Origin of the sequence: Streptomyces eurythermus (genome assembly GCF_014649115.1) — a bacterium.
Classification (GTDB): domain Bacteria; phylum Actinomycetota; class Actinomycetes; order Streptomycetales; family Streptomycetaceae; genus Streptomyces; species Streptomyces eurythermus.
In genome coordinates this window covers 182233-288305 of sequence record NZ_BMSK01000011.1, presented here as the reverse complement: position 1 = coordinate 288305, position 106073 = coordinate 182233, and the positions used below count along the sequence as shown (strand labels likewise).

Annotated in this window: 85 protein-coding genes, 2 tRNA genes and 2 pseudogenes; 47 read left to right on the top strand and 42 right to left on the bottom strand. The window is 71.3% G+C overall.

Features of this window, described 5'->3' with window-relative positions; genetic code table 11:
* The 3 genes from IE251_RS22485 to IE251_RS22475 form a co-directional block, all read right to left on the bottom strand.
* On the bottom strand, window positions 1–864 hold an 864-nt coding region (locus IE251_RS22485; RefSeq protein ID WP_189754853.1), incomplete at its 3' end, for an ATP-binding protein.
* Between the two features lie 231 nt (window positions 865–1095).
* On the bottom strand, window positions 1096–2688 hold the full coding sequence (locus IE251_RS22480) for an acyl-CoA carboxylase subunit beta (protein ID WP_189754796.1): 1593 nt from the start codon (window positions 2686–2688) through the stop codon (window positions 1096–1098).
* A 91-nt stretch (window positions 2689–2779) separates the two neighbouring features.
* Entirely contained in the window at window positions 2780–3676 is an 897-nt protein-coding gene (locus IE251_RS22475; protein ID WP_189754795.1) for an MBL fold metallo-hydrolase, read from the bottom strand.
* Window positions 3677–3982: 306 nt separating this feature from the next.
* Here IE251_RS22475 and IE251_RS22470 point away from each other — a divergent pair, with 306 nt between their 5' ends.
* Window positions 3983–4588: a response regulator transcription factor gene (locus IE251_RS22470; RefSeq protein WP_229896890.1), complete on the top strand. Its 606-nt coding sequence runs from the start codon at window positions 3983–3985 to the stop codon at window positions 4586–4588.
* Window positions 4589–4858: 270 nt separating this feature from the next.
* Here the strand turns inward: IE251_RS22470 and IE251_RS22465 are convergent, their stop codons facing one another.
* From IE251_RS22465 to IE251_RS22440, 6 genes are all read right to left on the bottom strand, one after another.
* Window positions 4859–5785: a sensor histidine kinase gene (locus tag IE251_RS22465; RefSeq protein ID WP_189754794.1), complete on the bottom strand. Its 927-nt coding sequence runs from the start codon at window positions 5783–5785 to the stop codon at window positions 4859–4861.
* Between the two features lie 576 nt (window positions 5786–6361).
* Window positions 6362–7270, bottom strand: a complete 909-nt coding sequence (locus IE251_RS22460; protein ID WP_189754793.1) for an NmrA family NAD(P)-binding protein — start codon at window positions 7268–7270, stop codon at window positions 6362–6364.
* Between the two features lie 82 nt (window positions 7271–7352).
* Window positions 7353–8333, bottom strand: coding sequence for a quinone oxidoreductase family protein (locus IE251_RS22455; RefSeq protein ID WP_189754792.1), 981 nt, complete (start codon window positions 8331–8333; stop codon window positions 7353–7355).
* A 35-nt stretch (window positions 8334–8368) separates the two neighbouring features.
* The gene (locus tag IE251_RS22450; RefSeq protein ID WP_189754791.1) at window positions 8369–10045 is read right to left on the bottom strand and encodes a CocE/NonD family hydrolase; all 1677 of its coding nucleotides are present in this window, start codon (window positions 10043–10045) and stop codon (window positions 8369–8371) included.
* Window positions 10046–10073: 28 nt separating this feature from the next.
* The gene (locus IE251_RS22445; RefSeq protein WP_229896889.1) at window positions 10074–11549 is read right to left on the bottom strand and encodes an MFS transporter; all 1476 of its coding nucleotides are present in this window, start codon (window positions 11547–11549) and stop codon (window positions 10074–10076) included.
* Between the two features lie 5 nt (window positions 11550–11554).
* Window positions 11555–12040 carry a MarR family winged helix-turn-helix transcriptional regulator gene (locus tag IE251_RS22440; RefSeq protein WP_189754790.1) on the bottom strand — a complete coding sequence of 162 codons (486 nt, stop codon included), beginning with the start codon at window positions 12038–12040 and terminating at the stop codon, window positions 11555–11557.
* A 162-nt stretch (window positions 12041–12202) separates the two neighbouring features.
* Between IE251_RS22440 and IE251_RS22435 the strand changes: the two genes are divergently transcribed.
* The 5 genes from IE251_RS22435 to IE251_RS22415 all read left to right on the top strand — a co-directional run bounded on the left by IE251_RS22435 (window position 12203) and on the right by IE251_RS22415 (window position 17891).
* Window positions 12203–13270, top strand: a complete 1068-nt coding sequence (locus IE251_RS22435; RefSeq protein ID WP_189754789.1) for an LLM class flavin-dependent oxidoreductase — start codon at window positions 12203–12205, stop codon at window positions 13268–13270.
* On the top strand, window positions 13267–14226 hold the full coding sequence (locus IE251_RS22430; RefSeq protein WP_189754788.1) for a 3-hydroxyacyl-CoA dehydrogenase family protein: 960 nt from the start codon (window positions 13267–13269) through the stop codon (window positions 14224–14226). The genes IE251_RS22435 and IE251_RS22430 overlap by 4 nt, the downstream gene beginning before the upstream one ends.
* A complete protein-coding gene (locus IE251_RS22425) occupies window positions 14223–14726 on the top strand; it encodes a flavin reductase family protein (protein WP_189754787.1) in 504 nt (167 codons plus the stop codon). The genes IE251_RS22430 and IE251_RS22425 overlap by 4 nt, the downstream gene beginning before the upstream one ends.
* 148 nt (window positions 14727–14874) lie before the next feature.
* Window positions 14875–15345 (top strand): hypothetical protein, encoded by a 471-nt coding sequence (locus IE251_RS22420; protein ID WP_189754786.1) that lies wholly within the window; start codon window positions 14875–14877, stop codon window positions 15343–15345.
* 167 nt (window positions 15346–15512) lie between these two features.
* A complete protein-coding gene (locus IE251_RS22415) occupies window positions 15513–17891 on the top strand; it encodes a tetratricopeptide repeat protein (RefSeq protein WP_189754785.1) in 2379 nt (792 codons plus the stop codon).
* On the opposite strand, the gene IE251_RS22410 is transcribed toward IE251_RS22415, so the two are convergent.
* From IE251_RS22410 to IE251_RS22390, 5 genes are all read right to left on the bottom strand, one after another.
* Window positions 17868–18101 carry a hypothetical protein gene (locus IE251_RS22410; protein ID WP_189754784.1) on the bottom strand — a complete coding sequence of 78 codons (234 nt, stop codon included), beginning with the start codon at window positions 18099–18101 and terminating at the stop codon, window positions 17868–17870. The genes IE251_RS22415 and IE251_RS22410 overlap by 24 nt on opposite strands.
* Before the next feature lie 153 nt (window positions 18102–18254).
* Window positions 18255–18782, bottom strand: coding sequence for an NUDIX hydrolase family protein (locus tag IE251_RS22405; protein ID WP_189754850.1), 528 nt, complete (start codon window positions 18780–18782; stop codon window positions 18255–18257).
* Between the two features lie 16 nt (window positions 18783–18798).
* The gene (locus IE251_RS22400; protein ID WP_189754783.1) at window positions 18799–19998 is read right to left on the bottom strand and encodes an amidohydrolase family protein; all 1200 of its coding nucleotides are present in this window, start codon (window positions 19996–19998) and stop codon (window positions 18799–18801) included.
* Window positions 19999–20000: 2 nt separating this feature from the next.
* On the bottom strand, window positions 20001–21404 hold the full coding sequence (locus IE251_RS22395; protein WP_189754782.1) for a type I glutamate--ammonia ligase: 1404 nt from the start codon (window positions 21402–21404) through the stop codon (window positions 20001–20003).
* A gap of 49 nt (window positions 21405–21453) precedes the next feature.
* Window positions 21454–22263 (bottom strand): SAM-dependent methyltransferase, encoded by an 810-nt coding sequence (locus IE251_RS22390; RefSeq protein ID WP_189754781.1) that lies wholly within the window; start codon window positions 22261–22263, stop codon window positions 21454–21456.
* A 186-nt stretch (window positions 22264–22449) separates the two neighbouring features.
* Here IE251_RS22390 and IE251_RS22385 point away from each other — a divergent pair, with 186 nt between their 5' ends.
* Window positions 22450–23304 carry a Cof-type HAD-IIB family hydrolase gene (locus IE251_RS22385; protein WP_189754780.1) on the top strand — a complete coding sequence of 285 codons (855 nt, stop codon included), beginning with the start codon at window positions 22450–22452 and terminating at the stop codon, window positions 23302–23304.
* Between the two features lie 404 nt (window positions 23305–23708).
* Here IE251_RS22385 and IE251_RS22380 read toward each other — a convergent pair whose 3' ends face one another.
* From IE251_RS22380 to IE251_RS22365, 4 genes are all read right to left on the bottom strand, one after another.
* Entirely contained in the window at window positions 23709–24356 is a 648-nt protein-coding gene (locus IE251_RS22380) for an endonuclease (RefSeq protein ID WP_189754779.1), read from the bottom strand.
* A gap of 3 nt (window positions 24357–24359) precedes the next feature.
* Window positions 24360–24701 carry a DUF3140 domain-containing protein gene (locus IE251_RS22375; RefSeq protein WP_189754778.1) on the bottom strand — a complete coding sequence of 114 codons (342 nt, stop codon included), beginning with the start codon at window positions 24699–24701 and terminating at the stop codon, window positions 24360–24362.
* A 58-nt stretch (window positions 24702–24759) separates the two neighbouring features.
* Complete coding sequence (locus IE251_RS22370; protein ID WP_189754777.1) at window positions 24760–25242, bottom strand: Dps family protein; 483 nt, start codon at window positions 25240–25242, stop codon at window positions 24760–24762.
* Window positions 25243–25394: 152 nt separating this feature from the next.
* Window positions 25395–26225, bottom strand: a complete 831-nt coding sequence (locus tag IE251_RS22365) for an alpha/beta hydrolase (protein WP_189754776.1) — start codon at window positions 26223–26225, stop codon at window positions 25395–25397.
* Window positions 26226–26368: 143 nt separating this feature from the next.
* Here IE251_RS22365 and IE251_RS22360 point away from each other — a divergent pair, with 143 nt between their 5' ends.
* The 4 genes from IE251_RS22360 (at window position 26369) to IE251_RS22345 (ending at window position 30901) form a co-directional block, all read left to right on the top strand.
* On the top strand, window positions 26369–27556 hold the full coding sequence (locus IE251_RS22360) for a thiolase family protein (RefSeq protein ID WP_189754775.1): 1188 nt from the start codon (window positions 26369–26371) through the stop codon (window positions 27554–27556).
* 74 nt (window positions 27557–27630) lie between these two features.
* The gene (locus IE251_RS22355; RefSeq protein WP_189754774.1) at window positions 27631–29142 is read left to right on the top strand and encodes a long-chain-fatty-acid--CoA ligase; all 1512 of its coding nucleotides are present in this window, start codon (window positions 27631–27633) and stop codon (window positions 29140–29142) included.
* A gap of 111 nt (window positions 29143–29253) precedes the next feature.
* Window positions 29254–30027 (top strand): sulfite exporter TauE/SafE family protein, encoded by a 774-nt coding sequence (locus tag IE251_RS22350; RefSeq protein WP_189754773.1) that lies wholly within the window; start codon window positions 29254–29256, stop codon window positions 30025–30027.
* Window positions 30028–30139: 112 nt separating this feature from the next.
* Window positions 30140–30901, top strand: a complete 762-nt coding sequence (locus IE251_RS22345; protein ID WP_189754772.1) for a cobalt-precorrin-6A reductase — start codon at window positions 30140–30142, stop codon at window positions 30899–30901.
* A gap of 242 nt (window positions 30902–31143) precedes the next feature.
* Here IE251_RS22345 and cobF read toward each other — a convergent pair whose 3' ends face one another.
* Complete coding sequence (cobF, locus tag IE251_RS22340) at window positions 31144–31932, bottom strand: precorrin-6A synthase (deacetylating) (RefSeq protein ID WP_189754771.1); 789 nt, start codon at window positions 31930–31932, stop codon at window positions 31144–31146.
* Window positions 31933–32023: 91 nt separating this feature from the next.
* On the bottom strand, window positions 32024–32602 hold the full coding sequence (locus IE251_RS22335; RefSeq protein ID WP_189754770.1) for a DUF309 domain-containing protein: 579 nt from the start codon (window positions 32600–32602) through the stop codon (window positions 32024–32026).
* Window positions 32603–32785: 183 nt separating this feature from the next.
* On the opposite strand from IE251_RS22335, the gene IE251_RS22330 reads away from it, so the two are divergent.
* A tRNA-Pro gene (locus IE251_RS22330) sits at window positions 32786–32859 on the top strand.
* A 101-nt stretch (window positions 32860–32960) separates the two neighbouring features.
* Here IE251_RS22330 and IE251_RS22325 read toward each other — a convergent pair.
* Window positions 32961–34109 carry a tyrosine-type recombinase/integrase gene (locus IE251_RS22325; protein ID WP_229896888.1) on the bottom strand — a complete coding sequence of 383 codons (1149 nt, stop codon included), beginning with the start codon at window positions 34107–34109 and terminating at the stop codon, window positions 32961–32963.
* 762 nt (window positions 34110–34871) lie between these two features.
* Here IE251_RS22325 and IE251_RS41150 point away from each other — a divergent pair.
* The 4 genes from IE251_RS41150 to IE251_RS22305 all read left to right on the top strand — a co-directional run bounded on the left by IE251_RS41150 (window position 34872) and on the right by IE251_RS22305 (window position 48836).
* Window positions 34872–35279, top strand: a complete 408-nt coding sequence (locus IE251_RS41150; RefSeq protein WP_189754769.1) for a hypothetical protein — start codon at window positions 34872–34874, stop codon at window positions 35277–35279.
* A gap of 730 nt (window positions 35280–36009) precedes the next feature.
* On the top strand, window positions 36010–39522 hold the full coding sequence (locus IE251_RS22315) for a LamG-like jellyroll fold domain-containing protein (RefSeq protein ID WP_229896887.1): 3513 nt from the start codon (window positions 36010–36012) through the stop codon (window positions 39520–39522).
* 532 nt (window positions 39523–40054) lie between these two features.
* Window positions 40055–46858 (top strand): polymorphic toxin-type HINT domain-containing protein, encoded by a 6804-nt coding sequence (locus IE251_RS22310; RefSeq protein ID WP_189754768.1) that lies wholly within the window; start codon window positions 40055–40057, stop codon window positions 46856–46858.
* A gap of 1333 nt (window positions 46859–48191) precedes the next feature.
* Window positions 48192–48836, top strand: a complete 645-nt coding sequence (locus IE251_RS22305) for a dihydrofolate reductase family protein (protein WP_189754767.1) — start codon at window positions 48192–48194, stop codon at window positions 48834–48836.
* Window positions 48837–48989: 153 nt separating this feature from the next.
* Here IE251_RS22305 and IE251_RS22300 read toward each other — a convergent pair whose 3' ends face one another.
* Window positions 48990–50765 carry a lipase family protein gene (locus IE251_RS22300; protein WP_189754766.1) on the bottom strand — a complete coding sequence of 592 codons (1776 nt, stop codon included), beginning with the start codon at window positions 50763–50765 and terminating at the stop codon, window positions 48990–48992.
* Between the two features lie 140 nt (window positions 50766–50905).
* Here IE251_RS22300 and IE251_RS22295 point away from each other — a divergent pair, with 140 nt between their 5' ends.
* Complete coding sequence (locus IE251_RS22295; protein ID WP_189754765.1) at window positions 50906–51583, top strand: DUF7019 family protein; 678 nt, start codon at window positions 50906–50908, stop codon at window positions 51581–51583.
* A 377-nt stretch (window positions 51584–51960) separates the two neighbouring features.
* Here the strand turns inward: IE251_RS22295 and IE251_RS22290 are convergent, their stop codons facing one another.
* On the bottom strand, window positions 51961–53364 hold the full coding sequence (locus IE251_RS22290) for an MFS transporter (protein ID WP_189754847.1): 1404 nt from the start codon (window positions 53362–53364) through the stop codon (window positions 51961–51963).
* A gap of 213 nt (window positions 53365–53577) precedes the next feature.
* Here IE251_RS22290 and IE251_RS22285 point away from each other — a divergent pair, with 213 nt between their 5' ends.
* From IE251_RS22285 to lysA, 3 genes are all read left to right on the top strand, one after another.
* On the top strand, window positions 53578–54012 hold the full coding sequence (locus tag IE251_RS22285) for a winged helix-turn-helix transcriptional regulator (RefSeq protein WP_189754764.1): 435 nt from the start codon (window positions 53578–53580) through the stop codon (window positions 54010–54012).
* Window positions 54013–54190: 178 nt separating this feature from the next.
* Entirely contained in the window at window positions 54191–54550 is a 360-nt protein-coding gene (locus tag IE251_RS22280) for an SAV_915 family protein (protein ID WP_189754763.1), read from the top strand.
* Window positions 54551–54564: 14 nt separating this feature from the next.
* A complete protein-coding gene (gene lysA, locus IE251_RS22275; protein ID WP_189754762.1) occupies window positions 54565–55899 on the top strand; it encodes a diaminopimelate decarboxylase in 1335 nt (444 codons plus the stop codon).
* Window positions 55900–55959: 60 nt separating this feature from the next.
* Here the strand turns inward: lysA and IE251_RS22270 are convergent, their stop codons facing one another.
* The 7 genes from IE251_RS22270 to IE251_RS22240 all read right to left on the bottom strand — a co-directional run bounded on the left by IE251_RS22270 (window position 55960) and on the right by IE251_RS22240 (window position 65369).
* On the bottom strand, window positions 55960–57327 hold the full coding sequence (locus tag IE251_RS22270) for an RICIN domain-containing protein (protein ID WP_234471092.1): 1368 nt from the start codon (window positions 57325–57327) through the stop codon (window positions 55960–55962).
* A gap of 37 nt (window positions 57328–57364) precedes the next feature.
* Window positions 57365–58798, bottom strand: a complete 1434-nt coding sequence (locus IE251_RS22265; RefSeq protein ID WP_189754761.1) for an endo-1,4-beta-xylanase — start codon at window positions 58796–58798, stop codon at window positions 57365–57367.
* Window positions 58799–59064: 266 nt separating this feature from the next.
* Window positions 59065–60285, bottom strand: a complete 1221-nt coding sequence (locus IE251_RS22260; protein WP_189754760.1) for a metallophosphoesterase — start codon at window positions 60283–60285, stop codon at window positions 59065–59067.
* A 278-nt stretch (window positions 60286–60563) separates the two neighbouring features.
* On the bottom strand, window positions 60564–61775 hold the full coding sequence (locus tag IE251_RS22255) for a PucR family transcriptional regulator (RefSeq protein WP_189754759.1): 1212 nt from the start codon (window positions 61773–61775) through the stop codon (window positions 60564–60566).
* A 210-nt stretch (window positions 61776–61985) separates the two neighbouring features.
* Window positions 61986–62927, bottom strand: coding sequence for a hypothetical protein (locus tag IE251_RS22250; RefSeq protein WP_189754758.1), 942 nt, complete (start codon window positions 62925–62927; stop codon window positions 61986–61988).
* A gap of 59 nt (window positions 62928–62986) precedes the next feature.
* Window positions 62987–64606 (bottom strand): DUF6801 domain-containing protein, encoded by a 1620-nt coding sequence (locus tag IE251_RS22245; RefSeq protein WP_189754757.1) that lies wholly within the window; start codon window positions 64604–64606, stop codon window positions 62987–62989.
* Between the two features lie 127 nt (window positions 64607–64733).
* Window positions 64734–65369: a hypothetical protein gene (locus IE251_RS22240; RefSeq protein WP_189754756.1), complete on the bottom strand. Its 636-nt coding sequence runs from the start codon at window positions 65367–65369 to the stop codon at window positions 64734–64736.
* Between the two features lie 651 nt (window positions 65370–66020).
* Here IE251_RS22240 and IE251_RS22235 point away from each other — a divergent pair.
* From IE251_RS22235 to IE251_RS22170, 14 genes are all read left to right on the top strand, one after another.
* Window positions 66021–67025 carry an ABC transporter ATP-binding protein gene (locus tag IE251_RS22235; RefSeq protein ID WP_189754755.1) on the top strand — a complete coding sequence of 335 codons (1005 nt, stop codon included), beginning with the start codon at window positions 66021–66023 and terminating at the stop codon, window positions 67023–67025.
* Window positions 67022–67786, top strand: a complete 765-nt coding sequence (locus IE251_RS22230) for an MlaE family ABC transporter permease (protein ID WP_189754754.1) — start codon at window positions 67022–67024, stop codon at window positions 67784–67786. The genes IE251_RS22235 and IE251_RS22230 overlap by 4 nt, the downstream gene beginning before the upstream one ends.
* A gap of 6 nt (window positions 67787–67792) precedes the next feature.
* The gene (locus IE251_RS22225; RefSeq protein ID WP_189754753.1) at window positions 67793–68599 is read left to right on the top strand and encodes an MlaE family ABC transporter permease; all 807 of its coding nucleotides are present in this window, start codon (window positions 67793–67795) and stop codon (window positions 68597–68599) included.
* Between the two features lies 1 nt (window position 68600).
* The gene (locus tag IE251_RS22220) at window positions 68601–69854 is read left to right on the top strand and encodes an MCE family protein (RefSeq protein ID WP_189754752.1); all 1254 of its coding nucleotides are present in this window, start codon (window positions 68601–68603) and stop codon (window positions 69852–69854) included.
* Window positions 69851–70909, top strand: a complete 1059-nt coding sequence (locus IE251_RS22215; protein ID WP_189754751.1) for an MCE family protein — start codon at window positions 69851–69853, stop codon at window positions 70907–70909. Before IE251_RS22220 ends, IE251_RS22215 begins: the two co-directional genes overlap by 4 nt.
* Window positions 70906–71994, top strand: coding sequence for an MCE family protein (locus IE251_RS22210; RefSeq protein ID WP_189754750.1), 1089 nt, complete (start codon window positions 70906–70908; stop codon window positions 71992–71994). The genes IE251_RS22215 and IE251_RS22210 overlap by 4 nt, the downstream gene beginning before the upstream one ends.
* The gene (locus IE251_RS22205; RefSeq protein WP_189754749.1) at window positions 71991–73013 is read left to right on the top strand and encodes an MCE family protein; all 1023 of its coding nucleotides are present in this window, start codon (window positions 71991–71993) and stop codon (window positions 73011–73013) included. Before IE251_RS22210 ends, IE251_RS22205 begins: the two co-directional genes overlap by 4 nt.
* Window positions 73010–74287, top strand: a complete 1278-nt coding sequence (locus tag IE251_RS22200) for an MCE family protein (protein ID WP_189754748.1) — start codon at window positions 73010–73012, stop codon at window positions 74285–74287. Before IE251_RS22205 ends, IE251_RS22200 begins: the two co-directional genes overlap by 4 nt.
* Window positions 74284–75561 carry an MCE family protein gene (locus IE251_RS22195; protein ID WP_189754747.1) on the top strand — a complete coding sequence of 426 codons (1278 nt, stop codon included), beginning with the start codon at window positions 74284–74286 and terminating at the stop codon, window positions 75559–75561. The genes IE251_RS22200 and IE251_RS22195 overlap by 4 nt, the downstream gene beginning before the upstream one ends.
* Window positions 75558–76070 carry a hypothetical protein gene (locus tag IE251_RS22190; RefSeq protein ID WP_189754746.1) on the top strand — a complete coding sequence of 171 codons (513 nt, stop codon included), beginning with the start codon at window positions 75558–75560 and terminating at the stop codon, window positions 76068–76070. Before IE251_RS22195 ends, IE251_RS22190 begins: the two co-directional genes overlap by 4 nt.
* Entirely contained in the window at window positions 76067–76846 is a 780-nt protein-coding gene (locus tag IE251_RS22185) for a hypothetical protein (protein WP_229896886.1), read from the top strand. The genes IE251_RS22190 and IE251_RS22185 overlap by 4 nt, the downstream gene beginning before the upstream one ends.
* 26 nt (window positions 76847–76872) lie before the next feature.
* Window positions 76873–77421 (top strand): Rv1363c family protein, encoded by a 549-nt coding sequence (locus tag IE251_RS22180; RefSeq protein ID WP_189754745.1) that lies wholly within the window; start codon window positions 76873–76875, stop codon window positions 77419–77421.
* Between the two features lie 44 nt (window positions 77422–77465).
* A complete protein-coding gene (locus IE251_RS22175) occupies window positions 77466–78317 on the top strand; it encodes a hypothetical protein (RefSeq protein ID WP_189754744.1) in 852 nt (283 codons plus the stop codon).
* Window positions 78318–78381: 64 nt separating this feature from the next.
* Window positions 78382–79650 (top strand): lytic transglycosylase domain-containing protein, encoded by a 1269-nt coding sequence (locus IE251_RS22170; protein ID WP_189754743.1) that lies wholly within the window; start codon window positions 78382–78384, stop codon window positions 79648–79650.
* A gap of 149 nt (window positions 79651–79799) precedes the next feature.
* Here the strand turns inward: IE251_RS22170 and IE251_RS22165 are convergent, their stop codons facing one another.
* Window positions 79800–80918: an SGNH/GDSL hydrolase family protein gene (locus tag IE251_RS22165; protein ID WP_229896885.1), complete on the bottom strand. Its 1119-nt coding sequence runs from the start codon at window positions 80916–80918 to the stop codon at window positions 79800–79802.
* Window positions 80919–81062: 144 nt separating this feature from the next.
* Between IE251_RS22165 and IE251_RS22160 the strand changes: the two genes are divergently transcribed.
* The 3 genes from IE251_RS22160 (at window position 81063) to IE251_RS22150 (ending at window position 83687) form a co-directional block, all read left to right on the top strand.
* On the top strand, window positions 81063–82403 hold the full coding sequence (locus IE251_RS22160; RefSeq protein WP_189754742.1) for a hypothetical protein: 1341 nt from the start codon (window positions 81063–81065) through the stop codon (window positions 82401–82403).
* 183 nt (window positions 82404–82586) lie between these two features.
* A complete protein-coding gene (locus tag IE251_RS22155; RefSeq protein WP_373302037.1) occupies window positions 82587–83357 on the top strand; it encodes a restriction endonuclease in 771 nt (256 codons plus the stop codon).
* A gap of 9 nt (window positions 83358–83366) precedes the next feature.
* Entirely contained in the window at window positions 83367–83687 is a 321-nt protein-coding gene (locus IE251_RS22150; RefSeq protein ID WP_189754741.1) for a DUF6191 domain-containing protein, read from the top strand.
* Between the two features lie 104 nt (window positions 83688–83791).
* Here IE251_RS22150 and IE251_RS22145 read toward each other — a convergent pair whose 3' ends face one another.
* Window positions 83792–85552 carry a M28 family peptidase gene (locus IE251_RS22145; protein ID WP_189754740.1) on the bottom strand — a complete coding sequence of 587 codons (1761 nt, stop codon included), beginning with the start codon at window positions 85550–85552 and terminating at the stop codon, window positions 83792–83794.
* 419 nt (window positions 85553–85971) lie between these two features.
* On the opposite strand from IE251_RS22145, the gene IE251_RS22140 reads away from it, so the two are divergent.
* Window positions 85972–86949: a helix-turn-helix transcriptional regulator gene (locus IE251_RS22140; protein ID WP_189754739.1), complete on the top strand. Its 978-nt coding sequence runs from the start codon at window positions 85972–85974 to the stop codon at window positions 86947–86949.
* Window positions 86950–87110: 161 nt separating this feature from the next.
* Here the strand turns inward: IE251_RS22140 and IE251_RS22135 are convergent.
* Window positions 87111–87791: pseudogene (locus IE251_RS22135) on the bottom strand (polysaccharide deacetylase family protein); the annotation flags it as partial.
* A gap of 147 nt (window positions 87792–87938) precedes the next feature.
* Window positions 87939–88634, bottom strand: coding sequence for an endo-1,4-beta-xylanase XynA (gene xynA / locus IE251_RS22130; RefSeq protein WP_189754737.1), 696 nt, complete (start codon window positions 88632–88634; stop codon window positions 87939–87941).
* A 380-nt stretch (window positions 88635–89014) separates the two neighbouring features.
* Here xynA and IE251_RS22125 point away from each other — a divergent pair, with 380 nt between their 5' ends.
* The gene (locus tag IE251_RS22125; RefSeq protein WP_189754736.1) at window positions 89015–90100 is read left to right on the top strand and encodes an endo-1,4-beta-xylanase; all 1086 of its coding nucleotides are present in this window, start codon (window positions 89015–89017) and stop codon (window positions 90098–90100) included.
* Window positions 90101–90332: 232 nt separating this feature from the next.
* On the opposite strand, the gene IE251_RS22120 is transcribed toward IE251_RS22125, so the two are convergent.
* Complete coding sequence (locus IE251_RS22120; RefSeq protein WP_030791502.1) at window positions 90333–91355, bottom strand: LacI family DNA-binding transcriptional regulator; 1023 nt, start codon at window positions 91353–91355, stop codon at window positions 90333–90335.
* Window positions 91356–91509: 154 nt separating this feature from the next.
* Here IE251_RS22120 and IE251_RS22115 point away from each other — a divergent pair, with 154 nt between their 5' ends.
* The 4 genes from IE251_RS22115 to IE251_RS22100 are packed head-to-tail and all read left to right on the top strand — an operon-like array spanning window position 91510 to window position 96965.
* On the top strand, window positions 91510–92796 hold the full coding sequence (locus IE251_RS22115; RefSeq protein ID WP_373302036.1) for an ABC transporter substrate-binding protein: 1287 nt from the start codon (window positions 91510–91512) through the stop codon (window positions 92794–92796).
* 7 nt (window positions 92797–92803) lie between these two features.
* Window positions 92804–93760, top strand: coding sequence for a carbohydrate ABC transporter permease (locus IE251_RS22110; RefSeq protein WP_189754734.1), 957 nt, complete (start codon window positions 92804–92806; stop codon window positions 93758–93760).
* Complete coding sequence (locus IE251_RS22105) at window positions 93757–94575, top strand: carbohydrate ABC transporter permease (protein ID WP_189754733.1); 819 nt, start codon at window positions 93757–93759, stop codon at window positions 94573–94575. Before IE251_RS22110 ends, IE251_RS22105 begins: the two co-directional genes overlap by 4 nt.
* The gene (locus IE251_RS22100; protein ID WP_189754732.1) at window positions 94572–96965 is read left to right on the top strand and encodes a beta-xylosidase/alpha-l-arabinosidase; all 2394 of its coding nucleotides are present in this window, start codon (window positions 94572–94574) and stop codon (window positions 96963–96965) included. Before IE251_RS22105 ends, IE251_RS22100 begins: the two co-directional genes overlap by 4 nt.
* Before the next feature lie 88 nt (window positions 96966–97053).
* Here IE251_RS22100 and IE251_RS22095 read toward each other — a convergent pair whose 3' ends face one another.
* Window positions 97054–98409, bottom strand: coding sequence for a cellulase family glycosylhydrolase (locus tag IE251_RS22095; protein ID WP_189754842.1), 1356 nt, complete (start codon window positions 98407–98409; stop codon window positions 97054–97056).
* Between the two features lie 222 nt (window positions 98410–98631).
* On the opposite strand from IE251_RS22095, the gene IE251_RS22090 reads away from it, so the two are divergent.
* Both IE251_RS22090 and IE251_RS22085 read left to right on the top strand, forming a co-directional pair.
* Window positions 98632–99534 carry a sugar phosphate isomerase/epimerase family protein gene (locus IE251_RS22090; RefSeq protein ID WP_189754731.1) on the top strand — a complete coding sequence of 301 codons (903 nt, stop codon included), beginning with the start codon at window positions 98632–98634 and terminating at the stop codon, window positions 99532–99534.
* A 124-nt stretch (window positions 99535–99658) separates the two neighbouring features.
* On the top strand, window positions 99659–99880 hold the full coding sequence (locus IE251_RS22085; protein WP_189754730.1) for a hypothetical protein: 222 nt from the start codon (window positions 99659–99661) through the stop codon (window positions 99878–99880).
* Between the two features lie 70 nt (window positions 99881–99950).
* Here the strand turns inward: IE251_RS22085 and IE251_RS22080 are convergent, their stop codons facing one another.
* The 4 genes from IE251_RS22080 to IE251_RS22065 all read right to left on the bottom strand — a co-directional run bounded on the left by IE251_RS22080 (window position 99951) and on the right by IE251_RS22065 (window position 103318).
* Window positions 99951–100955, bottom strand: coding sequence for a Gfo/Idh/MocA family protein (locus tag IE251_RS22080; RefSeq protein WP_189754729.1), 1005 nt, complete (start codon window positions 100953–100955; stop codon window positions 99951–99953).
* An 84-nt stretch (window positions 100956–101039) separates the two neighbouring features.
* Window positions 101040–102191, bottom strand: a complete 1152-nt coding sequence (locus tag IE251_RS22075) for a Gfo/Idh/MocA family protein (RefSeq protein ID WP_189754728.1) — start codon at window positions 102189–102191, stop codon at window positions 101040–101042.
* Window positions 102192–102304: 113 nt separating this feature from the next.
* On the bottom strand, window positions 102305–102649 hold the full coding sequence (locus IE251_RS22070; protein ID WP_189754727.1) for a cupin domain-containing protein: 345 nt from the start codon (window positions 102647–102649) through the stop codon (window positions 102305–102307).
* 90 nt (window positions 102650–102739) lie between these two features.
* Window positions 102740–103318 (bottom strand): TetR/AcrR family transcriptional regulator, encoded by a 579-nt coding sequence (locus tag IE251_RS22065; protein ID WP_189754726.1) that lies wholly within the window; start codon window positions 103316–103318, stop codon window positions 102740–102742.
* 237 nt (window positions 103319–103555) lie between these two features.
* Between IE251_RS22065 and IE251_RS22060 the strand changes: the two genes are divergently transcribed.
* Both IE251_RS22060 and IE251_RS22055 read left to right on the top strand, forming a co-directional pair.
* The gene (locus tag IE251_RS22060) at window positions 103556–104986 is read left to right on the top strand and encodes an MFS transporter (protein WP_189754725.1); all 1431 of its coding nucleotides are present in this window, start codon (window positions 103556–103558) and stop codon (window positions 104984–104986) included.
* Between the two features lie 45 nt (window positions 104987–105031).
* A tRNA-Pro gene (locus tag IE251_RS22055) sits at window positions 105032–105105 on the top strand.
* Between the two features lie 110 nt (window positions 105106–105215).
* Here the strand turns inward: IE251_RS22055 and IE251_RS41140 are convergent.
* Window positions 105216–105704: a tyrosine-type recombinase/integrase gene (locus tag IE251_RS41140; RefSeq protein ID WP_229896896.1), complete on the bottom strand. Its 489-nt coding sequence runs from the start codon at window positions 105702–105704 to the stop codon at window positions 105216–105218.
* Window positions 105641–106073, bottom strand: a pseudogene (locus tag IE251_RS41135) (hypothetical protein); the annotation flags it as partial. The gene IE251_RS41140 and the pseudogene IE251_RS41135, both read right to left, overlap by 64 nt.

The window sequence follows — 106073 nt, the reverse complement described above, 5'->3', positions numbered from 1 at the left end:
GACCTCCAGGAAGGAGATCGTGCCGTCCTGCCCCACCAGGAACTCACACGTGCCCGCGCCCTCGTACCCGGCCTCCTTCAGGATGGCCTTCGACGCCCGGTACAACTCCGCCATCTGAGCGTCGGACAGGAACGGTGCGGGCGCCTCCTCCACCAGTTTCTGGTGACGGCGCTGCAGGGAGCAGTCACGGGTGGAGACCACGACGACGTTGCCGTGCTTGTCGGCCAGGCACTGCGTCTCCACATGCCGCGGCCGGTCCAGATACCGCTCCACGAAGCACTCGCCGCGGCCGAACGCGGCGACCGCCTCGCGCACGGCGGACTCGTACAGCTCGGGGACCTCTTCGAGGGTGCGGGCGACCTTCAGACCGCGCCCGCCACCGCCGAACGCGGCCTTGATCGCGATCGGCAGACCGTGCTCCTCCGCGAAGGCCACGACCTCCTCCGCACCCGAGACCGGGTCCGGCGTACCCGCCACCAGCGGGGCACCGGCGCGCTGGGCGATGTGCCGGGCGGCGACCTTGTCACCCAGGTCACGGATGGCCTGCGGCGGCGGGCCGATCCAGATCAGCCCGGCGTCCAGGACCGCCTGGGCGAACTCGGCGTTCTCGGACAGGAAGCCGTAACCCGGGTGGATCGCGTCCGCACCGGACTGCTTGGCGGCCAGCAGCACCTTCTCGATGTCCAGGTAACTGGTGGCCGGGGTGTCACCCCCCAGCGCGAACGCCTCGTCCGCCGCGCGGACATGCAGGGCCGCCCGGTCCGGGTCGGCATAGACGGCGACACTCGCGATCCCGGCGTCCCGGCAGGCCCGGGCCACGCGGACAGCGATTTCGCCACGGTTGGCGATGAGCACCTTACGCAGACTCACGTGTGTCCTCTCACGACGAAGACGTCCAGGCGGGCCGCGTTGCGGCCGCCCAGGCGACGGCGGATCCATGGGCGGGGTTGGCCCGGCACCAGGCGAGTGCGGGGCGCGGCGGTGCCGACGTGCCCCCGGAACCGCGGGAAATGGTCAGCAACACCGCTGCCAGCGCGGCCAGTTCATCCGTGCCGGGACTGCCGTGTGCCACCACGACGAGCGGCCGGCCGGCGCTCACTGGGGCTGGTTCCCGTGCTTGCGGGTGGGCAGGGGGGCGTGCTTGTGGCGCAGCATGGCCAGCGCCTCGATCAGCCGGGACCGTGTCTCGGCCGGGTCGATCACATCGTCCACCAGGCCGCGCTCGGCGGCGTAGTAGGGGTGCATGAGCTGGGTGCGGTACTCCTCGATCCGCTCCCGGCGCGTCGTCTCGGGGTCGTCGGACGCCGCGATCTCCTTGCGGAAGACGACGCCCGCCGCCCCCTCCGCGCCCATCACCGCGATCTCGTTGGTGGGCCAGGCCAGGGCGAGGTCGGTGCCGATGGAGCGGGAGTCCATGACGATGTACGCACCGCCGTACGCCTTGCGCAGGGTCAGCGAGATCCTCGGCACGGTCGCGTTGCAGTACGCGTACAGCAGCTTCGCGCCGTGCCGGATGATCCCGCCGTGCTCCTGGTCGACACCCGGCAGGAAGCCGGGCACGTCGACGAGGGTGACCAGCGGGATGTTGAACGCGTCGCAGGTCTGCACGAACCGGGCGGCCTTCTCCGACGCCTCGATGTCCAGGACCCCCGCGAGGGCGGCGGGCTGGTTGGCGACGATGCCGACGACTTCGCCGTCCAGACGCGCGAACGCGCAGATGATGTTGGTGGCCCAGGTCTCGTGGACCTCGAAGTACTCGCCGTGGTCGACGATCTCGCCGATGACCTGCTTCATGTCGTACGCCCGGCCGGGCTCGGCGGGCACCAGGTCGTAGAGCGCCTCGTTGGTGCGGTCGGCGGGATCGTCGGCCGGTTCGGCGGGCGGGCGTTCCCGGTTGTTGGCGGGCAGCATCGAGAGCAGGTGGCGGACGTCCTCCAGGCAGGCCCGCTCGTCGTCGTACGCGAAGTGCGCGACACCGGAGAGCGTGGAGTGCGCGTCGGCACCGCCGAGCGCGTCCTGGGTGATCTGCTCGCCGGTGACGGCCTGGACCACGTCGGGACCGGTGATGAACATCTGCGAGGTGCCGCGCACCATGAACACGAAGTCGGTGAGGGCCGGGGAGTACGCGGCACCGCCCGCGCACGGCCCCAGGATCACCGAGATCTGCGGGATGACGCCGGAGTTGCGCACGTTGCGCTGGAAGATGCCGCCGTAGCCGGCCAGCGCGGTCACGCCCTCCTGGATGCGGGCACCCGCGCCGTCGCACAGGCCGACGATGGGCGCACCGGCCTTCTCGGCCAGGTCCATGATCTTGTGGATCTTCTCGGCGTGGGCCTCACCGAGCGCGCCGCCGAAGATGCGGAAGTCGTGCGCGTAGGCGAAGACGGTACGGCCGTGCACCGTCCCCCAGCCGGTGACCACGCCGTCGGTGTACGGTCGCTTCGTCTCCAGCCCGAACCCGGTGGCCCGGTGCCGGCGCATCCCCTCGACCTCGGTGTACTCGCCCTCGTCGAAGAGGAGTGCCAGTCGCTCGCGCGCGGTCAGTTTGCCCTTGGCGTGCTGCGCCGCGGTGGCCGCCTCGCCCGGCCCGAGGCGCACGGCCTCGCGGACCTGGGCGAGTTCGGCCGTGCGGGCGCTCAGGGATGAGAAGTGGGCCGTCGGTAACGGCCGTTCTTCAACGGTGCTCATGTGCCGCCCCCTTCTGGAAGGTCGTACAAGCGGTCATGCGAGGCTGTGCCCGGTGGCTAGAGCCGTCCTGGAAACCGTCTGGAAGCCGGGGTCAGGCGTGGCAGGCGGGCAGACCGCCGTTGAACTCCACCATCTCCGCGAACAGTGCCGGCATGTCCACCGGGCAGCCGCGCTCGGCCCCGCGCTCCTCGAGATAGGCGCGGTGCAGGTTCGGGACGATCCGCTCGGCGTCCAACAGCTCGCCGTAAGCGCCGAGTTCGGCCTCACGGGCCACGTCCAGGACGGTGGCCCCCGCCGCCACACCCTCCTTCGCGAGACGCTGGAGCAGCAGGAGATAGCCCTCGGTGGTGTCCAGCAGCTCCTCGCCGGCCACCGGCCCGTGCCCGGCCACCACCACGCGGGGCCGCAGGTCGCGCAGCGCCCGCACGGCGTCCAGCGAGCCGGCCACCGAGCCCATCGGGCAGAACGGTGTCGCTCCGGACATCACGATGTCCCCGGTGAACAGCACGCGCCGGCCGGGCAGCCACACCACGACGTCACTGCCGGTGTGGGCGGGACCGAGGTGCAGCACCTGGGCCTCCGTGTCGCCGACGTGCACGGTGAGCCGGTCCTCGAACGTCACCTCGGGCGGGCGCAGTTCGAGATCGCCCCAGCACACGTCCGGCCACAGCGTCGTCAGATGCTTGCCGACCTGGGTCACTTCGGTGCGGGTGCCGCGGTGCCCGACGACGGCGGCCTCGGGGAAGAGGTAGTTGCCGAAGGTGTGGTCGCCGTGCGAGTGGGTGTTGACCAGCAGCCGGGGCAGCGCGGGGCTGACACTCTTGACGGCCTCGCGCAGCGCCAGGGCCCGGCGCTCGGTCGCCGCGGTGTCGATCAGCAGGGACTCTCCCTCCGCCACGACGAGACCGGCGTTGTTCAGGCACCAGCCACCGTCCGGCTGGACGTAGGCGTAGACGTCGTCGGCGATTTCCGTCAGGTACGGAGGCATGCTCTCTCCTCGGTGGGTCGTTCCGCTCTCACCACGACCCTGGCGCCCCCGGCTCGAGGCCCACCGGCAGTCCCGCTCAAGCGCCTGCTCGCCGCCGTCGTCCGCCCCCTTCGCACAGCCGCCACGAGCGCGCCTGGAGCGTGTCTCGAGCGCCCGTCGAGCACGCCTGGAGCGGACGGTGCGTGCCGCGCGCGACCGGCTGCCCGAATCCTCACATACCGTCAGAAAGCGTTTACTCGCTCGGAACAAGCGCTGTGTATGATCAAGTTACTCAGGGGCCGACCGCCCTGAGGTGGGGGGCGGAACGTGATACGAGTCATGTTGGCCGAGGACATGGAGATGATCCGTGGTGCCCTCGTGGCCCTGCTGGCGGGCGAGCGCGGCATCGAGGTCGTGGCCGAAGTGGGCCGGGGGGACGCCGTCGTGCCGACGGCGCTGGAGCACCGCCCGGATGTCCTCGTGGTGGACATCGACCTGCCGGGACTGGACGGACTGAGCGCCGCCGCGGCCCTGCACGAGCAGTTACCGCAGTGTCGCACACTGGTCCTGACGGCGCTGGGCCGGCCCGGAGCCCTGCAACGGGCGATGGCCGCGGGCGTGAGCGGTTATCTGCTGAAGGAAGCGCCCCCGAAAGAACTGGCCACGGCCATCCGGCGGATCGCCGCCGGCGGTCGCGTCATCGACCCCGAACTCGCGCTGGCCTCCTGGGAAAGCGACGTCAGTCCGCTGACTCCGCGCGAGACGGAAGTGCTGCGCCAGGCGGCCACCGGCGCCGACCCCGCCGAGATAGCCCGCCGTATGCACCTGTCGACCGGGACCGTCCGCAACTACCTCGCGTCCTCGGTCAACAAACTCCACGCCCGCAACCGGCTGGACGCCGTGCGCATCGCCGAACAGGCGGGCTGGCTGTAGCCCATCGCGGCCCAAGCGCCGTACCTTCCGCGGCCGAACCTCCGCAGCCTGCTGCGGCCGGAGCGCAGCCCGTCGCGGCCAGGCCTCCGCAGCCCAGCGCGGCCCAAGCGCCGTACCCCACCGCGGCCGAACTCCGCGGCCCGCCACGGTCAGACGCTGCGGCCCGCCACGGCCAACCGCCGTACCCACCACGGCCAAAGCCCTGCCGGGGCCCGGCGGACCGGGCACCTCGGCAAGTCTTCGGGTGCCGCGCGGCGCGGCCCGCACCGCTCAGGTCGCCGCATATGTTCCGTACGCCGCGACGGACTGCGGAGCACGGGCGGTCAGATGGAACCAACCCCCCTCGTGTGTCCAGGTCAGCGTGCCGTCGAACGCGGTGAGCCGGGAGGAGAGGCTCGCCAGGCCGGTGCCCAGTGGCTCACCGCCCTCGAACTCGCCCATGTGACCGTCGTTGGAGAGCCGTAGCACGACGGTGTCGTCCTCGCAGCTCAGGGTGATCCGGCAGAGGCCGGCCCGGCTGTGGCGCAGGATGTTGGTCGCGCCCTCGCGCAGCACGAGCGAGAGCGCCGCGCCCAGCGCCGGATCGTGCACCTCCGAGGCGTCGCCGTAGACCAGGGTTTCCACGCCGGCCGCCGCCAGCACCCGGCGCACGGAGGCGAGTTCGACGCCGAGGGACAGCCGCCGCGCGGCCGAGGAGAAGGAGCGCATCTCGGCGAGCGTCCTGCGGGACAGTGCCAGCAGCTCGGCCACCTCTTCCCTGACCCGTGGGTCGTTCTCCACCAGATACCGGTCGACGAGTTCCGCCTTGACCGTGATGGCCGACAGACTGTAACCGAGCACGTCGTGCACATCGCGCCGCAGCTGGCGGTTCTCGCGCAGGGTCCGCTTCCGTTCCTCGACGATTCTGCGCTGCTGGGCCCAGAGCAGCTCCCGGATACGGCGCCGGCAGTCGAGCGCCACCACCGACACGACCAGGGCCAGCATGGGGTAGCTCAGCGCGCCCGGCATGACCACCAGCAACGGCGTCACCGCGAGCGCGGGCAGCAGTGCCAGGCAAGCGGACAGGCGGCGCGGTCTACAGCTCGAGGCATCCATGACCAGCAGGGCCGGGAGGCCCGCGTACATCAATACGGTCAGCAGGGCCACCACGCCCCGCAGTATTCCGTGGCCGCCCCACAGGGGGGCGTCGGCCACCATGGCCGCTCCCGCGGCCGGCACCATGACGATCACCACTGGAACCAGGCGTGTCGCACATTTTCTGCGCGCGATGTGAGAGATCACCTGGCCCTGCCTAATACGGCTCGGACGGGGTGGCCGATACACGCCATGACGCTGGGGGACAGCCCCCGGGTACAGGTGGTCAAACCGTAGAGATCGTGCATAACCATCCGGACCTCCTGTATTTTTTGTAGAGGCAGGTCACGAAATTACAAACCGGTCTCACGGTTCGTCAACGGTCACCTGTCCTCTCCCCGCAGCCCAGGGCACCACCTTTCGAGGACGTCAGGGCGGACGTCGGTCGATTGCCGGATGAACAGTCCGCCGGATCGCCGGGCGGCAGGGCGGGAGGCACGCCTCTTACCGAACCGACTCACCGGTATATTTTGTGTGAATGTCCTGTATCCGGCCGGGACATGAGCACAAGGAGCCGGGGCGGCGGCGAACCGCGGCGGTGAGCGGGGGATTCCCACCGCCGCGGCAGGCCGCCGCCCCGGTGACCGCCGGTACGGCGACGACCGCCGCACCGGTCACGTCGTACCGGCGGTGCCTGGGTCACGCCTTGGGCGCGGCCTCCCGGACGAAGTCCTCCAGCGAACGAGGCTTCACCTGCGGGTACTTGGCGTTGTCCAGGGTGTCGAACTTGCCCTTGCCGGTCACCATGCACCACTGGTACTGCAGACCCACGTACTCGAACGGGTTCTGGGTGGCGGCGGCCTGCCGGGTGATCTCGGCGCGCAACTCGTCGGCGGTGCCGAGGTGCTTCAGGGCCAGGCTGCGGCCGGTGGCCCGCTCCAGGGTCTGGTGGAACTGGCGCATCGACAGCACCTCACCGGCGAACCGCTGGGTGCCCTTGGCCTCCGGGTCGAGGGCGACCGCGGCGGTGAAGGCGGCGGTGTCGGGGACCGAGGTCATGTCGAGCGGCTGGTCGGGGTCGCCGAAGTGGGAGACGGTGCCCGCCTCCCAGTCGACGAGGCCCATGAAGCCGATCATGACCTCGTAGAACGCGCCGTTGAGCACGGAGATCACATCGAGGCTGGTGTCACCGTACGCGGCCGCGGCCTGCCGGCGCCAGCCGATCATGACGTTGTCCTCGTCGTCCAGCTTCGTGATGTCGATCGCGAAGTCGGACGGGATGAAACGGCGGGCACCGGCCTGCTCGGCGGCGCGCACCAGGTTCACCTGGCCGTCGATGATCAGGTCCGGGCCGCCCTGGATGGCCGAGACCACGGTCGTGGCGTCACCGATCGCGGCGGCCAGCTTCTCCACCGGGTCGGTGATGTCACCCTCGACGAGCTCCAGGCCACGGGCCTGAAGCGCGGTGAGGGCGGCCTTCTTGTCGCCGTCGGTGCCCGGCCGGACCAGCGCGCGCACGGAGGCGCCCTTGTCCAGCAGGTTGCTGACGATCTGACCGCCGAGCAGGCCGGTGGCGCCCGCCACGAAGATCTTGGATGCGGTGGTCATGGTGTTGTCGTTCTCCTCGGTAAGACCCGGGCCTCGGCCGGCCCGGACGTTTGTGCGCAAGGTGCGTGCTGCGGAGAGTGGTTCACGGGATGAGCAGGGTCTTGCCGATGGTGCTGCGCGCCTCCACGGCGGCATGCGCCTCGGCCGCCCGCTCCAGCGGGTAGCTCTGGCCGATGACCGGCTTGATCTCGCCGGCGACCGCCAGGCCGAGCACGTCGGTGACCAGCTCGCGGGCGAACGCGGGCCGGTTCCAGATGAGGCCCGCGCTGAAGCCGGTCAGGGTCAGGCCGCGACCGAACAGCTCCATGGGCTTCACGTCGAGCGGCTGCCCGCTGGAGAAGCCGAACACGATCTGCCGGCCGGCGCCGGGGGCGAGCAGCGAGAAGGACTCGCGCCCGAGTTCGCCGCCGACGTGGTCGTATACGATCTCGACGGCGCCCCCGGCGGCCTGGCGCACCTGGTCGGTCCAGCCCGGCAGCGAGTAGTCGATCACGTGGTCCGCGCCCAGCTCCTTGACGAGGCCGAGCTTCGCGGCGCCGCGGGCCGTGCCGATCACCGTCGCGCCGGCCCGCTTGAGCAGCTGGACGAGGATCGTGCCGACGGCGCCGGCGGCGGCCTGCACCAGGACGCGGTCGCCCGCGCCGACGCGTGCGGCGTCGATCAGGCCGCGGGCGGTGGCACCGTAGCGGTAGAGCGCGACGGCGTCGCGGAAGTCCAGCCCGTCGGGCACCGGGACGAGCTCATCGGCGGGCGCGGTGGCGAGTTCGGCGTAGCCGCCGACACCGCCGGTCGTGGCGAGCACCCGGCTGCCGACGAGCGCGGTGTCGACGCCCGCCCCGGCCTCGATGACCTCGCCCGCGATCTCCTTGCCGAGGATCACGGGAAGGGGCGCGCCGCCCAGGGCCCCGCGCATCATGCCGGAGCGGACCTGGGTCTCCAGGAACTGGATGCCGACGGCGGCGACGCGGATCGTCACCTCGCCCCGGGCGGGGCGCGGGTCGGGTACCTCGGCCACGGTCAGCCGGTCCGGAGGACCGAAATCTTTCAGCAGGACGGCACGCACCTGTCCTCACTCCTTCTTGGTGAATCGTGTACGGATTACTCGTCCGCGACGACGGGGACGAGCAGATGGCTGTCGAACCGGCCGCCGGTGCGGATGATGTGGTCGCCCGCGTTGCGGGTGACGCGGTGTCCGGGCAGTACGCCGGTGACGACATCGCCCGCCTGGACGACGACCTCGAGGCTCTCGCCCGGCTCGAAGAGCGTCGACGAGGGCCAGATCTCGATGTCGAGGGCGACCGGGACGCCGGGTTCGAGGAGCTCCTCGCGGTCGTGCGGGTGCCAGGGCTGCCACGGAGTGGAGCGCTGCTCGTCCAGGGCCCGGTGGCTGGCCCGCAGCCAGCCGAGGGCGACGGGGCCGTTGTCGTACAGCGCGAAGAACGGGAACGGCACCTCCTCGCCCGAGGCGTCCCTCTTGCGCAGCGCGACGAAGACGTCGGCGTCGTCGGAGCCCCGCGCCTCCAGCCACAGCCGCAGCTTGGCGTGGCCGGTGAGCCGGGTCCGCTCGGTGAACCGGTAGGTGAAGCGGGTCCCGCCGACCCCGTCGCCGTCCTGGACCGGGTAGCTCACCTCGGCCTCGGCCAGCGGCGGCTTGTCGGCCAGGGTGCCCGTGGCCGCGTCCAGGTGCAGCGGCACGTACTCGGTGCGGGCGATGGGCCACTCCCGCTCCTGTGCGACATAGCCGGCGTTCGCCCGTTCGCGCACCTCGGTGAGCACCTTCGGCCGCTCGGTCCAGCCGTTGTCCTCGCCCTTGAGTGCCCAGTCGAAGAACTTCAGCTGGCTGGCGACGTTCTCGGGCCGGTAGTAGTACTCCCAGGTCTTGCGGCCGTGCACCTCCAGCCACTTGTGGGCCGAGGAGATGCGCTTGAAGCCCTCCAGGGTGCCGCGGCCGTGCAGGCCCTGGTTGGACCAGCTGGCGACCACGTACGCGGGCACCTCGACGTTCTCCAGGACCGCCCGCTTGGCGTCCCAGTAGGCGTCGTCGAAGGGGTGCTCGGGGGCGAGGCGCTCCAGGTCCTCGACGCGGGTGGAGGAGTAGCCGAGGCTGTGCCGGGCGAACACCTCCATGAAGCCGGTCTCCGGGATGCCGCCGTGGTAGGCGATGTCCCGGTAGAAGTCGGTCAGGCCCTCCCACGGGTTGATGGCGGCCAGGTGCGGCGGCCTGGTCGCGGCCACCCGCCACTGGGCGATGCTCAGGTACGAGACACCGGACAGCCCGACCTTGCCGTTGGACCAGTCACGGGTGCCGGCCCACTCGATCGCGTCGTGGAAGTCCTGCGCCTCCTGCTCCGAGGCGAGGGTGTAGTCGCCGGGGGTGCTCCAGGTGCCGCGCGGGTCGATGTAGATCACCGCGTAGCCGTGGCGGCACCAGAACAGCGGGTCCGGGGCCTCGATCGCCGCGTACGGGGAGACCCAGGACGGGTCGACACCGCTGGCGGCGCTGCGGCTGGGAGCGGTGCTGCGGCCGCCGTGCTTGCCGTAGGGGCCCCAGGAGATCAGCACGGGCAGCGGTGCCGTGCCGGGGTCGGCGGGCCGGTGCACGTCGGCGTACAGGACGCTGCCGTCACGGACCGGGATCTCCACGTCGCGGTCGATGCGCATCCCGTCGGCGACGCGCGATCCCGGCGCGAATCCCGGGTAGTTGCCGTCGGCGAGCGGGTTGGGCTCGCGGAAGTGCAGGTGCGGGTAGGTCAGTCGGTGCTTGTCGCTGCTCAACGAGGTCTCCTTGTAGAAAGGTCGGCCGTCAGGAGCGGTTCTTGGCGACGCGTGGCAGGACGAGTGCCGACGCCGCGCCGAGGACCACGAAGGCCGCGGCCACCAGGAAGGCCAGGCCGTAGCCGGAGACCAGGTTGTCCGGGGTGGGCTGAGTGTCACCGGAGAGCGACTGGATACGGCTCGTCGCGATGGTGGTGAGGATGGCGAGGCCGAGGGCGCCGCCGATCTGGCGTGAGGTGTTGAGCAGTCCGGAGACCACTCCGGCGTCGGCGGGCGCGACCCCGGAGGTGGCCGCCGCGGCGACGGGGGTGAAGACCAGTCCGACGCCGAGCGCCATCAGCATGCCGGGCAGCACGACCATCAGGACGAAGTCGCTGTGCGGTCCGAGCTGGGACTGCCACACGAAGCCGGCGAGCGCGCTGAGGGCACCGGCTAGGATGAGCGGACGGGTGCCGGCCTTGGAGATGAGCCGGGAGCTGAGCCGCGCCCCGGTCATCACCATCAGCGTGTGCGGCAGGAAGGCGAGCCCGGCCTGGACGGGGCTGTAGCCGCGCACGTTCTGCAGGTACAGCGAGACGAAGTACCACATCGACAGGAACGCGGCGTTCATCAGCAGTCCCACCAGATTGCCGCCGGCCACCGAGCGGGCGCGCAGCAGGCCGAGCCGTATCAGCGGGACCTTGGCGACGCGCTCTTCGACGAAGCAGAACAGCGCGAGCAGCACCAGGCCGATGATCAGCGGTGGCAGCACTTGCGGTGAAGTCCAGCCGTACGACGCGGTGTTGACGATGCCGTAGACGAGGGCGAGGAGGGCGAGGGTGACGGTGGCGGCGCCCAGGATGTCGAGCCGGCGCGGCCCCTCGCTGCGCCGGTGGTCGAGGTAGCGCAGGCATCCCGCGATGAGCGCGATGCCGATGGGGATGTTGACCAGGAGGATCCAGCGCCAGGACAGATAGCCGGTGAGCAGACCGCCGGCGATGGAGCCGACCGCGCCGGCGCCGCCCGCCACCGCGCTCCACAGACCCAGCGCGGAGGCCCGTTTGGGCCCTTCGGGGAAGGTGGTGGTGAGCAGGGCGAGGGTGATCGGCGACAGGAAGGCGGCACCGACGCCCTGCACGACACGGGCGACGATCAGCACGCCGGGGGTGCCCGCGAGTCCGCCGACCAGGCTCGCCGCGGTGAACACGGCGATGCCGGCGATGTAGACGCGCTTGCGGCCGAGGAGGTCGCCGGCCCGGCCGCCGAGCATGAGGAAGCCGGCGAAGGCGAGCGTGTAGGCGTTCACGACCCATTGCAGGCCGGTGTCGCTGAAGCCGAGGCCGCTCTGGATGGACGGTAACGCGACGTTCACGATGGACACGTCGAGCAGCACCATGAACTGGCCGAGACAGGCGAGGGTGACGATCACCCAGGGCGGTGCGGTGCGGCCCGGGGACGGCGGGGTGCCGGGAGCCGCGGTGGCCGCACCGCCGCTCGTGCCGTCCTGGGTCCCTAAGTGGGTCACGGTCCCTACCCCTTCTTCTCGATCGCTTCGGCGAAGGCCGCCAGATGGGTGGCCAGGCTCTTGATGTCGGCGGTGCTCCAGTCCTCCATCAGCTCCGCCACGATGGCGGCCCGGGCCTGCCAGAGCTTGCGGACGGCCTGCTTGCCGGCCCGGCTGACGCTCACCAGCTGGGCGCGGGCGTCCGCCGGGTCGGGCTCGCGGACGATGAAGCCGCGGGCCTGGAGCCGCTTGGCGGGCGGGGTGAGCGTGGACTTGTCGACCTCCATCAGGTCCGCGAGGACCGACAGCCGCACGGGTGCGTGCTGGGAGATCTGGGCGAGCAGCGTGTAGTCCCCGAGGGACAGTTCGAGACCGGAGGCCGCCATGATGCGGCGCCTGGCCGCCGTGGAGAACATCCAGTTCCCCACCACGGCAAGGGCCGACGCCACCTCACCGGAGGCCTCGCGCTGCTCGTCCGGTCCCTCTGGTGGATTGGCTGACGTGCGTCCCATGTCCGGCACCGATCCCGCTCGGTTGGTTGTGACAAACCAACTATTACTCGGTGGTCCGGTCTCTGGCAAGTACGTTCTTGCTCGATCCGGCCTCCAGCCGACTGCGAGCCAGGCTTGCGAGCGTCGCCGTACCGCAGTCGACATCAGCCCGCGAGGTGCACAGTGGAATTCGGAGTGACCTTCTTCCCGACCGTGGGTCCCGCCGACAAGGACGGCGCGACCTACTACGACGAGGCACTGTCCGTGGCCGAGCTCGCCGACGAGCTCGGCTTCCAGCACGTGAAGATCGTCGAGCACTACTTCTTCCGGTACGGCGGCTACAGCCCCGACCCGGTCACCTTCCTGGCCGCCGCGGCCGCCCGCACCCGCCGCATCCGGCTGATCACCGGCACCGTGCTGCCCGCGTTCACCCACCCCGTCAAGCTCGCGGGCAAGCTCGCCATGCTGGACAACCTCTCGCACGGCCGGCTGGAGGTGGGCTTCGGACGGGCCTTCCTGCCCGACGAGTTCGCGGCCTTCGGCGTGTCCATCGACGACAGCCGCGCCCTGTTCGAGGAGAACGTCGAGGCGATCCGGCGCCTGTGGACCGAGGAGGACGTGGTCTGGGAGGGACGCTTCCACAAGTTCGGCCCGGTCACCCTGCAGCCGCGCCCGGTGCAGCGGCCGCACCCGCCGACGCACGTCGCCACCGCCATGAGCCTCGAGTCCTGCGAGTCCGCGGGACGCGCCGGCCACCACCTGCTGCTCGTGCCGGCGACCTCCTCCGTCGAGAAGGCCCAGGAGATGCTCGGCGCCTACCGGGCGGCGCGCGCCGCGGCGGGCCACGAGGGACCGGGCCGCGTGCAGTTCAGCTACCCCACCTACGTCGCCGAGGACGGCGACGAGGCACGCCGCCTGGCCCGCGAGGACGACGAGGCGTACAACCAGCGCATGGCCGAGGCCGTCTCCGCGTGGGGACGCGTCTCCAGCAGCGCCTACCCCGGCTACGAGAGGATCCTCGAGGCCACCCGCACCTACGACTTCGACAAGAAGCTGGAGGCGGACAAGCTGCTCGCCGGATCGCCGGCCGAGGTCCGCGCCCAGATCGAGCGCATCCAGGGCTGGTTCGGACCGGACATCACCCTCAGCCTGACCATCCACTCCGGGCTGCTGCCCGTGGAGGTCGCCAAGCGCTCGACGGAGCTGTTCGCGCGGCAGGTGGCACCGCACTTCGCCACGCCGGCCCGATGACCGGGCCCGTACGCACCGTCACCGTGGTCGGTGCGGGCACCATCGGTCTGGCCTGGACCACGCTGTTCCTCGCCCACGGCCTCGACGTACGGCTCAGCACCCGCAGGACCGACGCCGAGCGGGCGGCACGCGAGGCGGTGGAGCTGTTCGCCCCCTCGCTGCCCGCGCCGCCCGCCGACCCGGCCCGGCTGCTGGACCGGCTCACGATCGAGCCGGACGTGGCCAAGGCGGTCGCCGGCACCGACCTGGTGCAGGAGAACATACGCGAGCAACTCACGTTGAAACAGGAGCTGTTCGCCGAGGCCGAGCGGGCCGCTCCGGACCACGTGCTGCTGCTGTCGTCGTCCTCGTCGCTGTCCGCGGACGCGCTGGGCGCCACCATGGACGACCCCTCGGGGCTGCTGGTCGGCCACCCGTTCAACCCGGCCCATCTGATGCCGCTGGTGGAACTGGTCCCGGGCACCCGCACCCGGCCCGACGCCGTCGAGCGGGCCGCCGCGTTCTACCGGTCCCTGGGCAAGGTGCCGGTCGCGCTGCGCCGCCCCATGGCCGGCACCCCCGCGAACCGGCTGCAGTCGGCCCTGTTCCGGGAGGCCGTGCACCTGGTGGCCGAGGGATACCTCACGGCCGAGGAGGTCGACGCCGTGGTGACCGGCTCGATCGGACTGCGCTGGGGCGCGGTCGGACCGTTCCAGGCGTTCCACCTGGGCGGCGGTCCCGGGGGCCTCAGGCGGATGCTGGGCGCCGTCGGGGACCGGATGGCCGCCGAGTGGGAGCACCTGGGCACGCCCGCGCTCACCGACGACATCGTGCGGACGCTCGCCGAGCAGACCGAGCGGGCGTACGGACAGGGCGCCGACGCCTACCGGCGGCTGGCCGCCGCGCGGGACGCGCGCCAAGGGGCCGTGCTCGCCGCGCTGCGGGCCGGCGAGGACACCGGGAGGGCCGATCCGTGACCGGCGGCATCACCGAAACGGTACGCGGCGTCGACGCCGACAGCTTCCGGGCGGCCCTGGCCCGGTTCGCCAGCGGGGTGGTCGTGGTCACCGCGCGCGACGCGCTCGGGGCACCGCACGGCTTCACCGCGAGCTCCTTCTGCTCGGTGTCGCTGCGGCCGCCGCTCGTGCTCGTCTGCCTGGCCGAAACCGCCACGTCGTACGACACGTTCACCCGGGCCACCGACTGCGGGATCAGCATCCTCGCCCACGACCAGACGGCCGTCGCGCGACGGTTCGCCACCCGGGGCGCCGACAAGTTCACCGACGGCGCCTTCGAGACACTGCCCAACGGCACACCGGCGGTGCGCGGCGCCCTGGCCACGCTCGCCTGCCGGATCCGGCAGCGGCACACCGCGGGCGACCACATGATCCTCGTCGCGGAGGTCACCCACACCGGCGAGGGCGAGGGGCACCCGATGCTCTACTTCGGCGGCGCCTTCCGGGAACTGGCGCCCTGAGAATACGGGTCAGCCGCCTTGCGAGCAGCCCTCGATCGCCGCTCTAGGAGACCGCATCAGACTCCTTTTCGCACCACGCACCAAGCACCACCTGAGAAGTCTCACGCATCACCTCACCATCGACACCACATCTGGAAGAGGGCACCTCATGCGCAGCATCGCCACCCGCGCCGGCGTCGTCGCCGCCACCGCCGTACTCGCCCTGACGGGCCTGGGCGCCGCCACCGCGTCCGCGGCCACCACCACCGCCGACGTCCCGGTCGCCGCCGACGCGACGTACGCCAGCCTGGCCGGCGAGTGGCAGGGCTCCGGCACCGCCGGTCCCAACCCGGTCCAGCCGCACTTCTTCTTCTACGGCAACGGCACCCTGAAGATGATCCCGGAGGACAACGCCTACCTCGCCACCGGTACCTGGAAGCAGAGCGGCACCTCGTTCACCTTCCACCTGGAGCACCCGATCTACGACTCCACCGGCGCCGTCGTCTCCTACATCAAGGCCGACCAGACCGGCACCCTCAACGGCGACACCTGGACCTCGACCGGCACCTCCGGCCGCTACGACACCCAGGGCAACCTCCTCGAGACGTTCACCGTCACCCTGACGGCCCACCGCGTCTGACCCAGCCCGGCGAAGACCCCCGCTGCCACCCGGCACGGGGGTCTTCGCTGTGTGCGCGTACCGCCTTGAAATGGCCTGATCCCGTCACTCGTCGGTGGGATCACCTGCGCTCCGGACGCGATGATCTCTACCGTGGGCGGGAACCGTCCGGAACGTGGGGGAGTGCTGTGGAAGCGGAAATCCTGGCCCTGGCAGGCATGGGCGCGAGCAGTCTCGTGACGCTGGCCCTGCAGGATCTGTGGGGATGGGGCAGGAGACGCTTCGCGACGCTGCTCGGGCGGGGCGCGCCCGCGGCCGAGGCGGCGGCCGAGGAGGAACTGGAGTGGTCCCGGCAGGAGTTGCTGGACGCCCGGCGCGCCGGCGACGAGGACACGGCCGACGCCGTCGAGGAAGCGTGGGCCGAGCGCCTGCGCGACCTGCTGGCCTCCCACCCCGAGGCCGGGCACCGGCTGCGGGAGACGGTCGCGGCGACGATCGAGCGCAGCCCCGCCCCGGTCGCGCTCGGCCACATCCTGCACTACGTCAACAACGTCCCCGTCTTCCAGGCGATGAACGACCACTGGGCACGCTGCACCGAGGCCCGCGCGACCACCGCGATGTTCCTGTGCGGACTGCCCGGCGTCGGCAAGCGGACCACCCTGCGCCGCTGGCTCCAGTCCCACCGGGACGACCTGCCCGGCGAGCTGCTCCAGGCCGACCTTGCCCGGGACGAGCGCGGACGCCCCGCCGACCCGGCGGCCGTCCTGGAGCGCTGGCTGGACCAGCTCGGCGTGGCCCGGGAGGACCGCCCGGCCGACACCGACGCGAAGGCGGCCCTGGTACGGCAGCGACTGCGCGCCCGGCCGGCCGTGCTGGTCCTGGAGAACGTGAGCAGGCCCGCCGAGGTCAGGCCGCTGCTCCCGGACTCCGCGGGACACGTCGTCCTGATGACCGGCCAGCGCGTGCCGCTCGGCCTGGACACCCTGCTGGACTTCGAACCCGTGGAGATCGCCCCGCTGAAGGACGAACACGCCCTGGAACTCCTGCTGAAGGTCAGCCGCAGCACCGAACACCCCGACCGGCTGCGGCCCGTCGTCCGGCACCTGGGCGGGCTGCCGCTGGCCCTGCGCCTGGTCGCCGGGCAGCTCAGGACACCGGTGCCGGGCACCCTTGAGGACATCACCGCCCGGCTCGCCGACCGGACCACACGATGGGAACTGCTCGCCGTGGACGACACCCACGACCTGCCCGGCGCCCTCGACCTCGCCTACGAACGCCTCGGCGCCGACGCCGCCCTCCTCTACCGGCGCCTCGGCACCCTGCCCCGCACCGGCATCCACCTGGACACCGTGCACGCGCTCACCCCGGACCGGGAACCGGCCACCGCCCGGCGCGGCCTGCACGAACTGCTCTCCGCGCGGCTGCTGGAGCGCGACGGCGTGGACGCCTACCGCCTGCACCCCCTCGTCCACGACCACGCGGCGGCCCGCGCGGAACGGGAGGACACCGACGCCGAACGCGACGCCGTGACCGGCTGGTTCGTCCGCCATCTGCGCAAGTCGGCCGAGGCCGCCGAAGCGGCGCTGTCCTCCCGCTGGCGCTACGACCCCGGCCACGCCTACCCGGACGTACCGCGCACTCCCGAGGACGGCGCCCGCGCCGAACGCGAACTCGCCCGGCGCCGCGACGGGCTGCTCGCCGCCGTCCGTCTCGCCCACGCCACCGGACGGTACGAGGAGGCATGGCGGCTGTGCCAGGCGCTGTGGACCTTCTGCCTGCGCACCGGCAGCCACGCCGAGTGGGTCGAGTCCCACGAGACCGGCCTGGCCGCGGCCCGCGCCGGCGGCGACCGGCTGGCGGTGGCGCGCATGCACTTCCAGCTGGGCTTCGCCCGCCTGGACCGGTGGAGCCTCGCCGAGGACGACCCGCGCCGGGCCCGTGAACACCTCGAAGCAGCACGGGAGTCGGTGCGCGGCGACGGCACGGGCCGGGGCGAGGGCGAGGCCCGTACGGAGTCCAGCGCGCTGGAGGCTCTCGGGCTGCTGGAACTGAAGCTGAGCCGCCCGCGGCAGGCCCTCGGCCTACTCGCCGAGGCCGAGACGGCGCTCGGCGACCTCGCCCACCCGCGCGGGCGCGCCCTGCTCGCCTACCACAAGGGCGCCGCGTACACCGCGCTGGGCCGGCACGACGACGCCGAACGGACACTGCGGGAGGCCCGCGAGCGGTTCCGGCGGCTCGGGGACGGGCCGGACATCGCGCTCAACGTCGGCAAGACCTGGCTGCGGTACGCGCAGGACCGGCTGGCCTGCGACCGGCCCGAGGAGGCGCTGCGGGCGTTGGACGAGGCGGCCGCCGGCATCGAGAAGGGCGGCTCCGGGTACTTCCTCGCGGTGGCGCGCCTGCTGCGGGGCGACGTCCACCGGCAGTTGAGGGACGAGCAGCGGGCAGCCGTCGACTGGGCCGCCGCCGGGTCGCTGTTCGAACAGGTCCGCAGCCCGCGCGCGGAGGAGGCCCGGCGCCGCCTCGGCAACAGCCCCGTGCGCTCAGCCGACGGTGAACTCGACTAGCCCGGCCTCCGGATGGTCACCGGCCCGCACGGTCAGCCGCGCCCGGGCGCCGGGCCGGAGCGGGACCGGGCCGGACCCCGCCCAGGCGCACGCGGCCGAGGCCGCGACGGCGAACGACGCCCAGGCCGGGCGCTCGGTCCAGCGGTCCCGGAGCCGGGTGCCGTCGACGGACAGCGCCGTACAGCCGTGACCGGCCTCCTCGACGGCCACCAGAGCGCCCCCTGGGAAGCGCCGGGCGAAGGGAGGGCCCGCTCACCTCGTCCGGGAGCAGCCCGCCCGGTCACGATCGGCTCACCCTGTCGGAGCACACGATAGCCATGTCGGGTACACGCCACCGTCGTGCGCCGGCCATGGCCCGTGTGCTCAGAACACCAGCCCGACGTGTGCCAGCGCCTGCTTCAGCAGCACCCCGTGCCCGCCCGGCATTTCGCTCTGCACGGCCCGGGAGGCGGCCTCCTGCGGGCTGAACCAGACGAGGTCCAGCGCGTCCTGGCGGGGCCGGCAGTCGCCGGTGACGGGCACGATGTAGGCCAGGGACACCGCGTGCTGGCGCGGGTCGTGGTACGGCGTGATGCCTGCCGTCGGGAAGTACTCCGCGACCGTGAACGGCTGGAGGGAGGCGGGGACACGGGGCAGCGCGACCGGGCCGAGGTCCTTCTCCAGGTGGCGCAGCAGCGCGTCGCGGACCCGCTCGTGGTGCAGGACCCGGCCGGAGACCAGGGTCCGGCTGACCGTGCCGTCCGGGCCGATGCGCAGCAGTAGCCCGATGCTGGTGACCTCACCGCTGTCGTCCACGCGCACCGGCACGGCCTCGACGTACAGGATCGGCATCCGGGCCCTGGCCATCTCCAGCTCGTCCGTGGTCAGCCAGCCGGGCGTGGTCTCGGTCATGTCAGACATTGCTTGATCATACTTTCCGGGTGGGGCGCCCGCCGGGATCGCGGGCCGCTTCGGACAGGGAGAGGCCGTCGGGTCCGGACACGGGCGGTCCGTACAGCCGCCGGGCGTTGCCGCGGCCCGTCCAGTCCGCGATCCGCAGGGCGTCGGCCAGACTCAACTCGTCGGCGTCCACCCGGTCCTGCAGCAGACCGGCCAGGCCACGGCGGAAGCACAGGGCGCCCAGGTGGTGGAACTCGGCCACACCGTAGGCGTCGGAGCTGTACAGCAGTTTGCGGAACGGGGTCACCTCCAGCGCCTCCTCCAGCACCGCCCGGCAGCGGGCCGGCCCGGTGTGGTGCAGCGCGAGGCCGACGTCCAGGTACACGTGCTCGAACACCGCCGAAAGGTACGCCGCTTGACGGTGGTACGGCCAGCAGTGCAGCAGCAGGACCGGGACCGTACCGGCGGTCAGGCGCAGCCAGTCGGTGAGCAGGGCGGGGTCGGCGCGGTGCAGCCGCAGGTCCGCGTCGCCGAACCCGGTGTGCAGTTGCAGCGGCAGCCCGAGATCGACGGCGGTCCACAGCAGGTGCCGTACCAGCACCGGGTCGGCCAGGCGGCCGTCGTGCGCCGGCCAGTGCCGGACCGCCCGGGTCACCTCGGCGTCCGTGGGGCGCCCGGGGTCCAGCGCGAAGCCCGTGCGGTACGCCGCGACCGACTTCACCGCCACCACGCCCGGCCGCCGTACGGCCTCCTCGGCGGCGGCGCGGAACGCGGCCGCGTACTCGCCCGCCTCCACGCCCCGTGCCACCACCGCCTCGGCGACCCGTTCCAGCCGCACCACCTCGCAGGCGGTGGCCCCGGCCGCCGCCGCCAGCTCGGCGGGCGTGGTGAGCGGGTGCGGGGCGAAGCCGGTGTCCACGCAGAACACCTCGGTCCCGGCCGCCGTCAGGAACCGCCGGTTGACCTCCCGCCAGCCGAGCTCCGCGCGCCGGGCCGCGTAGTCGGCGGGCGGGGCGTGCCGGGGCAGGTCCAGCAGGGGCGCGCAGTGGCGGCGCACGGCCACGCCGGCGGGGGTGTCGAAGGGGGAGACGCCGGGCCAGGCCGCGCCCTCGGTGAGCAGGGACGCGAACTGGCCGGCGGTCAGATCGGCGGTCACCGCGCCGTGGCAGTGGTGGTCCACCAGCGGCAGCGCGGCGAGGGCCTCGTGGACCGGTCCCGGGGCGGCCACGGTCAGTACGCCCAGCGGTAGAACGCCGCCAGCGCGGTGGGGGCGAGCCCCTCGACGGCCGCCGCCTCACCGAGCCGTACGGCGCTCACCGCGTCGGCGAGGACCGGGCCCAGCGCGGCCCGCAGCACCGGGTCCGCGCGGAACTCCGCCACGGCCGCCGGCAGGGACCGCGGCAGCCGTCGTACGCCCAGCGCCGCCGCCTCGTCGGGGCCGTACCGCACCGGGTCGCCGGTGATCTCCCCGGGCAGCGGGCGGCCCGCCGTGACGCCGTCGATCCCGGCGGCGATCACACAGCCGAGGGCCAGATACGGGTTGGCGGCCAGGTCGACGGGCTTGACCTCCAGGTTGGCGTCCTGGTCCCGGCGGCCGGCGGTGCCGGTGACGACCCGTACGGCGGCCTCGCGGGTCTCCCGGCCCCAGGCGGTGAACACCCCCGCCCACTGGGAGGGCTGGAGCCGCAGATAGCTGGCCGGGCTCGGCGCGGTCACCGCGGTCAGGCCGGGCAGATGGGCGAGGATCCCGGCCAGGAACGCCTGCGCCGTGTCCGTCATGCCGTACCGGCCCTCGCCGCCGGAGTGCAGGTTCACCCCGTCGCGCCAGCACGACAGGTGCAGATGGCCGCCGTTGCCGACCCCCTCGGGGAGGTAGGCCGGCGCGAAGGAGACCCGCAGCCCGTGCCGCTGGGCCACCGCCCGGATCGTCTGCCGCACCAGCACGCTGCGGTCGGCCGCCGCCACCGGGTCCAGCGCGCCCACCGACACCTCGAACTGGGCGGGCGCGTACTCGGGATGGATCTGGTCGACGTCCACGCCCTGGGCGGCGAGCGCGGCCAGCAGCTCGGCGGTGTAGTCGCTCAGCTCCACCTGCCGGACGGCGCCGTAGGCCGGCCCGGTGGCCGCCGGGACGAACTCGTCGGCGGGCGCCGAACCGGCGCCGACGGCCCACTCGATCTCGATCGCCGCCTTGAAGGCGAGGCCGTGCCGGTCGGCGGCGTCCGCGACGATCCGGCGCAGGAAGGTCCGGGCGCAGCCGGGGTGCCGCTCACCCTCCTGGGTGATCCGGTCCACCGGCGCCCACGCCCAGCCGGGCTGTCCGGCCAGCGGCACCAGGTGGTCGAGGTCGGGGTAGAGCCTGAGGTCGCCGTCGGGGGAGCCGAGGACGTCGGTGGTGACGATGGAGCCGTCGGCGAGGAACGTGTCGAACACCGGCGACATGCCGACTCCCCAGGCCACGGCCGCCTCCAGCCGTGCCGTCGGGATCGTCTTGACCCGGCAGACGCCCGCCGTGTCCACGTACGCCAGGACGATGCCGTGCACGCCCCGGGCCGCCAGGTCCGTGGTGAGGGCGGGCACCCGGTCCAGGTCGCCGGGGCGGCCGCCGGGGCGGGGGTCGGCGAGCGTGGTCATGCGTCCTCCTCGACGGGCCCGGCCGGCGGGGGACGGCCGGGCCCCGGGGTCAGGGTTTCACGGCGACCGCGCCGTACTGCGGCACCACGGCGGCCTCCGCCCCGGCGCGCCACCGCGAGCACGGCACCAGCCCGGGCTCGACCGGCTCCAGGCCGTCGAGGAAGCCGGCGATCTCGGCGTGGCCGCGGGCGGTGATCGGCGGGGTGGCGTGGGCGTTCCAGAACTCCATCGCGGCGACGTTGCCCGCGCCGCCCGCCTCGGCGTCGTACGTCGGGTGGGTGAGCACCAGGTAACTGCCGGAGGGGACGGCCGCCATGACGCGCCGCACGATGTCCCGGGCCTCGCCGGTGTCCGGCACGAAGTTGAGGATGCCCAGCATCATCACCGCCACCGGCCGGTCCAGGTCGAGGGTCCGGGCGGCGTCCCGCACGATGACGTCCGGGTCGCGCACGTCGGCGTCGAGATAGTCGGTGACGCCCTCGGGGGAACTGGTCAGCAGCGAGCGGGCGTGCACCAGCACGATCGGGTCGTTGTCGACGTACACGATCCGCGACTCGGGCGCGATCCGCTGGGCTATCTCGTGGGTGTTGTCGGCCGTGGGCAGCCCGGTGCCGATGTCGAGGAACTGCCGTATCCCCCGCTCGGCGGCCAGGAACCGCACCGCCCGGCCCAGGAAGTCCCGGTCCGCGCGGGCCACGGCCCGGATCACCGGGAACATCCCGGCGATGTGGTCGCCCACTCGCTGGTCGACCTCGTAGTTGTCCTTGCCGCCCAGCCAGTGGTTCCAGACCCGTGCGTTGTGCGCCACGCCGGTGTCCAGCCGTGCCGCCCCGGTCGCCGGGGAGTGCCCCTCGCTCACCTGTCCGCCCTTCTCACATGCCGTTCTCCGCCGTCATTGTCCCTCCCGGTGATCGTTCTGTCCCGGGAAACGGATCGCCCGGGGAGACGGATACCCGGGGAAACGGATCACCCCGGGCGGTTCGGGGCCCGTCGGGCGGATGAGGAACACTGGACCGGTATCCCCGCACCCGACCGGAAGCAGCACATGTCCGCCATACCCGCCCCCCTCCTCGACACCGCCGCGCTGCCCGCGGGCCCCGCCGACATCCGGCTGATCGTCACCGACATGGACGGCACGCTGCTGGACGACGCCAAGCGGATTCCCGACGGGCTGTGGCCGATGCTCGCCGAGCTGCGCCGCCGCGGGGTGCTGTTCAGCCCGGCCAGCGGACGGCAGTACGCGACCCTGCGCCGGCAGTTCGAGCGGGTCGCCGAGGGCATGGTGTTCATCGCGGAGAACGGCACCTACGTGGTCCGTGACGGCGTGGAACTCAGCTCCGACCCGATGGACGGGCCCGTCGCGGCGGAGATCGCGCGGACGGTACGGCGGCTCGCCGCGGACGGCGCGGATGTCGGCGCCGTCGTCTGCGGCAAGCGGGCGGCGTACGTGGAGCGGACCGACGAGGCGTTCCTCGCCGAGGTGCGCCAGTACTACGCCGAGCACCGGATCGTCGAGGACGTCACCGCCGTCGAGGACGACATGATCAAGGTGGCGGTGTTCGACTTCGCGTCCGCCGAGCACACCGTCGCGCCGGCCCTCGCCCCCTTCGCCGGCACCCACCAGGTCGTCGTCTCCGGCGAGCACTGGGTGGACGTGATGAACCGCACCGCGAACAAGGGGGCCGCCCTGCGCCGCCTGCAGCGGGCGCTCGGCGTCACGCCCGCCCAGACGATGGTGTTCGGCGACTACCTGAACGACCTGGAGATGCTCGACGCCGCCGAGTGGTCCTTCGCCATGGCCGGCGCCCACCCCGAGGTGATCCGCAGGGCCCGCCACCTGGCCCCGTCCAACAACGACGCCGGCGTACTGCGGACGATCGCCCACGTGCTGGGCCTGTGACCGGGACGGGGCTTGGGCGTCCCGTCCCGTAGGGCGGGCCCGGGCCGCCGTCGCCGGGCGGCGGCTCCTCGGGCGCCACTCCGGCACCGGGCGCCCCGTTCCGGGAGGGCGTGCGGATTGCGGGCGCCGGCTTGCCACGTGGACGTCGGCGCGGGCGGTCTTCGACGCCGGGCCCCGTCGATCGCCGCGGTGCGTCGGCCCGCTTCCTCGTCGGCCGGGGGGTCGTCCTCGCCGCCGAGGTACCGGCCGAGGTACCGGTCGTAGACGCGGGCCGGATGCGGCGGGGTCGTCGCGACGACCCCGCTGGTGTCCTGGACCACCGCCACGGTCTCCGTCACGCGCCGGCTCCTCCCCGTCCGGCCCCGGCAGACGGTCCGGGAGACGCGGGGAGCAGGCCGAGGCGATCAGCCCGCGCGGCGCAGACAGTCCTCGGCCACCTGTTTGTCGAGCGCAGCCCGGACCAGCGCGGCGGCCAGCACGGCCGGCTGGGCGTCCCCGGCCAGCCCGGCCAGCTTCCGCGGATCCTCGGGCAGGCCGAGCCGTCCGGCGCCGGACAGCGCCTTGCCGTCCAGGTACGGCGCCACGTCCGGCCACACCCGCTGCGCCTCGCGCAGGAAGATGTCGGCGCCGGCCGGCCCGATGCCCGGCTCCTCCTGGAGCAGTTCCCGCAGCGTGCCGACGTCGCCCTCCGCCTCCCGGTGCAGCCGGCGCAGATCGCCGCCCCAGCGCCGGCCGAGCAGCTCCGCGCCGTCCCCGAGCTGGGTGGCCGTCCGCTCGTCGTACCGCCGGTAGCCGCCCCTGCCGAGCGCGTCCACCCGCCGCTGCCAGTCGGCCTCGGCCATCCGGCGCGGGCTGTCCAGGTGCTCCTCGTGCAGGGCGCGGGCGGCGGCCACCGCGACCGAGGCCCGGATCCGGGCGCTGAGCAGCAGGGACAGCACCAGCAGCCGGTACAGCGGCTGCGGGGTGTCCTTCAGCCGGATGCCCGCCTCCTCGGCGAACGTTCGCCCGTACACGGACACCAGCTCCCGCAGCACGCGCTCGTCGCGGTTCACGGCCTACGGCTTGAGCGGGTCGTGGCCCAGCGTCATCAGCCGGTGCCGGCGGCCGGTGTCCCGGGCGCTCTCCGGCTCGGGCTCGTTCTCCGCGTCCACCAGCTCACCGACCGTGTCGACGACCTGCCGCATGACCTCTACGTCGTCCTCGGTCAGGTCGGTGCGGCGCTTCTGCAGGATGGCCAGGACGTGCTGCCCGGTCTCGCCGCCCGCCCGCTCCGGCAGCGGTTCGCTCTCCTCGCCGGCGTCCCGGACCTTCAGCCAGGCCGCGAGCTCCGCCGAGCTCATGTTCACCACGCGGTGGAAGTCGTCCCACAGCGCTTCGAATTCCAGCGAGTCGGCCATGGGTTTTCCCCTTCCGTGTGTGCCCCGCCCCGGGCGGGGCGGTGTGCGGGGCCGTGGGTCAGCCGGCGGACGTGTGGTTCTCGGCCTGGAACATCCAGCGCTGCTTCTCCAGGTCGGCGGTGATGGTGATCAGCAGGTCCTGGGTGACCGGGTCGGCCTTCTCGGTCGCCTCGATCCGCTCCCGCAGCCGGCCGATGGCCGCCTCCAGCGAGGACACCATCAGCTCCACGACCTCCGTGTCGCGCAGCCAGCCGTCCTTGGTGCCGGGCAGCGCGAAGGTCGCCGCGATGGTCTCCGGCCGGCCGTCCGGCGGCACGCCCAGCGCGGAGGCCCGCTCGGCCACCGTGTCGGAGTGGGCGCGGGCGGTGGCGACCACCTCGTCCAGCTGGAGGTGGATGGAGCGGAACCGGGGGCCGACGATGTTCCAGTGCGCCTGCTTGCCCACCAGCGACAGCCCGAGCAGGTCGACCAGCGTGTCCTGGAGGGCGGTGCCGGTGACACCGAGCGCCTCTTCGGGAAGTGTGCTCTTGACCACGGTCATGGTGCGCGGATCCCCTTTCCTCGACTTCCTCAGTGATGTCCGAAAGGGCGGGTGCCCCCGGCATTCGACGGCAAACCGGCTGATCAGCGGGGGCGGGAGCGGGGACTGCCGGGCGGCGCGGGTGCCACGGGGGGTTTCCGGACCCTGCCGGGTCAGCCGGTCCGTACCCGTCGCCGGTCGGGCAGTACCCGGTCCAGGAAGCGGAGCAGCTCCGCGTGGGCCCTCGCGCGGTCGGTCTCGTGGAAGACCTCGTGCCGCGCGCCGGGGAAGATCCGTTCGGTCAGCCGGCCGCCGCTCAGCCGCTCCACCCCGGGCCGGCTCCCGGACAGCGGCACCAGCCGGTCGTCGTCGCCGTGCAGCCACAGCAACGGCAGCGGGCCCACGTCACCACCCTGCGCGACCGTCTCCAGGGCGCGGGCGAACGCCCGGAGCGTCGGCCGCTTCATCGGCCCGTGCCACACCAGCGGGTCGGCCGCGTACGCCGCTCCCACGGCCGGGTCCCGGGACAGCGCGGCCGGGCTGACCGGGGTGTCCGGGATCTCGTCCAGGGCCAGCAGCCGCCCCGGCAGCTCCCAGGCGCCGATCACCGGCGCGGACAGCACCAGCGCGCTCAGCCCGTCGCCGTACCGCTGGGCACAGCGGGCCGCGATCAGCCCGCCCATCGAGTGCCCGAGCAGGACCAGCGGCAGGCCGGGACGCGCGGCCCGGGCGAGGTCCGCGACCGCGTGCACATCGGTGACCACGTCCTCGAAGTCCTCGATCAGCACCCTTTCGCCGGCCGACCGGCCGTGACCGGCGTGGTCGGGCGCGTACACGGCGGCCCCGTACCCGGTCAGCACGCCGGCCAGTTCGTCGTACCGGCCGGCGTGCTCGCCGTACCCGTGCACCAGGAGCGCCAGCAGGCGGGGCTCCAGATGCGGCCACTCGCGTACGGCGAGGGCTCCGTGCGTGCCGTCGAGGACGTGCTCGCGGACGTGGCGCATGTCTCCTCCCGTCGCCCCGGCTCCGGCCCCGGGGGAGCTTCCCAGCGGGGCGGCCGGAGGTCTATAGTCCAAAACTAGCAGTGCTAATTAATGGGTGCTGCACCGTTCCGTGATCCACAATGTCGTAGGTCAGGAGTCCCGCCGTGCGTCCCGTCCACTTCGCGACCGCCCGCCGCACCCCCATCGGCAAGGTGCGCGGTGCCCTCTCCTCGGTCCGCCCCGACGATCTGGCCGCGACCGTGATCCGCCACCTGGTGGCCGACGTGCCCGCGCTCGACCCGGCCCGCGTCGACGACGTCTACTGGGGCGCCGCCAACCAGGCCGGCGAGGACAACCGGAACGTCGCCCGCATGGCCGCCCTGCTCGCCGGACTGCCCGACTCCGTGCCCGGCGCCACCGTCAACCGGCTGTGCGCCTCCGGACTCGAGGCGGTCACCGCCGCCGCCCGCACCATCGCCGCGGGCGAGGCCGACATCGTGATCGCCGGCGGCTCCGAGTCCATGAGCCGCGCGCCCTTCGTGCTGCCCCGGCCCGACGAGGCCCTGCCGCACCGCATGGAGACCTACGACACCCGGCTCGGCTGGCGGCTGGTCAACCCCGCCATGAAGGAGCTGCACGGCCTGCTCTCCATGGGCGAGACCGCCGAGGAGGTCGCCGCCCGCCTCGGCATCTCCCGTGCCCGGCAGGACGAGTTCGCCCTGCGCAGCCACCAACTCGCCGCCGCCGCCCGCAAGAACGGCCACTTCGACGACGAGATCCTGCCCGTGGAGCGCCCGGACGGGGTCACCGTCCAGCACGACGAGTGCGTGCGCGAGGACACCTCGCTGGAGAAGCTGGCCCGCCTCAAGCCGGCCTTCCGCCCGGACGGCACCGTCACCGCCGGGAACGCCTCGCCGATGAACGACGGCGCCGCCGGGCTGCTGCTGGTCAGCGAAGAGGCCCTGAACGAACTGGGCCTGGAGTCCCTCGGCCGGTACGTCGCGGGCGCCTCCGCCGGCGTCCACCCCGATGTGATGGGCCTCGGCCCGGTCCCCGCCACCCGGAAGGTGCTCACCCGGGCCGGCTGGCAGACCGACGACATCCAGGAGGCCGAGCTGAACGAGGCGTTCGCCGCCCAGGCCCTCGCCTGCGTCGACCAACTGGGCCTCGACCCCGACCTGGTGAACCCCACCGGCGGCGCCATCGCCCTCGGCCACCCCCTCGGCTGCTCCGGCGCCCGCATCCTGACCACCCTGCTGCACCGCATGCGCCGCACCGGCGCCCGGCGCGGCCTCGCGACCATGTGCGTGGGCGTGGGCCAGGGCAGCGCGGTGCTGGTCGAGCGGCACTGAGGAGTCTTCAACGGGGGCTCCCCGCAAGGGGATCCGGTAGTACGAGCCGCAGCAAGGAAACGGAGCAGCACTCCATGGCAACCCTGTCCGTCGCCGCCATTCTCGCCGAGAACGCCCGGCGCCGCCCCGGCAAGACCGCCCTGGTCGAGGGGGAACTGCGGCTCACCTTCGCCGAGGTGTGGCAGCGGGCGCTGGCCCGGGCGGGCGTGCTCACCGGCCTCGGCGTACGGCCCGGCGACCACGTCGCCCTGATGGCCCCCAACACCGCCGAGTTCCCGGTCGCCTACTACGCGATCGCCGCGGCGGGCGGTGTCGTCGTCCCCGTCCACCTGCTGCTGTCGGCCGGGGAGGTCGAGCACGTCCTCAAGGACAGCGGCGCCACCGTGCTGCTCGTCCACCCGGCGCAGGCCGACACCGGCCGGGCCGCGGCCGAGGCGGCCGGCGTCCGAGTGGTCACCCTGGGCGAGGAGCTGGACAAGCTGGCGGCCGACGCCGAGCCGCTGCCCTCGTACGTCACCCGCGCCGCCGACGACCCCGCGGTGATCTTCTACACCAGCGGTACGACCGGTGTCCCCAAGGGCGCCGTCCTCAGTCACTTCAACCTGGTGATGAACGCGACCGTCAACGCCTTCGACGCGCACGACGTCCGCGCCGACGACATCGCCCTCGGCGCGCTGCCGCTGTTCCACGCCTTCGGTCAGACGGTCTCGCTGAACTCCACCTGGCGGGCGGGCGCCACGCTCGTGCTGCTGCCCCGCTTCGACGCGGCCCGGGCCATCGAGCTGATGGTCGAGGAGGACGTGAACACCTTCCACGGCGTGCCCACCATGTTCGTCGCCCTCGCCGCGGCCGCCGCCGACGCCGAGCGGCTCCCCGGGCTGCGGCTGTGCGTCTCCGGCGGCGCCTCGCTCCCGGTCGCGGTACTGGAACGGTTCGAGGCCGCGTTCGGTGCGCGGATCTACGAGGGGTACGGGCTGTCGGAGACCTCTCCGGCCGCCACCGTCAACCAGCCGGTGTTCGGCGCCAAGGCCGGCACCATCGGGCACTCGCTGTGGGGCGTCGACGCGGAGATCGCCCGCGCCGAGGTGGAGGACCGGATCGAGCTGCTGCCGCCCGGCGAGCTGGGCGAGGTCGTCATCCGCGGCCACAACGTCTTCTCCGGCTACCTCGGCCGCCCCGAGGCCACCGCCGAGGCCCTGGTGGACGGCTGGTTCCGCACCGGCGACCTCGGCACCAAGGACGACGAGGGCTTCCTGCGGATCGTCGACCGCAAGAAGGACATCATCATCCGCGGTGGCTACAACGTCTATCCGCGTGAGGTCGAGGAGGTCCTGATGCGACACCCGGAGATCGCCCAGGTCGCCGTCATCGGCCTGCCCGACGAACTGCACGGCGAGGAGGTGTGCGCCGTCGTCGTCCCGGCCCCGGGCACCGCCCCGGACGCCGCCGCCCTCACCGAGTGGTCCAAGGAACACCTGGGCCGGCACAAGTACCCGCGTCGCGTGGAGTTCACGGACACCCTGCCGCTGGGCCCCAGCATGAAGGTACTCAAGCGGGCGCTGCGGGCGCGGTACGCGGGGCGGTGACGCGGCGGGGCTGCCGCGGCGGTGGACGGGGGCGGCTGGGCGTTGTCATGGACCGGACCGCGAGACGGTCCTTACGCGCGGGTTGATCATGCGCATAGCATCGGTCCCCGAATGAACACGATGACGCTCTGGCACATATCAGGCTGGGAGTTCGCCGCGCTCGCCTTCGCGGCCGTACTCGTCGGCTTCTCCAAGACCGCGGTCAGCGGGGCCAACACGGTCAGCCTCGCGATCTTCGCGGCGGTCCTGCCCGCCCGCGCCTCCACCGGCGTCCTGCTGCCCCTGCTGATCGCCGGTGACGTACTCGCCGTCGTCACCTACCGGCGCCACGCGCACTGGCCCACCCTGTGGCGGCTGTTCCCGGCCGTGGCGGTGGGCGTGGTGGCCGGCACCCTGTTCCTGGTGTGGGCCGGCGACGGCATGGTGCGGGTCTCGATCGGCGCGATCCTGCTGTTCATGGCCGGGGTGACGATCTGGCGCCGGCGGACGGCCGAGACCCCGCCGGACCCGGAGGCGGTGACACACCGGACGGGCCGCATGAAGGCCCACTCCTACGGCGTGCTCGGCGGGTTCACCACGATGGTCGCCAACGCCGCCGGGCCGGTGATGTCGCTGTATCTGCTGTCCGCCGGCTTCCGGAAGCTCGGCTTCCTCGGCACCTCCGCCTTCTTCTTCCTCATCGTGAACGTCTCGAAGGTGCCGTTCAGCGTGGGCCTGGGCCTGATCGACGGGCCCTCCCTGCTCCTTGACGCCGCGCTCGCGCTGTTCGTCGTGCCCGGTGCGCTGTTCGGCAAATGGGCTGTGAACCGAATCAACCAGCGGCTCTTCGAACAACTCGTCATCGCGGCGACGATCGTGGGCGGCGTGCAACTGCTGCTGCGCTAGCCCCGGGGCGGCCGCCGCGGCCCGGCCGTCCCGCCCCTGGCCGTCCGGCCCCGGCCGCCCCAACCCGCCCCGGCCGTCCGGTCGCCGCCCGGCACCTCGTACGCTCACCCCTATGCCCGCGCATGTGCTGATCCTCGGCGGCACCACCGAGGCCCGCCGCCTCGCCGCTGACCTCGCCGTCCGGCCCGGGATACGGGTCACCACCTCGCTCGCCGGCCGGGTCGCCCGGCCCGGGGCGCTGCCCGGCGAGGTGCGCGTCGGCGGCTTCGGCGGGCCGGAGGGCCTGGCCGACTGGCTGCGCGAGCACCGGGTGGACGCCTTGGTGGACGCCACCCACCCCTTCGCCGGGACGATCACCGCCCACGCGGCGCACGCGGCACGGGCCACCAAAGTCCCCGCCGTCGTGCTGCGCCGCCCCGGCTGGCGGCCGGGCCCCGGAGACCGCTGGTACGACGTGGCGTCCCTGGCCGGGGCCGCCGAGGCGCTGCCCAGACTCGGCAGCCGGGTCTTCCTCAGCACCGGCCGCCTGGGCCTGGCGGCCTTCGCCTCCCTGACCGGCCTGCACTTCCTCGTCCGCTCGGTGGAACCGCCCGAACCGCCCCTGCCGCCGGACACCCGGGTGATCCTGGCCCGCGGCCCGTTCACGGTCCCGGACGAGACGCGGCTCCTGCGCGCCCACCGGATCGACGTCCTGGTCACCAAGGACAGCGGAGGCGAGGCCACGGCGGCGAAACTCACCGCCGCGCGCGACCTGGGGCTGCCCGTCGTCGTCGTCCGCCGCCCACCGCTGCCGGACGGAGTCGAAGCGGTACCGGACGTGGCGAGCGCCCTGGCACGCCTGGGCTTGGCAGCACACGGGGCACCGGGCACCTGACCCGGCCGGGAGCCGCCCCGCCGGACGCATGTCCCCGGAGCACCTGACCCCACCGGTCGCCTGTCCCGTCCCTGCCGGTCGCCCGCCCCCGCCGGCCCGAGCCCTCGGCTCCACGCCGGCCGTCCCCGCTCGGGTCAGCCCCGTAAGCCCGGCCCCGCGCTGCTCGGTCTACGCCCCTGTGCGGGCTGCCCGGCCCCGGTCCCGTTCCCGTTCCCGGCCGGGCCGCCCGTTCCCGCTCCTGCTCAGTCCCGGGTGGACCCGTCCTCCGCCGGATTCCTGCGCAGCAGGTACGTGTCCATGATCCAGCCCTTGCGCTCGCGCGCCTCGGCTCGCAGGCGCTCGATGCGCGGAGCGGCCTCGGCGATCGGGCCGGAGACGAGGATCTCGTCCGGCGTGCCTATGTAGGCACCCCAGTAGATGTCCATGTCCTCCTCGGCGTACCGCCGGAAGGCCTGGTGCGCGTCCAGCATCACGACCACGTCGTCCACCCCCTCCGGGAAGCCCTCGGCCAGCCGCCGCCCCGTGGTGATCTGCACCGGCCGGGCGACCCGGTTCAGCCCCGTGCGATGCCGGGCGACCAGGGCGGAGACGCTGCTGATGCCGGGCACCACGTCGTACGTGAACTCCACCGCGCCCCGCGCCAGCACCTCCTCCAGGATGCCCAGCGTGCTGTCGTACAGCGCCGGGTCCCCCCATACGAGGAACGCGCCGGTGCCGTCCTCGTCCAGTTCCCCGGCGATCAGCCGCTCGTAGATCCCGGCGCGGGCGCTGCGCCAGTCGCCGACGGCCGGGGAGTACGCCGACCCGCCCGCGGAGCGGTCCCGCTCCGGGTCGCGGGCCTCCACCACCCGGTACGACCCGGCCGGCAGATGCGCGTCCAGCATGTCCCGGCGGAGCTGGGTCAGATCGCTCTTCACCTCGCCCTTGTCGAGAAGGAAGAACACGTCCGTGCTCCGCAGCGCCTTGACCGCCTGCAGGGTCAGCTGGTCGGGGTCGCCCGCGCCGATACCGATGACATGAATCTTTCGCACGCCCCGAGTCTGCCGTATGCCACTGACAATGCGTCCACCGCCTCCGTACGCGCAGCGACGACCCCTCGGCCGCGCCCGGGGAACCCGCGCGTCAGAGGCCCGGCCGGGGTGCCTTCGCGGGGTCCGGCCGGGGAACCTCGGCAGGGTCCGGCCGGGAGGCCTCGGCGGGTCCCAGCCAGGGGGCCTCGGCGCGTGGGTCGACCGGCGCCGAGCCGCGCTCCACCCGGCCCGCCAGCTCCCGCGCCCACCGGGCCAGCCCGGGCAGATCCAGTCCGTAGGGCCGGTCCTCGCCCTGCCCGGCCGCCCATTCCTCGACCGCGCCGGCGCCCCGCCGCAGCAGCCGGGACCCGCCGACGGAGTTGCCCCGGGCCGCGTGGGTGAGCCCGACGGCCAGCTGGGCCAGCCCCCGCCAGAGCGGGCGTTCCTCCCGGGGCCCGGACTTCCAGGCGTCCTCGAACACCTCGTGCGCGTGGAACGGCCGTCCGGCGGCCAGCAGCGCCTGCGCCTCGCCGACGGTCTCCCGAGGTGCCCGCAGGACCCCTTCCGGCTGCCGGGGAACACCCTCGGCGCCGTAGGGCAGGGGACGCCCCAGCCCGTCCCGGGGCCGCGCGTTCCGGGCCCGCCCGGCCGTGTCCCGGTCCCTGGCATCCGATGACCCCGAGTTCGTCATACCGCCGATTGTGCCCCGCCGCGTTCCCCGCCGCGCCCCCGCCCCGCTCCGGCTCCCACCCGGCCGACGATCCCACTTTGCCCCGGTTTGCAAGCATCCCTGCCCGGCTCGCTTCGGCACACCCGCCGACGTGGGGTAAAGTGCTGTCCGCACGATCACGCGGGCCACCGCGCGGCAGTGCGACGGGACGTGGCGCAGCTTGGTAGCGCACTTGACTGGGGGTCAAGGGGTCGCAGGTTCAAATCCTGTCGTCCCGACTGGAGACAGTCGCAGGTCAGGGCCGGTTTCGGAGGTATCCGAAACCGGCCCTCGGCCGTTTCTGGGGACCAGTTGGGGATTAGTGCTCCCTTGACCGGTGTCAGCGGGTCATGACGATCGGGCCGGGGAGTGAGCGGGGGGCGCGGACCGCGCTGAGGTGTGCGGAGAGTGCTGCGCCGGCGGCCGTGATCTTGTGGACGTCGGGGTGGAGGTGGCGCTGGGTGGTCATGAGGGAGCCGTGGCCGGCGATGCGCCGCAGGACGTGGACCGGGACTCCCGCGTCGGTGAACCATGTGAGGCCGGTGTGCCGGGGGTCGTGGCGGCGCAGGTGTTCGTAGCCGAGCCTGATGACCACGTCGTCCCAGTGGGTGGCGTCGCGCAGGACGGCGGTGGAGATGCGTCCGCCGCGCGGGCCGGTGAACAGGCGGGCGTCGGGGTCGGGGCCGGCGGACAGGATGCGCTGGGCGGCGAGGGGGCGGATCTCCTCGATGATGGGGACCTTGCGGGCCCGCTTGCCCTTGGTGCCCTTGTCGGTCAGGCCGCCGGGTGCGGGTGTGGTCTGGCGCCGCACGGTCCAGATCCACTGGTCGGTGTCGATGTCCTGGATGCGGCAGCCTGAGACTTCGCCGATCCGGGCGGCGGTGCATGCGGCGAAGACGACGACGTCTCCCCAGCCGCGGTACTGGTCGTGGGAGGCGGCCACGAGCGCGTCGGCCAGCTCGATGAGGCTGTCCCAGTCGGGCAGGGCCAGCGCGCGCGGATTACGGAGTTCGTCCTCGGCCTGCTTGTAGAGCTTCTGCCAGCCGGTCACGCGGGCCGGGTTGACGGTGATGATGCCGTCCCGGACGGCCTGCTCCATGACGCGGACCAGGACGGCGATGGTGTTCTTGACCGTTGAGCGGCTGTGCTCGTCGGCGATCCAGTTCTGCACGGTCCGGTCGACGACACCGTTGGTGATCAACCGTACGGCGAGGTGCCCGAGGGCGGGAACCACACGCTTTCGCCATCCCGCGAGGTAGGGGTCGAGTGTCTTCAGTTCCAGGCCGCGCAGCGCGAGGTCCATGTTCGCCTCGCCGTATTCGGCCAGCGTCATGGTGGCGGTCGATGGGGTCAGGCCGGCTTGTGCGGCCTGGACGATGGCCTGGAGCCACTCCTGCGCTTCTTCTTCGCTGTTCTTTCCCTCGGACAGTGACTGGCGGCGTTTGGTGGTGGGATCCCACCATCGGACGCGCCCCCGGTACGGTGCCATGGATCCCCTTGGCGGCATGACCGGACCTGAGAGCCAGCCGCTGCGGTCCTCGATCGACCTGTTTCCTATGACGCATCATGTGGAGTGCGTTGTCATCCATGAACCGGTCACAAAGAGCGCATGACCTGCGGTTTTGGTGAGTGCGCGTGATGTGCGCTATGGGCGTTACGGGCGATATCTTGACGCTGGAATGACGCTCTGCGAGATATCTTGACGCTCATTTGACGCTCGTTCTGATGGGGCATCAGGTGTATCGCGTCGCTGTTCAGGTGGGCTCCTGGTTTCGTAGGCGTGGCGGGCTGCCGGGGGCATCGGGGCCGTTCGCCCAGCCATCACCGTCACCGGCTCACAGTCCCGAGCCAGCCTGTCTGCTGCCCAGGCGCGGTCTTGGGTGACGTCAGTCGCCAGCGCCACCAGTCAAGTAAGCAGTTGTCCGGGTGATGCGACCGGCCATGGGCCGCCCGGGGGAGCGGGCTCGGCCGGTCCGGCCGACGGGGCACCAGTGCGCGCCGCAACCGCTCGGCCAGGCCCGGCCAGCCCGGCTCCGAACCCCGGACCGGAAGGGCATCGGCCCAGCGGAGCAGGACGTTGCCTCCTCTGGGGCGCCAGAGCGCAGGCCCTCCACCAGCCTCCCTATGGCGATCGCGTACTTTGACGACCATGATGTCCGCTACACGGCCGACAGTTGGATGAGTGTTCCTTCCTCACGACTGCTTCGGAACCGGAAGCGCACACGCGACACGCGAATCACGCCTAAGTCGTATGTCCGTATTCAGCAATTCTGTTACTCGATGCTCACCCACAGAGGAACGAGCGATAGGCTATTTCCACTGCTCAAGCAGCCTGGCGGTCGCCCTCCGGGGCGACCGAGGACCGCGACGTAACGAGTTCCACGGCGATCAACATCTGCTGGCCGGCCGCCCGATGCTGGAAGGCGCCCGGCTGACCGCCCTCGGGCTGGGCACCTGCCCGCTCTCGCCCGCCGTTGGCCTGTGGCAGCGGGTGCGGGCGGTGCTCGGTGAGGCGCCGTCCGCCGCGGCGGACGACCGGCTGCTGCCAGCCGGTTACGACCAGGATGAGCAGGCAAGCCGGGCCGATCGGGCTGTGAAGCCGCCGATTCTGGTCACCGGTCCTGCCCGCACCGCTGCTGGCCGTGCTGCGTGGGAGTAGGCCGGACGGCCCGCTCCGAGCTGGGCGACTGGCTGTTCCTTGCATACGCAGGGATGGTCTTTGTTGGGAGGGCGAGAAGCACCTTGCTTGCGGCTGCTTCTGCACCTACGGGGATGGCCCGGGCCTGGCTACCGCGGGGAGCGGCGACCGTGCTGCTCACCCCTACCTGCAGTGTGCGTGAGCACATGGCACACGGCTCCGGAGGTCGTCGCTGTTTGTCTGGCCCCGCATCAACTCGTTCAATGCCACGTTCGAGCCATCACCGCCTGTCGGTGCCGTCGGTTCCTCTGGGCCCGCGGTACGGTCGACCGCCCGCCACCGACCGAGGCCACGATCCCAAGTCCCAGCAGGTCTATGCCGAAAAGCCAGCAGCGAACCAGGCCCACGCTGCGCCGGTGCCCGCACACGGCGTGCGCGTCGTAGTGGATGAGCCCTCGGCGGCGAAGGTGCGCCTCGGACTGCTCGACTTGTGCAGCTCTCGATCTCCGAATGTGGCGTAGAACACATGGTGGCCGCAAAGGGAATCCCTCCTTTCGGTAGGTATGCCCCTATCTGCTGCTCTAGGCGTGAAGACATTGATCCGCTAAGTTCCCCCGCTAATAATCTTCATGAAATCTTCAGAAAGTGGCTGCGCATGTTGCGACGCAGGCAGCGCGGGGGAGCGGTGCGTGGGAGAGCCGCCGCCGCGGCACTGGTGGTCCTCCTTAGTGGCGCCGGCACCGGGAGTGCGGTGGGTGCCGGAGCGGCCGAAGCGCCGCCGTCGACATCGGAAGTGCTCCCCTTGACGCCTTCGGAATCTGCGGACGAACCGAGTCGGGGCAAGGCGTTCTGGCAGGATGACGGCCCACCAGTCGAGTCGGAGGAGCAGAAGGCTTCCCGCAGAGCTGTCGAGTCGGGGCAGCGCGTCGAGGTCACCGGGCTCACCACCGCCACTGGGCAAGTATTCGCCAACAGTGATGGCACCTTCACTGCGGTCTCCTCTGCCGCTCCTGAGCGCATGCGCAAGGACGGCAAGTGGATGGCGGTCGATACCACGTTGGCAATGGGAGCGGACGGCTCGGTCAGACCGAAATCGGCCGAAGACATTGTGGTGTCAGGTGGCGGTACCGGTCCGCTGGCGCGGATGAGGCTAGGCGGGACCGAGTACGCGGTCACTGCCCCATGGGGGCTTCCCGAGCCGGTGCTCGACGGATCGTCCGCGATCTACAAGTCGGTACTGCCGGATACCGACGTGGTGGTGCAGACGCATGCGGACGGCTTCAGCTATCACGTGGTGCTGCGCACTCGGAATGCGGCCGCCAACCCTGCGTTGGAGTCGCTGCGCTTCCCGATCACTACCAAGGGCCTGACTGTGCAGTCGTCTCCCTCGGGCGGCGCCGCGTTCGTAGACGCTTCCGGTCAAGCTGTTGTGTCGAGCAGCTCCGCCCTCATGTGGGATTCGGCCCCCGTGCCTGCATCAACGACTGTGACCGGCCTGCGCAGCAACATCGTTGAGCAGAGCAGTTCCGATAGTGCCCCGCTCAGCCCTGGTGCCGGCTCTCGTACAGCGGTCATGGACGTAACTGTCACCGACGAGACATTGTCCATAGCTCCGGACCATGAGTTTCTGCAGGACCCTGCGACGGTCTATCCGGTGGTTCTGGACCCACCGTCCTTGAAGGCATCACTGACCGGATGGACTACGGTCTGGTCCGACTCCGCAGGTACCAGTTTCTGGAAGACCAAGCACGCTCTTGGTGTGGGCTATGACGCCTACGTTGACAACAAACTGTCGCGCTCGCTCTTCCAGTTCGACACCAGGTCAGTCGCAGGTAAAAAAATTCTCGGGGCAACGTTCACGTCCTACGCCATTTGGTCCGCCAACTGCGAGAAGCGCGATATTGACCTTTACCGGACTGGAACCATCTCCAGTTCGACCACCTGGAGTCATCAGCCGTCCTGGTCCGCTAAGGTCGACACCGTCTCGGCGGCCAAGGGGTTCTCATCCAGCTGCCCGGACGGCGACATTGAGTTCGATGCCACGGCCGCCGTCGCATATACGGCGAAGGCTAAATCGACGACTACTACCTTGGGGCTGAGGGCGAGCGAGTCGGATCCGATCGCATGGAAGCAGTTCATGTCCCCCCTGGACGAACGGGCCTCCACGGAGCGCAAGCCGCGTCTGTCCATCACTTACGTGACACCGCCGAACAGCAAGCCTTCCACGGTGAAGATGTCCGATCCCAACGTTTCCTGTTCGGTATCTACCAGCCCCGCGTTCATCCGGGATGACACACCGCGGCTGACGGCTACGCCGACTTCGAGCGACGGGTCGAACGCGAGTCTGCGCCCGAACTTCGAGTTGTACAAGGGCAGCAGCACGACGCCGACCGTCCTGAAGCCGAGCACGTGGACTGGCAGTGGTACGGCGGGCACCTCGGTTACCGCCGCGCTGTCCAAAGACACGACATACAAGTTCCGTGCCCGTACGGAATACAAGTACACCTATGGAGGTGCGACCAACTACCTCTATGGCCCCTGGTCCGCCTACTGCTACTTCGAAGTTGACCCTGGAGGGCCTCCTCAGCCGGGCGTCACGTCGGTCGCATACCCCGAGTGCGCCGGGACTGATTGCTCGGTCGACAGCGAACACGGTGGAGTCGGCACTCCCGGAAAGTTCGTGATCACGGCAAACGCCTCTGACGTGCGCCGCTATGACTGGTGGCTCAATGGCGTCAAGCTGGGCAGTAAGCAGTTCTCCGTAAACACGCCCTCATATGAAATGACGGTGACTCCGGATAAACGGCTGACCAATACCTTGCGGGTGCAGACGTTCGACAATGCCGGGTATCCCAGTGCCCACAAGGACTACCTGTTCAAAGTGGGCCGGCCCTCCGATCCCGTCGCTGCCTGGAAGTTCGACGAAGGTACCGGGACTGCTGCGGCCAACGCGCACGGCAGCATCCACCCAATGACCTTGAACCAGGCCTCCTGGGCCTCCCAGGCGAGGAACGGTGCCGGTCTTGCAGGTACTGGCACTACAACCTGGGCGGGCACCCAGGGACCTGTAGTAGACACTGCGAACAGCTTCGCCGTCGCCGCGTGGGTCCGCCTCAAGGACAAGCAGCAGACCACCGTGCTCCAGCAGCAAGGCGTCAACGTGGGCGCTTTCCAGTTGTACTACTCCACCGGTTATGACCGTTGGATCTTCAACCGATACGCCACGGACCAGACCAGCGATGAGACAACCATCGCTCGAGCTGTATCCGCACGGCCTCCCGTCCTCGGTGCTTGGACACATCTACTGGGCGTTTACAACAAAGAAGCCAACAAGATCCAGCTCTATGTGAACGGGCAGCTGGAGGCTGAAACGTCCTTCACCACACCATGGGCTGCAAACGGCCCCATGGAAATCGGACGCTGGCATGCCGACACGCAGATATATGCGGACGTCGACCATGTTCAGGCATGGAAGCGCGCGGTCTACCCGTCCGAGCTGAACGCGCTGGTCAACATGGAGGACTCTGGCACGGGGCTTCCTCAGCCCGAGCTCCTGGCTCACTGGGAAATGAACGAAACGTCCGGTACCACTGCCGCCGACAGCACTGAGCGAGGTAACTCACTCGCCCTTCAATCAGGCGCGTCGTTCGCCGCCAATGACGAGTTCGGCCACGCCACCGTCATGGCTCTCGACGCGGATGCCGGCGGGCACGCCACCGCTTCAGCAGTGCTGGACAACAGCGGCAGCTTCTCCGTGGCCGGATGGGTCAACCTCTCAGCGGACTCCAAACTGGAGGACACCACCATCGCCCACTCGCCCACCGTCTTTTCCCACCCAGGTACCCAGCGGGACGCTTTCCGCCTGTGGTACCGGCAAGAACCAGGTGAGGCGGTCGGAGACTGGAACTTCGGCCTGTTCAGCAGCGACGTACTCGGAGGACCAGGCGCCATGACGACCTCCGACGAGGTCAACTCGCCCAACGGCTGGGTGCATGTAGTCGGCGTCTTCGACTCAGCCGCGCAGTCGATCAAGCTCTACGTCACTGGTGAACGGCAAGGCGACGAGGACGGCGCCTTGTTCAAGGGTGTCTTCCAGCCGGCTGGGCCGCAGATGGTCGGGCGAGGACGCCGTCACGACAACGGCCAGTGGGGCAACCTCCTGCCCGGCCGTCTCGATGACCTACGCGTGTACGCCGGAGTGCTGTCAGAAGCCGAAATCACCAGACTATCCACGGTGGACGAGCCTCCGGTGCCCATCGAGTAGCCCCCTGCCCGCTTCTCCCCGTACAACCGGGGCAGCTCGTGAGCAGGAGTGGTCCACTTCACCTCTCGACGGGCAGGTTGGCGATTGTGTTGCGAGGTGGCGAGGTGCACCTCGCACGCCAATTCGTGGCCTTCACCGAACAGCTAACCTATGCGGGATATCAGCAGATAGTCCGCTCCTGATGGGCCGCTCCGCCGCCACGACAACCGCATGTGAGGCTCCCGCTCCCGGGTCTGCTCCAACGCCCTTCGCGTCTGTGCCGGGGCGCGGTCCGAACAAGACACCAGCCAACTACCGGTGGAGACGAGCCGCTGACCCCCACCGACTGAACCTCCGACGCGCTGCACACCTTGTGGTGTGCAGCGGTAACCCCCGTGGTGTGCCGGGGCAACCCGGCCCGGTACACCGCTTCGCTTCACGACCGAAGGAACCCACTGTGACAAGGCGCAGATTCGCGCTGCCCTCATGGTCATGGCATCAAGCGGGACGCCGCAGACTGGCAGCAGTCAGTCTCCCCGTCACCGCTGCCGTGATGGCAACGCTGCTCGGAGCGGCTCCAGCCGAAGAAGCAGGCCGCGGCCACAGCAAATTGCCTGAACCCATATACGGCAAGGCAGGTGCCTTCAAGGCCCAGACCAGCAGAGGCGTTGATCCGGCAGTCGCGGCCGCCGCCAAGACCCGCAAGCAGGCTGCTACCGAGCCCGTATGGCCTGCCCCAGGCTCGGCAACCGTGGAACTTGCCCCTGCAGCAGCGCACCAAAAGTCGAAGGCCAGCAGCCTGCCAGTAACGCTGGCCGTCCCGGGCCGGCCCAAGTCCGCGGCCACCAAGGTGGCCCAGGCCCCGACGAAGGCCAAAGTCGCTGTTCTCGACCGCAAGGTGGCCAAGAGGCTCGGTATCGAGGGACTTGTGCTGTCCGTGCAGCGCACCGACGGCAAGACCAGCGCCTCAGACTTGTCTCTGAGCGTCGACTACAGCGGTTTCGCCCAAGCCTACGGCGGCGCATGGGCTTCCCGCCTGCGCGCTATCGAGCTGCCTCCGTGCTCTCTGACCACTCCCGACAAGCCGCAGTGCCGCGTCACCCGGGTGCTGCCCACTGGCAACGACACTGAGGACGACACTCTCACCACCCAGGTCACCACCCGTCAGGCCAGCAGCGCGGCAGCGACGACAACGGTGGTGGCACTCGCCGCGGCCGCTTCCTCCGACCAGGGCAGTTACCAGGCCACACCTCTGTCGGCGTCCTCCACCTGGGCGGGCGGCGGATCGAACGGCGACTTCACCTGGTCCTACCCCATGGATGTCGTGCCCGCACCGGCCGGCACCCCCCCGTCGCTGTCGCTGGGCTACTCGGCGCAGAGCGTCGACGGCCGCACCTCCACCACTTCCGCGCAGCCGTCGTGGGTCGGCGAGGGCTTCGACCTGCCAACGTCCTACATCGAGCGTTCCTATGGCTCCTGCGACGACGACGGTCAGGATGACAAAGCCGACCTCTGCTGGAAAGAGAACAACGCCTCGGTCGTCTTCAACGGGAAGTCCAGCCCGCTGATCAAAGACGCCAACGGCTGGCACCTGAAGAGTGACGACGGTGAAAAGATCACCCTAGCGACCGGGGCGGCCAACGGCGACGACGGCGACACCGGTGACCAAGGCGAATACTGGACCTTGACCACCACCGACGGAACCCAATACGTGTTCGGCAAGAATCGCCTGCCTGGTTGGTCCGACAATGGCACCGCTGCCGACGACCCCGTCACCAATTCCACCTGGACTGTCCCGGTCTTCGGTGACGACTCCGGGGAACCCGGCTACTCCAGCGGTACCAGCTTCGCCGGACGAGCCAAGCTTCAGGCATGGCGTTGGAACCTCGACTACGTCATTGACCCGCACGGCAATGTCACCAGCTACTGGTATTCCCCAGAAGGTAACTACTACGCCAAGAACGCCTCCACTGGTAACGGCACCTTCTACCACCGCGGCGGCTGGCTCAAGCGTATCGACTACGGTCAGCGAGCCGACAGCATCTTCAGCAAGCCCGCCGCAGCCCGTGTGAAGTTCACCGTCGCCGAGAGGTGCATACCTGTCACCGGCGGGGAAACCTGCGACACCCTGACCGCGACGAGCAAAGCGGCTTGGCCGGATGTGCCGTTCGACCAGATCTGCGCCGCCAACACCACCTGCACTGATCGCAACGCGCCGTCGTTCTTCACCCGCAAGCGACTGACCGACGTCACCACGCAGGTCTACAAAGGCACCGGCGCCGGAGCGGACACCGACTACCGCGACGTCAACACCTGGCACCTGGAACACTCCTTCCCAGACCCGGGCGACGGCTCCGCGCCAGGCTTGTGGCTGAAGAGTATCCAGCGCACCGGAAAATCCGGCGCCACTCCGATCACCCTGCCGGCGGTCACTTTCCAGGGTGTCCAGCTGCACAACCGCGTCGACAAGATCGGCGACGACGTCGCGCCGTACATCAAATGGCGTGTCCGCAAGATCACTTCTGAGACCGGGTCGGTCGTGACCGTCAACTACTCCGACCCCGAGTGCATAGCAGACACCAACCTGCCCACCGCACTCGACAAGAACACCAAGCGCTGCTACCCCGTCAAATGGATCCCACCCTCCAACCCCACCGGCGGAGAGGACCCGCAGCCACGCACCGACTTCTTCCACAAATACGTCGTCACCCAGGTCACCGAATCCGACCCGACCGGCGGCGCACCCCTGAAGGAGACCGACTACACCTACACCGGCGGCGGCGCCTGGGCCTACGACGACGAATCACCCATCTCACCGGCCAAGTACCGCACATGGGGAATCTGGCGCGGCTACAACACGGTCACCACCACCATCGGTGAAGCCTCCGGGACCCGCTCGAAGACCACCGCGCTCTACTACCGCGGCATGCACGGCGACAAGCAGACCAGCGGCACCCGCAGCGAGACGATCACCGACTCACAGGGAGTGTCCCAGACCGACTCCGAGGAGTTCGCCGGCCAGCTCCGTGAGGAGATCACCTACAACGGCGCCTCCGGTCAGGAAGTGTCCGCCAAGGTCATCACCCCCTGGTCGCGGCAGACCTCCAGCGACGGGCACTCTTACGGCACCGTCCGCGGCTACATGGTCCGCACCGGCACCCAGGTCACCCGCACCCGCTTGAACAGCGGAGGCACACTCACCGCTACCTCGACCACCACCTACGACCCGACCAGCGGGCTGCCGCTGACCGTTGAAACCGACGCCAACGGTTCAAAGGACTGCACCCGAACCTGGTACGCCACCGACGAAACCAAGTGGATGCTCTCCTACCCCAAGCGGGTGGAAAAGGTTTCCGCCGCCTGCTCGGTGACTCCCAATCGTACAAACGATCCCAAGACCACCGACCTGGTCTTCGAAACACGCATTTCCTACGACAACCAGGCTTACGCAGCCGCCCCGACCAAGGGCGATGCCACCCGCACCGAGCGCCTCGTCGGCTACGCCACCGACGGCTCCGGCCAGTATCAGACTGTCACCACCGCCGCCTACGACGCGCTGGGCCGCCCCACGGACACCTGGGACACCAAGGGCACGCGAACCAAGAACATCGCCTACACCCCGGCCGCCGGCGGTCCCGTCACCCAGACAACGACCACCAACGCAGCCGGCCATACAGCCATCGCTGAACACGCTCCCGACTGGGCTGTGGACCTCTCCCGGACGGACGCCAACGGCAACCGCACCGAACTCGCCTACGACGCTCTCGGCCGCCTCACCGACGTCTGGCTGGCGGACCGCGACCGCACCCAGGCTCCCAGCCAGAAGTACGAGTACAAAGTCCAGTCCGGTGCCGCCTCCTGGGTGGCGACCAAGTCCCTGAACAACGACGGCACCACGTACCTCACCCAGTACGCCATCTACGACGCACTGCTGCGCCCTCGGCAGGTCCAGATGCCCGCGGCCACCGGGACCGGCCGGGTGATCTCCGAAACCAAGTACGACAGCCGCGGCCTGGCAGTGGAAACCGCCGCACAGTACATAGACAACCAAGCCCCCAGCGGGTCTCTCGCCACGCTGATCACCGCTGCACCCGCCGGCACAGAAACCATCTTCGACGGCGTGGGACGCCCCACGGTGCAGAAGAACCTGGTCAGGGGCCAAGAGCACTCACGCACCACCACCACCTACGACGGGAACACCACCACCGTCCAGCCTCCCGAGGGCGCCCCGGCCGTGTATGAGGAGTACGATGCCCGCGGCCGCCTGGCGGAGAAGCGGGAGTACAACGGCAACACGGTCACATCCGACTACACCGGATTCACCTACACCTACGATCACGCCGACCGTCTGAAGACCGCCAAGGACAGCGACGGCAACACCTGGTCCTTCGGCTATGACCTCCTCGGCCGGCAAACCAGCGCCTCGGCCCCTGACTCCGGAAGCTCCACCACCGATTACAACGACCTCGACCAGGTTATCGCCGCGACCGATGCCCGCAACAAGACGATCGGCTACACGTACGACAGCCTGGGCCGGCAGACCGCCCGCGTCGACGGCCGCGTTCCCCTCGTCGGCGGAGTGCCCACCCCGGACAACGCGAAGATCCTGGCCCGCTGGTCCTACGACACCATCGCCAAGGGCCAGCTCACCTCCAGCATCCGCTACGTCGGAGGCAAGACCGGCGACGTCTACGCCATCACCAACGCCTCCTACGACAAGCTCTATCGGGTGCTGAAGGAGCAGTACACGATCAGCACCAAGGAAGGGGCCCTCGCCGGTACCGGCGTCTACACCGTCAGCAACACCTACAACATCGACGGCACGCTGCAAAAGCGCACCATCCCCGCCATGGGCGGACTCGCCGCCGAGACTCTCGACTACGGCTACACCTCAACCCGTCTCCCGGATACCCTCCAGGGCCTGACCGGCATCGTCCAGAACACTGACTACCTTCCGGCCGGCGAGCACATCCGCACTACCCTGGGCGTCTCCTCCTCCGCGGACTGGACCGAGGTCAACTACGCCTACGAAGACGGCACTCAGCGACTTGCCCGGCAGACCGTCGTCTCCGAAACCCGCACCGGCACCGACGCCGATATCTACTACCACTACGACAAAGCCGGGAACCCGACCGAGATCGATGACCGCTCCACCAACCCCGGTGACAAGCAGTGCTTCGCATATGACGGCCACCGCCGTCTGAAGACCGCCTGGACCGCCACCGGCGACTGCGCCACCACCCCCGCTGCCAGCAGCATCGGCGGCCGCGCACCGTACTGGCAGAGCTTCACCTACGACTCGAGCGGAAACCGCAAGACCACCACCGACCACTTGGCAACTGGAGGCCCGGCCACCACCACCTACACCTACAAAACCGCCGACCAACCCCGCCCGCATGCCCTGACCAGCACAGTCACCAGCCTAGCCTCGGGCACGCAGACCATGAACAGCTACACCTACTGGGAGAACGGAGCCACCAAGACCCGCAACCTCAACGGCACTACCCAAACCCTCGACTGGGATGTCGAAGGCGAGCTGGAGAAGGTCACCGAAGCCAGCGGCGCAACCACCACCTTCCTCAACGACGGCGACGGCAACCGGCTCATCCGCCGAGACGCAACCGGAACCACCCTCTACCTGGCCGAGACCGAACTCCGCCTCGACAAGGCCAGCGGAAGAGTCACCGCCACCCGCTACTACACACATGCGGGCAAAACAGTGGCGATGCGCACCCCCAGCAACCTGACCTGGATGTGCACCGACCACCACGGCACCGCCGACCTCCAGGTCGACTCCGCCACCCAGGCCCTCACCCGCCGCCCCACCAAACCCTTCGGCGAAGACCGCGGTACTGAGAAACCCGCCACTTGGCGCGGCGAGAGGGGTTTCGTCGGAGGAACCGAAGACCCAACTGGCCTCACTCACCTCGGATCCCGCGAATACGACACAACAAACGGACGCTTCATCAGCGTCGACCCCATCGGCGACATCAAAGATCCGCAACAGGTCAACGGCTACGGCTACAGCAATAACAATCCCGTCACCTTCTCCGACCCCGACGGTGCGTTCTTCGGCGCCATTATCGGAATAATCAGGGCAGCGGTCAAAGCCGTCATATCGACGGCTAGGGTTATGTGGAAGACCGTCACTCGCAGTAGCGGCAGTGGCGCCGCATCCGGTGCGATGTCCACCGCCGGGAGCGCAAACTACAGCCAGAGCAGTAGTCCCGGCTCAACGTGCTACAGCTTTTCGCGTAAATACGTCATTCCTGTGTCGTGCGACAGCGGGTCGGGTGAGCCGTCAAACCCCCAGGCGCGCGGCGGATGGAAAGAAGCAGCTGCAGGGGCCGGACATTGGGTGACGGAAAGCCTCGATTTCTTGGCCAAGGCGAGCCCGTTTTGCTGGTTCGAGGACTGTGACGTCACCGACGATTATGATGAATTCATCGAAAGTAAAGGTGTCGATACCGACTCTGAGCTTTATCAGGACACACAAACCAGGCTCGACATCTACAGCTCGCTCAGTGCAGCTGGCGCTTGGCGATCGGGAGCAAGGCTCCTGAAGAGCGGCAGCAAGAAGCTCGACGCAGTAGTTTCTCGCTGTAAGTGCTTCCTTGCCGGTACAGCCGTTCTCGTAGCCGATGGCTCCACCAAGAAAATCGAGGATGTCAAGCTCGGCGACAAGGTAATGGCGACCGACCCGGAGACCGGTCAAACGGCACCCCGGAAGGTAACCGGAATAATCCGGACCGACGGGGACAAATACTTCAACGAACTGTCCATCGCCACCAACGATGGCGTCGAGAAGCTGACCGCGACCCACGAGCACCCCTTCTGGTCTCCCTCCCGGCATGACTGGGTCCCAGCTGGCGAGCTCGCTCCAGGCATGACCTTGCGTACCGAAAAGGGAAAAACAGTCGTCGTTACGGGTAATCGCCCCTTCTCCCGGCATGCGCGCACATACAATCTGACAGTCGACAGCCTCCACACCTACTATGTGCTGGCGGGCGAGACTCCGGTGCTTGTTCACAATGCATCGCCAGGTCAGAAGTGCGATCTGACGCTAGGTGCTGGTCCGCATGCACGAGAGGGGGTAGCCTTGGTGAACGGTGACATCGACGAAGATGGCGTTCGGGATCTGATCAATGAGTCAGGAAATGCGCATGGCTGCCACACCTGCGGCTCCAGGGTTCCTGGGACTAAAAAGGGTGAGTGGATTCCGGACCATCAGCCAGCATCTAGTCTCGTCCCTTTCGGGTTTCCTCAGACGGCGTATCCTCACTGTCTCATCTGTGCGCGGATGCAAGGTGGGGTCGTCTCGCAACTTTCACAAGGAAAGAGTAAGAAGGAATGGTAGCTCGTGGCCCTGTGGCTGCATTTCAGGCAAAAATCGAACATGGGTGCCTGATCTTGCGAGATGCAGGAAGCGAGGATGACGTCAGCGACTGGGATCCGGCGTCGAACAGCTGGTATCAAGAGGGCAGTGCAGTCATTTTCGGTGTTCAGGCCAGCGTAGATGGTCCTGTCGAATGTGAGGTATGGAAGTCGGCTCCTCCTGAGGCGCTTCCCGTGACCCTTGTCGAGGTGTCACTCCCATGTCCGTCCGGGTGGCTCGTATTGCACGATCCGAACGAACACGCTCGAATGCAATTCGCGGGGTTCCCTGGCTCCGTGAGCTGTTCGGTGATGGTGGATGATCCGCAATTCCCGTCACAAGTGCAGATCTTGCTTGGGGAAAAAGACAAGTAGTTTCCTGGAATAGCCGAGCTATTCAGAGACTGCGCTAGTTCTCGTTGAAGCCCCGTCAAGCGAGTGCTGACGGGGCTTCTGCATTGGGCGTCCTAGACGTCATCATGCGTTGGCTCAGAGTGCACGGCCGAAAATTCTCCCCAGGGAAGCCGTTGCCGAGACCAGTTCCCGGTGGCAGCGTATTACCAGCCCATCAATACGGTGGACACGCTGAGTGACTGATGCGGGCTGGCCGTTTGGGGCGGCCAAAGTGGTCTGGTGTCAACCTATGTGGTGGCCATTCCCCGGCGGAACACCTCCGCTTCGGCGGGGAGGACCTGGCCCTGGAATTCATGCAGCACATCGGCTCCGGAACACCCCCGCGTCGGCGGGGGTGTTCCAGACGATGCGGTGACGTGCGAGGAGCTGCTGGCGTCCTCCCCGCCGGGGCGGGCCGGACGCCAGCAGCCACGGACGAGGAGCGCGGGGGGTTTGTGGACCTTCGCGATGGCTCCATAGCGATGGACGAGCACATTGCGATGCACCGGGCGTCGGACGCAGGAGCCACTTCAAAGAGGCAGGGTGGACGCGCCCTTGGGGACCAGTTGGGGACCAGACGGTGTCCGCGCACCTGAACGGCATGCACGGTACCGCACACTATGCACCCTGATTTCTCACTGTATATGCGGGCAAATTGGATACCTCCTACTCCTGGGGGTCAAGGGGTCGCAGGTTCAAATCCTGTCGTCCCGACTGGAGACAGTCGCAGGTCAGGGCCGGTTTCGGAGGTATCCGAAACCGGCCCTTGATCGTGTTTCGGCCCCGCGGCCGGCAGGGCCGCTTCCTGGCGCACACGGGAAAAAGTCGGGGGCCGTTGTCGATCCGCCCAGCTCCCGTTCGACGTCATGATGTGGGGCGCCTCGCCGCACACCAGGACCCGACCGGATCTGACGAGGTAACACGTGCGTCAACTGCTGAGAGTCATGAACTTCAACGTCTCGAGTGACGGAATCGGTGCCGGTGAGCATCAGAGTCTCGAGAGGCCGTTCGGGCACGACCGTCCCGAGAGGCTGTTCGCGTGGGCCGGAGCGACGGCGAGCTGGCCCATGCGTACGGATCCCGGCGGGAGCCGTGGCCTCGACGACTACTTCACCCGGGACTTCGCGCGCGACATCGGTGCCGAGATCATGGGCCGCAACAAGTTCGGGCCCCAGCGCGGACCCTGGCGAGACCACGAGTGGCGCGGCTGGTGGGGGGAGGAGCCCCCGTTCCGCACCCCGGTGTTCGTCATGACCCACCACACGCGTCCGTCGTTCACGCTCTCCGACACCACGTTCCACTTCGTCGACGACGACGCGGCCACGGTCCTCGCACGGGCGCGGGAAGCGGCCCAGGGCAAGGACGTCCGGCTCGGTGGCGGGGTCACCACCATCCGGCAGTTCCTCGACGCCGACCTCGTCGACACCATGCATGTGGCGGTCTCGCCCGTGAAGCTCGGGTCCGGGCTGCGGCTCTGGGAGTCCCCCGACGAGTTGCTCGACCGGTTTCACCTGGAGGTCGTGCCCAGCCCGAGCGGCGTGACGCACCACCTGTTCTGGCGAAGGTGACGCAAGGCCCCACTCGGAGCCGATTCCGGCACCCGCGGATCCCGCCTCGACGGCCCGCGGCCCCCATGGGCCGCGGGCCGTCCCCACGAAGTGGGCTGGGCCCCCGAGGGCGTCTCCGTGGATCTCGTCGCCGGGCGTCCTCGGCGGGACGGCTCAGTACGACTTGGGTTCCGGGGGTACGACCATGAAGGTGTAGCCGTTGCCGGGCCCGGAGAAGGCCAGGCTGAGCGTCGGCCCGAACAGTCCGCAGTCCGTGAGGGAGGGGAAGGCGGTCGTTCCGGAGAACGTCAGCCCGCCGTTGCCGAGCGCGGAGACCGGCCCCTCGAAGTCCAGCGCGAACTCGACGGGTTCGGAGGTCCGGCAGCCCACCGGGATGTGGACGCCCAGCTCACCGGCGGACACGATCTCCACGGTGGCGAGCGCCTTGCCGTGGACGGCCAGCCGGCCCGCGTCGTCCAGCGAGACGGTGCCGCTCGTCCCCTCGGACTTCAGCCCGATGCGCACCTGCACCGGCAGCCCGATCACCCGCAGGTGTTCCAGGAACGTCGGCACGGCGAGGGAGCCTTCGAGCCGCTGGGCCGTCAGGTCGGTGTCCGCCGTGAAGGTGGACCCCTCCGGCATGAGCACCGTCTCGTCCAGCGTCTTGAGCCGGAGGCCGCCCTTGAGCAGCCACTTGTTCAGGGAGACGACGAAGTCGCCGCCGCCGGGGTTGGCCGTGGAGCGGGGCGGCGGAAGGATGTTCAGGCAGTCGCCGACCAGCTGCGGCTTGCCGTCGAACCGGTCGGTGAGCCACTTGGTGACGTTCGGCGCGGCCTGGAACTGGGTGGCGATGTGCTCGCTCGGGTAGACGTCGAACTTCACCGCCGTGCCGCGCGAGCAGTAGCGCTTCTTCAGGCCGATCGCCTGGTCGAGCGGCAGGATCTCGTCGGCCTGCCCGTGGTACTGGTACACCGGTGCCTGGATCTTCGTGCCGCCGAGGTCCTGGTCGCCCAGGACCTCCCCCACGGACCCGATCGCCATCAGCTCGTCCAGCGTCCGGCCGCCCGCCGTGTACTGCTTGATGTCGTCGTTGATGTAGTCGAAGAGCGTCTCGAAGACGCACTTGCCCTTGGCGTCCGCGACGGCCGCCCGCCCCGCGTCGTTGACCAGCTCGTCGAAGGGGATCTTGTCCGGGTACTCGGCCGCGAGCCCCACGACCCCTTGGAGCAGGAAGGAAGCGCCGGTGCTCCCGTTCAGGTAGCGCGCCGACGCCTTGAAGTCGCCGGGCACGCCGCCCGCGACCACACCGGCCAGGTTCAGCGACGAGGCGTACGAGGGTTCGAGCTGACCGGCCCACCCGGCCGACTGCCCGCCCTGCGAGTAGCCCCAGACCGCCGTCATCGCGCTGCCGCTCAGCCCGCTCCCCGGCACCTGGAACGCGGCGAGCGCCGAGTCCAGCACCGCCTGCCCCTGCGACCGGCCCGCCAGGTACGTCGGTGTCCGCCCGGCACCGTAGCCGGCGTAGTCGGTGACGACCACGGCCCAGTTCTTCTTCAGCAGCGCCACGATGTTCGCCGTCTCGTAGTCCGTTCCCGCCGCGAGCTGCGCGGACGGCGCGCACTTCGGCGCCAGCCCGTGCGTCCCGGGCGCGTATGCGACCAGGGGTCGCGCCGAGCCGCCGGACCAGGCTGTGGCGGGCACGAGAACCGTCCCGGTGACGGTGTTCGCGCCGCCTCGTGAGTCGGTCGACGCGTACGAGATGTGCCAGGCGTTCACGGCGGGTGCCCCGGCCCCCAGCCTCACGTCCGCCGGGGCGGACGTCAGCAGGCTGCCGTGGGCGGGTGCGGCGGCAGCGGCCGCGCCGGTCGTCACCGGAAGGGCGGCGACTCCGGCGGCGGCCAGAGCCAGGGGTAAGGCTCTTGTCGTCAGCTTCCTGACCAGGTGTCTCACCGTTGATCTCCTTACGTGGGAGTGCGTTCGGCTCCACCAGACCCTTACTTACTCCACGGTAAGTTATCGCCGGTAAGTTCGCGAGGAAACCCCCCTCAACTGCGTATGCTGAAACGGCCGTTGCGGTGAGGGAGGCGGGGTTGCGGTACTACCTGTACGTGTCCGAGGCGAAGGTGGAGATGCTTCACGCGCAGATTCCGCGGAAGCTGCTGTCGCGGCTGACGGCGGAAGCGAAGGTGGACCTGAAGGTCGCCGGGGTGTCCGTGCAGCGGCCCGCGCGCCAGGAAGCGGGGCTGTACGAGCGGCTGGACGTGGTGGAGGGGTTCCTGGAGCGGGAGTACGACATCGGATGGATGTCGTCGGGTGCCGAGGAGGAGTCGGGGCCCGGGTTCTGGTTCCGGGGTGAGGCGGGGCTCCGGGTGTTGTGGGACGGGCAGGCCGAGATGCCTGTGCTGATGTCGGGCGCGACGGGGGACACGCTGGTCGCGCTGATGGGGTCGGTGCACCATCTGGTGGGGCACAGCGCGGCGACGGAGTTGGAACGGGTGGGGCATTCCTGGCTGCCGGCCCTGCATCGGCTGCTGCGGTATGCCTCGCGGGCGGAGGGCGCCGGGGAGCCGGTGGCGTGGCCCGGGGGCGGGATGCTGCACAGGGTGGTGGAGGTGTGCGACCGGCTGGCCGGGCCCGCGATGTGGTGCGAGTTCCTGGCGCGGGAGCTGTTGCGCGGCAGCGTGACCGACGGGTCGGGGGCGCGGCGGGAAGTGGTGATCGGGACGCCGTTGTACGTGGCCCTGTCGGAGGAGCGGCCGGGCGGATGAGTGCGGGTGAGGGGCGGGGGCGGACGGGACGCGAGAGGGACACCGGGGTCGCGCGGTTGTGGATGGCCGGGGATCTCGACGGATTGTGCGGGGCGTTGGAAGGGCCGGACGCCCCGCCGCCGAGGCCCTTCCCCACCTGCTGCGGCGGCTCGCCGACCCGGTGATGCGGCACCCCCACGGCCCGGCCCTGCTCGCGCCGGCCCGCAGCGGCGCGCCGGAGGCGGAGGCGATCGTGGTCGAGCACTTCGAACACCAGCGGTCGTTCGTCGCCGACCGCTACCGGGACGAGGCGCGGGAGGCGCTGCGCGTCCTACGCCGGGTGGGGGCGCCGTATCGGAGACCGCGGTACGCGTACAAAGGCGCCGTACGGGGGGTGGCTAGACCTCGGCCGGGGTGGGCGTGGGTGCGCCGGTCGCGTCGTCCGCGCGCCTCCGCAGACCGAAGGCGCTGATCAGTACGGCACCGAGCGCGGCGGCCAGCGGCACGGTCAAGGCCGCCTGGTAGCCGTCGAGGAGCGCGCCGGGCGAGGGGCCGTCGGTGGCCGCGATGTCGACGGCGGCGGCCGCGGCCAGGCCGAGCGCGGCGCCGAACTGGAAGCTGGTGTACAGCAGGCCGCCGGCGACGCCCTGCTCCTCCTCCGCGATGCCCTCGGTGCCGGCGATGGTCAGCGGGCCGTACGCGAGGGAGAAGGCCAGGCCCAGCACGAGCAGGCTCGGGAACATCAGCGCGTAGCTCCAGTCCACCCGCAGCGGCAGCATCAGGGCGTAGGCCAGGCAGGCCAGCACCAGTCCGCCGAAGACGACCCGGGCGTTGCCGAACCTGCCGACCAGCCTGGGCGTGAGCGTCGGCGCCAGCACCGTGTCGACGCCGATCACGATCATCGCGAGGCTGGTCTGCAGGGCCGACCAGCCGCGCAGTTCCTGTAGGTAGAGCGTGACGACGAACTGGAAGCCGAAGAATCCGCCGGAGAAGAGCAGCGCCGCGAGGTTCGCGCGGACCAGTCCGCCGTGCCGGAACAGGCCGAGCCGCACCAGCGGCGCCGCCGACCTGCGCTCGATGACGGTGAAGGCGATGAACAGCACGAGGCTGACGGCGACCGTGCCGGCCGTCCGGATCGCGTCGACGTGCGTGGCGCGCTCGACGGCGAACACCAGCAGCAGGATCGCGCCGGTCACGGTAATGGAGCCGGCCAGGTCGACGGACCGGCCCCGCCGGTCGGGGCGGGGCGACTCGGGGATGAGGACGACGGCGGCGAGCAGGATGACCGCCGAGAGGATCACCGGGGCGAAGAACACCCACCGCCAGCCGACCGCGGTGAGCAGCCCACCGGCCACCAGGCCGATGGAGAAGCCGCCGGCGGCGGTGCCGGAGTAGACCAGCAGGGCCTTGTTGCGCTGGGGGCCCTCCGCGAAGCCGGTGGTGATGATCGACAGGCCGGCCGGGGCCATGAAGGCCGCGGCGACACCGGTCGCGAACCGGGCGACGAGCAGCATCCAGCCCTCGGTCGCCAGCCCGCCCAGACCTGAGAACAGCAGGAACACCACCAGCCAGGACACGAACATCCGGCGCCGGCCGAAGAGGTCCGCCGCCCGGCCGCCGAGCAGCATGAACCCGCCGTAGCCGAGGACGTAGGCGCTCATGACCCACTGCAGCGTGCCGGTGGACATCCCGAGGTCGTCACGGATCGACGGGAGGGCCACATTGAGCATGGCCACGTCGATGCCTTCCAGGAAGATCGCGCCGCACAGCACGAACAGCACGCCCCAGGCGCGCCCGCTCATGCGATCGGTGCCGCCCGACGGGGATTGCACGGTGGACACGGAGGTTCTCCTTGAGAATGTCTGAGGGACGGACGCCGGGAATTCCGCGGTGTCCGGACATGGATGAGGGAAATCCAGGGGAATGCTGGATTCCACGGGTGCGCACCCCGGTTACGCGAGAGCCTGTCGGTTCTCTGTTGTAACTGTGGGAATCCTCCGGCAGGCTGAGGCCCCATGGAAGAAGGCACTTCGAAGTCACCGAGGCACTGCTCGGGTACCGAGGACTACAACATCCTCCAGTGGGACGTCCGCGAGGGGTGCGAGGTCCGCCAGATCCTGGACCGCGTCGCCGACAAGTGGTCGCTTCTGGTCATCGCACTGCTGGAGAACCGCAGCCTGCGCTTCAACCAACTGCGCCACAGCATCGAGGGCATCAGCCAGCGGATGCTCACGGTGACCCTGCGCCAGCTGGAGCGGGACGGGCTGGTGCGCCGCACCGTCCACCCGGTGGTGCCGCCCCGGGTGGACTACGAACTGACGCCACTGGGCGCGACGTTGCACGACACCATCCAGGCGCTGGTGGCCTGGACCGAGGAGCACCAGGAGGAGATCGCGACGGCCCGCGCCGAGTACGACCGGCGTACGGAGCCTGGTGAGAAGGCGTCCTGAGGGGAGCGCGAAGCCGCCTGCCCCGCACGTCAACAGTGCGTCAAGGTCGTCCCGGTCACCGTCAGCGTTCCGTCAGGAGGGGCCGGGGGCCGGGCGCGGACGGGCATAACGTCGACGGCGAGCCCCGGCCCGCCTCCCCGCGTCCGGGGCGTTCCAGCTCTCTCCTGGTAGGTGTCCCATGGAACAACTCCTGTACGGCGAAGACCCCGAGCCCTCCGATCGGTTCCCGGCCGGACCCCTGTACGTCCCGGTCCGGCCGGGCCCCTCCGGGTCTGTGGTCCGCCTCTTCCGTACACCGCTCGGCGACCGCTCGGCCGTCGGTTTCACCTCCGCGCGGGGACTCGTCGCGGCCCTCGGCACCGGTCAGGCGTGGATCCGTCTCGCCGAGCCGGCACTGCGCGCGCTGACCGCACCGCTCGGCGTCACCACCGTCACGATCGACCCGCGCTTCACGGCCTGCGCGCCGGCGCCGGCCGGACCGGCGGTCCCGGCCGTCCCGGCGGCGGCCCTGGCCGCCTCGGCCCGGTGGACCGGCTGAGAGGAGAGCAGGCGATGACCACCGTTCACGAATCCGCCGTCCCCGCGGCCCTCGCCGAACTGTCGGTGTGGCCCGCTTCGGCCACCGAATCCCGTCCCGGCGACCTGGCCGTGGGCGGCGTACCGCTCACGGAGATCGCCGACCGCTTCGGCACCCCCGTCTACGTCCTCGACGAGGCCGAGGTGCGCGACCGCTGCCGCACCTACCGGAACGCCTTTCCGGACGCCGAAGTCCTCTACGCGGCCAAGGCGTTCCTGTGCCGGGCCATGGCTCGCTGGATGGACGAGGAGGGCCTCGGTCTGGACGTCTGCTCGGCCGGTGAGCTGGAGCTCGCGGCCACCGCCGGTTTCCCGCCGGAGAGGATGGTGCTGCACGGCAACGCCAAGTCTCCGCGGGACCTGGAGACGGCACTCCGTCTGGGCGTGGGCCGTATCGTCATCGACAGCCCCTCGGAGATCGCGCGGCTGGCCGCCGCCGTGGGCCCCGGCGGCCACCAGAAGGTCATGGTGCGCGTGGTGCCCGGCATCAGCGCGGGCGGCCACGAGAAGGTCCGCACCGGCACGGACGACCAGAAGTTCGGGCTCTCCATCACCGACGGCCACGCCCAGCACGCCATCGCCCGCGTCCTCGGCCGGCCACAGCTCGAACTCACCGGGCTGCACTGCCATCTGGGCTCACAGATCACCAGTGTGAAGCCGTATCTCGCGGCCGTGCGCCGTATGGTCGGCCTGATGGCCCGCCTGCGCGAACAGCACGGGCTGGTCCTGCCCGAACTCGACCTCGGCGGCGGGCACGGCATCGCCTACCGCCCCGGAGAGGAAGCCCTGGACCTGACCTCGCTGGCCCGCAAGGTGCGCAAGGAACTCGCCGGCGCCTGCGCCGCCGCCGGACTCCCCGTCCCCCGGCTGGTCATCGAGCCGGGACGGGCGATCGCGGGCCCCGCCGGTGTCGCTCTGTACCGCGTGCTGTCCGTGAAACGCTCGGGCGGGAACCTCTTCGTGGCCGTGGACGGCGGCATGAGCGACAATCCCCGCCCGGCCCTGTACGGCGTCCGCTACGCCCCCCGCCTGGCCGGCCGGCACAGCACCGCGGAACGGGCCCGCGTCACCGTGGCGGGCCGGCACTGCGAAGCGGGCGACATCCTGGCCGCCGACGCCGAACTGCCCGCCGACGTCCGCCCCGGCGACCTGCTCGCCGTACCCGTGGCGGGCGCTTACCACCTGTCCATGGCCTCGGGCTACAACCTGGTCGGCCGCCCGCCCGTGGCCGCCGTACGCGACGGCCTCGCCCGCCTCCTGGTCCGCCGCGAGTCCATGGCGGACATCCGCGGCCGGGACGTCGGCCTGTAGCAGCGCCGACCTCGGAGTGGAGCCAGGTTCGTCCCGGCTCCACTCCAAGGTGCGGGTGGGTCACTGGAACTGTGCGAAGAACTTCCAGATCTCCGTCTTGGTCCAGGTGGTGACGCCGCTCTCGCCGGAGGAGCCGTCGACCGGACCGGGGATGTGGTCCCCGTCGAACGCGGCCCACTGGACCGGGTATCCGGCACGGCAGCCCGAGTAGAGGGTGGTGATGTGCGTGCGGCTGCCCGGCGCCGGCTCGCGCGGACTCTGGGCGGTACAGCCGTTGTTGGCGACGAACCTGTCGCGCAGGGACCGTCCCTGCGCGATGCCGAGGACGGAGTCGCCGATGCCGTGGATCCCGAAGTAGGCGATGGGCTGGCTGCCACCGCTGCATCCGCTGATCTCGGCGCCGGACATGACCGCGACGGCCCTGAACACGTTCGCCCGGCTGCACGCGAGGGCGTAGCTCATACCGCCGCCCCAGCTGAATCCCGTGGCGAAACGCTGTGCCGGGTTGACGCAGAGGGCGCCCTCGACGCGCCGGATCATGTCGTCGACGAAGGTGATGTCCTCACCGCCGGAATTGGCCCAGCCGTTGCCGAGGCCCTGGGGGGCGACCAGGATCGCGCTGTTGCCCGACTGTTCCTGCTGGCCGTAGTAGGACCAGGCGCTCCCGCTGGTGCCGCCCGAGGCGACGTCGCCGGCGGTCCCGCCCCGCCAGTGGAACGCGAAGATCAGCCGGTAGGGGTGGTTGCTGTCGTAGCCGTCGGGAACCCGGAGGATGAAGCTGCGGCTCTTGCCGCCGCTCTGGATCGTGTGCGTCCCGCTCGTCAGAGCCGGGGCGCTGCCGCAACCGCTTCCGCTTCCGCCGCCGGACGACAGCTTGACCAGCTGCCATTGCTGGTTGGCACCGCCCCAGTCGGTGTACTGGACGACGTTGCCGCCGTCGGCGGTGGAGCCGCCCTGCACCTCCACCGCCTTGCCGCTGCCCCGGTTGATCAGCCGGACGTGGCCGGCGTCGGAGTCGGCCAGGCGGAACTGCTGGTTGGTCCCGTTGTGGTCGGTCCACTGCTGGACCGCGGCACCGTCCGCGGCCGAGGCGCCGGCCACGTCGAGAACCTTGTCCGAGTGCCTGGCCTTGAGGCGGTAGAAGCCGCCGCCGGAGTCCACGAACTGCCACTGCTGGTTGGCTCCGTCGGTGCGCGTCCACTGGGCGACCCGCGCGCCGTCGGCGGTGGACGCGCCGGAGACGTCCAGCGCCTTGCCGCTGTTGCGGTTGACCAGGACGTACCAGGCGTTGGTGTCCACCGTCGCCGCCTGGGCGGGCGCCGGCCGCACGGCGGCGAGCAGGCCGATCGCGAGGGTCGCCGCCACCACGGCCGCGATCCGGGACCACCAGCGATGCCGGATCGCGGGGGCCGCAGCGTGCGCCGTCATCGATTCACCCCCTTCGTCTCGTCGGCGGAGGGTCCCATCAGGTCCGCGTCCAGCGCTGGTTGCTGCCGCCCGAGCAGGAGTAGAGCTGGATCTGGGTGCCGTTGGCGGTGCCGGCTCCGACGGCGTCGAGGCAGAGGCCGGACTGGACACCGACGATGGAACCGTCGGAGTTCAGGCGCCACTTCTGGTTGTCGCCGCCCCAGCAGCTGTAGATCTGGACCTTGGCGCCGTTGCCGGTGCCGGCGGCGTCCAGGCACTTGTCGCCGTAGACCCTGAGCTCGCCGGAGTCGGTGGACGTCCACTGCTGGTTGGTCGCGTTGTTGCAGTCCCACAGCTGGAGCTGGGTGCCGTCGGCGGTGGCGGCGCCGGGCACGTCCAGGCAGCGGCCGGAACCCACCCCCTTGATCTGCCCGCCGCCCGTGGGGGGCGGCGTGGTGGAGCCGCCGTTGAGGGCGTTGAGGACGGCCGTGTAGGCGGGCTTCTTGCTGCCGTCGTTGTTGAACAGCAGCGGCGTGTCACTCGACCGCCAGGAGTCGCTGTCGCGCACACCCCAGACGGTGATGCCGAGGCAGCGCGAGACGGCCAGGCAGTCGTTGGTCACGTTGGCGTAGGTCGTGGACGAGGCGCCCTGGATGTCGAGTTCGGTGATGGCCACGTCGACGCCGAGGGCGGCGAAACTCTGCAGGGTGGTGCGGAAGTTGCTGTTGTAGGGGCTGCCGCTGTTGAAGTGCGACTGGAAGCCGACGCAGTCGATCGGCACGCCCCGCTGCTTGAAGTCCCGGACCATGTTGTACACGCCCTGGGTCTTGGCCCAGGACCAGTTCTCGATGTTGTAGTCGTTGTAGCAGAGCTTGGCGGCCGGGTCCGCGGCGCGCGCGGTGCGGAAGGCGACCTCGATCCAGTCGTTGCCGGTGCGCTGGAGGTTGGAGTCCCGCCGGCCGCCCGAACCGTCGTCGGAGAAGGCCTCGTTGACGACGTCCCACTGGGCGATCTTGCCCTTGTAGTGGCCCATCACGCCGTTGATGTGGTCGATCATCGCCTGGCGCAGGCTGCTGCCGCTGAGGCTCTGCATCCAGCCGGGCTGCTGCGAGTGCCAGGCCAGGGTGTGCCCGCGCACCTTCTTGCCGTTCTGCACCGCCCAGTTGTAGACGCGGTCACCGGAGGTGAAGTTGAACTGGCCGCGCTGCGGTTCGGTGGCGTCTATCTTCATCTCGTTCTCGGCCGTCACCATGTTGAACTCACGGTTCGCGATCGACGTGTACGTCGAGTCGCCCAGCCGGCCCGAGGCGATGGCGGTGCCGAAGTAGCGGCCGCTCTGCGCGGCCGCGGCGCCGAGCGTGCTCTCGGCGGCGTTCGCGGTCGTCGGCGCGGCCAGTGCGCCGACCGAACCGAGGGCGCCGACGAGCAGCGCCATGAGCGGGCCGCGGAGCCTGCGGCGGACAGCGGATCTGGGAAGGGCGTACGAGCCCATGACTGTGCCTCCAAGACGGACATCACGGAAGGACTGAAGCGCGGGGGATCGCGTCCAGGGACGGGACGATCCCGACGTCGCGCGTGGGCGTGGATCGGCCGTGCGGCATGGATTGCGCAGGGCCGATGTGGTTCGAAATGTCGAACTGCGGTCGCTTTCTCAGACAGGGATGATCGAGCCATGACGGTGCACCGTCAATACTCCCCGCAGGAAAAGATTCCGATTTTCGCTCGAAAGTTTCGTAATTCCGTGGTGTGACACCCGTGTTACGACGAGGTCGACGGGTGGGAGGAACGGAGCACGAGCAGGGTGATCTCGCTGGGGGCGAACACGCGGAACGGCGGGCCCCAGAAGCCGGTGCCGCGACTGGTGTAGAGGAGCGTGCGGGCGCCGTGGCGGCTGAGGCCGGCGAGGGCGGGCTGATCGAGTCGGACCAGGTGGTGGAAGGGCCAGATCTGGCCGCCGTGGGTGTGGCCGGAGAGCTGGAGGTCGATGCCGGCGGCCGCCGCCCGGTCGACGAACTTCGGCTGGTGCGCCAGGAGCAGGACGGGCAGGCCGGGGTCGGCGCCGTCCAGGGCTCCGGCGAGATGGGCGCGGTGGCCCGCCAGGCCGGAGGACTCGGCGGTGACGTCGTCCACGCCGGCGACCACGAGGGTGTCGCCGCCGCGTTCGAGCAGCAGATGACGGTTGCGCAGCGGCTCCCAGCCCAGCTCGTCCATCAGGTCGACCCAGCCCTGCGCCTCGCTGTAGTACTCGTGGTTGCCGGTGACGTAGACCCGGGCGCGGGTGGCCCGCACGGTACCGAGGGGGGCGGCCTGGGCGCGGCGCTGTCCGGCCGTGCCGTCCGCGATGTCGCCGGTGTGGCAGACCAGGTCGGCCTCCAGGGTGTTCACCCTGTCGCACACCCGCGCCGACCAGCGGGCGCGGTCGAGCGGGCCGTAGTGGGTGTCGGTGATCAGGACGACCCGCAGCCCGTCCAACCCGGCGCCCAGGCGCGGGAGTTCCACGTCGAGCCGGCGCACGCGGGGTACGCGGCGGGCCTCGGCGTACCCCCAGGCGAGCAGGACGGCGGTCACGCCGAGGACGGCCCAGGTGACGACGCGGGCCCGGTCCTGGCTCCCGCCGAAACCGGCCACGGTCAGTGCGAGCCGCAGCAGGACGCCGAGCAGAACGGACCAGGTGAACAGCACCCAGCCGGCGCCCAGCAGGGTGTCACCGATGATCGCCGCCCGGTCCTGCCGGCGCCGGCCGTGACCGCGCGCCAGCGCGAGCGGCATGCATACGAGGCAGGCGGCGAGCAGGACGGTGCCGGCCAGGGTGACGGGCAGCGGCCAGTGCTGGCCGGTGTACAGGAGCACCCAGCAGGGCACGGTCCACAGCAGGACGGGGGCGATCAGGGGGAGGTGGCGCATCAGGCGGTGCAGCGGGCTTCGCCGCGGCGCTCGCGCCTCACCCTCGGCGGGCCGGGTGCTGCTGGTGTCGGTCACGCTTCCCCTCCTGACCGGGCTGCCGTCTCGCCGCACTGTATCCGGTCACTCTCGGGCCACCCGGACCGGTGCTCAGGTCAGCGGCCGTCGGGTGAAGGTCCGGTGGTGCGTGCCCGGTGGTGCGGTCAGTGGCCGTCGGGTGAGGGGGTCGGCGGAGCGTGCACGGTCAGCGGTCGTCGGGTGAGGGGGCCGGCGGAGCAGGCACGGCGTTGCCGGCCGCCGGCGGGGGTGCCCCGGCTGCCGGGCCGCCGGTTCCCGCGCACCCGTACGCCGCCGCCTCACCGGGAGCCGTCGTGCCCCCGCAGGTGCAGGGCGCGCAGAGCGACCTCCAGGGCGAAGCGGTGCTCGGGGTCGGCGAGCCGGTCGCCGAGGTGGGAGTCGAGGGTGCGCAGGCGGTAGCGGACGGTCTGGGCGTGGACGCCCAGCATCTCGCCCACCTGCTCCGCGGGCGCGCGGGTGGAGATGTGGACCCGCAGGGTCTCGATGAGCCGGCCGCGCCGGCTGGCCGGGAGCCCGTCGAGCGGGGCGAGTTCGCGGGCCGCGAGATGGTCGACCAGGGCATGGTCGGACAGCAGCCACAGGGTGGTGAGGTGGTCCTCGCAGGCGATCAGCGGGGCGTCGGGGACCACTCCGTCGTCGACCAGTTGCAGGACGCGGCGCGCCCAGCGCACCGAGTCGGCGGCCTGGCCGAGCGGGACGGTGAGCCCGAGCACGCCACGGGTGCCGGACAGGGCCTTGCGGAGCATCGCCAGGCGCTGCGGGGTGAGGCTGCCGGGGACGAGCAGATGGGGCTGGGGCATGTCGAGGTCGACGAGGACGTCCTCGTCGAGCGCGGCCTGGATGCGGTCGGCCACCGGGGGGCGCAGGGCGACCAGGGTGCACCGCGGGGGCAGCTCCCAGCCGGCGGCCTCGGCCAGCTCGGTGACGGTGGTCCCGGGCAGCGGCGGCGCGGCCAGGATGAGGTGTAACAGGCGTCTTCGTAACGCGGACACCTCGGACGCGGCCCGCTCCCGCACCTCCGCGTACCCCTCGCGGGTGACCGCCTCCAGTTCGTCGACGTAGGCGAAGAGGGCGTCGGCGAAGGAGAGCACGAGGGTGGGGGAGAGGTTGTGCTGCCGCCCGATCGTCTTGGCGCGGCGCAGCGTGATCCGCGCCCCGAGGCGGTAGGCGCCTTGCAGGGTGTGCAGGTCGCGGCCTTCGTACGCCTCCACCCGGCCGAACCTGCGCAGCAGTTCGTCGCGGGCCTCGGAGCGCCTGCCGGGGTCGGCCACCCGGTCCACGAAGGTGACCAGCGCCAGTTCCACGCCCTGGCGGATCGCGTCCCCGCTCGGCCCGTTGAGCAGCCGGCCGTACACCGGGTAGGCGCGGGTGACCTCCGCTCGTATCTCGTTGAGCAGGCTCGGCAGTTCGGGCCGTATCACGGCCGCGAACCGCTTGGGCAGGGGGCCGAGCGGTTCGCCGACTTCGGGGGACCGTGCGATCGAGGGCATAAGTCACCTCTTGCGCTCAGAAGTGTCCGGCGAGGCGGCCGGCCGGGCGCCGTCCGCCTCGAGCGGAGGGCGCCCGGCCCGGTCCACCAGGTGTCACACCGGTCTGGGTGCTGACACTTAATCAACTGAGCCGCCCGGTGTACACCGCTCAGGCGGATTACGCCGGTGCCTGCCGCGGCCCGCCGCCGGAAAACGGCCGGGCCGGGGCCGTCACCGGACGGCGGAGTGCCAGTCGCGGGCGAGCACCTTGCCGGCGTCGGGCACGACGGTCCCGGGCGCGGTGAGGCCCGCCAGGAAGGTCTGGGCGCTGTTCAGGGTGAGGCTGTTGTTCCCGGCGGCGGAGGGCAGGCCGGTCTTGGCGTTGACGGCGGCGTTGATCAGGCCGACGTTCAGGCCGCAGCCGGTGGCCCCCGGCACCGCGAAGCCGCCGTCGTTCTGCGGGGCGCCGGTGAGGTCGATCCGGCTCATCTCGCCGGCCTCGTCGGCCGTGCCGTCACCCTTGAAGAAGCTCATCCCGAACGCCGGGTAGTCGAGGTTCTTCGGCCGCAGCACGATCGGGGCGGACGCCGACCCGATGTAGCAGTTGTCGCCGAGGAGCGGGTTCTGCAGGTGGACGCGGACCGGCAGGGCGATGATCGGCAGGTCCTTGAGGACGCCCGCGGTCTGGTCGAAGGCGTACGGCGCGCCGACGGACTCCATCGTGGCGGTGATCTTGTTCAGCTTGGCGTCGCTGAGGGTCTGGCAGATACCGCTGATCACCGGGATGTCGCTCGGACACATCAGGCCGAGCAGACCGCCCGGGACGGTGGCGGAGTCGGCGACCAGCGCGCCGGAGGGCGGGGCGACGACGGTGCTGGTGCCGTCCGCGTTCTGCACGACACCGAACTGGAGGTTGGTCCGGCCCGTGACCACGGTGGTCTTGCCCAGCTTGATGGAGCCACTGGCGGAGGTGGAGACCACGCACTGCGGGGTCCTGTCGGAACCGTCGGCGGCCAGCATCGCCGGGGCGTCCACGGGGCAGCGGGTGAAGGGGGCCCACTGGCCGTTCAGTGTGGGGTCGGCGGCCGACGCGCCGCCGATGGAGGCGAGGGTGCCGAGCGCGGTCAGGGCGGCGACGGCGGAGAGCCGGGTGCGGGTGGAGAGCCGGGGCATGGTGGTGGCCTTCCGGGGAGAGGGGAACGGGGGCGGCGCCGGGCGGGGGCGGCTCGGGCTCAGCGCTCGGGGACGGGGATGACGAGGGGTTGCAGATCCTTGGTGCACTGGTCGGGGTTGAAGACCTGCACCGCGCACGTCTGGCCCTGCATCTGCTTGACGTAGTTGCCGGGGCCGGACACCGAGGCGGTGAGCAGGCGGTCGAGGTCCTCGCCCTTGCCGCCGCAGTGGGTGAAGGCGGGGATGGTCACCTCGCCGGTCAACGGACCGCCGGAGCTGAGCAGATAGCCGACCGGCAGGGCGGGCGGCTGGTGCGAGCTGCGGCCGGTCAGCACCAGGTGGTCACCGGGGAACTTCGCGGGCTCGGGCTCCTCGGAGCGCAGCGGGCTTCGCGTCCGGCAGCCGGTACCGACGTCCAGCGGGGTTCCGTTGACCTCCAGGGCGGTCACCCTGAGGACCAGCGGGACCCGTACCCGTGTCTCCATCTTGGTGAACAGGGTGACGAACGAGGTCTCGCCCTTGCCGTCCATGGTCATGGGCCCCGTCTGCTCCAGCACCATCGTGGCCTTGGTCGGAACGAAGCCGAAGGTCAGGAAGGTTGCCTGGAACGGCGGGGTCTGCGGCTTGCCCCGGTACCAGAGCGTTCCCTGCGAGTGCTGGCTGAGATAGCCCCCGGAGTAGTCCGGGAAGAGCTCGATGTCGGTGGGGCCCTGCTCGATCAGCGCGCAGGACAGGGGGATCAGTGAGGCCCCGGCCAGTTTGCGCACGTTGGTGTAGCCGGTGACGTAGGCGTCGAGCGATGCCGAGGTGGACGGGTGCCGCTCGTCGTAGCGGCAGGGCGGGGCGTCCGGGCGGCGGGTCGCGGCGCCCCGCGGGGCCCGTTCCGTCACCGTCGGCGCCCGGCCCTCCTGGTCGTCCCGGCTCCCCTGGCCGTCCTGGCCGTTCTGGCCGGCCTGGTCGTCCGGGGAGTGCGGGGTGCCGGGGGTGCCGGTGTCCGGTGCCGGGGCGGAGGGGGCCGGTGAGGCGGGGCCGGTGGCCGGGGGCTCGGGGTCCGGCTCGATCTGTACGGTGGCCAGCAGGCCCCGCTTCGGCGCGTCCTCGGCGAGCGAGCAGCCGATGGTCAGCGCGGCGGGGTCGGCGGCGGTGCCGTCCGGTGTGTCGAGCGCCAGGTCGAGGTCGAGGGCGCGGGCGGAGAAGGCGAGGGCGCCGTCCACGCGGGCGGTGACGGAGGGGACGTCGCCCGTCGCGGTCAGCGTCAGGGGCCCCGAGGCGGGCAGGGCGGCCGGTGGTGCCGTACCGCGCCAGGTCGCCTCGGCCGCCGACTCGCCCTGCGCGATCCCGACCCCGAGACGGGTCACCGCGCGCACGCCGGACGCCCGGCCGCGGGCGAGGTCCGCCACCGCTTCGGCCGGCAGCTCGACGGTGGTGGTGACATCGGCGGGGGTGAACGCCTTGCCCGCCGTGGCCGCGGTGGGGAAGTCCGCTGTGACGCGTACCGTCGCGGGCAGTTCTCCCGAGGGCAGCCGGCAGACATAGGGGAGCGTGACATCGGCCTCCTGGGTGCCCGCGGCCGAGACCGCGGCCGGGACCATGGCGGCGAGTACCACGAACGCGCCGATGGCCGTGGTGCGGGCACGGACCCGGGGCAGCCGCGGCGCGGCGGCGCGATGGCCTCTCATACAGCTCCAGTCGGTCGTACACCGGTGTGGACAAAAAGGGGAAGAGCCGAAGGCGGGCGGGGCCGGGCGGTCCGCGTCCGCGCGGCCGGGGTGCGTGACCGGCCGGGCGGACGCGGACTGCGGCGCCTTACGGGTTGGAGCCGACGATCTTCGGGATGGTGCCGTTGGAGGACTTGATGACGTAGTTGCCCTTGAAGGTGGGCTTGGTGGAGGTGGTGACCACCGTGCCGCAGTTGACGGGCGCCGGGTTGGAGCTGACGACCAGCTCGCCCGCGACGCTGTTGACCGCCAGGACGCCCGAGGAGTTGGTGTAGGTGCCCGAGGCCTTGCCCGTCACGGTGAACTTGCAGGCGCCCGCGGACACGTTGGCCGTGATGTTGCCGACGTAGCCCGTGGTGACGCCGGTCGAGGCGTTGTAGTCCTGTGCGACGACCGTCCAGGGGGTGACCGCCACGGTGCTGACGTTGCCGAGGACGCTGGTGCACGGCGATGCCGAGGTGCCGAAGCTGATCGCGCTGATGGTGGCGACCGTGGCCGGGTTGCCGGTGGCGCTGGACATGGTGCCGGACGCGCTGGACGTCGTGCACGTCATCGGAATGGTCGCGGTCAGCACGATGTTGCCGCTGTTCGTCGCCGTGTAGCTGCCCGTCGGGGTGACGGTCCAGACCGTGGAGGGAGCCGCCGAGGCGGGCCCGGCGGTGAGACCGAAGGCGGCCGCGGCCGCACCCGCCACGACGGCGAGCCTTCTCGTGTGCTTCTTCATGGCGTCAGGGCTCTCCTTGTGGTTGAACGGCAGGGATGGGCCGCTGCTGAATCGATCGAGGGTGTGCGGCCCGCGGCTCGGTGTTCCCCGTCCGCGAACCATGACGTTACTGGCGGGAAACTTCGCCGAACAATGCCGTTGTTCATGATTCTTTGAAAAGAAGAACCATCTCTTTCCGGGGTGAGTGATCCGCAACCGGTCTTAGTCATCCGCTGCCAAAGCCGGGGGCCTTTGGCGGTGGGTGAGGGGGTGCCCCCGGCCTGCCCGTACGGGTCGGGATTGCTCACTCGGCAACAAGTTCCGGGGGCCGGTTTGTCTGCGCCGTGACAGATTTCGCATGGCCGAACCGGGACTCTCCGAAAACCTGGAACCCTGTATTGCCCACCGCGGTTACTCGGCCGTAACGTGCCGGTGCGGTGCTCGGTGCCAGGTCGGCGACCCCCGCCGGCCGAGCCGTGGCGGATGCCCTCCGGCCGCCGGCCCGCCCGTCCGCGCCGAGGCACGGACGGACGGAGCGAGGTTGTCTGCGGAGTGACAAACGCCGGGCCGGCGGCGGGGGTTGGGGAACCGCACCCGATGCCGGCGTGGTGCGCACCGACGTGAGCCGCGCACCCGAGAACACGGAACCGACCTGAGTCCGCTGGAGGTGATATGGGCGTCGAAGTGGTGGTCGAGGGCCTGACCAAGTCCTTCGGTAAGCAGAGCATCTGGCGGGACGTGACACTCACACTTCCGGCCGGAGAAGTAAGCGTCATGCTGGGGCCGTCCGGCACCGGGAAGACCGTCTTCCTGAAGTCGCTCGTCGGGCTGCTCAAACCCGAGAAAGGCCGGGTGCTCATCAATGGAGTGGACATGGTGAACAGCCCCGAGCGGGAAATCTACGAGACCCGTAAGTTATTCGGGCTCATGTTCCAGGACGGGGCCCTGTTCGGATCCATGTCGCTGTTCGACAATATTGCCTTCCCGTTGCGCGAGCACACCCGCAAGAAGGAGTCCGAGATCCGCCGCATCGTCATGGAGCGGATCGAGATCGTCGGACTGCTGGGCGCGGAGGGCAAACTGCCGGGGGAGATCAGCGGAGGCATGCGCAAACGGGCCGGACTGGCCCGCGCGCTCGTACTGGACCCGCAGATCATCCTCTGCGACGAGCCGGACTCCGGCCTCGATCCGGTCCGCACCGCCTACCTCTCCCAGCTGCTGATCGACCTGAACGCGCAGCTCGACGCGACGATGCTGATCGTCACCCACAACCTCGACATCGCCGCCACCGTGCCCGACAACATGGGGATGCTCTTCCGGCGCGAACTCGTCACCTTCGGCCCGCGCGAGGTGCTGCTCACCAGCGAGGAACCGGTGGTCGCCCAGTTCCTCGACGGCCGGCGCGAAGGCCCCATCGGGATGTCGGAGGAGAAGGACGCGGCCACCCTCGCGGCCGAGGCGAGCACCGCCCGCGCCGCCGAGCCCCGCAGGATCGTTCCGCAGCTGGAGCCGTCGCCCGGACTGCCGCACCGCCGCGCCGTCACCCGGCGGCGTGAACGGGTCCTGCGCATGATCGACCAACTGCCCTCCGCCGCCCGCACCGCCATCCTGCGGACCTACGCGGACAGCGCCGCGGCACCCACCCGGCCGATCCCCGCCGCCGGGAGCGGCGCATGATCAGCGGCGCGCTGCGGCAGACCGGGCGGCTCTTCGCGCTCGCCGTCGAGGTCGGCCGCGCCATCTTCCGGCGGCCCTTCCAGTTCCGCGAGTTCATCGAGCAGTTCTGGTTCGTCGCCGGGGTCACCATCCTGCCCGCCGCCCTCGTCTCCATCCCCTTCGGCGCGGTCATCGCGCTCCAGGTCGGCTCGCTCACCCGGCAACTGGGCGCCCAGTCCTTCACCGGGGGCGCCAGTGTGCTCGCCGTCGTCCAGCAGGCCAGCCCGCTCATCGTCGCCCTGCTGATCGCCGGCGCCGGCGGCTCCGCCATCTGCGCCGACCTGGGCTCCCGCAAGATCCGCGAAGAGCTGGACGCCATGGAGGTCATGGGCGTCTCGCCCGTGCAGCGCCTGGTCGTGCCCCGGGTGCTGGCCACCATGGGCGTGGCGGTCCTGCTCAACGGCCTGGTCTCCGTCGTCGGCACGCTCGGCGGCTACTTCTTCAACGTGATCATGCAGGACGGCACCCCCGCCGCCTACCTGTCCAGCTTCTCCTCCCTCGCCCAGCCGGCCGACCTGTACGTCAGCGAACTCAAGGCCCTGGTCTTCGGGTTCATCGCGGGCATCGTCGCCGCCTACCGGGGGCTGAACCCGCGCGGAGGTCCCAAGGGGGTCGGCGACGCCGTCAACCAGTCCGTCGTCATCACCTTCCTCCTGCTCTTCTTCGTCAACATGGTGATGACGGTCCTGTACCTCCGGATCGTCCCGCCGAAGGGGGGCTGACCCGCGATGGCCTCCCCGCTCGCCTGGCTCGACCGCTCCGGCGACCACCTGCTCTTCTACACCCGGGCCCTGCTGTGGATCCCGCGCGCCCTGCGCCGCTACCTCAAGGAGGTCCAGCGCCTCCTCGCCGAGGTCGCCTTCGGCACCGGGGGGCTCGGCGTCATCGGCGGCACCATCGGCGTGATGATCGCGATGACCCTGTTCACCGGGACCGTCGTCGGACTCCAGGGATACGCGGCCCTCGAACAGATCGGCACCGCCGCGTTCACCGGATTCGTCTCCGCCTACTTCAACACCCGCGAGATCGCCCCCCTCGTCGCCGGACTCGCCCTCTCCGCCACCGTCGGCGCCGGTTTCACCGCGCAGCTCGGCGCCATGCGCATCAACGAGGAGGTCGACGCCCTCGAGGGCATGGGCATCCGCTCCATGCCCTACCTCGTCACCACCCGCGTCATCGCCGGGGTCGTCGCCATCATCCCCCTCTACGCGATCGGCCTGCTCTCCTCCTACGTGGCCTCCCGCCTGGTGACCGTCCTGTTCAACGGCCAGTCCCGGGGCACGTACGACCACTACTTCGCCCTGTTCCTCTCCCCGACGGACGTGCTCCTGTCCGTGCTGAAGGTGCTGATCTTCAGCGTGATGGTGATCCTCGCCCACTGCTACTACGGCTACCGCGCCGCCGGCGGCCCGGCCGGCGTCGGCGTCGCCGTGGGCCGGTCCGTGCGCAACGCCATCGTGCTGATCAGCGTCACCGACTTCTTCCTCTCGCTCGCCCTGTGGGGCGCGACCACGACCGTGAAGGTGGCGGGGTGAGATGAGCCGACCACGAGGCGACACGCTGCGCCGCCGCTCCGCCGGGGTGGTGTTCCTGCTGGTGCCCGCCCTGCTGATCTGGCTGGCCGTCGCCGTCTACGACAAGAAGTTCACCGCCTCCGCCCCGGTGGTCGTCGAGACCGGCAGCGTCGGCAACGAGATGCACCTGGGCGCCGAGGTCAAACTGCGCGGCGTCGTCGTCGGCGAGGTCCGCGCCATCCACGCCACCGGCGACGGCGCCCGGCTCACCCTCGCCATGAAGCCCGGCGCCCTCGACCGGGTACCGTCCGACGTGCGCGCGCAGATGCTGCCGACCACGCTGTTCGGCGAACGGTACATCGCGCTCGTCCCGCCCGCGCGCCCCTCGCCACGGCCGCTGGCCGCCGGGGCCGTCATCCCGCAGGACCGCTCCGCGAACGCCGTGGAACTCCAGCAGGTCCTCGACAACGTGCTGCCGCTGCTCACCGCGGTCCAGCCGCAGAAGCTCTCCGCCACCCTCTCCGCCGTCTCCCAGGCCCTGGAGGGCCGCGGCGACCGGCTCGGCTCCACCCTCACCCGGCTCGACGCGCACCTGCGCCGGTTCAACCCCCAGCTGCCCACGCTCAACCGCGACCTCAAGGAACTGGTGAAGGTCAGCCATGTCTACGCGGACGCCGCCCCCGACATCCTCGCCGCGCTCACCGACTTCACCACCACCAGCGGCACCCTCGCCGAGCAGGAGGCCGAACTCGCCGGCACCTTCGGCGCCACGACCCGGACGGCCGAGGACATGACCGCCTTCCTCCAGCAGAACGCGGACAACGTGATCCGGCTCAGCGCCGCGAGCCGGCCCACCCTGGAACTGCTCGCCGAGTACTCCCCGTCCTTCCCCTGTACGCTGCGCACCCTCGCCGAGTTCGTGCCCGCGATGGACAAGGCGCTCGGCAAGGGCACCGACCGGCCCGGCATCCACGTCGACGTCACCGCCGTGCCCTCGCGCGGCGCCTACCGCCCCGGCCGCGACACCCCGGTCTACGACGCCGGGGGCGGCCCCCGCTGCCACCCCGTGCCCTACCTGGGCACCGCGGCGGAACCCGCCCTCACGGCGTACCCGGGAACCGGTGCCGGGCTCGGCCCGGCCAACACCCCGCAGGAGAACGGCCTCCTCACCGAACTGCTGGCCCCCGCCACCGGCCGGCCTCCCGGCGAACTGCCCGACTGGAGCAGCCTGCTGGCCGGCCCCGCCTACCGCGGCACGGAGGTGACCCTCGGATGAGTGCCCCGGACCACGCCCACACCCGGCGGCGCTCCCTGGCCGGGCCGCTGCTGAAGTCGCTCGCCTTCGTGGTGGTGACCGGCCTCGCCACCGCCGTGCTCGGCCTCAGCGTCGCCGACACCGGCATCGGCGGCGACACCACCACGTACCGGGCGCTGTTCACCGACGTCACCGGCCTGGACGAGGGCGCGAGCGTGCGGATCTCCGGGGTGAAGGTCGGTGAGGTGACCGATGTGCGGGTCGTCCACCGCCGCACCGCACAGGTCACCTTCACCGTCCGCGAGGACCGCCGGCTGCCGCGGTCGGCCACCGCCGCCGTGAAGTACCTCAACATGGTCGGCCAGCGCTACGTGGCCCTCGACCGGGGCAGCGGCGACCTCACCGGCACCCTCCGGCCGGGCGACACCATCCCGCTGGAGCGCACCACCCCCGCCCTGGACCTGACCCTGCTCTTCAACGGGTTCAAGCCGCTGTTCGAAGGACTCTCCCCGAAGGACGTCAACGAACTCGCCGGTTCCATCGTCCAGGTACTGCAGGGAGAGGGCGCCACCGTCGACAGCCTGATCCGTCACGTCGGCTCGCTCAGCACCACCGTCGCCGCCAAGGACAAGGTGATCGGCGAGGTGGTCGATAACCTCGGCACCGTCCTGCGGACCCTCAACGAACGCGAGGCCGGCTTCGACGACCTGGTCGCCACCCTGCGGTCCCTCGTCACCGGCTTCAACGACGACCGCAAACCCCTCGGCGAGGCCGTCCAGGCCATGGGCGAGCTGACCACCGTCACCGCCGGGCTCCTCCAGGACGGCCGCGCGCCCCTGAAGAAGGACATCCGCGAACTGGGCCGGCTGTCGACCGGCCTGGCCGGACACACCCCGCAGATCCAGGACTTCCTCGACCGCAGCCCCGCCAAGATGTCCGCCCTGGCCCGGCTCTCCTCCTACGGATCCTGGTTCAACCTCTACCTGTGCGAGGCCCGGGTGAGCAACGTGACCACCTCCGACGGCTCGAAGGCGCCGACCGGTATCGCGCTCACCGAATCGAGGTGCCGCGGATGAGACGCTTCGCACGGCGCGGCGGCACCGGCCGCCCGGGCACGGCCCGGCGCCCCCGCTTCAAGCCGGTCAGGGAGCGGGACCCCCGTGCCGTGGGCGTCGTCGGACTGCTCGTCCTCGCCCTGCTCGCCCTCCTCGTCCTGCGGCTGGACCGGCTGCCGTTCGGCGGCGGCACCACCTACAGCGCCGACTTCACGGAGGCGGCCGGACTGGACGAGGGCGACGAGGTGCGCGTCGCCGGCGTGAAGGTCGGGGAGGTCACCGGAGTCGCCCTCGACGGCCCCAAGGTCAAGGTCAGCTTCGAGGTCGAGGACGCCTGGATCGGCGACCGGACGACGGCGGCCATCGCCATCAAGACCGTCCTCGGCGACAAGTACCTGGCGCTCGACCCGCTCGGCGCCGCCCGCCAGGACCCCGGCAGCCGCATCCCGCTGTCCCGCACCACCTCCCCGTACGACGTCACCCAGGCGCTCCAGGACCTCGGCGGCACCATCGACGCCCTCGACACCCGGAAACTCGCGGACAGCTTCGAGGCCATCTCCAAGACCTTCGCGAACTCCCCGCCCCATGTGCGCAAAGCCGCCGACGGACTGTCCGCGCTGTCGAGGTCCGTCTCCCGGCGCGACACCGAACTCGCCGAACTCCTGCGCGGCAGCGCCCGGTTCACCCAGACGCTGAAGGACAAGAAGTCCAGTTTCGAGATCCTCCTGCGGGACGGAGGCTCCCTGCTCGGCGAACTGCGCGACCGCCGCGACGCCATCCAGGCACTGCTCGAGGGAAGCCGGGACCTCGGCACCGAACTCGGCGGCCTCGTCAAGGACAACGACCGCCAGCTGGGCCCCACCCTCGAGGTGCTCGGCCGGGTCACCACCGTCCTGGAGAAGAACAGCACCCAGCTCGGCAAGACCCTCGCGCTGGCCGGCCCGTACTACCGCCTCATCGGCAACACCCTCGGCAACGGCCGCTGGTTCGACAGCTATCTGTGCGGCGTCGTCCCCCGCGCCTATCTGCCCGAGACATCCCGGCCCTCGACCGGCTGCATGCCGCCGAAACAGCGCACCACGGCCGAGGGGAAAGGCCAGCGATGAGCACACGCAGAAAAATCCTCGCCTGCGCGCTCGCCCTGACGGTGCTGATCGCCGCCGGGCTCGCCGCCGTACGGGTCCTCGGCTCCGACGGCACCCGCCTCACCGCCTACTTCGACCGCGCCGTCGGCATCTACGCCGGGTCCGACCTGCGGATCCTCGGCGTACGCGTCGGCGAGGTGGAGTCGGTACGGCCCCAGGGCACCACGGTACGGGTCGGCCTCCGGCTCGACGAGGGCGTCAAGGTGCCCGACGGCGCCCGTGCCGTCGTCGTCGCACCGAGCGTCGTCTCCGACCGGTACGTGCAGCTCACCCCCGCCTACCGCGACGGCCCGGCCCTCGCCGACGGCGCCGTCCTGCCCGCCGCCCGCAACCGCACCCCCGTCGAGATAGACCAGCTCTACGACTCGATCACCGAACTCGGCCGGGCGCTCGGCCCGGACGGCGCCAACTCCACCGGCGCGCTGTCCGACCTGCTGCGCACCGGGGCGGCCAACCTCCAGGGCAACGGCGAGGCCATCGGCGACAGCATCGAGCAGTTCGGCAAGGCCGCCAAGACCCTCGACGGCAGCAGCGACGACCTGTTCGACACGCTGAGCCGGCTCCAGGCCTTCACCACCATGCTCAAGGACAAGGACGACGACGTGCGCACCGCCCAGGAACGCCTGGCCGAGGTCGTCGGCTTCTTCGCCGACAACAAGGACGACCTCGCGGGCGCCCTGGACGAACTCGGCACCGCCCTGGGCCAGGTCAAGACCTTCATCGAGGACAACCGGGGCGCGCTGAAGGAGAACGTGGACCGGCTCGTCCCCCTCACCCGGACCCTGGTCGAGCAGCGGGCCTCGCTCGCCGAGGCCCTGGACGTGGCGCCGCTGGCCGCGGGCAACGTCGTGAACGCCTACAACCCCGACACCCGCACCCTCGACGGCCGCGCCAACCTCAACGAGATCAGCCTGGGCGGCCCGCTGCTGCCGCTGTACCCGACGGACGGCATCACGGCATCCGGGAAGGGACAGCGATGAGACTGCGTACCCGGCCCGCCGAACGGGCGGACGCGGAGGTCCGGAGACGGACGCTCACCAAGCCGGGCGCGGCCCGCCTCACCGCCGGCGGACTGCTCGCCCTCGGCCTGGTCCTGGTCCTCGGCGCGGCCACCCTCGGCGTGACGCGCTTCGACGGCATCCAGGAACTGCCGCTGCCCGGCGGCGCCGACCTCGGCGACCACCCGTACACCGTCACGGCGGAACTGAGCGACGTGCTCAGCCTGGTGCCGCAGGCAGCGGTGAAGGTCAACGACGTCGCCGTCGGCCGGGTCACCGGCATCGAACTCGACGGCTGGTCCGCCCGCGTCACGATGAGGATCAACGGCGCGGTACGGCTGCCCGCCGACGCCACCGCACGGGTCGAACAGTCCAGTCTGCTCGGCGAGAAGTACATCCAGCTCGTGGCACCCGCCCGGCGGACCGGCACCGGGAGGCTGGCGGACGGCGCCGTCATCCCGGTCTCCCGCACCAGCCGCGACACCGAGGTCGAGGAGGTGTTCGGCGCGCTGTCCCTGCTGCTCAACGGCGGCGGCGTCAACCAGCTCAAGACCATCACCCGGGAACTGAACAAGGCGCTCGGCGGCCGCGAGGGCGAGGTCCGCTCCGTACTGGAACGGGTCGACACGCTGGTGACCGACCTCGACGACCACCGGGGCGACATCACCGACGCGCTCGACGCCGTCAACCGGCTCTCCGCGACCCTCGCCACCCGCGAGGACGACGTCGCCACCGTCCTCACCGACCTCTCACCCGGCCTCAAGACCCTCGACCGGCAACGCGGCTCGCTGCTGACCATGCTGCGCTCCCTCGACACGCTCTCCGAGGTCGCCGTCGCCACCATCGACGCGAGCAAGGACGACATGATCGCCGACCTCAAAGCCATCGCGCCCACCCTGAAGGCCCTCGCGGACGCCGGCACGGACCTGCCCGACTCGCTCCAGGTGCTGCTCACCTACCCCTTCACCGACGAGGTGCTGCGCGGGGTGAAGGGCGACTACCTCAACGTCTACCTGGACATGACGGCCGCGCCGGGAACGCGGATCATCCCGCCGCTGGTGCCGCAGGGAACACCCTCACCGACGGCGAGCGCGCCACCCGGCACGACGGCCCGCGAAGGCACCGGCAAGCAACGCCGGAGCGCCCCGACGCCCTCCTCGCCACTGCCCCTGCCCGCCGTCTCCACCACTGCCTCCACCCCCGCCGCCACCGGTACCGGCTCCGGGGCGCCCACGCCGGGAGGTGAACTCGGTTGATCACCCGCGCCGTCCGGCTGAAGAACCTCGCCTTCCTCCTCATCGCCGTGCTCGCCTGCTCCTACCTCGGCATCCGCTACGCCGACCTCGGCCGGTACGCCGGCGTCGCCGACTACTACACGGTCGACGTTCTACTGCCGCGGACCGGCGGCCTGTTCACCCACTCCGACGTCACCTACCGGGGCGTCTCCGTGGGCCGCGTCGGTCCGATCGGCCTCACCGCGGACGGTGTCGTGGCCGAACTGCGCATCAAGAAGTCCGCCCCGCGCATACCCGCCGACGCCCGTGCCGTGGTCGCCGGACTCTCCGCCGTCGGCGAGCAGTACATCGACCTGCGCCCGCGCGGCGACGACGGTCCCTACCTCGCCGACGGCGCCCGCATCGAACAGTCCGACACACAGGTGCCCGCACCCGTCACGGACGTACTCGCCGGCATCGACGACCTGACCCGGTCCGTACCACTGGAGGACCTGCGCACCGTCGTGGACGAGTTCGGTAAGACCTTCGAGGGACACGGCGACGATCTGCGGGAACTGCTCGACAGCGGTGACGCCTTCCTGCGGGCCGCCGACCGCGGCCTGCCGTCCACCACCCGGCTCCTCGCCGACGGCGAGACCGTGCTGCGCACCCAGGCCGAAGAGGCCCGTGCCATCCGGGACTTCGCCGTCGGAGCCAAGGAACTGGCCCGCACCCTCAAGGGCTCCGACGCGGATCTGCGCCGCCTCCTCGCCGCCGCGCCCGGCGCCGCCACCCAGGTCAGCGGAGTCCTGCGGGACCTCGACCCGAGCCTCGGCGTCGTCCTCGCCAACCTGCTCACCACCTCCGAGATCGCCGTCACCCGGCAGCACGGCCTGGAGGAACTGCTCGTGAAGTACCCGGCGGCCGTGTCCGCCGGGGCCACCGCCGTCGACGGAGGGAAGCTGAACCTCGGCATGGCCGTCACCTTCTTCAAGCCCCTGCCCTGCACCGCCGGTTACGGCGCCACCCGCTACCGCAACGGGCTCGACCTCGGCACCGCGCCCGCCCTCAACACCGGCGCGGCGTGCACCGCCTCCGCCGCGGACGGCTACAACGTACGCGGCTCGGCGCACGCGCCCAAGGGCGGCCCGGTCCCCGACCCGGCGAGGCCCGGCTCCCTGCCCTCCGGCGGCGCGGCGGCACCGAGCGGCACCGCCACCCCGCTGCCCGGCGCCCTCGCCCTGCCGGGCCAGGACGGGGCGGCGCCGAAGGACATGGCGGACCTCCTCCTGCCCGGCACCGGGAGCACCCGGTGAGGGGGGCCAGGCTTCTCACGGCAGCGGGACTCGTACTGGCGACCGGCTTCTGCGGGACCGGCGCGTGGACGTACGCGCAGGCCCGCACCGACGACGCGGCCGCCTACGGCCGGCAGCGGGACCGGGCGCTCGCCGAGGGCCGCTCGGGCGTCACCGTCCTCACCACGCTGGACGCCTCCACCCGGCAGCGGGCCGAGGCGGGCATCAGGGCCTGGCGCGGCGCCTCGACCGGGCCGCTGCGCGACGCACTGGGGCGTACGGAGCCGAAGGCGGGCGCCTCGGCCCGCGGCACGGTCACCGAGGCCGCCGTCACCGCGCTCGACACCCGCGCCGGCACGGCCAAGCTCATCGCCACCGTCACCGTCGAGGTCACCCCGGCGGGAACCAGGCGGCCGACCACCGACCGCAAGCGCCTGGAGGCCGTCCTGGCCCGCACGGACGCGGGGGAGTGGAAGGTACGGGCCCTGAACGCGGTACCGCTCGTCGGGAACGGGGAGGAGCGCCGATGAGACTCACGCGCCCGCGACGTGCCTCGGCACCGGCCCTCACCCGCCCCGCGACGGCCGACCCCACCGACGATGAGACGACGGCCGGCGCCCCCGTCGAGGAGGCGGCGCGGCCGGAGTCCGGGATGCCGGGGGGCGAGCCGACGGGCTCCGGGGCGGCCGAGGCGCGCGAGGGCGGGCCGGCCGGGCCGCAGGCGGGTGAGGTCCCGGAGTCGGAGAGGCCCGTGGAAGGGGCCGACCGGGCGGAAGGGGGCGGGAGCGATTCCCGTAGGTCACGGGGCGGCCGGCTGCGCGGGGTCGCGGCGGCCGGGATCGTCGCCGTACTCCTGGGCGGCGGATGCGCCTTCCACTACGGCGCCCACCAGCTGAGGTCGACGGAGGCCGCCCGCAACCGCGCGCTCACCGACACCGAGGCCACCGCCCGGGTCGCGGGGGAGATCGACAACGCCCTCGCCCGCGTCTTCTCCTACACACCCGACGGCACCGCCACCGCCGAGCGCTCCGCACGCGCCGTGCTCGACGGCCGGGCGGCCCGCCAGTACCGGGACCTGTTCGCCCGGATCCGCGACGACCTCGCCGGCCAGCGGATCACCCTCAGTACCGAGGCCGTACGCACCGGCGTGATCGAACTCGACGGAGACCGGGCGCGCCTGCTGGTGTTCCTCGACCAGACCTCCCGCCGCGGCAACGGCAAGGCCACCACCGCCGCCGCCCAGCTCACCGTCACGGCCCGGCTGGAGAACGACCGTTGGCGGATCGTCGACATCAAGGCCCGCTGACCGTGCGCGAGAGACGGGAGAACCTCATGCCACGCACCCCGCGTGTCCCCGCCGGAAGACGTCCCCGGCCACTGACCACCCTGTCCCTCGCCCTCGCCCTCTGCGCGGCGGGCTTCGCGGCGTGGGCGGGCGAGGACTGGTACGGAGCGGCCCACGACGACCGGTCCGCGTACGCCGCCGAGCGGGACGAGGCGCTCGCCGCCGGGGAACAGGCCGTGCAGAACCTCAACACCCTCGACCACCGGGACCTGGACCACGGCCTCGACCTGTGGGAGTCGTCCACCACCGGTGAGCTGCGCGAGCAACTGGCCTCGGGACGCAAGCAGTTCGCCGAGCAGGTGAAGGCGGCGAAGACGGTCACCACGGCCCGGGTGCTGTCGGGCGCCGTCACCGAACTCGACGACCGTGCCGGGCGGGCCCGGGTGCTGGTCGCCCTGCGCGTGACCGTCAAGGCGTCCGACGGGGCGAAGACCGAGAAGGACAGCCGGATGTTCGGCGAACTCACCCGCACCAAGAGCCAGTGGCGGCTCAGCGCCCTGGGACAGGCCCCGGTGGGCGGCGCCTCGGCCGGCTGACCGTTCCGTCCGCGCCCGCCGCCCGCACGAGAGGACTCCGCACGATGTCGACGACCCGCCACCACATCAACCGCGAGCGGCGCCGCCAGTCGCGCGACACCCGGCCCGCCGCCGCCCCGGAGCAGCAGAAGCAACCGGGACAGCAGGAGCAACCGGAGCAGCAGAAGCAACTGGGGCAGGCCGAGCAGCCGGCACATCGCCCCCGTACCGTCACGGCCGTACGCCCCCGGTCCGCGCGAACGGCCGTCGGAGCCCCGGACGCGCCACGGGACCGGAAGACGGACGGTTCCACGCCCGCCGCCGGAGAGGCACGGGACCGGACGGCGGACGGCACCCCGCCCGCCGCCGGAGAGGCGCCCCGCCCCCGCACCCACCACCGCACCGCCCTCGCGCTCCTGTGCGCCCTCACCCTCCTCCTCGGCGGCTTCGCCGGGTGGGCGCACGCCAAGGCCGAGGCCCTGCGTGACGATCCCGCGCTGCGCAACACCGCCCTGACCGACCTCGCCCGCACCAGCGAGATCAAGGGACAGGCCGCCAAAGCCGTCGACCGGCTCTTCTCCTACGACCACACCGACCCCGGCGCGCTCCGGAAGGCCGCCGAGGACCTCCTCACCGGGAAGGCCGTCGCCCAGCACCGCGCCCTGCTCGCCGACGTCCGCAAGCGGGCCGACGCACAGAAGGCGGTGATCACCACGACGGTCACCGACAGCGCGGTCGAACGCATCGACGGCGACCGGGCCCGGGTCCTGGTCTACGCCGACCAGAGCAGCGTCAGCACCGCCGGGACCCGCGGGAAACAGGACGAGGGCGTGTACGCGGGAGCGATGCTCGCCGTGGACGTCGTACTCCGCGACGGGCGGTGGCTCGTCTCCGGCATCGACACCTTCGGCCGCTGAGGACGACGCGGACCCCGCGAACCACAACAGGCCACACGACGACAACCAGGGAGTGACACCAGCGATGTCCCCGCGCCGCGTACGACGCCCGCTTCCCGGCCGGACCCGCAAGGGACTGCGGACCACCGCCCTCGTCGTGACGGTCGTGGCCGCCCTCACCGCGTCCCAGGCACCCGGCCTCACGGAGGGGGTGAAGGACGCCCACGCGGCACCGCCGGCCGACGAGGAACACCTGCCGGCCACGGACGCCCCGTACCCCCCGTCCGCCGAACCCGCCCCGCCGGGCGACGGTTCGTACCACACCGAACTGCCGCCCCTGGCCCGCCGGTCCGGCGTGGTCTCCCCGGCAGTCCTGCGCGACACCCGCTCCCAGTCCGGCATCCCGGCCACCGTGCTGCGTGCCTACCGGGCCGCCGAGGCCGCGGTCGGCCGGACCGATCCCGGCTGCCGGCTGCCCTGGGAACTGCTCGCGGCGATCGGCAAGGTCGAGTCCGGTCACGCGGGCGGCGGCGCGGTCGGCCCGGACGGCACCACCACCCGCCGGATCACCGGCCCCGCCCTCGACGGCCGCGGTTTCGCCCTGATCCGGGACACCGACGGCGGGTCCTATGACGGCGACCGGCTCTACGACCGCGCGGTGGGGCCGATGCAGTTCCTGCCCTCCACCTGGGCCCGCTGGGGCACGGACGGCAACGGCGACGGCCGGGCGGACCCGGACAACGTCTTCGACGCGGCCCTGGCGGCCGGACACTACCTGTGCGCGGGCGACCGCGACCTGGGCCGGAGCGCGGACCGGGCCGAAGCGATCCTCGGCTACAACCACTCGCGGCTCTACCTCGAACTGGTCGGGCGCTGGCTGGAGTTCTACAGCGGGGGAGTACACGCCGTACCGGACGGCACGGGTGTGCCGCCGCGCAGCCCCGGCGCGGGCGGCGACACCCCGGCGGTCGAGCCCGCCGACGGCGCGGACGACCGCCCTCACGGTGGCGGCGCGGGGGACGGTGACGGGGACATCATCGTCGGCCCGGACCCGACCCCACCGGCCCGTCCCGGGCCGTCCCCCTCCGCTCCCTCGCCGGCCCCTGCCCCGACCTCCGCCTCCCCGGCCCCGAGCCCCTCCGCCCCGACGACGCCCCCGGCGAGCCCGGAGCCCTCCCGTTCGCCCGGGCAGCCGACGGGCGGCCCGTCACCGTCCACCTCACCGGACCCGACGGCCGAGCCGAGCCCGTCGCCCACCGGGCCGAAGGACTGCGCCCCGGAATCCGCCACCCCGTCCCCCGCCCCCAGCCCCTCCCCGAGCCCGGCGCCGTGCCCCACCGCCGTCACCGGGTGAGGAGGGGACGCCGAGAGGGTGTACGCCTGACCGGTCCCGCGGGGACGTGAACGTCGCGTCAGGTACCCGACGCGTGCGAAGGGTTCCCACGAGCAAGCCCCCGGCAGGTGCCGACCGCCGGGGGCTCGCCGTCGAGTGCGGCCCGCTCGTCAGCGTTCGAGGAGGGCGATGCGGATGGCCCGTTCGACGTGGAGGGCCGTGTTGGCGTGGCCGTCCGCGTTGGGGTGGACCAGGGTGACACGCTTCTGGATGACAGCGCAGTTCAGCAGCGTGCCGGGGAGCTTGGCGGGCCAGTAGTCCTCGGCGTCGCCGCAGATCCCCTCGATCCACTTGGTGCCCGCGGGCTGGCAGGCGTCGTGGCCCACGCTGGAGGAGTAGACGTCGACGTAACGGTCGCCGAAGAACGACGTGACCCGCTGGATCGTGTTGTTCAGCGGCTTGAGGACCTCGTCACGGAGCCAGTCGATGTCGGCGTGCTTGATCGAGCCGAGCTCGGTGAGGGAGAGGCGGTTGCAGTCACTGCCCTGGTCCGGCAGGACGGCCGGATAGCCGACGGTGATCACCTTGGCGTCGGGTGCGGCCTGGTGCACCTTGGCCAGCATTCCGACGTACTCGTCCTGGACCCTGGCGAGCTTGTCCTGGATGCTCTCCTCCCCCTCGGGAGGACTGGTGTAGTACTCGCGGCAGGTCTTGCCGAGCGTCGCGCCCAGTTCGAGGCATTTGAGGAGCATGCCGCCGAACGGCAGGCTGTTGCCGCCGACGCCGATGGTGACGACGTCGGTGCCGTCGTTGAGCTTCGCCCGCCGGATCTGCGGGTCCACCGCGGTCCAGCCACCGGCGGGGGGCTGGACCGGGCTGATCGGCGTCTGCTTGGCGTCGGCGATGTCGGCGATGGTGGCGTTGCCGCAGCTGACGTTGGTCAGGTGCACGAGCTTGCCCGGTGGGAATTCGTCCAGCTCCCGCTCGACCACGCCGGGATAGGCGTCGCTGGTGCGGTCACAGCCGTCCCGCGACGCACTGCCGAGCGGAGGCAGCGGATCCCCGACGAATCCGCCGGCGGTGTACGAGTCGCCCAGCGCGGCCCACTGGTACTCGTCAGCCGCACCGGCGGAATTCGCGGGCACAAGCGCGGACATCGCCAGCGCCAGCCCCACGGCCAGCGCCCCCGCTCGCAGGCGGGAGACAGGGTGCCGCACGACCCTCCCCGGACGGGCCGGCAGGGCCATCGAGGTGAGGGCCGCCAGTCGGGCCATGGACGTCGATCGCATCCGTGGTCTCCATTCACTCAAGGTAGCGATGTGACTACAGGGTCGAAGCTAGGCGAGGGTGTGTGATCACTGGACGGATGCGCCGGGTAAACCACCCGGGCGTGTGCTTGGATTCCTCAGGTCTGACCTGGAGGAGGGGCCCGCGTGGAAGACAACTCGCAGTACGACGACGACCTCTGGGACGACTTCGAGGAAGAGTGGTTCGAACCGCCTCGGATCACGTACCAGGAGGCCGTCGAACGTCTTCAGCGCCTCGCGGGCCGACGCACCGACGTGGTCGTCGAGTGGGACGGCAAGCAGAAGTGGGACGGCCGGCGCTGGCGCGACGACGCACGGATCGTCTTCACCGGCGCCGGCGGCCCGCGCATACGCCTGAGGTCGGCTGCGCAGCTCCACCTCATGGAACGCCTCGTCGGCTCAGGAGTCCCGCTGCCCGAGCGCCACGCCGTCTGGTACCCGCAGAGCGGAGTGATCACCGCGCGCCTCATCGGCGACTTCGACCAGTTCCACAGCGCTCTGGTACGCGGCCTCCTCCCGCGACAGCGGCGAGCCGCCGACCTCGACGGCCCTCTCGGCGCCGACCTGGCCGGCCTGCTCGCCTCGACGGGGGCGTTTCGCGTGAGCGAGGAGGCGGACGGCTCCGGCCGGTCGCTGCGGCTGGTCTCCGTCCCGCCCGAACTGTCCCTGCTGTACAACACGCGCGACGGGTCAGGCCTCTCGCCGAGTCTGGAACTGTCGGGCGTGACGGCCCCGGACGCGGCCGAGGCGCAGAAGGCGCTGGTCGCGTACGGCACTTCGTATCTCTTCGGCCTCGCCAAGGCGCAAGGAGCCTCGCTGCGCCTCTGGGACAGCGGATACCGCCTCGGGAGCCGGAGGGGGCCCTCCTACTCCACCAAACTCCGTTTCCCCCAGCGGCAGTACGACCCGGAGACCGCCGAACTGTACGGCGCCGGCAACGCCGCGGGGCGTCACCCGGTCGAGCGATGGCTGAAGTACTACCAGGTGCTCGAGTTCTACATGCCGAAGGCCGTCACCCGGGAGATGACCCGGCAGGGAGTCGTCAAACAGGAACAGGCGCAGTCCCCGTACGCGCGTCCGCGGAAGACCCGCAGCCTGGGGAGCGAGCAGAACCAGCTCGACGCCGTGATCGACCTGGCGGTGACCCAGGCGGAGGTCGCCGGACTCCTGCGTGACCGGGACCTGTTCACGACACTGAGCGACTCCGCGGTCATCCGGCACGTCGAGACGCTCGCGGACGACGGCTCCGGCGCACCGCTGCCCGGCAGCGACTACCGCGCGGCCATCTCCTCACGGGTGTACGGCATCCGGAACAGGATCGTGCACATGAAGGAGGGCGGCGGAAAGAGGGGTACGCCCCTGCTGGGCCTGCACAGCCGGGAGGCACGGGACCTGGCCGCCGACCTCAGGCTGGTCCGCTACCTGGCCGAAAAGGCCATGGAACACTGGTCGACGGCCCTGCCGTAGACCTCCGTGCCGGGAGCGGGCAGCGGGGAATCGAGATGCCGCTCGGTGGCTCCCCGGCCGGGAGGGCGGACGGGGCCCGGGAACGAGGGGGCGTGCCGCACGTCGTCGTAGGTGGTGATCGCGCGATCGGTTCCGGGGTACGGGACTTCTCAACGTTCCGCCAGGGGAAGGGGGCGTCACCTCGTGACCATGCCCGCACGCCGCATACGACCGCGCACCGGCCGCCGGTCGTTCGACCTACGCTCGACCGCCCTGTTCTTCGTGCTGCTCGCCCTGCTCCTGTGTGTCCTCGGCTTCGCCGTCCGTACGCTGGCCGGGACCGCCGAGCGGCGCCCCGCCTGGGTGGCCGTGCTGTGCCTGGCGGGTCTCGCCGCCGTCCTGGCGTGGGGCCGCCGACGGCACCGCCTCTTCGGCGCCCGGCCCGCCCGGCGGGCCGCCGCCGCACTGGAGGAGGGCGTGCACACGGCACTGGAGGAGTGGGAAGCGCCCGTGGCGGCCGCCCCCTCCGTCGGCGACCACCACGTCGCCGATCCCGCCGGGTACGACTGCGCGGACGACTACGACGCCCTGGACGCCGACGAGTTCGAGCGGGCCGTGGCCGTGCTGTGCGAACGGGACGGCTGCACCGGAGTCGAAGTCGTCGGCGGGGCCGGTGACTTGGGCGCCGACGTGCTGGCCGTGGCGCCGGACGGGCGGCGGGTGGTCATCCAGTGCAAGCGCTACGGCGACGGGCACCGGGTCGGCTCGCAGGACCTCCAGCGCTTCGGCGGCACCTGCTACACCGTGCACGAGGCCGATGTCGCGGTCCTCGTCACCACCAGCGACTTCACCGCTCCGGCGGTCGAGTACGCGGAACAGTGCGGGATCGTGTGTGTCGGCCGGCCGGCCCTGCGGGCGTGGCACGACGGCACCGGGCCGGCACCTTGGCTGCTCGGTCCTGATACTCGGTCCTGATACTGGGGTATGGCATTCGTCTTCTTCATGACGCTCCCCGGACTGGTCGTCGTGCTGACCCTGCTGGCCTTCGCCGACCAGGTGCTGCTGCGCGCGGGCCGGGCCGGAGTCCTGCCGTGGCGCAACAGCGCGCGGCAGGGCCAGATAGCGGCGACCGGATTCGAGCAGCTGCACGCGAGCCTGTCGCCCGGCAAGCGGCACGAGCTGAGGGAACGGCAGACGGCGCTGGTCATCCCGGACGACGAGGACGACGGGGCACCGCCGAACAGGACCACGCTGGACCTGGACGGGGGAACCGTGGTGGTCCGGATGCCCCGGCGCGGCCGGTAGGGGACGCGACCGCCGCCGCCACGGACCCTTCCCGCGTACGAGGGAGGGGTCCGTGGCGGGGGAGCCGGGAACGGCGGTCCGGCTCCCCCCGGGCGTGCGGGTGGTCAGCCGGTCGTCAGGGTGGCGTCGTCGACGACGAAGCTGGTCTGGAGGCCGGAGTCCTCGGTGGCCGTGAACGTCAGCGTGATCTGCTGGCCGGCGTACTGGCCGAGGTCCAGGGTGCGTTCGGTGTACCCGGTGGCCGCGTCGGCGTTGGAGTAGGTCTGCCTGGCGGTCCCGTTCACCTTGACCTGGAAGGTGTCGTACACCGTGGTGCCCGACTCGGCGGTGTCGATGTGCAGCCAGTACCTCAGGGTCGCCTTCGAGCAGCCCGCCGGGACGGTCACCGTCTGGCCGATGCTGTCGGTGGCGGCGTAGCCGTACCCCGCCAGCCAGGCGTACCGGGACCCGGAGTGCGCGGACTGGCCGCTGAACGTGCCGATCGCGCCGGTGTCACCCGTCCACGGCGACGTACCGCTCTCGAAGCCGCCGTTGGAGATCACCTGGGTCGGCGTGCAGCCGCCGGCGCCCTTGACGGTCAGCGTGTACGACGCGCTGTGCGTGGCGGTTCCGGTGCCGGTGAAGGTGAGCGGGTAGGTGCCCGGCGCCACGGAGGAGCCGACGGAGACCGTCGCCGTGGACGAGGCACCCGAGGTCACCGAGGCCGGGCTGAAGGAGACCGTGACGCCCGCCGGGGCACCCGAGGCGGACAGGTTCACCGTCTGCGCCGAGCCGCTGGTGGTGGCCGTGGACACGGTGGTGGTCAGCGAGGTCCCCGGGTCGGCGCTGCCGGCGGCCGGGTTCACCGAGACCGAGAAGTCGTTCGCCGGGGCGCTGTCCGACACCGCCTGCTTCCACAGCGTGTAGGCGACACCGTCCGCGCTGCGGTTCAGCCCGGTGGCGTTGATGTTGCTGGTGGTGTCGCACGCGGAGTGGTAGCAGCCGTCGTACGCGGCGCCCGCCGTGCCGCCCCACTTGGCGGCCTGCGCCGAGGTCTTGCGGGCGCTCGCGCCCATCGCGTAACCGGAGGTCGGGATGCCGTAGTTCTCGAAGGAGTAGTCGTCGGAGCGGCCCGCGCCCTCGGTGTTCTCCTCGGGCTGGAGGTTCAGCGAGTCCCAGTACGCCTTCATCGGAGCGGCGGCGGCCGAGGTGATGTGGTTGATGAAGTAGCCGCCGTTGGGCGAGGCGACCATGTCGAAGTTGTAGTACGCCTTGATCGCCGAGCGCTGGGCGGAGGTCAGCGAACGGACGTAGAAGTCCGAGCCGTTCAGGCCCTGCTCCTCGTCCGTCCACCAGCCGAAGCGGACGCGCGCCGCCATCGCGGGGTCGGTCTGGGCGAGTTTCAGCGCGACCTCCAGGAGGGTGGCGCTGCCGGAGCCGTTGTCGTTGATGCCGGGGCCGGCGGAGACACCGTCCAGGTGGGAGCCGAACATGTACACCTTGGACGCGTCGCCGCGGGGCCACTCGGCGATCAGGTTGGGGCCGGCGCCGCTGGTGCAGCCGGAGGTGCAGGCCTGCTCGGTGACGGTGTAGCCGGCCGCCTGGAGCTTGCCCTTCACATAGGCGACCGAGTCGCGGTAACCCTGCCCGGTGGAGCGGCGGTTGCCGCCGTTGCGGGTGGCTATGGAGTTCAGCTCGGTGAGGTGCGCCTGCACCCTGGTGACGTCGATGTCGGGCGCGGCGGCGGCCAGGGCGGGGGAGTGGGCCGCCGTGGGGAGGTGGCCCGCGGGGGCCGCCTCGGCGCTCGCGGGCAGCAGGGTGAGGCCCGCGGCGGCCGTGGCCAGCGCCAGGCCCGCCAGGGACAGTCTTCGTGGTCGTAGCACCATGTCTCCTTGTGGGGTGGAGGAAACGTCGGGCGTGCGGCGGACTCGGGTGAGCCGCGCCACGACACCCTGAAGAGCATGCGCATGCCAAGCCCTCGGCAAGCATGGGCGTGCGGGACCGGCCGGATCAGTGGCTCCCGCCCGTCCTCCCGGCAGACGCCGGCACGGATGCCGTACGGGCGCGCCGGGGCCCCGAGGAACCGGGCGGGCGGCCACGAGGTTAACGGCCCCGCCCACCTCGCGCCCCCGGCCGAAACCGGCGCGTCCGCACCCGGCCAGATCCGCCGCCCCGCGTCCGGGTCCGGATGACGGCTCTGGTCTCCGGTGCGAGCCGCCCGTATCGTGCGCGCATGCGTGCGCGGGAGAACCCTTCGCGGGGTCGGCGGCCGACGGACTCCGAGGCGAAGGAGGCCTATCTGGCCATGAGGGAACGGATCGGGACATCGGACGCGCGGCATGCCACCGAGCGGGAGGAACTGCGCGGACTGCCCGCCGAGGTGACCCGGTGGCTGGCGGAGCGGCGGCTCCTGGACCCGAGCGGGGAGCGGCTCAGCCCCCCGGAGCGCGCCCTGCGGCACGTCGTCTCCGAGCACCGGCGCCGCCTGCGGGAGACGGTCGACGGACTCGCCCGGGACGCCCGGGCCCTGGACGACGTACTGTCCCTGCTGACGGTCCCGCGGCCCGGCACCCGGGAGACCGTGGAGACGGAGTTCTTCACCGACCGCGAGCGCACCCGGCAGCGGCTGGAGGAACTCGACGCGCTGAGCCGGGAGGAGTTTCTGGCGATGCGCAACACCTTCCCCGGGGCACGGGTCCTGGACGCCAGCCTCGCGCGGGACCTGGAGATGGCGGCCGACGGCATCCGTATGCGCCTGCTGACCTCTCAGCAGGCGCTGCGCTCGCCCGCGCCGGCCCGCTATCTGGCCGCGCTGGCCGGGGCCGGGGTCGAGGTGCGGGTCGCGGCGACGGTGCCGCTGCACATGAACATCATGGACCGCGCGGTCGTCGTGATCGGGGTGGGGGCCGGTCCGCGGGGCGAGGGCGGTGACGTCATCCTGCACAGCGGGCCCGTGGCGCAGTGCTTCGCCCGGGTCTTCCTCCACGCCTGGGACCTGGCCCGGCCCCACACCGAACGGCCCGCCGGGACGGATCGCCCCGGGCCGGATGGTTCCGGGCCGGATCGCCCCGGATCGGATCGTTCCGGGCCCGAACTGTCCGTGCTGGAACGCGAGGTGCTGGCGCTGCTGGCCACCGGCGCCAAGGACGACACCATCGCCCGGCGGCTGGACTGCTCGGACCGCACCCTGCGCCGCGTGATGCACCAGATCATGGCGAAACTCGGCACCTCCAGCCGCTTCGAGGCGGGAGTGACCGCGGCCCGACTCGGCCTGGTGGACTGAAACCGGCGGCGTCGCGGGCGGACACCCCGGACAGCGGGACGGGACCGGCGCCGGCCGCCGTGCGGTGCGGGGTGGTCCCGGAGGCGTCCGGGGCCACCCCTGAGGTGTGTCGGGTCGTCGGGACGTATGTCCCTTTCGGGTTTTCCGATCCCTTTCGGTCAGGGGGCCACGGCGCGGCCCGTCTGGGGGGAGATACGGCCGGCGCACAGGCCCTTGCTCGCCAGGGTCTGGGCGATGCGCGGGATGGCGGCGAGGGTGTTGGCCGGCCACTCGTGCATCAGGATGATCTGGCCGTTGCCCAGCCGGGAGACGGCCTGCACGATCGCGTCGGTGCTCGCGCCGTTCCAGTCCTGCGAGTCGACGTCCCAGATGATCTGCCGCAGGCCGTACTTGGCCTCCACCGCCTGGACGGTGGCGTTGGTCTCCCCGTACGGCGGGCGGAACAGCTGCGGTGTGCCGCCGCCGGCCGCCGCGATCGCCTGCTGGGTGCGGGAGATCTCGGAGTCGATCTGGGCCTGGCCGAGCTGGGCCAGGTGCGGGTGGGTGTAGCTGTGGTTGCCGACCCACATGCCGGCGCTCACCTCGGCCCGCACCTGGGCCGGGTAGGCGGCGGCGAACTGGCCCTCGTTGAACATCGTGGCCCGCAGGCCGTTCTGCCTGAGCGCGTTGAGCAGAGCCGGGGTGTGGTCGTTGGACGGGCCGTCGTCGAAGGTGAGTCCGACGTAGCCGTTGCAGGCGGCGGCCTGCGCCGGAGTGGCCTGGGCGGCGGCGGTGACGGTGCCGGCCACGGCCGTCACGGCGACGGCCAGTGCGGTCAGCAGGGAGCGGGGTGCGGCGCGCATGCGGGTGGGTCCTCCTCGGGTCGTGCGGGACCGCGGGCGGGGATGAGCGGACGGAGGGGAGGGGGGAGGGGAAGGGAGGCCGGCCGGCCGCTCGATCGGTCAACCGGTGAGCCGGTCAGGCGGCCGGCCGGTCGGCCGTCGGGCCGCTCAGCCGCTCACCGTGATGTTGGAGTAGCCGCTGCTCTGGTAGCCCTCGGTGGCGAGGATCATGTAGTACTTGAAGCTGCCCATGGGCATGCCGACGCGGGACCAGGCGTCGAAGTGGTTGCCGGTGGTGATGGTGCCGCCGGTCCGCTTGGACTGCCGGACGCTCCAGTACTGGTTGAAGGTCTTGGTGCCTTCCACGGAGGGGGCGTTGTACCGCGTCGTCTGGTAGATGTCGTACGTCCCGCCGTCGCTGGTGACCGTGCCCTTGTACGTGCCGGTGGGCCGGTAGGTGCCCCAGTTGTCGACGATGTAGTACTCCACCAGCGGGTTCGACGTCCATCCGTACAGGGCCAGGTAGCCGTTGCCGGACGGGCTGAAGCTGCCCGAGTAGTTCACGGTCCTGCGTCCGCCGGTGCTCCAGCCCTTGCCCGCGACGAAGTTGCCGCAGTTCGTCCACGAAGTGCTGTAGTTGCCGCCGGAGTTGAGGGTCATCGAGACCGCGCCGCCGCCGTCGGTCCAGAACGAGTAGTAGAAGCCGTTGTTGGTGCCGGTCTGGTTGGTGGTGATGACGGTGGCGGCGTCGGCGGTGCCGGGCAGCAGCAGCCCGGAGGCGGTGGTGGCCGCCGCGAGGGCGCCGGCGCGGCCGATGAAACCCCTGCGGCTCATCGGGCGGGAGAGGGCCTTGTCCATGTCCATGCTTCCTCCTGGTGGGGGTGGATGAGCACCAAGCCCGGGGCGGGCACGGCCGTGCGGGTGCCGGGCGCAGGGGTGGTAGGGCCGGCGGGGAATGGCATGTACGCGCCATACGCCAGGACGGGGCCGTTCCTGCCGGGGGGCGGGCTCGATTGCTGGAGAGTATGCGGCCGGGCCGAAACGGCGGTCAATCCGTCTGTTTCCGAAACTTCATCGAAACAAGGCGGGCGGAGAGGGGGGATAGCGTCGAAAGTTTCATCTGTGCTGGTGTGGCGGGGGTCGGCTTTGGCTGTCCGGACGGTTGACGGGGTAGAAGCGGGTGTTTAGCGTGACGCAACGCTCGACACCTGATTCGAAACTTTCGACTGTTCTCAGGAGTGTTCGTGAACCTGCCCCGCATCACCGCGGCCGCCGCCGCGGCCTGTTGCCTCGCCCTGCTTCCGCTCACCACCGCGAGCCCCGCGGGCGCGGCGGGCGGCCCCGCCGCGGCGGACCGTCCGCTGCGGCAGCTCGCCGCCGACGACCATCTGCGGATCGGCACCGCCGTCGACATGTCCGCGCTCGCCGACGACGCCGCCTACCGCCGGCTCGCGGGCTCCGAGTTCTCCACCGTCACCGCGGAGAACGTGATGAAGTGGGAGGCGATCGAACCCCGCCAGGGTGAGTACGACTACGCCGCCGCCGACCGGCTCGTCGACTTCGCGCAGCGGCACGGTCAGAAGGTGCGCGGCCACGTCCTGGTCTGGCACAGCCAGTTGCCGTCCTGGCTGACCTCCGGCGACTTCACCGCCGACCAGCTGCGGGAGATCCTGCACCGCCACATCACCGACACCGTCCGGCACTTCAAGGGCCGGGCCTGGCAATGGGACGTGGTGAACGAGGCGTTCAACGAGGACGGCACCCTGCGCGACAGCATCTGGCTGCGCAAGCTCGGGCCCGGCTACATCGCCGACGCCTTCCGCTGGGCCCACGAGGCCGACCCGCACGCCCTGCTGTTCTACAACGACTACAACACCGAGTGGACGGGCCCGAAGAGCGACGCCGTGTACGACCTGGTGAGCCGTCTGCGGGCCGAGGGCGTGCCCATCGACGGCGTCGGCTTCCAGGGGCACCTCGGCATCCAGTACGGCCTGCCCACCGACATGGCGGCCAACTTCGCCCGCTTCGACAAGCTCGGCCTGGCGACCGCCGTGACGGAGGCGGACGTCCGCATGGAGATGCCGGCCGACGACACCAAGCTGGCCACCCAGGCCGAGGGCTACCGGCGCCTGCTCGACGCCTGTCTGCGCGCCCGGCACTGCATCTCGTTCACCGTCTGGGGCTTCACCGACAAGTACTCCTGGGTGCCCGACACGTTCCCCGGCGAGGGCGCGGCCAACCTGTTCGACGAGAACTACCGCGCCAAGCCCGCGTACCGCACCCTCCAGGCCGAACTGACGGGCCGCGCACGGCCGCGGGCCGCGGAGTGAGGGAGCGCACCGCCCGCTGACGGGACCGAACCCACCGGGGCCGGCGACCACCGGCCCCGGTGGGCACTCGTGACCACCGGTTATGGAATGACCGGTACAGATCGCACCCGGGCCGTCGTGCGCGCACCCGGGCCGTCGTGCGCGCACCCGGGCCGTCGTGCGCGCCACCGGAGGCGGCGGGTCGCGCGCCGCCTCGCCCGGCTCAGGCCCCCGGCCGCCGCACCGCCACCCCTCACCTCCCCCCGGGCGGAGCCGTGCTCTGGCGTATCACCAGGTGGGTGGCCAGTTCGATGCGCAGGGCCGACTTTCTGGCGTCCTTGGGCCGCAGCAGCATGCGCGCCGCTTCCTCGGCCATGCGCTGGAGCGGCTGCTGGACCGTGGTCAGGGGCGGGCTCGACCAGCGGGCCGGGGGCACATCGTCGTAGCCCACCACCGACAGCTGCCCGGGGACGCTCAGCCCCAGGACCCGGGCCGCCTCCAGCACGCCGAGGGCCTGGAGGTCGCTGCCGGCGAAGATCGCCGTCGGCCGGTCGGGGCGCCGCAGCAGGTCCATGGCGTGTTCGAAACCGCCCTGGACGTGGAAGTCGCCGAACCGCACCAGCGCCGGATCCGGTTCGTGCCCCGCCATCGCCATCGCCGAGCGGTATCCGTCCAGCCGGGCCAGCGAGCACATCAGGTCCTCGGGACCGGTGATGATGGCGACCCGCTCATGACCCTGGTCGGTCAGGTGACGCGTCGCGGCCATGCCCCCGGCCCAGTTGGCCGAGCCGACGGACGGCACGTCGGGGTCCGGGTCGCCCGCCGGGTCCACGATGACGAACGGGATGGCCCGTGACCGCAGTTGGCGCTTCACGTCCTCCGGCACCGTCGAGAAGACCAGCAGCACGCCCAGCGGGCGGCGGCGCAGGACACCCCCGATCCACTCCGGGCCGGGCGCCTGCCGGGTCCCGCTCTCGGTGAGCGCCACCGTCGCGTCGTTCTGCTTGGCGACGTTCTCCACCCCGCGGATGAGCTCCATCGCCCACACGCTCTCCAGCTCGTGGAAGACGATCTCGATGAGCGGCGCCTGCGACGCCCCCGCCGTCCGCCGGCGGTAGCCGTGCGCCTCCAGCAGGCGCTCCACCTTGGCCCGGGTCGCCGGGGACACATCCGAACGACCGTTGAGCACTTTCGAAACTGTCGGAAGCGAGACGCCGGCCTCTCTGGCCACGGCTGCCAGGGTGACTCTCCGACCGACCTGGGCTTCTTCGCGCATGGTCGCAGCATAGGGCACGGACGCCGGGTAACGGTTTGGCCGCGTACGTGCACGACCGTTGACCATTTCTTCTCTCGCCTCCTACTGTCCAGCCGCAGGACTTTCGGCTCTTATACCGAAACTTTCGGAAGGCGGATGACCCATGCGTACACGGATGTCCAGAGTGGTCGCAGGCGGCGCGACCCTCGCCCTGGCGGCGACCCTCGCCGCGTGCGGCAGCGGCAGCGGCGGCGGTTCCTCCAACGACGGCAAGATCCATGTGCTTGTCTACGGCGACTCCGGCAACAAGATCGAGAAGCAGATCGTCGACACCTTCAACAAGACCTCGAAGGTCAAGGCGGTCCTCGACACCATTCCCGGTGCCGACTACCAGCAGAAGCTGCAGACCATCATCAGCACCCCCCAGGCGCCGGACATCTTCTTCCACTGGGGTGGCGGCAGCATCAAGCCCTTCGTCAAGGCGGGGCTGCTGATGCCGCTGGACGACTTCATCAAGAAGGACCCCAACCTCGACAACAAGTTCCTGCCCACCGTCTACAACAGCTCCGTCGTGGACGGGAAGCCGTACGGCATCCCCATGCGCGGCACCCAGCCGGTGCTGCTGTTCAGCAACAAGAACGTGCTCGACAAGGCGGGGGTGAAGCAGCCCCAGACCTGGGACGAACTGCTCGACGCCGTGAGGAAGCTGAAGTCCTCGGGCGTCACCCCCATCGCCCTCGGCGGTGGCGACCAGTGGCCGACGCTGATGTGGTTCGAGTACGTCTACGACCGGGTCGCCGGCCCGGGGCTGTTCGAGAAGGCCCTCAAGGGTGACAAGGACGCCTGGGCGAGCGCGGACAGCAAGAAGGCGCTCGGCATGCTCAAGGAACTGGTCGACGCGGGCGCGTTCGGCAAGAACTACGACTCGGTGAAGTACACCAACGGCTCCTCGCCCGCCCTGGTGGCCCAGGGCAAGGCCGGCTTCGAGCTGATGGGCTCCTGGTACTACTCGCAGCAGCAGACGGACGCCAAGGACTTCGCCGCCAAGGGCCTGGGCTACGGCCCGTTCCCGACCGTCCCCGGCGGCAAGGGCGACCCCTCCGACGTCGTCGGCAACACCAACAACTTCTACTCGGTGATGAAGAAGACCAAGCACCCCGAGGCCGTCGCCGAGTTCCTGAAGCTGATGTACTCCGACGAGTTCGTCAAGGCCCAGCTGTCCATCGGCAACCTGCCCACCACCACGACCACCCCGCAGTTCCTGGACAAGTCGGCGAGCCCCGAGTACTCCCGCTTCCAGTACGACCTGGTGGCCAAGGCCAAGACCTTCCAGCTGTCCTGGGACCAGGCCTACCCGCAGACCGCCGCCACCTCCATGCACCAGGCCGTTCAGCAGTTCCTCAACGGACAGCTCGACGAGGACGGCTTCATCAAGGCCATGCAGGCCCTTCCGACCGAATGAACCGCTCATGACCACACAGCTCACGAGCGCCCCGCCCACCGCCGAGGCCACCCGTAAGGCCCGGCGGCGGCCGGACGACTCCTACGCCGCCCGCGGCACCCGCCCCGGTTTCCTCTGGGCGCTGCCGGCCACCCTGTTCTTCACCCTCTTCGCCATCGCACCACTGATCATGGTCGCGGTGCTGTCCTTCATGAGCTGGAATGGCCTGGGATCACCCGAGTTCGTCGGCACCGACAACTGGAAGCGGATCCTCGACGACCCGGTCATGATCCGCAGCATCTGGCTGACCCTGCTGCTCACCGCCCTCGGCGTGGTCCTCCAGACCCCGCTGAGCATCGTGCTCGGCGTCTGGGCCGCCGGACACCAGCGCAACCGGGCCGTCCTGTCGGCGGTCTACTTCATCCCGCTGCTGCTGTCCGCCACCGCCGTGTCGGTGCTCTGGCGGGCGCTGCTCGACCCGAACTTCGGCATCCCCGCGCGGATGACCTGGCTGTTCGGCGACGGCAACCTGTTCGGCGAGCAGTCCACCGCCATCGGTGTCCTCGCCTTCGTCAGCACCTGGCAGTACACCCCGTTCCACACCCTCATCTACCAGGGCGCCGCCCGGGCCATCCCGCCGGTGCTGTACCAGGCGGCGGAGATCGACGGCGCCGGCCGCTTCCGCCAGTTCTTCCACATCACCCTGCCGCAGCTGCGCAACTCGATCGTCACCTCGATGATCCTGATGATCGTCGGCGGCCTCACCACCTTCGAGACCGTGCTGATCCTCACCCAGGGCGGACCGGGCACCGACACCACCATCAGCGCCTACTACATGTACCAAAAGGCCTTCAAGAGCTTCGACTTCGGAGCCGGCGCGGCCATCGCCCTGTGCCTGGTCGTCGCCGCCACCATCGTCTCGTTGATCGTGGTCCGCGTCTCCGGCTACGACAAGATGCGCAGCGACATGGAGGGGGTGTCATGAGGCGCCGCCCCAACTACCTCGCCGGAGCCGGCTCGATCGTCTGGCTCGTCGTGGTCGGCCTGCCGCTGTACGTGATGCTCGCCGCGACCCTGCGCACCCGGCAGGACTACGCCAAGAAGGGCCCCGTGTCCTTCCCCAGCGAGTTCACCCTGGACAACTACACCGGGGCGTTCGACGCCGGCTTCGGCCGGTACTTCCTCAACACCATCATCGTCACCGTCTGCGTCGTCGGTGTGGTGCTGCTGCTCGTACCGCCGCTGGCCTACGCGATCGTCCGCAGCCGCTCCCGGGTCACCTCGCAGATCTTCCGGCTGTTCCTGCTGGGCCTCGCCATTCCGGCCCAGGCCGTGATCGTGCCGATGTTCTACCTGATCAGCGAGGCCGGGCTGTACGACAACCTGCTGGGCGTCATCCTGCCCACCGCGGCGTTCTGCCTGCCGATGTCGGCGCTGATCCTCAGCGGGGCCATGCGGGACATCTCCCCGGAGCTGTTCGAGGCCATGACGATGGACGGGGCGAGCCCGAGGCGGATGTTCTTCCAGCTCGTCGTGCCGCTCTCGCGCGGCGGACTGTCCACGATCGTGGTGTTCTCCGCGCTCCAGGCATGGAACGGCTTCCTGTTCCCGCTGGTCCTGACCCAGTCCGAGGACACCAAGCTGATCACCCTGGGTCTGTACAACTTCCAGACCGCCCACGGGATCGACATCCCCGGTCTGCTGGGAGCCGTGACGCTGTCCATGGTGCCCGTCCTGCTCGTCTACCTGTTCGCCCGCCGCGCCCTGGTCCAGGGCCTGATGGGCATGGGAGGAAAGTGACCGCCAACGTGGCCGTAGAGACCACCCCCGAAGTCCCCCTCTGGAACGACCCGACCCAGGACATCGGCACCCGCGTCTCCGCGCTGATCGACGCGATGACCCTGGAGGAGAAGACCGCCCAGCTGTACGGCGTATGGGTCGGCGCGTCCGACGAGGGAGGTGAAGTCGCCCCGCACCAGCACGACATGGAGGAGGCCGTCGACCTCGACGCCCTGCTGCCCGCCGGACTGGGCCAGTTGACCCGCCCGTTCGGCACGGCACCGGTCGACCCCGCGCTCGGCGCGCTGTCCCTGCTGCGCACCCAGAGCCGGATCACCGCCGCCAACCGCTTCGGCATCCCGGCCCTCGCCCACGAGGAGTGCCTGGCCGGATTCGCCACCTGGGGCGCCACCGCCTACCCCGTCCCGCTGTCCTGGGGCGCCACCTTCGACCCCGACCTGATCCGCCGGATGGCCGCCGCCATCGGCCGTGACATGCGCTCCGTCGGCGTCCACCAGGGCCTCGCGCCCGTCCTGGACGTGGTGCGCGACGCCCGCTGGGGCCGGGTCGAGGAGACCATCGGCGAGGACCCCTACCTGGTCGGCAGCATCGGCACCGCCTACGTCCAGGGGCTGGGCTCGGCCGGTGTCGTCGCCACCCTGAAGCACTTCGCCGGCTACTCGGCCTCCCGCGCCGGCCGCAACCTCGCACCCGTCGGCATGGGCCCGCGCGAACGGGCCGACGTCCTGCTGCCGCCGTTCGAGATGGCCATCGTCGAGGGCGGAGCCGACTCCGTCATGCACGCCTACACCGACACCGACGGCGTCCCCTCGGCGGCCGATGAGGACCTCCTCACCGGACTGCTGCGCGACACCTGGGGCTTCAAGGGCACGGTCGTCGCCGACTACTTCGGCATCGCCTTCCTCAAGACCCTGCACGGGATCGCCGGGGACTGGGCCGAGGCCGCGGCAGCGGCCCTGCGCGCGGGCGTCGACGTGGAGCTGCCCACCGTCAAGACCTTCGGCGCGCCCCTCGCCGAGGCCCTCGCCGCGGGCCGGGTGCCGGAGGAGCTCATCGACCGCGCCCTGCGCCGGGTGCTCACCCAGAAGGCCCGGCTCGGCCTGCTCGACGCCGGCTGGGACCCGGTCCCGGCCACGCTGCGCGGAGCCGACCTGGACGACCCCGGCGCCCTGCGCGGCACCGTCGACCTGGACACCGCGGAGAACCGGGAACTGGCCCGGACCATCGCGGAGGAAGCCGTCGTCCTGCTGACCAACGACGGCACCCTGCCCCTCGCCCGGCCCGGCCGCATCGCCCTGATCGGCCCCAACGCCACCGTCGGCACGGCCGTGCTGGGCTGCTACTCCTTCCCCCAGCACGTCGGCGTGCACCACCCGGGAACCCCGGCCGGCATCGACCTGCCCACCCTCGAGGACGCCCTGCGGCGGGAGTTCCCCGACACGGAACTCACCGTCGTCCAGGGCACCGGCGTGGACGACGGCGACATCTTCGGCATCGCCGAGGCCGTCGACACCGCACGCCAGGCCGACGTCGTCGTGGTGGCCCTCGGAGACCGCGCGGGCCTGTTCGGCCGGGGCACCAGCGGCGAGGGCTGCGACGCGGAGTCCCTGGCCCTGCCCGGCGCCCAGCAGCGGCTGCTCGACGCGCTGCTCGACACCGGTACGCCCGTGGTGACGGTCCTCCTGGCGGGCCGGCCCTACGCCCTGGGCCGGGCCGTGGACGAGGCAGCGGCCATCGTGCAGTCCTTCTTCCCCGGGGTGGAGGGCACCGGCGCCATCGCCGGCGTGCTCAGCGGCCGGACCAACCCGTCCGGACGGCTGCCGGTCAGCGTGCCCCGCGACACCGGCGGCCAGCCCGCCACCTACCTCGGCGCACGGCTCGCCCAGGCCAGCGACGTCTCCAGCATCGACCCCAGCGCGGCCTTCGCGTTCGGGCACGGGCTGTCCTACACGTCCTTCGACTGGGGCGAGCTGGCCGTCGGCCGGGCGGAGGCGGACACCGGCGGCGAGTTCTCCCTCGCGTTCACCGTGCGCAACACGGGGGAGCGGGCCGGCACCGAGGTGGTCCAGCTGTATCTGCACGACCCCGTGGCCTCCGTCGTCCAGCCGGTGCAGCGCCTCATCGGCTACACCCGGGTACGGCTCGCCGCGGGCGAGGCCCGCCGGGTACGGGTCACCGTGCCCGCCGACCTGGCCTCCTTCACCGGCCGCGACGGCCGCCGGGTGGTCGAACCCGGCGAGTTGCAGCTGCGTCTGGCGGCGTCCAGCACGGACGCCCGGCTGATCGCGACGGTGACCCTGACCGGCCCGGAACGCCACGTGGACCACACCCGCCGGTTCCACGCGCGGTTCGAGCAGGAGACGGTACGGCCGGCGGACCCCGCCGCCTGACCCGCCGCGCGCGGCCGGCCCCACCCGTGGCCGGCCGCACGCCGGCGCCGTGCCCGGTCCCGCGTCGAGGCCCGTACCCACCCGGGACTCACCCGCGCGTCACCGTCACGGTCACCAGCGCGCCCGGGGCCGCCCGGACCCACGCCCGCCCGGCCGTCCGCCGTACGACGTCCGCCCCGCCCTCGGCCGTGATCCGCCAGGCACCCGGCGGCACGGACAGCACGCTCAGCCGGGAGCCGTGCGGCGCCGCCCGGTAGACCAGCCGGTAGACGCCCGCCCCGGCGTCGTAGGCGGCGGAGCGCACCGTACCCGCGACGGCCTCGGCGTACGGCTCCACGGTCAGCTCCTTGTTGACGCGGAACGCGCCCGTGCCGTCGAGCGCGCAGTACCCGCCGCCGTAACACCACACATAGCCCGCCCAGCCGGAGGCGTAGCGCCCGAGCGAGACCATGGCGTCCCGGTAGAAGCGGTTCATCCGCGGCAGCGAGCTGTCCGGCGGGCCCCACTCGCCGACCACCACCGGGACCCGGTACCGCCTCGGGTACGCGGTGACGGCCCGCTCGTACGCCTCGATCCAGCCGGCCCCCGGGTCGTAGTCGGCGCCCGCCTCCATCGCGGTGTCGTAGAAGTGCGGCGCGTACACCACCCGGGGATCACGGACGCGGCCGAGGCCCGTGGGCACGCCCTCCCCGACGACCGGGGTCGGCTCGACGAACAGCCAGGCGTCCCGGTCGGCCGGGCGGACGGCGTCGGCCAGCCGGTTGTACATCGGGGTGAGCTGTTCGCGTTCGATACGGCGCGCCGCCGCCGGCAGGTCCTCCCCGGGCCGCGGCTCGCCCATGGGCTCGTTGATCAGGTCGTAACCCAGCACGGCCGGATGGCCGGCGAAGCGGGAAGCGAGCGTGCGCCACATCCGGGCCTGGGCGCTCCTGAGGTCGTCGTCCTCGTAGAGATGGGTGAAGGCGCGCTGCACGGCGGGCTCGAAGTACTCGGCGAACCAGTCGTCCGGGTGCGGGGTGAACGGCAGCCCGTCGGTCCTGGTCGCCCACTCGGGGATACCCCGGTGGCCGAAGGCGGGCCCGAAGACGTCCTGGTGGGCGTCGAGGACGACCCGCACGTCCTGGCGCTCGGCCCAGTCCAGGACACGCTCGACCTTGCGCAGGTACCCCTCGCTGTACTGCCCGGGCCGGGGCTCCAGATCGTCCCAGAAGACCAGCAGCCGGGCGAAGTCGAAGCCCTGGGCACGCAGATCGCGCAGATGGCGTTCGGTGATCGCGCTCAGGGCCTGCTCGCCCCGGTGCGTCTTGTCCTCGATGTTCCAGCCGCGCAGGCTGAGCACCCGCCCCTGCCCGTCGGTGAGCGGGGGAATGCCCGGCCCGCCCTCCCCGGCGTGGGCGGTGGCGGGGGACAGCAGCGCGGCGACGGCCGCGGCCGCCGTCAGCATCGCTCGCAGCACGGGAAACCTCCGGGGCGGTGGGACCGGCAGCAACTTCCTTGACTCCGCGGGCACTTCGAACACTCCTGTGCTACCAGGCACACACGGGAAAGACCAGCACCAGGGAGCACACATCCCCGTTGCGCGCGGACACGTTCGTGAAATGATGTCCTGACAAAGGATGGACGGCGGGCCCGCCCGCGACGACCGCCCCGGAGAGGAACCCCTGACATGGCCCAGACCCTCGACCGCATCCGGGTCGGCTCCGCCCCCGACTCCTGGGGCGTCTGGTTCCCCGACGACCCGCACCAGATCCCCTGGCACCGCTTCCTCGACGAGGTGTCCGAGGCGGGCTACGACTGGATCGAACTCGGCCCCTACGGCTACCTCCCCACCGACCCGGCCCGGCTCGCCGGTGAACTGGCCCGGCGGAACCTGAAGGTCTCGGCGGGCACGGTCTTCACCGCCCTGCACCGAGGACCGGCCGTCTGGGAGGAGACCTGGGCCCACGTCGGCCGGGTCGCCGCGCTCACCCGGGCCATGGGCGCCCGGCACCTGGTGGTGATCCCCTCCTTCTGGCGCGACGACAAGACCGCCGAGATCCTGGAGCCGCCCGAGCTGACCCCCGAGCAGTGGACCCACCTGAGCCGGGGCATGGAACGGCTCGGCCACCAGGTCCGGGAGACCTACGGCCTGGACATCGTCGTCCACCCGCACGCCGACACCCACCTCGACACCGAGGCCCATGTCACCCGCTTCCTGGACGCCACCGACAGCCGGCTGGTGAGCCTCTGCCTGGACACCGGGCACTACGCCTACTGCGGCGGCGACAGCGTCAAGCTGATCGAGACCTACGGCGAGCGCATCGGCTATCTGCACCTCAAGCAGGTCGACCCGGACGTCCTCGCCGAAGTCGTCGCCCAAGGGCTGCCGTTCGGGCCCGCCGTGCGGCGCGGGGTGATGTGCGAACCGCCCTCCGGCGTGCCGGACCTGGCGCCGGTGCTGCGGGCGGCCCAGGGGCTGGGCGTGGACCTGTTCGCGATCGTCGAGCAGGACATGTACCCGTGCGAGCCGGACCGGCCGCTGCCGATCGCCGTCCGCACCCGGCGCTTCCTGCGCTCCTGCGGTGCCTGAGCGGGCGTGCGCGCCGGATCCTGCGCCCTCCTGACGGATTCGGCCACGGCGCGGCCGGGAACCAACCGGGGCACCCGGGCGTTCCACCGACAACGGGGAACGCCCGCGTGGACGGGAGGACGACATGACACACCGCACGCACACCCACGACACGCCCCGCGACGACACCGACACCGCTGACACCGCCGACGCGGCCGACGCGGCCGTCGCCCGGCGGCAGCGCTTCGGCCGCCTGCCCGAGCGGATACGCCTTCAGGACACGGTCGAGACGAAGCCGGCCACCCGGCCGGACCCGGCGCGGGACACCTACCACCCGGACGAGTGGCTGATCCGGTACTGCGGCTGACCCGGGCGCGGGGACGGCGGCGCCGCGTACCGGCCCGCCGGCCGCGGCTTTCGCACCGTCCCCGCGCCGCTCAGGCCGACCGCACCTCCGCGAGCGTCACCGGCCGGTGCTCGCGCAGCGACAGGGTGCACGCCTCGGCGATCCAGCCCGCCTCCAAGGCGTCCTCCACGCTGCAGGGGGAGGGCCGGGTGCCGGCCACGACCTCGGTGAACGCGGCGAGTTCGGCGCGGTAGGCGGCGGCGAACCGGTCCATGAAGAAGGCGTGCGGCGTGCCCGAGGGGAAACCCGCGCCGGGCTCGGCCGAGCGCAGCGGAAGCCGGTCGTCCAGGCCCACCGCGAGCGAGTCGGCGAAGCCGTGCAGTTCCATGCGCACGTCGTAACCCCGGCGGTTGTGCCGGGAGTTGGACACCATCGCGACCGTGCCGTCGTCCAGGGTGAGCAGCGCGCCGACGGTGTCGGCGTCGCCCGCCGCCGCGATGTGGCCGGCACCGCGATTGCCGCCCACCGCGTACACCTCCCTCACCTCACGGCCCGTCACCCAGCGGATGCTGTCGAAGTCGTGCACGGAACAGTCCCGGAAGATGCCGCCGGACGCGGCGATGTACGCGGCCGGCGGCGGCTCCGGATCCAGCGTCGTGGACCGCACGGTGTGCAGCGCGCCCAGCTCACCGGCCCGTACGGCGGCCCGGGCGGCGGCGAACCCCGCGTCGAAGCGCCGGTGGTAGCCGATCTGGACCGGCACGCCCCCGCCCCGCACGACGTCCAGGACCTCGACGCCCTCGCGCATCGTCCGGGCGACGGGCTTCTCGCAGAAGACGGGGACACCGGCCTCGACACCGGCCCGGATCAGCGCGGGGTGGGCGTCGGTGGCCGCGGCCACCACGATGCCGTCCACCCCGGACGCCAGCAGTGCCCGCGGCGACGGGGCCACCTCGGCGCCGAACCGCTCCGCGGCCCGCTCGGCCGCGGCCGCGAACGGGTCGGTGACGACGAGCGATTCGACGGCGTCGAGCCCGAAGAGGGTCTCGGCGTGAAAGGAGCCGATCCGGCCGAGACCGAGGATTCCGATACGCATGCGTCCCATTCTTGTCCGTACAAACCCCGCACCGCACACCATCGGCGGAGAGCCGCCGAAACCCGGGAACACCTCCCCAGCCCCCTACGGGCTGACCCAGCCGCCGGTCCGCGCGGACCGCTCCATCGCGTCGAGCGCACGCGCGCTGTGCACCGCGTCCGCGAGGGTGGTGCCGTACGGCGTGCCCTCGGCGACGGACCGTACGAAGCGGCAGGCCTCGATCACCTTCAGGTCGTCGTAGCCCATCGCGTTGGCCGCGCCCGGCTGGAACGCGGCGAACTCGCCGGCGCCCGGGCCGACGTGGACCGTGGCCACGGGCTGGTCCCGGTAGCCGGTGCCGCGGCACACGCCCAGCTCGTTCATCCTCCGGAAGTCCCAGAACACCGCCCCGCGGCTGCCGTGCACCTCGAAGCCGTAGGCGTTCTGCTCGCCGACGGAGACCCGGCAGGCCTCGAGGACCCCACGGGCGCCGGAGGTGAAACGGAGCAGACAGCCGACGTAGTCCTCGTTCTCCACCGGGCCCGGCTCGCCGCCCGGGGCCAGGGCGTGGCCGGCCGTCGCACCGCCCGGCCGGGAGCGCTCCGGGACGAAGACCGCGGTGTCCGCGGCGAGGGAGGCGATCTCCCCGCACAGGAAGCGGGCCAGGTCCACACCGTGCGAGGCCAGGTCGCCGAGCACCCCGCTGCCCCCGCGCCGCCGCTCGTAGCGCCAGGTCAGAGCGGTGTCCGGGTCCGCCGCGTAGTCGCTGAACAGGCGGACGCGCACATGCGCGACCGTGCCGATCCCGCCGGAGGCGATCAGCTCGCGCGCGGCCTCCACGGCGGGCGCGTTGCGGTAGTTGAAGCCGACCGTGCCCTGCACACCGGCCCGCGCGACCGCGTCGGCGACCGCGCGCGCGTCGGCGGCGGTCAGCCCCACCGGCTTCTCGATCCACAGGTGCTTGCCGGCCCCGGCCAGCGTCACGCCGATCTCCCGGTGCAGGAAGTTCGGCGCGGTGACGCTGACGGCCTGGACGCGCGGGTCGGCGGCCACCTCGCGCCAGTCGCGGGTCGCGGAGACGAACCCGAACCGCTCGGCGGCCTCCTCGGCCCGTCCCGGCACCTCCTCGGCGACCGTGACCAGCCGGGGCCGCAGCGGGAGGTCCGGATAGTGGTGCGGGAGTCGCGCGTACGCCCGGGTGTGCACACGGCCCATCCAGCCGAACCCGATGACGGCGACACCCAGCGCATCCACCATGACAGCCTCTCCCAGAAGCGTGGGACCGGCGCCCGGACCGGTCCGTCCCGGCTCCGGGCCACCTTTGTCCGGACATGGAGGCGTGTCAACCCTCCCGACGCTCCCTCGGAGCCTCAGAGGTTGATGGCGTACGCCTTGCGCAGCGTCTCGTGCACCGTCCACCGCGTACGGTCGCCCGCCCGCAGCACCGCCATGTCGCCGGGCCCCACCCGCAGCGTCGGACCGTCCTCGACCTCGATCGTGGCCGAGCCGCTGATCACCACGAACAGCTCGTCGGCCTCCGTGTCCGTGACCACGCCCGGGGTGATCTGCCAGATCCCCCGGATCTGCCGCCCGTCCGGCGACTCCCAGACCACCTTCCCGGTCACCTCCGGGCGCCCGGAGACGATCTGCGCCGGGTCCAGGGGCTCGGGTTCGAGGTCGGCGTCGGGGATGTGGAGCGCGAAGCTGTGCGTCATGCGGGTGACCCTAGTCGGCGGGCGCGGCGCGGTGCCGTGGACAGGGTGTGGGGCATCGGGCCCGGTCACGGGACACTTCGTCGCCCCTGGTCAGCGGCCGGCGCGCACGCCGTCCAGCGCGATGGCGAGCACCCGGTCGCGCTGGGCGTCGTCCTCGAAGTTCGTCGCCGTGATCCCGGCGACCAGCCGCAGCAGGTCCCCGAAGTCCATGTCCGTCCGCGCCGCGCCGACGCGCTGGGCGCGCTCCAGCAGCGGGCCGCCGGCCGCGTACATGGACTCGCGGCAGGTCTGGAAGATGTCCGACTCGCCGTTCAGCGCCTCGCGCACCGCGCGCTTGGTGACCATGTAACCGGCGAACCGGTCCAGCCACGCCGTCAGCGCCTCCCACGGCTCCCGGTCCGCCAGCTCCAGGGCGGCCGCGCACAGGGCGGAGACCTCGTCGGCGTAGACCGTCTCGAACAGGTCGCGGCGGGTCGGGAAGTTCCGGTACAGGGTCCCGATGCCGACACCGGCGCGGCGCGCGATGTCCTCCAGGGAGGCGTCGGCCCCGTGCTCGGCGAACGCCTCGCGGGCCGCGTCGAGCAGGGCGTCGTAGTTGCGGGCGGCGTCCTTACGGTGCGGCCGGCGGGCCGCGACGATCTCGCTGACGGGGAACGGCGTGGCCGTCACTGCTGCCTCCCGGAGGGGGTGCGGATTGAAGCGGAGGGTTACCTCCGCTAGAGTGGAGGGGCACCTCCACTTTATCAGTGCGGGGTGGCTCCGCCATGGCCGGACGCGGCCCGCGCGTGCCGCCCCCGCGACCGGGGCGGGACCCGTACGACCGCGCCCCCGCACCAGAGACACCCGACCCCCGGGCTGCCCTGATCCGCTTCCCTGATCCTTCCTCGATTACGGAGAGGCTTCTCCATGCCCCGCGCCTCCGCCCGGCTCACCTTCGCGGTCCTCGCGACCGGAGCCGGCGTCTTCTCCATGCTCCAGTCGCTGATCGCGCCGGCCCTGCCGACCGTCCAGCACGCCCTGCACGCCTCCCCGTCCACCGCGACGTGGGTGATGACGGCGTATCTGCTGTCCGCCTCGGTCTTCACCCCGATCCTCGGCCGGGTCGGCGACCTGGCCGGCCGGAAACGGACCCTCGTCGCCGTCCTGCTGGCCGTCCTCGCGGGCTGCCTGGTCGCCGCTCTGGCCCCGAACATCGGCGTACTGATCGTCGCCCGGGTCGTCCAGGGCGTCGGAGGCGCCCTGTTCCCGCTGTCCTTCGGCATCATCCGGGACGAGTTCGCCCCGGCCGAGGTCAGCGGCAGCATCAGCAACCTCTCCGCCGTGATCGCGGCCGGCGGCGGCGTCGGCATGGTGGCCGCCGGACCGATCGTGTCCGCGCTCGACTACCGCTGGCTGTTCTGGATCCCGGTGGCGATCGTCGCCGCGACGGTCCTGATCGCCCTGCGCTACATCCCCGAGTCGCCCGAACGGACCGCGGGCAAGGTCGGCTGGACCGGCGCCGTGCTGCTCTCCGGCTGGCTGGTCGCGCTGCTGCTGCCGCTGAGCCAGGCCGGGCAGTGGGGCTGGGGCTCGCCGAGGGTGCTCGGCCTGTTCGCCGCCGCCGTCGTGCTGTTCGCGGTGTGGCTGGCGACCGAGGCCCGCTCGCGCACCCCGCTGATCGACCTGCGGGTGCTGCGGCTGCCCGCGGTGTGGACGACCAACGCAGCCGCCCTGCTGTTCGGCGCCGGCATGTACTCCATCTGGTCCTTCCTGCCGGGCTTCGTCCAGACACCGGCCGCGGCCGGCTACGGCTTCGGCGCCAGCGTCACCGAGTCCGGACTGCTCATGCTGCCGATGCTGGTCGCGATGTTCCTCTCCGGCGTGGTGTCGGGCCGGCTGGAGCCGCGCGTCGGCGCCAAGGCACTGCTCACCACGGGCGCCGCGCTCGGCGCGCTGGCCTGCGGCTTCCTCACCCTCTGGCATGACGCCCGGTGGCAGATCGGTGTCGTCGCGGCCCTGTTCGGCCTCGGCATCGGACTGGCTTTCGCCTCGATGGCCAACCTCATCGTGGGCAGCGTGCCGCCGGCCCAGACCGGCGCCGCGACCGGTATGAACGCCAACATCCGCACCATCGGCGGCTCCATCGGCGCCGCGCTCACCAGCGTCCTGGTCACCGGCCGCCTCCAGCCCTCGGGCCTGCCGTACGCCTCCGGCTACACCCACGGCTGGGCCCTGCTCACCCTCCTCTGCCTGGCCGCGGCCGCCGCCGCCCTCCTGGTCCCGGCCCGCCGCCAGGGCCCTCCGGCCGAGGCGCCCACCGCCCCGGGGGTGACACGGGCACCCGTCCGGGTGCGGTAATGTTGACCTGCGTGATCACGCGGGAAACCCCGCGTGGGACCGCGGCGGGACGTGGCGCAGCTTGGTAGCGCACTTGACTGGGGGTCAAGGGGTCGCAGGTTCAAATCCTGTCGTCCCGACTCGTGAGAGTCGCAGGCCGAGGGCCGGTTTCGGAGCAATCCGAAACCGGCCCTCGGCCGTTTCTGGGGACCAGTTGGGGACCAGGGCTCCCTTGACCGGTGTCAGCGGGTCATGACGATCGGGCCGGGGAGTGAGCGGGGGCGCGGACCGCGCTGAGGTGTGCGGAGAGTGCTGCGCCGGCGGCCGTGATCTTGTGGACGTCGGGGTGGAGGTGGCGCTGGGTGGTCATGAGGGAGCCGTGCCCGGCGATGCGCCGCAGGACGTGGACCGGCACTCCCGCGTCGGCGAACCGGGTCAGGCCGGTGTGCCGGAGGTCGTGGCGGCGCAGGTGTTCGTAGCCGAGCCTGATGACCACGTCGTCCCAGTGGGCCGCATCACGCAGGACGGCGGTGGAGATGCGTCCGCCGCGGTGGCCCGTGAACAGGCGGGCGTCGGGGTCGGGGCCGGCGGACAGGATGCGCTGGGCGACGAGGGAACGGATCTCCTCGATGATGGAGACCTTGCGGGCCCGCTTGCCTTTGGTGCCCTTGTCGGTCAGGCCGCCGGGTGCGGGTGTGGTCTGGCGCCGCACGGTCCAGATCCACTGGTCGGTGTCGATGTCCTGGACGCGGCAGCCTGAGACTTCGCCGATCCGGGCGGCGGTGCACGCGGCGAAGACGACACCATCGGACGCGCCCCCCGGTACTGGTCGTGTGAGACGGCCATGAGCGCGTCGGCCAGCTGGACGAGGCTGTCCCAGTCGGGCAGGGCCAGCGCGCGCGGATTACGGAGTTCGTCCTCGGCCTGCTTGTAGAGCTTCTGCCAGCCGGTCACGCGGGCGGGATTGACGCTGATGATGCCGTCCCGCACGGCCTGTTCCATGACGCGGACCAGGACGGCGATGGTGTTCTTGACCGTTGAGCGGCTGTGCTCGTCGGCGATCCAGTTCTGCACGGTCCGGTCGACGACACCGTTGGTGATCAGTCGC

Coding starts and splice junctions, on each gene's coding strand:
- IE251_RS22145 (WP_189754740.1), bottom strand. CDS start 85,552: ATGGTGCTACGACCACGAAGACTGTCCCTGGCGGGCCTGGCGCTGGCC.
- IE251_RS22480 (WP_189754796.1), bottom strand. CDS start 2,688: ATGAGCACCGTTGAAGAACGGCCGTTACCGACGGCCCACTTCTCATCC.
- IE251_RS22225 (WP_189754753.1), top strand. CDS start 67,793: ATGGCCTCCCCGCTCGCCTGGCTCGACCGCTCCGGCGACCACCTGCTC.
- IE251_RS22210 (WP_189754750.1), top strand. CDS start 70,906: ATGAGACGCTTCGCACGGCGCGGCGGCACCGGCCGCCCGGGCACGGCC.
- lysA (WP_189754762.1), top strand. CDS start 54,565: ATGACCACCGTTCACGAATCCGCCGTCCCCGCGGCCCTCGCCGAACTG.
- IE251_RS22115 (WP_373302036.1), top strand. CDS start 91,510: ATGTCCAGAGTGGTCGCAGGCGGCGCGACCCTCGCCCTGGCGGCGACC.
- IE251_RS22345 (WP_189754772.1), top strand. CDS start 30,140: ATGCCCGCGCATGTGCTGATCCTCGGCGGCACCACCGAGGCCCGCCGC.
- IE251_RS22090 (WP_189754731.1), top strand. CDS start 98,632: ATGGCCCAGACCCTCGACCGCATCCGGGTCGGCTCCGCCCCCGACTCC.
- IE251_RS22185 (WP_229896886.1), top strand. CDS start 76,067: ATGAGACTCACGCGCCCGCGACGTGCCTCGGCACCGGCCCTCACCCGC.
- IE251_RS22240 (WP_189754756.1), bottom strand. CDS start 65,369: ATGAAGAAGCACACGAGAAGGCTCGCCGTCGTGGCGGGTGCGGCCGCG.
- IE251_RS22140 (WP_189754739.1), top strand. CDS start 85,972: ATGAGGGAACGGATCGGGACATCGGACGCGCGGCATGCCACCGAGCGG.
- IE251_RS22460 (WP_189754793.1), bottom strand. CDS start 7,270: ATGACCACCGCATCCAAGATCTTCGTGGCGGGCGCCACCGGCCTGCTC.
- IE251_RS22120 (WP_030791502.1), bottom strand. CDS start 91,355: ATGCGCGAAGAAGCCCAGGTCGGTCGGAGAGTCACCCTGGCAGCCGTG.
- IE251_RS22095 (WP_189754842.1), bottom strand. CDS start 98,409: ATGCTGACGGCGGCCGCGGCCGTCGCCGCGCTGCTGTCCCCCGCCACC.
- IE251_RS22070 (WP_189754727.1), bottom strand. CDS start 102,649: ATGACGCACAGCTTCGCGCTCCACATCCCCGACGCCGACCTCGAACCC.
- IE251_RS22235 (WP_189754755.1), top strand. CDS start 66,021: ATGGGCGTCGAAGTGGTGGTCGAGGGCCTGACCAAGTCCTTCGGTAAG.
- IE251_RS22280 (WP_189754763.1), top strand. CDS start 54,191: ATGGAACAACTCCTGTACGGCGAAGACCCCGAGCCCTCCGATCGGTTC.
- IE251_RS22365 (WP_189754776.1), bottom strand. CDS start 26,225: ATGCGCCACGTCCGCGAGCACGTCCTCGACGGCACGCACGGAGCCCTC.
- IE251_RS22475 (WP_189754795.1), bottom strand. CDS start 3,676: ATGCCTCCGTACCTGACGGAAATCGCCGACGACGTCTACGCCTACGTC.
- IE251_RS22245 (WP_189754757.1), bottom strand. CDS start 64,606: ATGAGAGGCCATCGCGCCGCCGCGCCGCGGCTGCCCCGGGTCCGTGCC.
- IE251_RS22285 (WP_189754764.1), top strand. CDS start 53,578: ATGGAAGAAGGCACTTCGAAGTCACCGAGGCACTGCTCGGGTACCGAG.
- IE251_RS22085 (WP_189754730.1), top strand. CDS start 99,659: ATGACACACCGCACGCACACCCACGACACGCCCCGCGACGACACCGAC.
- IE251_RS22220 (WP_189754752.1), top strand. CDS start 68,601: ATGAGCCGACCACGAGGCGACACGCTGCGCCGCCGCTCCGCCGGGGTG.
- IE251_RS22440 (WP_189754790.1), bottom strand. CDS start 12,040: ATGGGACGCACGTCAGCCAATCCACCAGAGGGACCGGACGAGCAGCGC.
- IE251_RS22370 (WP_189754777.1), bottom strand. CDS start 25,242: ATGACCGTGGTCAAGAGCACACTTCCCGAAGAGGCGCTCGGTGTCACC.
- IE251_RS22350 (WP_189754773.1), top strand. CDS start 29,254: ATGAACACGATGACGCTCTGGCACATATCAGGCTGGGAGTTCGCCGCG.
- IE251_RS22270 (WP_234471092.1), bottom strand. CDS start 57,327: ATGACGGCGCACGCTGCGGCCCCCGCGATCCGGCATCGCTGGTGGTCC.
- IE251_RS22170 (WP_189754743.1), top strand. CDS start 78,382: ATGTCCCCGCGCCGCGTACGACGCCCGCTTCCCGGCCGGACCCGCAAG.
- IE251_RS22200 (WP_189754748.1), top strand. CDS start 73,010: ATGAGACTGCGTACCCGGCCCGCCGAACGGGCGGACGCGGAGGTCCGG.
- IE251_RS22335 (WP_189754770.1), bottom strand. CDS start 32,602: ATGACGAACTCGGGGTCATCGGATGCCAGGGACCGGGACACGGCCGGG.
- IE251_RS41150 (WP_189754769.1), top strand. CDS start 34,872: ATGTCCGTATTCAGCAATTCTGTTACTCGATGCTCACCCACAGAGGAA.
- IE251_RS22175 (WP_189754744.1), top strand. CDS start 77,466: ATGTCGACGACCCGCCACCACATCAACCGCGAGCGGCGCCGCCAGTCG.
- IE251_RS22255 (WP_189754759.1), bottom strand. CDS start 61,775: ATGCCCTCGATCGCACGGTCCCCCGAAGTCGGCGAACCGCTCGGCCCC.
- IE251_RS22265 (WP_189754761.1), bottom strand. CDS start 58,798: ATGGGCTCGTACGCCCTTCCCAGATCCGCTGTCCGCCGCAGGCTCCGC.
- IE251_RS22080 (WP_189754729.1), bottom strand. CDS start 100,955: ATGCGTATCGGAATCCTCGGTCTCGGCCGGATCGGCTCCTTTCACGCC.
- IE251_RS22165 (WP_229896885.1), bottom strand. CDS start 80,918: ATGCGATCGACGTCCATGGCCCGACTGGCGGCCCTCACCTCGATGGCC.
- IE251_RS22215 (WP_189754751.1), top strand. CDS start 69,851: ATGAGTGCCCCGGACCACGCCCACACCCGGCGGCGCTCCCTGGCCGGG.
- IE251_RS22405 (WP_189754850.1), bottom strand. CDS start 18,782: ATGACCGAGACCACGCCCGGCTGGCTGACCACGGACGAGCTGGAGATG.
- IE251_RS22075 (WP_189754728.1), bottom strand. CDS start 102,191: ATGGTGGATGCGCTGGGTGTCGCCGTCATCGGGTTCGGCTGGATGGGC.
- IE251_RS22465 (WP_189754794.1), bottom strand. CDS start 5,785: ATGGTGGCCGACGCCCCCCTGTGGGGCGGCCACGGAATACTGCGGGGC.
- IE251_RS22250 (WP_189754758.1), bottom strand. CDS start 62,927: ATGCCCCGGCTCTCCACCCGCACCCGGCTCTCCGCCGTCGCCGCCCTG.
- IE251_RS22325 (WP_229896888.1), bottom strand. CDS start 34,109: ATGGCACCGTACCGGGGGCGCGTCCGATGGTGGGATCCCACCACCAAA.
- xynA (WP_189754737.1), bottom strand. CDS start 88,634: ATGGACATGGACAAGGCCCTCTCCCGCCCGATGAGCCGCAGGGGTTTC.
- IE251_RS22375 (WP_189754778.1), bottom strand. CDS start 24,701: ATGGCCGACTCGCTGGAATTCGAAGCGCTGTGGGACGACTTCCACCGC.
- IE251_RS22150 (WP_189754741.1), top strand. CDS start 83,367: ATGGCATTCGTCTTCTTCATGACGCTCCCCGGACTGGTCGTCGTGCTG.
- IE251_RS22290 (WP_189754847.1), bottom strand. CDS start 53,364: ATGAGCGGGCGCGCCTGGGGCGTGCTGTTCGTGCTGTGCGGCGCGATC.
- IE251_RS22230 (WP_189754754.1), top strand. CDS start 67,022: ATGATCAGCGGCGCGCTGCGGCAGACCGGGCGGCTCTTCGCGCTCGCC.
- IE251_RS22180 (WP_189754745.1), top strand. CDS start 76,873: ATGCCACGCACCCCGCGTGTCCCCGCCGGAAGACGTCCCCGGCCACTG.
- IE251_RS22310 (WP_189754768.1), top strand. CDS start 40,055: ATGGCAACGCTGCTCGGAGCGGCTCCAGCCGAAGAAGCAGGCCGCGGC.
- IE251_RS22355 (WP_189754774.1), top strand. CDS start 27,631: ATGGCAACCCTGTCCGTCGCCGCCATTCTCGCCGAGAACGCCCGGCGC.
- IE251_RS22110 (WP_189754734.1), top strand. CDS start 92,804: ATGACCACACAGCTCACGAGCGCCCCGCCCACCGCCGAGGCCACCCGT.
- IE251_RS22420 (WP_189754786.1), top strand. CDS start 14,875: ATGCGCAGCATCGCCACCCGCGCCGGCGTCGTCGCCGCCACCGCCGTA.
- IE251_RS22395 (WP_189754782.1), bottom strand. CDS start 21,404: ATGACCACGCTCGCCGACCCCCGCCCCGGCGGCCGCCCCGGCGACCTG.
- IE251_RS22060 (WP_189754725.1), top strand. CDS start 103,556: ATGCCCCGCGCCTCCGCCCGGCTCACCTTCGCGGTCCTCGCGACCGGA.
- IE251_RS22385 (WP_189754780.1), top strand. CDS start 22,450: ATGTCCGCCATACCCGCCCCCCTCCTCGACACCGCCGCGCTGCCCGCG.
- IE251_RS22205 (WP_189754749.1), top strand. CDS start 71,991: ATGAGCACACGCAGAAAAATCCTCGCCTGCGCGCTCGCCCTGACGGTG.
- IE251_RS22430 (WP_189754788.1), top strand. CDS start 13,267: ATGACCGGGCCCGTACGCACCGTCACCGTGGTCGGTGCGGGCACCATC.
- IE251_RS22105 (WP_189754733.1), top strand. CDS start 93,757: ATGAGGCGCCGCCCCAACTACCTCGCCGGAGCCGGCTCGATCGTCTGG.